106 protein-coding genes (1 of these 106 running past the window's edge) are annotated in these 115343 nt (G+C 44.4%); 50 read left to right on the forward strand and 56 right to left on the reverse strand.

The features are described from left to right. Positions 1 to 175: 175 nt before the first annotated feature. The 4 genes from gyrB to dnaA form a co-directional block, all read right to left on the reverse strand. Positions 176 to 2599, reverse strand: coding sequence for a DNA topoisomerase (ATP-hydrolyzing) subunit B (gene gyrB / locus ACXAH2_RS11730; RefSeq protein WP_475078697.1), 2424 nt, complete (start codon positions 2597 to 2599; stop codon positions 176 to 178). Then, a complete protein-coding gene (recF, locus tag ACXAH2_RS11735) occupies positions 2600 to 3706 on the reverse strand; it encodes a DNA replication/repair protein RecF (RefSeq protein ID WP_475078698.1) in 1107 nt (368 codons plus the stop codon). Between the two features lie 63 nt (positions 3707 to 3769). Continuing rightward, positions 3770 to 4867, reverse strand: a complete 1098-nt coding sequence (dnaN, locus tag ACXAH2_RS11740) for a DNA polymerase III subunit beta (protein WP_475078700.1) — start codon at positions 4865 to 4867, stop codon at positions 3770 to 3772. Positions 4868 to 4899: 32 nt separating this feature from the next. Then, positions 4900 to 6441 carry a chromosomal replication initiator protein DnaA gene (gene dnaA, locus ACXAH2_RS11745; RefSeq protein ID WP_475078701.1) on the reverse strand — a complete coding sequence of 514 codons (1542 nt, stop codon included), beginning with the start codon at positions 6439 to 6441 and terminating at the stop codon, positions 4900 to 4902. A 511-nt stretch (positions 6442 to 6952) separates the two neighbouring features. On the opposite strand from dnaA, the gene rpmH reads away from it, so the two are divergent. The 4 genes from rpmH to mnmE all read left to right on the forward strand — a co-directional run bounded on the left by rpmH (position 6953) and on the right by mnmE (position 10745). Beyond that, positions 6953 to 7087: a 50S ribosomal protein L34 gene (gene rpmH / locus ACXAH2_RS11750; RefSeq protein ID WP_013663328.1), complete on the forward strand. Its 135-nt coding sequence runs from the start codon at positions 6953 to 6955 to the stop codon at positions 7085 to 7087. A gap of 8 nt (positions 7088 to 7095) precedes the next feature. Continuing rightward, positions 7096 to 7488 carry a ribonuclease P protein component gene (rnpA, locus tag ACXAH2_RS11755; protein WP_475078702.1) on the forward strand — a complete coding sequence of 131 codons (393 nt, stop codon included), beginning with the start codon at positions 7096 to 7098 and terminating at the stop codon, positions 7486 to 7488. 101 nt (positions 7489 to 7589) lie between these two features. Next, complete coding sequence (gene yidC, locus ACXAH2_RS11760; RefSeq protein ID WP_475078703.1) at positions 7590 to 9245, forward strand: membrane protein insertase YidC; 1656 nt, start codon at positions 7590 to 7592, stop codon at positions 9243 to 9245. 120 nt (positions 9246 to 9365) lie between these two features. Continuing rightward, positions 9366 to 10745, forward strand: a complete 1380-nt coding sequence (gene mnmE / locus ACXAH2_RS11765; protein ID WP_475078705.1) for a tRNA uridine-5-carboxymethylaminomethyl(34) synthesis GTPase MnmE — start codon at positions 9366 to 9368, stop codon at positions 10743 to 10745. Positions 10746 to 10751: 6 nt separating this feature from the next. Here mnmE and ACXAH2_RS11770 read toward each other — a convergent pair whose 3' ends face one another. The 3 genes from ACXAH2_RS11770 to acuR form a co-directional block, all read right to left on the reverse strand. Further along, positions 10752 to 11909 carry a glycerate kinase gene (locus ACXAH2_RS11770; RefSeq protein WP_475078707.1) on the reverse strand — a complete coding sequence of 386 codons (1158 nt, stop codon included), beginning with the start codon at positions 11907 to 11909 and terminating at the stop codon, positions 10752 to 10754. Positions 11910 to 11929: 20 nt separating this feature from the next. Then, positions 11930 to 12928, reverse strand: a complete 999-nt coding sequence (acuI, locus tag ACXAH2_RS11775; protein ID WP_475078708.1) for an acrylyl-CoA reductase (NADPH) — start codon at positions 12926 to 12928, stop codon at positions 11930 to 11932. Between the two features lie 81 nt (positions 12929 to 13009). After that, positions 13010 to 13642, reverse strand: coding sequence for an acrylate utilization transcriptional regulator AcuR (gene acuR, locus ACXAH2_RS11780; protein ID WP_475078709.1), 633 nt, complete (start codon positions 13640 to 13642; stop codon positions 13010 to 13012). A gap of 641 nt (positions 13643 to 14283) precedes the next feature. Between acuR and mnmG the strand changes: the two genes are divergently transcribed. The 13 genes from mnmG (at position 14284) to ACXAH2_RS11845 (ending at position 25831) form a co-directional block, all read left to right on the forward strand. Further along, positions 14284 to 16173, forward strand: coding sequence for a tRNA uridine-5-carboxymethylaminomethyl(34) synthesis enzyme MnmG (mnmG, locus tag ACXAH2_RS11785; protein WP_475078710.1), 1890 nt, complete (start codon positions 14284 to 14286; stop codon positions 16171 to 16173). A 39-nt stretch (positions 16174 to 16212) separates the two neighbouring features. Further along, positions 16213 to 16839 (forward strand): 16S rRNA (guanine(527)-N(7))-methyltransferase RsmG, encoded by a 627-nt coding sequence (rsmG, locus tag ACXAH2_RS11790; RefSeq protein ID WP_475078712.1) that lies wholly within the window; start codon positions 16213 to 16215, stop codon positions 16837 to 16839. Positions 16840 to 16842: 3 nt separating this feature from the next. Further along, the gene (locus ACXAH2_RS11795; RefSeq protein ID WP_475078714.1) at positions 16843 to 17610 is read left to right on the forward strand and encodes a ParA family protein; all 768 of its coding nucleotides are present in this window, start codon (positions 16843 to 16845) and stop codon (positions 17608 to 17610) included. Positions 17611 to 17648: 38 nt separating this feature from the next. Then, the gene (locus ACXAH2_RS11800) at positions 17649 to 18539 is read left to right on the forward strand and encodes a ParB/RepB/Spo0J family partition protein (RefSeq protein WP_475078716.1); all 891 of its coding nucleotides are present in this window, start codon (positions 17649 to 17651) and stop codon (positions 18537 to 18539) included. Positions 18540 to 18715: 176 nt separating this feature from the next. Continuing rightward, on the forward strand, positions 18716 to 19123 hold the full coding sequence (locus tag ACXAH2_RS11805) for an ATP synthase subunit I (RefSeq protein WP_475078718.1): 408 nt from the start codon (positions 18716 to 18718) through the stop codon (positions 19121 to 19123). A gap of 53 nt (positions 19124 to 19176) precedes the next feature. After that, positions 19177 to 20025: a F0F1 ATP synthase subunit A gene (gene atpB / locus ACXAH2_RS11810; protein ID WP_475078720.1), complete on the forward strand. Its 849-nt coding sequence runs from the start codon at positions 19177 to 19179 to the stop codon at positions 20023 to 20025. A 69-nt stretch (positions 20026 to 20094) separates the two neighbouring features. Further along, on the forward strand, positions 20095 to 20352 hold the full coding sequence (atpE, locus tag ACXAH2_RS11815) for a F0F1 ATP synthase subunit C (RefSeq protein ID WP_111605816.1): 258 nt from the start codon (positions 20095 to 20097) through the stop codon (positions 20350 to 20352). A gap of 54 nt (positions 20353 to 20406) precedes the next feature. Further along, positions 20407 to 20877: a F0F1 ATP synthase subunit B gene (locus tag ACXAH2_RS11820; RefSeq protein WP_475078721.1), complete on the forward strand. Its 471-nt coding sequence runs from the start codon at positions 20407 to 20409 to the stop codon at positions 20875 to 20877. Positions 20878 to 20889: 12 nt separating this feature from the next. Continuing rightward, complete coding sequence (locus tag ACXAH2_RS11825) at positions 20890 to 21426, forward strand: F0F1 ATP synthase subunit delta (protein WP_475078722.1); 537 nt, start codon at positions 20890 to 20892, stop codon at positions 21424 to 21426. 38 nt (positions 21427 to 21464) lie between these two features. Next, positions 21465 to 23009 carry a F0F1 ATP synthase subunit alpha gene (gene atpA, locus ACXAH2_RS11830; protein WP_475078724.1) on the forward strand — a complete coding sequence of 515 codons (1545 nt, stop codon included), beginning with the start codon at positions 21465 to 21467 and terminating at the stop codon, positions 23007 to 23009. A gap of 78 nt (positions 23010 to 23087) precedes the next feature. Continuing rightward, on the forward strand, positions 23088 to 23948 hold the full coding sequence (atpG, locus tag ACXAH2_RS11835; RefSeq protein ID WP_475078725.1) for a F0F1 ATP synthase subunit gamma: 861 nt from the start codon (positions 23088 to 23090) through the stop codon (positions 23946 to 23948). Positions 23949 to 23976: 28 nt separating this feature from the next. After that, complete coding sequence (gene atpD, locus ACXAH2_RS11840) at positions 23977 to 25353, forward strand: F0F1 ATP synthase subunit beta (RefSeq protein WP_475078727.1); 1377 nt, start codon at positions 23977 to 23979, stop codon at positions 25351 to 25353. A gap of 58 nt (positions 25354 to 25411) precedes the next feature. Next, positions 25412 to 25831 (forward strand): F0F1 ATP synthase subunit epsilon, encoded by a 420-nt coding sequence (locus ACXAH2_RS11845; RefSeq protein ID WP_475078729.1) that lies wholly within the window; start codon positions 25412 to 25414, stop codon positions 25829 to 25831. A gap of 94 nt (positions 25832 to 25925) precedes the next feature. Here ACXAH2_RS11845 and ACXAH2_RS11850 read toward each other — a convergent pair whose 3' ends face one another. Continuing rightward, positions 25926 to 26666 (reverse strand): TrmB family transcriptional regulator, encoded by a 741-nt coding sequence (locus tag ACXAH2_RS11850; protein ID WP_475078730.1) that lies wholly within the window; start codon positions 26664 to 26666, stop codon positions 25926 to 25928. 121 nt (positions 26667 to 26787) lie between these two features. Here ACXAH2_RS11850 and tcdA point away from each other — a divergent pair, with 121 nt between their 5' ends. Both tcdA and ACXAH2_RS11860 read left to right on the forward strand, forming a co-directional pair. Then, a complete protein-coding gene (tcdA, locus tag ACXAH2_RS11855) occupies positions 26788 to 27567 on the forward strand; it encodes a tRNA cyclic N6-threonylcarbamoyladenosine(37) synthase TcdA (protein WP_475078732.1) in 780 nt (259 codons plus the stop codon). Between the two features lie 200 nt (positions 27568 to 27767). Continuing rightward, positions 27768 to 28175 carry a DCC1-like thiol-disulfide oxidoreductase family protein gene (locus ACXAH2_RS11860; RefSeq protein WP_475078734.1) on the forward strand — a complete coding sequence of 136 codons (408 nt, stop codon included), beginning with the start codon at positions 27768 to 27770 and terminating at the stop codon, positions 28173 to 28175. Here the strand turns inward: ACXAH2_RS11860 and ACXAH2_RS11865 are convergent. Together ACXAH2_RS11865 and ACXAH2_RS11870 are read right to left on the reverse strand one after the other, a co-directional pair. After that, positions 28172 to 28576, reverse strand: coding sequence for a SufE family protein (locus ACXAH2_RS11865; protein ID WP_475078735.1), 405 nt, complete (start codon positions 28574 to 28576; stop codon positions 28172 to 28174). The genes ACXAH2_RS11860 and ACXAH2_RS11865 overlap by 4 nt on opposite strands. Continuing rightward, positions 28569 to 29786: an aminotransferase class V-fold PLP-dependent enzyme gene (locus ACXAH2_RS11870; RefSeq protein ID WP_475078737.1), complete on the reverse strand. Its 1218-nt coding sequence runs from the start codon at positions 29784 to 29786 to the stop codon at positions 28569 to 28571. The genes ACXAH2_RS11865 and ACXAH2_RS11870 overlap by 8 nt, the downstream gene beginning before the upstream one ends. Positions 29787 to 29944: 158 nt before the next feature. Here ACXAH2_RS11870 and ACXAH2_RS11875 point away from each other — a divergent pair, with 158 nt between their 5' ends. Beyond that, positions 29945 to 31462, forward strand: coding sequence for a GntR family transcriptional regulator (locus ACXAH2_RS11875; RefSeq protein WP_475078739.1), 1518 nt, complete (start codon positions 29945 to 29947; stop codon positions 31460 to 31462). Positions 31463 to 31477: 15 nt separating this feature from the next. Here ACXAH2_RS11875 and ACXAH2_RS11880 read toward each other — a convergent pair whose 3' ends face one another. Beyond that, a complete protein-coding gene (locus ACXAH2_RS11880) occupies positions 31478 to 32101 on the reverse strand; it encodes a DsbA family protein (protein ID WP_475078741.1) in 624 nt (207 codons plus the stop codon). Between the two features lie 27 nt (positions 32102 to 32128). Between ACXAH2_RS11880 and ACXAH2_RS11885 the strand changes: the two genes are divergently transcribed. Beyond that, positions 32129 to 32266, forward strand: coding sequence for a hypothetical protein (locus tag ACXAH2_RS11885; protein WP_475078743.1), 138 nt, complete (start codon positions 32129 to 32131; stop codon positions 32264 to 32266). On the opposite strand, the gene ACXAH2_RS11890 is transcribed toward ACXAH2_RS11885, so the two are convergent. Together ACXAH2_RS11890 and ACXAH2_RS11895 are read right to left on the reverse strand one after the other, a co-directional pair. After that, on the reverse strand, positions 32255 to 33451 hold the full coding sequence (locus ACXAH2_RS11890) for an amino acid aminotransferase (protein ID WP_475078744.1): 1197 nt from the start codon (positions 33449 to 33451) through the stop codon (positions 32255 to 32257). The genes ACXAH2_RS11885 and ACXAH2_RS11890 overlap by 12 nt on opposite strands. Positions 33452 to 33735: 284 nt before the next feature. Beyond that, positions 33736 to 33930, reverse strand: a complete 195-nt coding sequence (locus ACXAH2_RS11895; protein ID WP_475078745.1) for a PA3496 family putative envelope integrity protein — start codon at positions 33928 to 33930, stop codon at positions 33736 to 33738. Positions 33931 to 34114: 184 nt separating this feature from the next. Between ACXAH2_RS11895 and uvrD the strand changes: the two genes are divergently transcribed. The 4 genes from uvrD (at position 34115) to ACXAH2_RS11915 (ending at position 40281) form a co-directional block, all read left to right on the forward strand. Next, positions 34115 to 36328 (forward strand): DNA helicase II, encoded by a 2214-nt coding sequence (gene uvrD, locus ACXAH2_RS11900; RefSeq protein ID WP_475078746.1) that lies wholly within the window; start codon positions 34115 to 34117, stop codon positions 36326 to 36328. Positions 36329 to 36453: 125 nt separating this feature from the next. After that, positions 36454 to 37509: a Gfo/Idh/MocA family oxidoreductase gene (locus ACXAH2_RS11905; protein WP_475078747.1), complete on the forward strand. Its 1056-nt coding sequence runs from the start codon at positions 36454 to 36456 to the stop codon at positions 37507 to 37509. 265 nt (positions 37510 to 37774) lie between these two features. Continuing rightward, the gene (locus ACXAH2_RS11910) at positions 37775 to 38887 is read left to right on the forward strand and encodes a TRAP transporter substrate-binding protein (RefSeq protein WP_475078748.1); all 1113 of its coding nucleotides are present in this window, start codon (positions 37775 to 37777) and stop codon (positions 38885 to 38887) included. 281 nt (positions 38888 to 39168) lie between these two features. Continuing rightward, on the forward strand, positions 39169 to 40281 hold the full coding sequence (locus tag ACXAH2_RS11915) for a TRAP transporter substrate-binding protein (RefSeq protein WP_475078750.1): 1113 nt from the start codon (positions 39169 to 39171) through the stop codon (positions 40279 to 40281). Positions 40282 to 40359: 78 nt separating this feature from the next. Here ACXAH2_RS11915 and ACXAH2_RS11920 read toward each other — a convergent pair whose 3' ends face one another. The 6 genes from ACXAH2_RS11920 to ACXAH2_RS11945 all read right to left on the reverse strand — a co-directional run bounded on the left by ACXAH2_RS11920 (position 40360) and on the right by ACXAH2_RS11945 (position 48303). Continuing rightward, entirely contained in the window at positions 40360 to 41043 is a 684-nt protein-coding gene (locus ACXAH2_RS11920; protein WP_475078752.1) for a 1-pyrroline-5-carboxylate dehydrogenase, read from the reverse strand. A gap of 11 nt (positions 41044 to 41054) precedes the next feature. Further along, complete coding sequence (gene putA, locus ACXAH2_RS11925) at positions 41055 to 44177, reverse strand: bifunctional proline dehydrogenase/L-glutamate gamma-semialdehyde dehydrogenase PutA (protein ID WP_475078754.1); 3123 nt, start codon at positions 44175 to 44177, stop codon at positions 41055 to 41057. 307 nt (positions 44178 to 44484) lie between these two features. Next, positions 44485 to 45261: a helix-turn-helix domain-containing protein gene (locus tag ACXAH2_RS11930; protein ID WP_475078756.1), complete on the reverse strand. Its 777-nt coding sequence runs from the start codon at positions 45259 to 45261 to the stop codon at positions 44485 to 44487. A gap of 166 nt (positions 45262 to 45427) precedes the next feature. Next, on the reverse strand, positions 45428 to 46390 hold the full coding sequence (locus ACXAH2_RS11935) for an NADPH:quinone reductase (RefSeq protein ID WP_475078758.1): 963 nt from the start codon (positions 46388 to 46390) through the stop codon (positions 45428 to 45430). An 11-nt stretch (positions 46391 to 46401) separates the two neighbouring features. Then, the gene (locus tag ACXAH2_RS11940; protein ID WP_475078760.1) at positions 46402 to 47790 is read right to left on the reverse strand and encodes a TRAP transporter large permease; all 1389 of its coding nucleotides are present in this window, start codon (positions 47788 to 47790) and stop codon (positions 46402 to 46404) included. Positions 47791 to 47793: 3 nt separating this feature from the next. Further along, complete coding sequence (locus ACXAH2_RS11945) at positions 47794 to 48303, reverse strand: TRAP transporter small permease subunit (RefSeq protein ID WP_475078762.1); 510 nt, start codon at positions 48301 to 48303, stop codon at positions 47794 to 47796. Positions 48304 to 48722: 419 nt separating this feature from the next. Here ACXAH2_RS11945 and ACXAH2_RS11950 point away from each other — a divergent pair, with 419 nt between their 5' ends. The 6 genes from ACXAH2_RS11950 (at position 48723) to ACXAH2_RS11975 (ending at position 55999) form a co-directional block, all read left to right on the forward strand. Further along, positions 48723 to 49694, forward strand: coding sequence for a PstS family phosphate ABC transporter substrate-binding protein (locus ACXAH2_RS11950; protein ID WP_475078763.1), 972 nt, complete (start codon positions 48723 to 48725; stop codon positions 49692 to 49694). A 119-nt stretch (positions 49695 to 49813) separates the two neighbouring features. After that, the gene (locus ACXAH2_RS11955; RefSeq protein ID WP_475078765.1) at positions 49814 to 52072 is read left to right on the forward strand and encodes an ABC transporter permease subunit; all 2259 of its coding nucleotides are present in this window, start codon (positions 49814 to 49816) and stop codon (positions 52070 to 52072) included. Between the two features lie 11 nt (positions 52073 to 52083). Next, positions 52084 to 53784, forward strand: coding sequence for a phosphate ABC transporter permease PstA (gene pstA, locus ACXAH2_RS11960; RefSeq protein ID WP_475078766.1), 1701 nt, complete (start codon positions 52084 to 52086; stop codon positions 53782 to 53784). Positions 53785 to 53804: 20 nt separating this feature from the next. Next, positions 53805 to 54635 carry a phosphate ABC transporter ATP-binding protein PstB gene (pstB, locus tag ACXAH2_RS11965; RefSeq protein ID WP_475078768.1) on the forward strand — a complete coding sequence of 277 codons (831 nt, stop codon included), beginning with the start codon at positions 53805 to 53807 and terminating at the stop codon, positions 54633 to 54635. Between the two features lie 14 nt (positions 54636 to 54649). Further along, entirely contained in the window at positions 54650 to 55363 is a 714-nt protein-coding gene (gene phoU, locus ACXAH2_RS11970; RefSeq protein WP_475078770.1) for a phosphate signaling complex protein PhoU, read from the forward strand. A 99-nt stretch (positions 55364 to 55462) separates the two neighbouring features. Continuing rightward, on the forward strand, positions 55463 to 55999 hold the full coding sequence (locus ACXAH2_RS11975) for a GAF domain-containing protein (RefSeq protein ID WP_475078772.1): 537 nt from the start codon (positions 55463 to 55465) through the stop codon (positions 55997 to 55999). Positions 56000 to 56004: 5 nt separating this feature from the next. Here the strand turns inward: ACXAH2_RS11975 and ACXAH2_RS11980 are convergent, their stop codons facing one another. The 9 genes from ACXAH2_RS11980 to ACXAH2_RS12020 form a co-directional block, all read right to left on the reverse strand. Then, on the reverse strand, positions 56005 to 56346 hold the full coding sequence (locus tag ACXAH2_RS11980; protein ID WP_475078773.1) for an Hpt domain-containing protein: 342 nt from the start codon (positions 56344 to 56346) through the stop codon (positions 56005 to 56007). 9 nt (positions 56347 to 56355) lie between these two features. After that, the gene (locus tag ACXAH2_RS11985) at positions 56356 to 58098 is read right to left on the reverse strand and encodes a sensor histidine kinase (RefSeq protein ID WP_475078775.1); all 1743 of its coding nucleotides are present in this window, start codon (positions 58096 to 58098) and stop codon (positions 56356 to 56358) included. A gap of 56 nt (positions 58099 to 58154) precedes the next feature. Further along, positions 58155 to 58664 carry a putative pterin-binding protein gene (locus ACXAH2_RS11990; RefSeq protein ID WP_475078777.1) on the reverse strand — a complete coding sequence of 170 codons (510 nt, stop codon included), beginning with the start codon at positions 58662 to 58664 and terminating at the stop codon, positions 58155 to 58157. Positions 58665 to 58820: 156 nt separating this feature from the next. Then, a complete protein-coding gene (oppF, locus tag ACXAH2_RS11995; RefSeq protein ID WP_475078779.1) occupies positions 58821 to 59834 on the reverse strand; it encodes a murein tripeptide/oligopeptide ABC transporter ATP binding protein OppF in 1014 nt (337 codons plus the stop codon). Then, positions 59831 to 60805: an oligopeptide ABC transporter ATP-binding protein OppD gene (oppD, locus tag ACXAH2_RS12000; RefSeq protein WP_475078781.1), complete on the reverse strand. Its 975-nt coding sequence runs from the start codon at positions 60803 to 60805 to the stop codon at positions 59831 to 59833. Before oppD ends, oppF begins: the two co-directional genes overlap by 4 nt. Positions 60806 to 60815: 10 nt before the next feature. Then, entirely contained in the window at positions 60816 to 61742 is a 927-nt protein-coding gene (oppC, locus tag ACXAH2_RS12005) for an oligopeptide ABC transporter permease OppC (protein WP_475078783.1), read from the reverse strand. Positions 61743 to 61753: 11 nt separating this feature from the next. Beyond that, positions 61754 to 62674, reverse strand: coding sequence for an oligopeptide ABC transporter permease OppB (gene oppB / locus ACXAH2_RS12010; protein ID WP_475078785.1), 921 nt, complete (start codon positions 62672 to 62674; stop codon positions 61754 to 61756). Between the two features lie 116 nt (positions 62675 to 62790). After that, complete coding sequence (locus ACXAH2_RS12015; RefSeq protein WP_475078786.1) at positions 62791 to 64413, reverse strand: ABC transporter substrate-binding protein; 1623 nt, start codon at positions 64411 to 64413, stop codon at positions 62791 to 62793. A gap of 255 nt (positions 64414 to 64668) precedes the next feature. After that, entirely contained in the window at positions 64669 to 66282 is a 1614-nt protein-coding gene (locus tag ACXAH2_RS12020; protein WP_475078787.1) for a peptide ABC transporter substrate-binding protein, read from the reverse strand. Between the two features lie 203 nt (positions 66283 to 66485). Between ACXAH2_RS12020 and cysZ the strand changes: the two genes are divergently transcribed. Together cysZ and ACXAH2_RS12030 are read left to right on the forward strand one after the other, a co-directional pair. Further along, complete coding sequence (gene cysZ, locus ACXAH2_RS12025) at positions 66486 to 67265, forward strand: sulfate transporter CysZ (RefSeq protein WP_475078789.1); 780 nt, start codon at positions 66486 to 66488, stop codon at positions 67263 to 67265. Further along, on the forward strand, positions 67265 to 68110 hold the full coding sequence (locus ACXAH2_RS12030; RefSeq protein ID WP_475078790.1) for a response regulator: 846 nt from the start codon (positions 67265 to 67267) through the stop codon (positions 68108 to 68110). Before cysZ ends, ACXAH2_RS12030 begins: the two co-directional genes overlap by 1 nt. A 71-nt stretch (positions 68111 to 68181) precedes the next feature. Here the strand turns inward: ACXAH2_RS12030 and phoR are convergent, their stop codons facing one another. From phoR to ACXAH2_RS12075, 9 genes are all read right to left on the reverse strand, one after another. Next, positions 68182 to 69507, reverse strand: a complete 1326-nt coding sequence (phoR, locus tag ACXAH2_RS12035; RefSeq protein WP_475078792.1) for a phosphate regulon sensor histidine kinase PhoR — start codon at positions 69505 to 69507, stop codon at positions 68182 to 68184. After that, positions 69504 to 70199: a phosphate regulon transcriptional regulator PhoB gene (phoB, locus tag ACXAH2_RS12040; protein ID WP_475078794.1), complete on the reverse strand. Its 696-nt coding sequence runs from the start codon at positions 70197 to 70199 to the stop codon at positions 69504 to 69506. Before phoB ends, phoR begins: the two co-directional genes overlap by 4 nt. 84 nt (positions 70200 to 70283) lie before the next feature. Continuing rightward, complete coding sequence (gene ubiA, locus ACXAH2_RS12045; protein ID WP_475078796.1) at positions 70284 to 71138, reverse strand: 4-hydroxybenzoate octaprenyltransferase; 855 nt, start codon at positions 71136 to 71138, stop codon at positions 70284 to 70286. Continuing rightward, on the reverse strand, positions 71135 to 71695 hold the full coding sequence (locus tag ACXAH2_RS12050; RefSeq protein ID WP_475078797.1) for a chorismate--pyruvate lyase family protein: 561 nt from the start codon (positions 71693 to 71695) through the stop codon (positions 71135 to 71137). Before ACXAH2_RS12050 ends, ubiA begins: the two co-directional genes overlap by 4 nt. 4 nt (positions 71696 to 71699) lie before the next feature. After that, entirely contained in the window at positions 71700 to 72968 is a 1269-nt protein-coding gene (locus ACXAH2_RS12055; protein WP_475078798.1) for an HDOD domain-containing protein, read from the reverse strand. A gap of 96 nt (positions 72969 to 73064) precedes the next feature. After that, positions 73065 to 73844, reverse strand: coding sequence for an amino acid ABC transporter ATP-binding protein (locus ACXAH2_RS12060; RefSeq protein WP_475078800.1), 780 nt, complete (start codon positions 73842 to 73844; stop codon positions 73065 to 73067). Between the two features lie 25 nt (positions 73845 to 73869). Continuing rightward, positions 73870 to 74970, reverse strand: coding sequence for an amino acid ABC transporter permease (locus ACXAH2_RS12065; RefSeq protein ID WP_475078801.1), 1101 nt, complete (start codon positions 74968 to 74970; stop codon positions 73870 to 73872). Positions 74971 to 74982: 12 nt separating this feature from the next. Continuing rightward, positions 74983 to 76155, reverse strand: coding sequence for an amino acid ABC transporter permease (locus tag ACXAH2_RS12070; protein ID WP_475078802.1), 1173 nt, complete (start codon positions 76153 to 76155; stop codon positions 74983 to 74985). A gap of 109 nt (positions 76156 to 76264) precedes the next feature. Continuing rightward, positions 76265 to 77356, reverse strand: coding sequence for an amino acid ABC transporter substrate-binding protein (locus ACXAH2_RS12075; RefSeq protein ID WP_475078803.1), 1092 nt, complete (start codon positions 77354 to 77356; stop codon positions 76265 to 76267). Positions 77357 to 77888: 532 nt separating this feature from the next. Here ACXAH2_RS12075 and lrp point away from each other — a divergent pair. Then, positions 77889 to 78365, forward strand: coding sequence for a leucine-responsive transcriptional regulator Lrp (gene lrp, locus ACXAH2_RS12080; RefSeq protein WP_475078804.1), 477 nt, complete (start codon positions 77889 to 77891; stop codon positions 78363 to 78365). Here the strand turns inward: lrp and recG are convergent. Both recG and ACXAH2_RS12090 read right to left on the reverse strand, forming a co-directional pair. Beyond that, positions 78362 to 80443 (reverse strand): ATP-dependent DNA helicase RecG, encoded by a 2082-nt coding sequence (recG, locus tag ACXAH2_RS12085; protein WP_475078805.1) that lies wholly within the window; start codon positions 80441 to 80443, stop codon positions 78362 to 78364. The genes lrp and recG overlap by 4 nt on opposite strands. A gap of 15 nt (positions 80444 to 80458) precedes the next feature. Beyond that, positions 80459 to 81364 carry a hydrogen peroxide-inducible genes activator gene (locus tag ACXAH2_RS12090; RefSeq protein ID WP_475078806.1) on the reverse strand — a complete coding sequence of 302 codons (906 nt, stop codon included), beginning with the start codon at positions 81362 to 81364 and terminating at the stop codon, positions 80459 to 80461. A 164-nt stretch (positions 81365 to 81528) separates the two neighbouring features. On the opposite strand from ACXAH2_RS12090, the gene ACXAH2_RS12095 reads away from it, so the two are divergent. Further along, positions 81529 to 82371, forward strand: a complete 843-nt coding sequence (locus ACXAH2_RS12095) for an NAD-dependent epimerase/dehydratase family protein (protein ID WP_475078807.1) — start codon at positions 81529 to 81531, stop codon at positions 82369 to 82371. An 81-nt stretch (positions 82372 to 82452) separates the two neighbouring features. Here ACXAH2_RS12095 and ACXAH2_RS12100 read toward each other — a convergent pair whose 3' ends face one another. The 4 genes from ACXAH2_RS12100 to gmk all read right to left on the reverse strand — a co-directional run bounded on the left by ACXAH2_RS12100 (position 82453) and on the right by gmk (position 85969). Beyond that, positions 82453 to 82839, reverse strand: coding sequence for a RidA family protein (locus tag ACXAH2_RS12100; RefSeq protein WP_475078808.1), 387 nt, complete (start codon positions 82837 to 82839; stop codon positions 82453 to 82455). Positions 82840 to 82877: 38 nt separating this feature from the next. After that, entirely contained in the window at positions 82878 to 84995 is a 2118-nt protein-coding gene (locus ACXAH2_RS12105) for a RelA/SpoT family protein (RefSeq protein ID WP_475078810.1), read from the reverse strand. A 66-nt stretch (positions 84996 to 85061) separates the two neighbouring features. Next, complete coding sequence (gene rpoZ / locus ACXAH2_RS12110; RefSeq protein WP_475078811.1) at positions 85062 to 85286, reverse strand: DNA-directed RNA polymerase subunit omega; 225 nt, start codon at positions 85284 to 85286, stop codon at positions 85062 to 85064. A gap of 59 nt (positions 85287 to 85345) precedes the next feature. Further along, the gene (gene gmk, locus ACXAH2_RS12115; RefSeq protein WP_475078813.1) at positions 85346 to 85969 is read right to left on the reverse strand and encodes a guanylate kinase; all 624 of its coding nucleotides are present in this window, start codon (positions 85967 to 85969) and stop codon (positions 85346 to 85348) included. A 223-nt stretch (positions 85970 to 86192) separates the two neighbouring features. Between gmk and ACXAH2_RS12120 the strand changes: the two genes are divergently transcribed. Then, entirely contained in the window at positions 86193 to 88397 is a 2205-nt protein-coding gene (locus tag ACXAH2_RS12120; RefSeq protein ID WP_475078814.1) for an EAL domain-containing protein, read from the forward strand. Positions 88398 to 88456: 59 nt separating this feature from the next. On the opposite strand, the gene ACXAH2_RS12125 is transcribed toward ACXAH2_RS12120, so the two are convergent. Both ACXAH2_RS12125 and ACXAH2_RS12130 read right to left on the reverse strand, forming a co-directional pair. After that, positions 88457 to 89653: an MFS transporter gene (locus ACXAH2_RS12125; RefSeq protein WP_475078816.1), complete on the reverse strand. Its 1197-nt coding sequence runs from the start codon at positions 89651 to 89653 to the stop codon at positions 88457 to 88459. A gap of 49 nt (positions 89654 to 89702) precedes the next feature. Then, positions 89703 to 90020 carry a DMT family transporter gene (locus ACXAH2_RS12130; RefSeq protein WP_475078817.1) on the reverse strand — a complete coding sequence of 106 codons (318 nt, stop codon included), beginning with the start codon at positions 90018 to 90020 and terminating at the stop codon, positions 89703 to 89705. A gap of 215 nt (positions 90021 to 90235) precedes the next feature. On the opposite strand from ACXAH2_RS12130, the gene ACXAH2_RS12135 reads away from it, so the two are divergent. After that, on the forward strand, positions 90236 to 90739 hold the full coding sequence (locus ACXAH2_RS12135) for a substrate-binding domain-containing protein (protein ID WP_475078819.1): 504 nt from the start codon (positions 90236 to 90238) through the stop codon (positions 90737 to 90739). A gap of 77 nt (positions 90740 to 90816) precedes the next feature. Further along, on the forward strand, positions 90817 to 91227 hold the full coding sequence (locus ACXAH2_RS12140; protein ID WP_475078821.1) for a winged helix-turn-helix transcriptional regulator: 411 nt from the start codon (positions 90817 to 90819) through the stop codon (positions 91225 to 91227). Here the strand turns inward: ACXAH2_RS12140 and ACXAH2_RS12145 are convergent. The 4 genes from ACXAH2_RS12145 to ACXAH2_RS12160 all read right to left on the reverse strand — a co-directional run bounded on the left by ACXAH2_RS12145 (position 91219) and on the right by ACXAH2_RS12160 (position 95429). Next, complete coding sequence (locus tag ACXAH2_RS12145; protein ID WP_475078822.1) at positions 91219 to 92256, reverse strand: DUF2955 domain-containing protein; 1038 nt, start codon at positions 92254 to 92256, stop codon at positions 91219 to 91221. The two genes, ACXAH2_RS12140 and ACXAH2_RS12145, sit on opposite strands and share 9 nt — an antisense overlap. Continuing rightward, on the reverse strand, positions 92217 to 93122 hold the full coding sequence (locus ACXAH2_RS12150) for an efflux RND transporter periplasmic adaptor subunit (RefSeq protein ID WP_475078823.1): 906 nt from the start codon (positions 93120 to 93122) through the stop codon (positions 92217 to 92219). The genes ACXAH2_RS12145 and ACXAH2_RS12150 overlap by 40 nt, the downstream gene beginning before the upstream one ends. 89 nt (positions 93123 to 93211) lie before the next feature. After that, on the reverse strand, positions 93212 to 93889 hold the full coding sequence (locus ACXAH2_RS12155) for a type 1 glutamine amidotransferase domain-containing protein (RefSeq protein ID WP_475078824.1): 678 nt from the start codon (positions 93887 to 93889) through the stop codon (positions 93212 to 93214). A 34-nt stretch (positions 93890 to 93923) separates the two neighbouring features. Further along, positions 93924 to 95429: a coniferyl aldehyde dehydrogenase gene (locus ACXAH2_RS12160; RefSeq protein WP_475078826.1), complete on the reverse strand. Its 1506-nt coding sequence runs from the start codon at positions 95427 to 95429 to the stop codon at positions 93924 to 93926. A gap of 30 nt (positions 95430 to 95459) precedes the next feature. Here ACXAH2_RS12160 and ACXAH2_RS12165 point away from each other — a divergent pair, with 30 nt between their 5' ends. Continuing rightward, the gene (locus tag ACXAH2_RS12165; protein ID WP_475078827.1) at positions 95460 to 96365 is read left to right on the forward strand and encodes a LysR family transcriptional regulator; all 906 of its coding nucleotides are present in this window, start codon (positions 95460 to 95462) and stop codon (positions 96363 to 96365) included. 69 nt (positions 96366 to 96434) lie between these two features. After that, on the forward strand, positions 96435 to 97007 hold the full coding sequence (locus ACXAH2_RS12170; RefSeq protein WP_475078829.1) for a nucleoside 2-deoxyribosyltransferase: 573 nt from the start codon (positions 96435 to 96437) through the stop codon (positions 97005 to 97007). A 19-nt stretch (positions 97008 to 97026) separates the two neighbouring features. Here the strand turns inward: ACXAH2_RS12170 and ACXAH2_RS12175 are convergent, their stop codons facing one another. Both ACXAH2_RS12175 and ACXAH2_RS12180 read right to left on the reverse strand, forming a co-directional pair. Further along, complete coding sequence (locus tag ACXAH2_RS12175) at positions 97027 to 97329, reverse strand: hypothetical protein (protein ID WP_475078830.1); 303 nt, start codon at positions 97327 to 97329, stop codon at positions 97027 to 97029. Positions 97330 to 97436: 107 nt separating this feature from the next. Continuing rightward, on the reverse strand, positions 97437 to 98012 hold the full coding sequence (locus ACXAH2_RS12180) for a histidine phosphatase family protein (RefSeq protein WP_475078831.1): 576 nt from the start codon (positions 98010 to 98012) through the stop codon (positions 97437 to 97439). 525 nt (positions 98013 to 98537) lie between these two features. On the opposite strand from ACXAH2_RS12180, the gene ACXAH2_RS12185 reads away from it, so the two are divergent. From ACXAH2_RS12185 to ACXAH2_RS12205, 5 genes are read left to right on the forward strand one after another with little or no spacing between them, the layout of a single operon-like run. Next, positions 98538 to 100061 (forward strand): DNA cytosine methyltransferase, encoded by a 1524-nt coding sequence (locus tag ACXAH2_RS12185; RefSeq protein ID WP_475078832.1) that lies wholly within the window; start codon positions 98538 to 98540, stop codon positions 100059 to 100061. A gap of 55 nt (positions 100062 to 100116) precedes the next feature. Continuing rightward, complete coding sequence (locus ACXAH2_RS12190) at positions 100117 to 101601, forward strand: ATP-binding protein (RefSeq protein WP_475078833.1); 1485 nt, start codon at positions 100117 to 100119, stop codon at positions 101599 to 101601. Further along, positions 101591 to 104287 (forward strand): Z1 domain-containing protein, encoded by a 2697-nt coding sequence (locus ACXAH2_RS12195; RefSeq protein ID WP_475078834.1) that lies wholly within the window; start codon positions 101591 to 101593, stop codon positions 104285 to 104287. Before ACXAH2_RS12190 ends, ACXAH2_RS12195 begins: the two co-directional genes overlap by 11 nt. After that, on the forward strand, positions 104280 to 105281 hold the full coding sequence (locus ACXAH2_RS12200; RefSeq protein WP_475078836.1) for a PD-(D/E)XK motif protein: 1002 nt from the start codon (positions 104280 to 104282) through the stop codon (positions 105279 to 105281). The genes ACXAH2_RS12195 and ACXAH2_RS12200 overlap by 8 nt, the downstream gene beginning before the upstream one ends. Next, entirely contained in the window at positions 105250 to 107319 is a 2070-nt protein-coding gene (locus ACXAH2_RS12205; protein ID WP_475078838.1) for an AIPR family protein, read from the forward strand. The genes ACXAH2_RS12200 and ACXAH2_RS12205 overlap by 32 nt, the downstream gene beginning before the upstream one ends. A gap of 334 nt (positions 107320 to 107653) precedes the next feature. On the opposite strand, the gene ACXAH2_RS12210 is transcribed toward ACXAH2_RS12205, so the two are convergent. Further along, on the reverse strand, positions 107654 to 107944 hold the full coding sequence (locus ACXAH2_RS12210; RefSeq protein ID WP_475078840.1) for a HepT-like ribonuclease domain-containing protein: 291 nt from the start codon (positions 107942 to 107944) through the stop codon (positions 107654 to 107656). A gap of 143 nt (positions 107945 to 108087) precedes the next feature. On the opposite strand from ACXAH2_RS12210, the gene ACXAH2_RS12215 reads away from it, so the two are divergent. Further along, entirely contained in the window at positions 108088 to 108378 is a 291-nt protein-coding gene (locus tag ACXAH2_RS12215) for a helix-turn-helix domain-containing protein (RefSeq protein WP_475078842.1), read from the forward strand. Continuing rightward, the gene (locus tag ACXAH2_RS12220; RefSeq protein ID WP_475078843.1) at positions 108368 to 109717 is read left to right on the forward strand and encodes a type II toxin-antitoxin system HipA family toxin; all 1350 of its coding nucleotides are present in this window, start codon (positions 108368 to 108370) and stop codon (positions 109715 to 109717) included. The genes ACXAH2_RS12215 and ACXAH2_RS12220 overlap by 11 nt, the downstream gene beginning before the upstream one ends. A gap of 123 nt (positions 109718 to 109840) precedes the next feature. On the opposite strand, the gene hepT is transcribed toward ACXAH2_RS12220, so the two are convergent. The 3 genes from hepT to ACXAH2_RS12235 are packed head-to-tail and all read right to left on the reverse strand — an operon-like array spanning position 109841 to position 111508. Further along, positions 109841 to 110245 carry a type VII toxin-antitoxin system HepT family RNase toxin gene (gene hepT, locus ACXAH2_RS12225; RefSeq protein WP_475078844.1) on the reverse strand — a complete coding sequence of 135 codons (405 nt, stop codon included), beginning with the start codon at positions 110243 to 110245 and terminating at the stop codon, positions 109841 to 109843. Next, on the reverse strand, positions 110242 to 110619 hold the full coding sequence (gene mntA, locus ACXAH2_RS12230; protein WP_475078845.1) for a type VII toxin-antitoxin system MntA family adenylyltransferase antitoxin: 378 nt from the start codon (positions 110617 to 110619) through the stop codon (positions 110242 to 110244). The genes hepT and mntA overlap by 4 nt, the downstream gene beginning before the upstream one ends. A 22-nt stretch (positions 110620 to 110641) precedes the next feature. Next, the gene (locus ACXAH2_RS12235) at positions 110642 to 111508 is read right to left on the reverse strand and encodes a YicC/YloC family endoribonuclease (RefSeq protein ID WP_475078847.1); all 867 of its coding nucleotides are present in this window, start codon (positions 111506 to 111508) and stop codon (positions 110642 to 110644) included. Positions 111509 to 111654: 146 nt separating this feature from the next. Here ACXAH2_RS12235 and rph point away from each other — a divergent pair, with 146 nt between their 5' ends. The 3 genes from rph (at position 111655) to ACXAH2_RS12250 (ending at position 114281) form a co-directional block, all read left to right on the forward strand. Then, positions 111655 to 112374 carry a ribonuclease PH gene (gene rph / locus ACXAH2_RS12240; protein ID WP_475078849.1) on the forward strand — a complete coding sequence of 240 codons (720 nt, stop codon included), beginning with the start codon at positions 111655 to 111657 and terminating at the stop codon, positions 112372 to 112374. Positions 112375 to 112625: 251 nt separating this feature from the next. Continuing rightward, positions 112626 to 113126: a hypothetical protein gene (locus ACXAH2_RS12245; RefSeq protein ID WP_475078925.1), complete on the forward strand. Its 501-nt coding sequence runs from the start codon at positions 112626 to 112628 to the stop codon at positions 113124 to 113126. 165 nt (positions 113127 to 113291) lie between these two features. Then, positions 113292 to 114281 carry an alpha/beta hydrolase fold domain-containing protein gene (locus tag ACXAH2_RS12250; RefSeq protein ID WP_475078851.1) on the forward strand — a complete coding sequence of 330 codons (990 nt, stop codon included), beginning with the start codon at positions 113292 to 113294 and terminating at the stop codon, positions 114279 to 114281. Between the two features lie 127 nt (positions 114282 to 114408). On the opposite strand, the gene ushA is transcribed toward ACXAH2_RS12250, so the two are convergent. Continuing rightward, positions 114409 to 115343, reverse strand: the 3' portion of a protein-coding gene (gene ushA / locus ACXAH2_RS12255; protein ID WP_475078853.1) for a bifunctional UDP-sugar hydrolase/5'-nucleotidase UshA. 673 nt of this gene lie beyond the right edge of the window; 935 of the gene's 1608 nt are visible here — the last part of the coding sequence; its start codon lies off the right edge, out of view; its stop codon occupies positions 114409 to 114411.

The following is a 115343-nucleotide window of genomic DNA, read 5'->3' on the forward strand; positions in this document are numbered from 1 at the left end:
GCAGAAACTAAAAGGCCTGAGTCCGATAGAGTATCGGAATCAGGCCTTGAAAGCCGCTTAGAACAGAGTCCAACTTTATGGGGTCAGTTCATCCTTCAAGATTGGGCTTTTTTAGACATAAAAAAAGGCTAGACACTGGGTCTAGCCTCTTCTGTTTTAATACATTAATGACAGCTTATACGTCTAGGTTAGCCACAGTTAACGCATTGTCTTGGATGAAGTTACGACGTGGTTCTACTTCATCCCCCATCAGGGTAGTGAACATTTGATCCGCCGCAACGGCATCATCAATGGTCACACGCAACATACGACGCGCGTCTGGGTCCATTGTGGTTTCCCATAGCTGTTCTGGGTTCATCTCTCCCAATCCTTTGTAGCGCTGGATGGTCATGCCACGAGACGCTTCTTTCATCAACCAAGCTTTCATCTCTTCGATTTGCGTCACAGGTTGTCGACGCTCGCCACGTTGGATGTAAGATTCTTCACCAAACAATTCCGCAATGGTTTCGGACATGGCCACAATGCGCTTGTATTCAGGTGAATTGAAGAAGGCCGCTTCGAAACGGTAACGATTCGACACACCATGTGACATGATGTCGACAACTGGCAAATACAGGGTGCGTTCTTCGTCTTTTTCCACCGCAAAGTCGAAGCGGAAACCGGTGCGCGCATCCTGTGGCATGTGTTGACGAATGTCTTCAACCCAAGCAGATACAGCGGCTTCGTCCTTCAAATGCTCTTGAGTCAACTCTTTGCAGTACAGAAGTTTACTCATAACATCTTTAGGGTACACACGAGCCAAACGATCCACGTCATCTTCAATATGAATGTAATCACGTACCAGCTTCGCCAATGGCTCACCTTGAATGCCCGGTGCGTCTGCATTGACGTGCATGTGAGCACCATCCAAAGCCACTTCAATCAAGTGTTGATCGAGCGCTGCTTCGTCTTTAATGTACTGCTCTTGTTTACCACGCTTAATCTTAAACAGAGGCGGTTGAGCAATGAATATATGACCACGCTCAATGATTTCAGGCATTTGACGGAAGAAGAAAGTCAGTAACAAGGTACGAATGTGCGAACCGTCCACGTCAGCATCCGTCATGATCACTATGCTGTGATAACGCAATTTGTCAGCATTAAACTCATCGCGACCAATACCACAACCCAAAGCTGTGATAAGGGTACCCACTTCGGCAGAAGACAACATCTTGTCAAAACGCGCTTTTTCAACGTTTAGAATCTTACCTTTCAGAGGCAAAATAGCCTGAGTGCGGCGATCACGACCTTGCTTAGCAGAACCTCCAGCGGAATCACCCTCCACTAGGTAGATTTCAGAAAGCGCTGGGTCTTTTTCTTGGCAATCCGCTAGTTTGCCAGGCAATCCGGCGATATCAAGCGCACCTTTACGACGCGTCATATCACGGGCACGACGCGCCGCTTCACGAGCACGCGCCGCGTCAATCATCTTGTTGACGATAATTTTAGCTTCGTTTGGTTTCTCAAGTAAGTATTCCGCAAAACGCTTCGCCATTTCTTGCTCAACGGCGGTTTTTACCTCAGAAGACACCAATTTATCTTTGGTCTGCGAAGAGAATTTAGGATCCGGCACTTTAACCGACACAATGGCCGTCAAACCCTCACGAGAGTCATCACCCGTGGTAGCCACTTTTTGTTTCTTCGCCAAGCCTTCCGACTCAATGAAGTTATTCAAGGTACGGGTGAGGGCGCCACGAAAACCAGCTAAGTGCGTCCCGCCATCACGTTGTGGAATGTTGTTGGTGTAGCAATAAATGTTTTCTTGAAAACCTTCGTTCCATTGCAATGCCACTTCTACCGCAATACCGTCTTCTAAGTCATCACGCTGACAAATGAAGTGGAAAATATCATTGATCGGCGTTTTGTTGGTATTCAAGTGTTCTACAAAAGAACGTAAGCCGCCTTCGTAGTTGAAGAATTCTTCCTTGCCAGTACGTTCATCTTTAAGATGAATCGCCACACCTGAGTTCAAGAAAGACAATTCGCGAAGACGTTTCGCTAAAATATCGTAAACAAATACAATGTTGCTGAAGGTTTCAGCTGAAGGTTTGAAATGCACTGTGGTGCCAGCACCATCAGTATCGCCGACAATCGCAAGGGGAGCTTGTGGCACACCATGAACATAATTTTGTTCGTAGATTTTGCCTTCTTTGCGAATGGTTAAGGTTAAGTTTTCAGACAAAGCATTTACTACCGAAACCCCTACACCGTGAAGACCACCAGAGACTTTATAGGAATTGTCGTCAAATTTACCACCAGCGTGCAGTACCGTCATGATAACTTCGGCTGCCGACACACCTTCTTCTTCGTGCATGTCGACAGGAATACCACGACCATTATCCGAGACAGAGATGGATTCGTCTGGGTGGATCAACACAGTAATGGTGTCACAATGGCCGGCTAAGGCTTCGTCAATGGAGTTATCCACCACTTCGAACACCATATGGTGCAAACCTGTGCCATCATCCGTGTCACCAATATACATACCGGGACGTTTACGAACGGCATCAAGCCCTTTGAGCACCTTGATACTGGACGAATCATAATTATTTTCACTCATTTAACTCTCCTGCAAACCTTTGCTCAATGACGATAATTCGCCTTGTTGCATTACAAATTGGCGAACCTCAGTGCTGTCGGCCCAAGTAAAATCCGTTGTATCAGGCTCAACACTGGTAATAAAAACTTGGCTGTTCAAAGATTCCAGCAACTGACACAATTTTTGCCTATGCTGAGCATCCAATTCCGCCGCTAAGTCGTCCACTAAAAACACCAATGGACGTCCCATATCAATCAGCAATTGCCCTTGGGCAATTTTCAAGGCAGAAACCACCAACTTTTGTTGACCACGAGATAGGGTATCCAATGCATCTCCTGCGGCAGTTTTCACTCTTAAATCGGCACGCTGCGGACCACTGTGGGTATAACCCAGCTCTATGTCTCGTTCGCGACCTGCCTCTATAGCCATTGGCAATGATTTCTGCGCATCCCAACCCTGATAGAAAGACAGCTCCACCGTCAATGCTGGCGTTAACAAGGACAACACCTGATGAAAGAGCGGCGTAAGCTTTTCCACGTACGTTTTTCTCGACAAATTAACCTGCTCACCCAATCGTATCAATTCCTGATCAAAAGCAGATAACAAACTGGCAGTAATTTTACCACGTCTGAGCAAGGTATTCCGCTGTTTTAATGCTTTTTGCCAGCCTCTCCATGCAGAAATAAACTCCAAATCAAAATGAAACACGCCCCAATCAATAAATTGTCGACGAATACTTGGAGAACCCTCTAATAATCGGAAGGCATCTGGATTAATCAATTGCACTGGTAAGCGTTCCGCCAGTTCAAGCACAGACTGTGCTCGCTGACCTTGAATACGCACATCAATTTGACCATCACGATGACGCTGCAGTCCCACACGAGCAGTCAGACCATCTGCCAGCGCTAATTGAGCAAAGATCAAACAAGCTTCATTGTCATATTGAATATAAGTTTTGTGTTTATGACTGCGAAATGAGCGGCCAAACGACAATAAATAAATGGCTTCCAGCACAGAAGTTTTACCACTGCCATTAGCACCGACAATCAGATTAACTTGAGGCGAAGGTTCTAAGCGCACACTGGACAAGTTGCGAACATGAGAAATGTCCAAACGCTCAAGCGGCATAGTCTTTGAACCTAAATCTGGGTAGGAAAAGCCCACTTGTCATATTAAGCAGGCAAGCATAACTTAAAGGCGCATCGGCATCACAACATATTGTGCCGCGTGACTTTGTGCTTCTTCAATTAAGGAACTGGAATTAGAATCGTTCAAAGACAAACGTACTTCTTGAGAATCCACAACACCTAATACATCCAACAAGTAACCTACATTGAAGCCCACTTCCATATTGTCACCTTGATATTGCACCAATACAGACTCTTCAGCTTCTTCTTGTTCCGGGTTATTAGCGAACACTTGCAACATTCCATTGGATAAAATTAAACGTACACCACGATATTTTTCATTGGACAGTATCGAAGCACGCAGAAATACTTGTCGCAATTCCAAACGATCGGCGATAACAATTTTTTCGTTGTTGCGCGGAATCACACGATGATAATCCGGGAATTTACCGTCTACTAATTTAGAAGTGAACACGTAATCTGCCACTTTGGCACGAATGTGATTTGCTCCAATAATGAGTTCAACGGTTTCATCCGTGTCATTCAACAAGCGATTTAACTCTAAAACACCTTTGCGTGGCACAATGACTTGCGTTAGATCACCACTGACTTGAGCGTCTTCCACAGCCGTTGCCAAACGGTGGCCGTCTGTCGCCACAACACGTAATTGACCATCTGCTACTTCCAACAACATGCCGTTCAAGTAATAACGAACATCTTGGTTAGCCATAGCAAAACCGGTACGGTCAATCAAACGACGTACGTTATTTTGGGCTATGGATACCGTCAGGTCACCTTGCATATCTTGAATATTAGGAAATTCATCCGCTGGCAAGGTTGAAAGACTGAAGCGAGAACGACCAGAACGAATCACGGCTTTTTGCTCGTCTAATATAAACTCAATAACGGCACTGTCAGGCAAACTTTTACAAATATCCATTAACTTACGAGCAGGCACAGTAATGCGGCCTTCTTCGCATTCATCCAGTGGCACATGACCCACCAGCTCTACTTCCAAGTCAGAACCCGTTAAGGTTAACACTTGGTCTTTCACTTCCACCAACACATTGGCCAGTACCGGCATGGTTTGTTTGCGTTCGACAACGCCAGCCACTAGTTGAAGTGGTTTAAGAAGGGTCTCGCGGACGACTGAAAATTTCATTATTTTCCTCGTAAACTCAAAGTCTCAGACCATCAGGTGGTCAGAATTCGCATCAATTGTTTGTAATCTTCACGGATTTCCGAATCCGTGTCTTGTAGTTCTTTTATTTTGCGGATCGCATGTAACGCCGTCGTATGATCGCGACCGCCAAAGGCATCGCCAATCTCCGGCAAGCTATGATTGGTCAATTCTTTTGCTAAAGACATGGCGACTTGACGTGGACGAGCCACAGATCGACTGCGACGCTTGGATAATAAATCACTGATTTTGATTTTATAATATTCCGCCACGATGCGTTGGATATTATCAATGTTCACCAGCTTGTCTTGCAAGGCCAAAAGATCTTTTAACGACTCACGCACAAAATCAGGCGTGATAGCACGACCAGTAAAATGCGAGTTGGCAATCACGCGCTTCAATGCCCCCTCTAATTCACGTACATTAGAACGTATCTTTTGAGCAATGAAAAAAGCGGAATCATAAGACAACTTAATACCGCTTTCATCCGCTTTTCGCATTAAGATGGCCACACGAGTTTCTAATTCAGGTGGTTCAATAGCAACCGTTAATCCCCAACCAAAACGAGATTTTAATCTGTCTTCCAAACCTTGAATTTCTTTTGGATAACGGTCGCAAGTCAAAATCATTTGCTGACCACCTTCTAACAAGGCATTAAAGGTATGGAAAAATTCTTCTTGAGTGCGGTCTTTGCCGGCGAAAAACTGAATATCGTCGATCAATAGGGCATCTACAGAACGATAATAACGTTTAAAATCATTGATGGCATTCAGCTGAAGTGCTTTAACCATGTCTGCCACAAAGCGCTCAGAATGCAAATACACCACTTTGGCATTAGGATTATGACGCATTAACTCAGTACCAACCGCTTGCATTAAGTGGGTTTTACCTAAGCCCACACCGCCATAAATAAAGAGTGGGTTATACGCACCACCTGGATTCTCTGCGACCTGTAAAGCTGCAGCGTGGGCCAATTGGTTGGACTTACCTTCGACAAAGTTGTCAAAGGTAAAGGAATTATTCAAATTCGCACCGTGGTTTATACCACCTTCTACTTGCACTTTGCGTTTCGGCGCAGTTAACGGCAATTGTCCCTGTTCATATGGCTCAGAATCTCCTTTCAGTCCTTCGGAAGAAAGAGTTAACGGGGCTTCAAATTCCAAATCTGCATGAGACGATTCTTCTTCATCCATCAATCCAAAGCCAGGACGATAACCAGATTCAGATACCGTTTCGGTATTCAAAGGACTGACTGGCGGCGCATGATTAATAGGCGGAGGTGGCGGAGCCGACGCCGCAACAAACCCCTGAGACTTCACTACCAAAGTCAATGCAGGAATGGGATCACTGCCAGCAAATTCCGACAACAACTCTTTAATGCGAGTTTGATATTTGTTACTCACCCAATCCAATACAAAACGATTTGGTGCGCTTAGGCACAATTCACCGCTAGCCAACATTTCGGCTTCAAGTGGACGAATCCATGTATTGAACTGAGATGTGGAAAACTCACTCTGCAAACGTTGCAGACACAGATCCCAATGCTCCAAAGACACTGTAAACGTACTCCCTGGTCGAGTGACAGATAAGAAGCGGATTTTACCTTGGATAAATAAAGTTATCCACATTTTATGTAAAAAAAACCTAAGGTCACACCTTCATCAAATTTGTTAATAACAAAGGAAGTTATACACAGCAGTAGATAAAAAACTCTTTCTGTGCATAAAAATCCAACTTATTAACAGGATTTTGTTAACTCTTCTATGCTTTTCCACGAATCTTTATTTTTTTAAGTTTATGTTTTTAAATGAATAATTTAAAATGAAAATAAAAAATGTGAATAACCCCCTTAATTTTTAGAATTTTTTATCCACTAAGCTTGTATTTCCCTGTGAATAACAAATTAAGAATTTATGTTATTAATTTTTTATCAATAAAAACCCATCAAAGCATTGAACTTACTTAGGAAAGACACTAAAATCCGCGCCCTGATTTGCAATCAAATGCTGAGGCTTGGCGAACGCTAACCCTCAAAACTGAAACACTGCTTCAGTGAGAGAAATTAAAATGAAAAGAACATTTCAACCTAGCGTACTAAAGCGCAAACGTAACCATGGTTTCCGTGCTCGCATGGCAACTAAAGGCGGACGTCAAGTAATCGCTCGTCGTCGTGCTCGCGGCCGCAAGGCTCTAAGCGCTTAATACCGCTGATGACCGATTATTGTTTTCCCCGGCAAGTCAGACTGCTGAATGCCGGGGATTATCAATCCGTCTTTAATGACACTTCTGCAAAAGCCTTTGCTGGCGAATTTCTTTTATTGGCTCACAAACGACACGACAACCAAGTAAGGTTAGGCCTAATTGTGTCTAAAAAAACCGATAAAACTGCAGTAGGTCGAAACCGTATCAAACGTTTGGTACGCGAATCCTTTCGTCACCACAAAACACCTCTCGTCGGATTAGACATTGTTTTCCTTGCTCGTAATGGCATTAAGGAATTGGACAACCAAACCTTAAGCGAACGCCTAGAAAAAACTTGGCAACAACTGGCTAAAAAGGCAAAAAACCCAAGTAAAATGAAAAAACGCACGCATTCTCAGTAGAAATAGGCTGAAAAAACTGCCAAAGGCTGGTTTAATAGCGCGTGATTTTTCTAAAGGTTCATCGAACCTATTTGTCTAACCAAACAAATTAGTTGAATACCATGGATTTCAGACGTTACTTTTTATGGGGCGCGCTTTTTATCAGTGGTTACCTACTGTTTTTGCAGTGGAACCAAGATTACGGTCAACAACCGACTCAAAGTGTGGCTCAAAGCTCTCAAACTCAAACCGAGACAACTGCCCAAACTAATGACGATTTGCCATTGGCGACACAAGACAGTGCCAATGCCAACAGTGATATTCCACAAAGCGTCAGTCAAATAGCCCCAGGAAAGTTAATTGAAGTCACCACGGATACTTTACGTGTTGCTATCAATCCTGTTGGCGGTGACTTAGTCGAAGCAGCTTTATTGCAATACAAAAAAGAATTGGGACAACCTGATCCTTTTGTGATTCTTGAAGACGGCGCAGATCGTACTTACGTTACACAAAGTGGCTTGGTTGGTCGTAATGGCCCAGACGCTTCTGCCGATGGTCGTCCCGTCTACCAAACAGAGCAAACCTCTTATCAATTAAAAGAGGGTGCTAACAGTCTAGATGTGAACTTGTATTACACGGACACAAACGGCGTGAAATACACCAAAACATTCCGTTTCACCAAAGGTACTTACCGTATTCGCCAATTGATTACTGTGGATAACACATCAGCAACCACATGGCGTGGTAATCTCTTTGCTCAAATCAAACGTGATAACTCACCCGATCCGAGTAAAAGTAACAGTATGGGCCTTCAGCCTTACCTAGGTGGCGCTATTTCTGACGAAGCAACCAAATACAACAAGATATCTTTCTCTGATATGGAAGAAGAGCCTGTAAAAGTATCCACTACTAAAGGTTGGATAGCTTTACTACAACACTACTTTGTCTCTGCTTGGGTACCTGAGCAAGGCCAAGAAGTAACCTTGCAAGCTCGCACCAACAATGGTTACAACATTATAGGCTTCACCGCTGACCCAGTGGAAATTGCTGCAGGCAAACAAGGCACCATGAGCGCCACGTTTTATGTCGGTCCTAAACTGCAAGATCAGTTAGAAGCAACCGCAGAAAACCTAGACCTGACCGTGGATTACGGCATGCTATGGTGGCTTGCTAAGCCATTGTTCTGGTTGCTGACCATGATTCAGTCTTTCGTAGTGAATTGGGGTGTGGCCATCATCTTAGTTGTCGTGGTGGTAAAAGCCATCTTCTTTAAGTTGTCGGCAGCAAGCTATCGTTCCATGGCGAAAATGCGCAAGTTCGGTCCAGAAATCGCTAAGCTAAAAGACAAATACGGGGACGATCGTCAAAAAATGTCGCAAGCTATGATGGAATTGTACAAGAAAGAGAAGATCAACCCATTGGGTGGTTGTTTGCCGATTCTGGTACAAATGCCAGTTTTCTTAGCCTTGTACTGGGTATTAATGGAATCCGTTGAATTACGTCAAGCGCCTTTCATTCTGTGGATTAACGACTTGTCAGTGATGGACCCTTACTTCATTCTGCCAATCTTGATGGGTATTAGTATGTTTGTACAACAAGCATTGAACCCAACACCACCAGATCCAATGCAAGCGCGTATTATGAAGATCATGCCAGTGGCATTCTCTATCTTCTTCCTATGGTTCCCCGCCGGTCTGGTATTGTACTGGGTAACCAACAATACCTTGTCGATTCTTCAACAATATGTGATTACGAAACGTATTGAGAAAGAAAGCTAGGATAAGAAAACGGCTTGATCCAAACAAAAGGCTTCCTACTCGGAAGCCTTTTTACGTTTCACTTGCTATATTTTGTTTGCGAATACATTCAGCCCATTTAACTAGATTCAGAGCCAAACTATGACGGATTTTCACTACGCCACAGACCAAGACACGATTGCCGCTCAAGCTACCGCGCCTGGCCGAGGAGGCGTTGGTATTATTCGTTTATCAGGCCCCGACAGCTTATCCATAGCTCAGCGTATAATTGGCTTTGAGCCTAAACCTCGTTATGCCCACTATATGCCTTTCAAGCAAGCCGATGGTGAGCAGTTGGACATGGGCTTAGCAATTTATTTTCCAGGCCCTAACTCTTTTACCGGAGAGGACGTATTTGAATTACAAGGCCATGGTGGCCCTGTCATCATGGACATGTTGCTCAGTCACTGTTTGAGTCTAGGCGCCCGTTTGGCTCGCCCTGGAGAATTTTCCGAGCGCGCCTTCATGAATGATAAAATGGACTTAACTCAAGCAGAAGCCATTGCCGATTTGATCGATAGTACTTCTGAACAAGCGGCAAAATGTGCCTTACGGTCGTTACAAGGGGCGTTTTCTAAACGTGTCGATGTATTGGTCGAAGCCTTAATTCATTTACGCATTTACGTTGAAGCGGCCATCGACTTTCCTGAGGAAGAAATTGACTTTATTGGTGACGGCAAAGTCGCCAGCCAATTGGCAGATATTCAAAACAAATTGCAATCTGTGCTGAAAGAAGCCAACCAAGGAGCGTTAATTCGCGAGGGCATGAATGTGGTCATAGCAGGACGACCCAATGCCGGTAAATCAAGCTTATTAAATGCCTTATCAGGTAAAGATTCCGCCATAGTAACCAACATTGAAGGCACCACACGAGACGTATTGCGGGAACAGATACACCTAGATGGTATGCCATTGCACATTATTGACACAGCCGGATTACGTGACAGCCCTGATGAAGTAGAACGCATCGGTATCCAACGTGCATGGGATGAAATTCATAAGGCCGATCGTATTTTAATGATGGTGGACAGCCAATCGATTGATTCCAAAGATCCAAGTGAGATTTGGCCTGATTTCATAGAGAAACTAGGCAATACACAAAACATCACCTTGATTCGCAATAAAGTGGATTTGACCAAAGAAAGTACCGGTATAGAAACCATTCAAGGTATCTCTGTGATCTCTCTGTCAGCAAAAACAGGTGAGGGAGTTTCTGATCTTACAGAACATTTAAAAGCGGTTATGGGGTTCGATAGCACCACAGAAGGGGGCTTTATTGCACGCCGTCGTCATATCGAAGCTCTCAATAAAGCCAATCGCTTCCTGGACGCAGGCCACGAACAGTTGCATGGCTATGGCGCAGGTGAACTGTTAGCTGAAGACTTAAAAGAAGCCCAACAAGCGTTAAGTGAACTCACTGGCGCGTTTACCAGTGATGACTTGTTAGGACGTATTTTTGGCTCTTTCTGTATCGGAAAATAAGCTTAACTATTTAACAGCCAGTTGTTGGGCCATGACCATACTGGCTGCCACATTTCGCGCCGTAAAGATCAGGTTTTGTTCCGCTTCGGACAACACCTGATCCAAGTCGGCTAATGCTGGAATAATCGGAAAAATAGCCTTCATACCTTGCTCTAAAATGGCTTTTGCCCCATCACCAAAACAGCCCGCAATCGCAATGCAAGGTACCTGTGCAAATTTGGCTTGTTCAAGCACTCCCATCGGGGTTTTACCAAACACGGTTTGTCCATCTATTCGACCTTCTCCAGTGATCACCAAATCGGCCCCTTGTAACTGCTGAGCAAATTGAACCGTCTGCATCACAATGCTAATACCGGGTTTTAGCTCGGCATTTAATAGGGTTTTCATGGTCAATCCCATGCCACCAGCAGCCCCCACACCAGGCACGTCACGATCATCCGCAAAACCAGATCTGGCCAACACATCGGCAAAATGTCCAAGCGCGGTATCCAGTTTAGTAACCATGTCTTGTGTAGCACCTTTTTGCGGACCAAAAATCGCCGATGCACCATTTTCACCGCATAAAGGATTGGTGACATCACAGGCTACTTCGATTTGACAATGGGCTAATTTAGGATGACATTGACTGACATCGATTGTTTCCAGATCCATTAATGCCAAACCACCCGCACCTAAAGGCTGACCAGCCGCATCTAAAAAATGCATACCCAAGGCTTGTGCCATGCCAAGCCCAGCATCATTGGTGGCACTGCCACCTAACCCTAAAATGATGTGCTGAATACCACGATCCAAAGCGTCATTGATCAATTCACCAGTACCGTAACTGGTGGTCATATAAGGATCTCTTTGCGCACGAGGCACAAGGTGCAAGCCCGATGCTGATGCCATTTCTATGACCGCTATGGCTTGCTCAGTCGCGCCGCCTAAAATGCCATACTGGGCAACCACTTTTTCTCCCAAAGGGCCAGTGACTTGCAACTCAATGATTTCTCCTTGCGTCGCATCCACCATAGATTGCACGGTTCCTTCGCCACCATCGGCCATCGGCAGTTTCACGTATTCAGCCGTTGCAAATACCTGTTTAAAGCCTGTTTCTATGGCTTGAGCCACTTGCATGGCTGTTAAACTTTCTTTGAAGGAATCCGGTGCAATGATGATTTTCATGACGCTCCTATTTACTATGGCTAATTGCTTGAATCTTGCGCGAGTTTCACTAACACGCGACCACGTACCTTACCTTCAAGCAATTTATAGGCCGTTTCTTCTGCTTCAGAAAGGGAAATTTCTGCCGCAATGCTTTGATAGTCTTCAACTTTCAAAATATCCTGCAGGGCTTGCCATGCTTCTATTCTATCCGCCAAAGGACGCATCACACTGTCGATACCAATCAAACACACTCCGCGCAAAATAAAAGGGGCGACGGAAGCAGGGAAGTCCATACCTTGTGCTAAACCGCAAGCGGTCACCACACCACCGTATTGAGTGCTAGCACAGGCATTGGCCAAAGTATGGCTACCAACACAATCAACCACCCCAGCCCAACGCTCTTTTTGTAGCGGTTTACCTGCTTGAGACAAACTTTCGCGATCCACAACCTCAGTGGCTCCTAGAGATATAAGATAATCTTTCTCATTCATTCGGCCAGTTGAAGCCACCACTTGATAACCCAAACGACTCAAAATTCGAATGGCATAGCTACCAACACCACCATTGGCCCCTGTCACCAGAATTTCACCCGCTTCAGGTGTGACGCCTTGTTTTTGTAATGCCAATACAGACAACATAGCCGTGTATCCCGCAGTGCCTATCATCATGGCTTGCTGAGCTGTCATACCTTGCGGCAAAGGAATCAACCAATCGCTCTTTAAACGGGCTCGTTCAGCAAGGCCGCCCCAATGCTTTTCGCCCACGCCAAAACCATTTAATAATACTTGATCTCCAATATTAAAACGTTCAGAGGCGCTGTCGATGATTCGACCCACTAAATCTATCCCTGGCACCATAGGATAAGAACGTACTATGCGTCCTTTACCTGTGATGGCTAAGGCATCTTTATAATTAAGGGTACTGTAATCCACGGCGATCAGCACATCACCTTCAGGTAATTGATCTTCACTAATGCTGGCCAATTCACAAACCTGTTGATTGGCATCATCTTGATGAATAATGAGTGCTTGAAACATATTTCCTCCTACTATTAGACCGATCGTCTAGTAACCTATTCAAAAAAACCAGATGAACTATCTGGTTGTCTTAATATGAATCTAATTTTGTAAACTCTTTATAAAGAAATCCATAAAGCTGTTCAGAGGCTGACTTGAAGACAATAGCCTTGCGCGGTGTACAGCACCTTCCCAACCGAGCCAAAAAATTTGCGCTAGAGATTGTACCTCCTGCTGTAACTGCCATTCACCACGAGCTTGTCCCGTTAACAAACAAGTGGCTAATCTGTCTTGCCAACTTAGATAGCAAGATTGAATTTGCGCATTAAAAGTCGTTGGTAGTTGTGTAGACTCTTGCTCTAAATTTCCCACCAAACAACCACGTTGATATGCGTATTTTTCCATACCTTGACTGGCATCTTGAGCAAAAGCCCTAAGACGATCAACACAAGACAGAGATTCATCCAGTAAAAATTGATCAAGCTTATTTTCAAAAAAGCCCTGGTAGCTAGCCAACACCTCTAAGCCAAAGACTTCTTTGCTGGCAAAGTAGTGATAGAAAGACCCTTTAGGTACACCGACTGTTTTCAAAATGGGTTCAATACCACTATTAGTGAAGCCTTTTTCAGTCAATAAAGCGACACCAGCATGAAGTAATGCCTGTTTGGTCTGCTCTCCTTTTAAGGAGGATTTTTTTGGCCGCCCCCGTGATGAGGCGTTGCTTATCTCGAGCATAGTGACACCGAACTACAAATCTGCCATTTAAATTAGACCACTCGTCTATAGAAATCAAATACAGAAAATTTGAGGAAAAGTGGAAAAATGACACTGTATTTATCAACAGTAAATTAGAGAGATCGAAAAAAATTTATCTTTTTTTCAATAAGTTAACTGTGGATTAAAATCCTATTCAGAAGCTAAAAATTTCGCTAAAAAAAGAATAAAATTTAATAAAAACAGCAGCCTAGAAATAAAAACTTAACAAAATTTTATTGTTGATAACTTTGGTGATAGGTTGAAAAGAAGTTTTGCACAGTTTTTAATAAAAAAGGAAGTCAATTCAGGCTCTGTATAACTCTCTAAGTTATACACAAGAAAAGATTACCCACATCACAAGAAGTAGAACCTAGTTTAAACAAGATATTATGCGTTTAAATTAATGAAAAATATCGATTTTTAAGACTTTTCCCCAGAGAATCAATTTGCATATAGACATAATAAACATAAAAGACACTATATATTTATTTTTTTATTTATATATTGATGACCGGTAAAAGACGTTTCAGCTCTCTTTCTTTTTCAAAATTTGCCTTTATACTAGGCGCCCTTATCAGAAATTGATCGTTTTTTATTCACTTTGTTATTTTGAGGTTACTGTGGATTTCCCAACTCGCTTTGATGTGATTGTCGTGGGTGGTGGACATGCTGGAACGGAAGCAGCTTTGGCCGCTGCACGTATGGGCGTTAAAACACTACTGCTTTCACACAATATTGAAACATTAGGACAAATGTCCTGTAACCCTGCCATTGGTGGTATTGGGAAGTCCCATCTAGTGAAAGAAATTGACGCTTTAGATGGCATAATGGCATTGGCAACCGATCAAGCAGGCATTCAATTTCGTACCTTAAACTCTCGTAAAGGGCCTGCGGTACGTGCCACTCGCGCGCAAGCAGATCGTATTTTGTATAAAGCGGCAATTCGTCATCAGCTGGAGAACCAAGAGAATCTTTGGTTATTCCAACAATCGGTTGAAGATCTTATTGTTGAAGAGGGAGCTGCACGAGGTGTTGTCACCCAAACTGGCATTCGTTTTAACAGCAAAACCGTGGTACTGACAGCCGGTACTTTTTTAGGTGGCATTATACACGTTGGTTTACAAAATCATGCTGGTGGTCGAGCAGGAGATCCACCGTCTATTGGATTGGCAGAAAAGCTAAGAGCTTTGCCGTTTCGAGTCGATCGTCTAAAAACCGGTACGCCACCTAGAATTGATGCCCGTTCTGTGGATTTCTCACAAATGCAAGCACAGCCTGGCGATGAAATTACCCCTGTCATGTCCTACATGGGGAATCGTCAAATGCATCCGCGTCAAATTGAGTGTTTTATTACTCATACCAATGAACAAACCCACAATATTATCCGCAGTGGCATGGACAGATCGCCAATGTACACGGGTGTCATTGAAGGCGTTGGGCCAAGATATTGCCCTTCAATTGAAGATAAAATTGTGCGTTTTGCCGATAAAAATTCCCATCAAATCTTTATTGAACCGGAAGGTTTGACGACACACGAGCTGTATCCAAATGGTATTTCAACCTCATTACCATTTGATGTGCAAATTGACTTAGTCCGTTCCATGAAAGGCATGGAAAAGGCTCATATTACGCGTCCAGGTTATGCCATTGAATACGATTACTTTAACCCACAAGATTTGAAGTACTCGTTAGAAACAAAACATATGTCGGCTTTGTTCTTCGCTGGACAAATCAATGGTACGACTGGCTATGAAGAAGCGGGTGCGCAAGGTTTATTGGCGGGCGCAAATGCCGCTTTGATGGCACAAGATAAAGACGCATGGACGCCACGTCGTGATGAAGCTTATTTAGGGGTGTTGGTTGACGATTTGATTACCATGGGCACCAAAGAACCTTATCGAATGTTTACCAGCCGTGCGGAATATCGTCTGATTTTACGTGAAGACAATGCCGATATGCGTCTAACCGAAAAAGGGCGTGAAATCGGCTTGGTGTCTGATGCTCGTTGGGCGGCTTTCTGTCAAAAACGTGAAGCCATTGAACAAGAAACTCAGCGACTGAAATCCAATTGGATCGTGCCGAATTCTCCAGCAGCGGAACAGATTAATCCTAAGTTGGAAGCACCAATTACTCACGAATACAGCCTGTTGGATTTACTGAAACGTCCAGGTATTGTTTACGATGACATTGCCAATCTAAAAGGTGCGCCAGAACAAGCTATAGATGAGCAAGTGGCTGAACAGGTACAGATTTCGGTGAAATACGCAGGTTACATCGCCCGTCAGGCGGATGATATTGAGCGTTTGCGTCGTCAGGAAAACACACCATTACCTGTGGATTTGGATTATCAGCAAATGGAAGGTTTATCTAACGAGATCAAACAAAAATTGCAAGCAGCGCGTCCGGCCACCTTGGCTGCAGCCTCTCGTATTCAAGGGGTAACGCCAGCCGCTGTGTCGTTATTGTTAATTCATTTGAAAAAGCGTGCCATTGCTAAGAAAAGTGCCTAAAATCAGCAATCGAATTTAGCCAATGTATACGGATCGATTGTGACGCACTTTGATACCATTCAACAAGGCGCCCTACAAATGGGCGCTGCTCTATCCAATGACACTATTGAACGTCTAGTTCGTTATATCGTCATGTTGGAAAAATGGAATAAAGCTTATAATTTGACGGCCATACGTGATGTGGAACAAATGATTTCACTGCATTTGCTCGACAGTTTAGCGACCTTGCCTTACATTACTGGTGAAAAAATAATCGATGTGGGTACTGGACCTGGTTTACCTGGTATGGTGCTTGCTATATGTTATCCTGACAAAGAGTTTACTTTGTTGGACAGTAATGGCAAAAAAACCCGTTTTTTGACTCAAGTAAAAATGGAATTGGGCATGGCGAATGTCACGGTAGCCAATGAGCGAGTTGAAAAACATCCGCATCAAGGCGAATACCATCATGTGATTTCAAGAGCCTTTGCGTCTTTGCAAGACATGATCAATTGGACTTTGCCACTTCCCAAACAATCGGGTAACTTTTTAGCTATGAAGGGTGTATACCCTCATGAGGAAATAGCGGCACTGCCGAAAGAGGTTGAAGTACTTTCGATAGATCCTCTTTCCGTGCCACGTGTTCAGGCGGAACGTCATATGGTAGTAATGACGCGTAAAGGATAAAGCATGGCTAGAATCATCGCAGTGACAAATCAAAAAGGTGGCGTGGGTAAAACCACAACTTGCGTCAACTTAGCAGCGTCTTTGACGGCAATGAAACGTCGAGTGCTGTTAATTGATTTAGATCCACAAGGAAACGCGACCACTGGCAGTGGCCTCAGTAAAGAAGAATTGGACACCAGTGTTTACGACGTGCTGGTGGGCTCTCATGGCGTGAAAGAAGTTATGAAAAAATGCTCGCCAGGCGATTACTGGGTTTTGCCAGCTAATGGTGACTTAACCGGTGCTGAAGTGGCATTGCTAGATCTTCCGAGTAAAGAAACCCGTTTAAGAGCAGGCTTATATGAGGTAGATAATGATTTTGATTTTATTCTGCTCGATTGTCCGCCTGCTTTGAACATGCTGACGGTCAATGCTCTGGCTGCCTCACAAGGGGTATTGATTCCTGTGCAATGTGAATATTACGCGCTAGAGGGGCTTAGTGCGTTACTTCAAACTATTGAACGCATCACACAAGCGTTAAATCCATCTTTAGAGGTCGAAGGCATTGTGCGAACCATGTATGATCCTCGCCCGAGCTTGACTCATGATGTGTCTGTGCAGTTGCACAAATACTTTGGCAACAAGGTTTATGACACTGTCATTCCAAGAAATATTCGTTTGGCGGAATCTCCTAGCTATGGTTTGCCAGTGTTGCATTATGAGAAACAATCTCGTGGTGCCATCGCCTATCTAGCATTGGCGGGAGAATTTATTCGTAAACGTGCTGCATAACAGCAAACGAGCAGTTTAATGGCATTAAGGTTAATAAAATGACGACGAAAAAAAGAGGCCTAGGTCGAGGTTTAGATGCATTGTTGGCACCACAGACGAGCGTGACTAAGGATGTTGATGGCGATGCGGCAGAGGATCAGGTAAAAGGGCTCACCTATTTACCCGTAGAATGGTTATCTAAGGGAAAATTCCAACCTCGTCGTGATATGAATACTTCGCAATTGGAAGATCTTGCTGCTTCTATTCGTACGCAAGGCATTATGCAGCCTATTGTGGTACGCCCTATCAGTGGGCCTAATCAGTATGAAATCATCGCCGGCGAACGTCGTTGGCGTGCTGCGAAGTTGGCAGGGCTAGAGCAGGTACCTGTGATTGTCCGTCATGTGGAAGATGCGGATGCTGTGGTCTTGGCTTTGATCGAAAATATTCAACGTGAAGATCTCAATCCGGTAGAAGAAGCTTTGGCATTGCAGCGTTTGGTTGAAGATTTTAACCTCACTCAACAAGAAGTGGCTGATACTGTGGGTAAATCCCGTTCTGCTGTAGCCAATTTATTGCGTTTATTGGGATTGACTCCAGAAGTACGCCGCTTACTTGAGCATGGTGATATTGAAATGGGTCACGCACGTGCTTTATTACCGTTGGAATATGATAAGCAAATTCAAGCTGCGTCTCAGGTGGTGACTAAGTCTTTATCTGTGCGAGAAACGGAAAAATTGGTGAAAAATTACCAAGTGAGCGCTGATAAAGCAGACGAAAGTAAACCAGAATTGCCTGATTTGAGTGCAGAAGCAGAGAAAATCAGTCAAAAAATCAATGCCGCCGTTAAAATTCAACCCAGTGCCAAAGGGAAAGGTAAGTTGGTGATTGAATATCGTAATCCAGAACACTTAGAGTTATTGATCAGTGAGTTAATGGCTGAAAAATGATTTTTTACTGAAAGTGTGTCTTTTTGTATCCCAAATCAGAAGCTTTTAATGTAATTTTGCGTGTTATATTGAGTTGAACCCCGTCGCTATTACCCCTATAATGCCTCGAATTTTAGAAAATGCCACATTGGTTGCACTTTTGTAGTGCGATCTTTGCGTGCCCAGAGAGTGTCTACATGAGCTTGAATAAACCGCTTAGTACCACTGAAATTCTTAATGCGAAGAAGAAAGCAGTGATGGGGGTCTTGCGGTGGCAATTTTTTCTCTCTATGGTGACCGCCGTGGGAATTTTTTTAGCGTTGGGAGGTCTGTATGGCTATTCTTTTTTGGCCGGTACCTTATGCAGCTTGATTCCCAGTTATTTTATGGCGTGGCGAATTTTTGGTCACAAGGGAACACGGCCCGCTAAAGAGATTGTACGAACATTTTATCGTGGGGAAGCCAGTAAATTGGTGTTGACAGCGGTGTTATTGTCGTTGGTTTTTCTATTGATAAAGCCATTGTCGGCGGGCGCTTTTTTTGCCGGTTTTGGTTGTGCTATTTTGAGTCACTGGCTCACCCCTTTGGTGCTTCGTAACGTATAAGAGCATCAAGGTGTAATAAGAATTTTAATCATTGAGAGAGTGTGGGTATAAGTATGGGAGTTGAAAGTCCAAGTGCTGCGTCATATATAAAGCACCACCTTCAGAACTTGACCTTTGGTCAACACCCTGATGGTACATGGGGATTTGCTCATAGTGCTAAAGAAGCCGCGGAAATGGGTTTTTGGGCCATCCACGTAGATACCTTGGCAGTTTCGATTGCTTTGGGTCTATTGTTTTTGTGGTTGTTCCGTAAGGCCGCCAAAAAAGCCTCTGCAGAGACACCGTCAGGTCTACAGAACTTTGTAGAGATGATAGTGGAGTTTGTGGACACTAATATCAAAGAAAGTTTTCATGGCAAGAGCAAGATGGTTGCGCCTTTGTCCTTGACAATTTTTGTTTGGATATTCTTGTTGAACTTGATGGATTTAGTACCTGTCGACTTTTTGCCGGCGACAGCGCAGTTCATTGGTGTTCATTTATTCGGTGCAGATCCGCACCATGTATATTTCAAATTCGTACCAACGACAGACTTAAACGCTACCTTAGGTTTATCTTTATCTGTGTTTGTATTGATCATTTTCTACAGCATCAAGATCAAAGGCTTGAGTGGTTTCGTCGGTGAACTTACTTTACAGCCTTTTGGTAAGTGGATGATGCCTTTTAACTTATTGTTAGAAGGTGTAGGGCTACTTGCTAAGCCTGTCTCATTAGCCTTGCGTTTGTTCGGTAACCTATACGCTGGCGAATTGATTTTCATCTTGATTGCTTTATTGCCATTCGGTCTGCAGTGGTTACTGTCGGTGCCATGGGCAATTTTCCATATTTTGGTCATCGTGCTTCAAGCTTTCATCTTTATGATGTTGACTATCGTCTACCTGAGTATGGCGCACGAAGATCACTAAAAGTGTGTTCTTTAAAAGTAATAATTTTTAAAACCTTAAAATCTAAAAACTGTAAAATTAGGAGTTAAAATGGAAACTGTAGTTGGTTTAACTGTTATCTCTGTAGCAATCCTTATTGGTTTGGCTGCTCTAGGTACAGCGATTGGCTTTGCAATCTTGGGTGGTAAATTCCTTGAAGCAAGTGCTCGTCAACCTGAACTTGCTCCAATGCTTCAAACTAAAATGTTCATTGTTGCTGGTCTTTTGGACGCAGTATCTATGATCGGTGTTGGTATTGCATTGTTCTTCACGTTCGCAAACCCATTTGTTGCTTTGGTCGCTGGTTAATTCTGCATTTTTTGCAGAGATCAATTTTAAACGACTAAGAGCGAGGGTATTAGCGTGAATTTAAATCTCACACTTGTAGGCCAAGCTATCTCGTTTGCCATTTTTGTCTGGTTCTGCATGAAATTCGTGTGGCCACCAGTGATTGCTGCGCTAGAAGAGCGCAGCAAGAAAATTGCAGACGGTTTGGAAGCAGCGAATCGTGCCTCACGTGATCTTGAATTGGCTCAAGAACAAGCCGATAAAATTTTACGTGACAGCAAAGAAAACGCGGCCGAGATTATTGAACAAGCCAATAAACGTGCGAACCAAATGATCGACGAGGCAAAAGAGCAGGTGATCGCAGACGGTAAACGTCTTCGTGAAGCAGCTCAAGCTGAAATTGAGCAAGATGTATTGCGTGCTAAAGAAGCATTGCGTGCACAAGTTTCTGTTCTTGCTTATGCCGGTGCCGAGAAAATTTTGGGAGCCACCATTGACGAAAAAGCACACAGCGAGATCGTTGAACAACTCGCCAAAGAGCTTTAAGCGAGGGTCATTATGGCTGAATTAAAAACAGTCGCGCGACCGTATGCAAAGGCGAGTTTCGAAGTAGCCAAAGAACAAGGTCAAATTGCGCAGTGGGCCGATATGTTAAACGTATTAGCCACTGTGACACAGGAACCTAAGCTTCGTAAGGCTCTCGAAAATCCGGCTTTTAGTGCGCAAGAGAAGGCAAACGCTCTAGCCGATGTTTGTGGTGATGCAGTAACAGATTCTGGGAAAGCATTTTTGTTGGCCCTAGCAGAAAATAATCGCTTAGCGCTTATTCCTGTTATTTCTGAACTCTTTACCTTGTTCAAGCTGAACTATGAAAAAGCTGTGAACGTTAAGTTCACTACTGCTTTTGAGTTGTCAGCAGAACAAGTTCAAGCATTGGTTGATTCATTGAGTAAAAAGTTGGACCGTACTGTCAACTTAACCAGTGAAACAGACGCGAGCCTAATTGGTGGCGTGGTTATCCGTACCGGTGACTTAATCATCGACGGTTCAGTACGCGGTAAATTAGCGAAACTGTCCGAGGCGATAAACTCCTAGTGTTCCGTTAAGTCGAAACCAGGGTTGAGGAATTTAGCATGCAGCAACTGAATCCATCTGAGATCAGCGAGATTATCAAGAAGCGCATCGAGAACCTCGATGTTTCTTCTGATGCCCAAAATGAGGGCACAATTGTCAGCGTGGCAGACGGTATCGTTCTGATCCACGGTTTGGCAGATGTTATGTACGGGGAAATGATTGAATTCCCTGGTGGTGTTTACGGTATGGCCTTGAACCTAGAGCGTGACTCTGTAGGTGCGGTTGTACTTGGTAACTATCAAGACCTAGTAGAAGGTCAAAAAGTTAAATGTACTGGTCGTATTCTTGAAGTACCGGTTGGTACAGAATTGCTAGGCCGTGTTGTTGACGCTTTAGGTAACCCTATTGACGGCAAAGGCGCAGTTGACGCAAAACTAACTGACAAAGTTGAAAAAGTTGCGCCTGGCGTAATCGACCGTCAGTCAGTTGATCAACCAATTCAAACAGGTTACAAGGCAATCGATGCCATGGTACCTGTAGGCCGTGGTCAGCGTGAGTTGATCATCGGTGACCGTCAGGTAGGTAAAACTGCCTTGGCGATCGACACCATTATTGCTCAGAAAAACAGTGGCATTAAGTGTGTGTACGTCGCAATCGGTCAGAAACAATCTACTATTGCCAACGTTGTACGTAAGCTTGAAGAAGCAGGCGCGATGGAATACACCACTGTGGTTGCAGCGGGTGCTTCTGATCCAGCGTCTATGTTGTTCTTGGCGCCGTACACTGGTTGTACAATGGGTGAATACTTCCGTGACCGCGGTGAAGATGCATTGATCATTTATGATGATTTGACCAAGCAAGCTTGGGCTTACCGTCAGATCTCTTTGCTACTTCGTCGTCCACCAGGTCGTGAAGCTTACCCAGGTGACGTTTTCTACCTTCACTCTCGTCTACTTGAGCGTGCTTCTCGTGTTAGCGCAGACTATGTTGAGAAGTTCACTAACGGTGAAGTAAAAGGCCAAACAGGTTCTTTGACGGCTTTGCCTATCATCGAGACACAAGGTGGTGACGTTTCTGCGTTCGTACCAACAAACGTTATCTCCATCACTGATGGTCAGATCTTCCTAGAAACGAGCTTGTTCAACTCAGGTATCCGTCCTGCGATGAACGCCGGTATTTCGGTATCTCGTGTAGGTGGTGCAGCGCAAACTAAGATCGTTAAGAAGCTTGGTGGCGGTATTCGTCTTGCATTGGCTCAGTACCGTGAATTGGCGGCTTTCGCTCAGTTCGCATCTGACCTAGACGAAGCAACTCGTAAGCAGCTAGAACACGGTAAACAGGTTACTGAACTGATGAAACAGAAGCAGTTCTCTCCAATGCCTGTTGCTGATATGGGTGTGGTTCTTTACGCTGCTAATGATGGCTACCTTGAAGATGTTGAAACAAGCAAAATTGCCAGTTTTGAAAGTGCATTATTAAGCTACATGAACAGCGAACACGCTGATCTGATGGCTGACATTAACAAAACAGGTAATTTTAACGGCGAGATTGAAGCGACATTTAAAGCGGCAATCGAGAAGTTTAAAGCGACGCAAACTTGGTAATGTGGTTGGTGGCAAGTTAATCTTGTCATCATCTTCTTGCAGTTTGTGAAATAACATTCTCACAAGGGCAGTTCTATTATGGCAGTCGGAAAAGAGATACGTACTCAGATTTCGAGCATTAACAATACGCGTAAGATTACTCGTGCCATGGAAAAAGTGGCCGCGAGTAAGACGCGTAAAGCTCAGGATCGTATGGCCGCTTCTCGTCCGTATGCGGAACGAATTCGCCAAGTAGTTGGCCATTTGGCTAACGCGAATCCTGAGTATAAACACCGTTACCTTACCGAGCGTGAGGCGAAGCGTGTTGGTTATATCGTAGTCTCTTCTGACCGTGGATTGTGTGGTGGTTTGAACGTGAATGCGTTCAAAACCGCAATTAAAGATATGAAACAGTTTGCTGATGCCGGTATCGAAATCGATATTTGTGCGATTGGCTCTAAAGCGGTTTCTTTCTTTCGCAACTACGGCGGAAATGTCACAGCAGCCCACACTGGTTTAGGTGATGCACCTAAAGCCGACGATCTTGTTGGTAGTGTGAAGGTGATGCTGGACGCCTTTGATGATGGTCGCATTGATCAATTGTTTGTGGTTTCCAATGAGTTTGTAAATACCATGACTCAAAAACCACGCGTTGAGCAGCTACTGCCATTAAAAGCGGAAGAGAATACAGAGTTACAGCACCACTGGGACTACATCTACGAGCCTGAGCCCGTTGAAATTTTAGACGAGTTATTGGTTCGCTATATTGAATCTCAGGTATATCAAGCAGTGGTTGAGAACATTGCATGTGAACAAGCAGCACGTATGCTTGCCATGAAAAATGCAACGGACAACGCTGGCGATATCATTGATGAATTGCAGTTGGTGTACAACAAGGCTCGTCAAGCAGCGATTACTCAGGAAATTTCTGAGATAGTCGGCGGCGCGGCAGCGGTTTAAGGTATTTAGGTATTAAGAGGATCCGAACATGAGTAGCGGACAAATCGTACAGATTATCGGTGCTGTTATCGACGTGGAATTCCCACGTGATAGCGTGCCAAAAGTATACGACGCCCTCACTATCGAGGGTAAAGAGTTGGTGTTGGAAGTTCAACAACAGCTAGGCGACGGTGTTGTTCGTACCATCGCCATGGGGTCAACTGACGGTATGAAACGTGGTCTACCAGTAACAAACACTGGCAACCCAGTTTCTGTACCTGTTGGTACACAAACTCTAGGACGTATTATGGACGTTCTGGGTAACCCAATTGATGAAAAAGGCCCGATTGGTGAAGAAGCGCGTTGGTCTATCCACCGTTCTGCTCCTTCTTACGATGAGCAAGCTTCTGGTAACGAACTACTGGAAACAGGTATCAAGGTAATCGACCTTGTATGTCCTTTCGCGAAAGGGGGTAAAGTTGGTCTGTTTGGTGGTGCCGGTGTCGGTAAAACCGTAAACATGATGGAACTTATCCGTAACATCGCGATCGAGCACAGTGGTTACTCTGTATTCGCCGGTGTTGGTGAGCGTACTCGTGAGGGTAACGACTTCTACCACGAGATGACTGACTCGAACGTAATCGATAAAGTATCTCTAGTATACGGTCAGATGAACGAGCCACCAGGTAACCGTTTACGTGTTGCTTTGACAGGTTTGACCATGGCGGAGAAATTCCGTGATGAAGGTCGTGACGTATTGTTCTTCGTAGATAACATCTACCGTTACACGCTTGCCGGTACGGAAGTATCTGCATTGCTAGGTCGTATGCCATCTGCGGTAGGTTACCAGCCAACACTTGCAGAAGAGATGGGTGTACTACAAGAGCGTATTACGTCAACTAAGACTGGTTCTATCACGTCGGTACAAGCGGTATACGTACCTGCCGATGACTTGACTGACCCGTCTCCAGCGACAACCTTCTCGCACTTGGACGCAACCGTTGTATTGTCTCGTGACATCGCTGCTTTGGGTATCTACCCTGCAATCGATCCTCTAGACAGTACCTCTCGTCAGCTTGACCCGCTTGTTATTGGTCAAGAACACTACGACGTTGCTCGTGGTGTACAAATGGTATTGCAACGTTACAAAGAGTTGAAAGACATCATCGCAATCTTGGGTATGGACGAGCTTTCTGAAGAAGATAAGCAAACCGTTAACCGTTCTCGTAAGATCCAGCGTTTCTTGTCTCAGCCATTCTTCGTAGCAGAAGTCTTCACTGGTGCACCAGGTAAGTATGTTTCTTTGAAAGAAACCATCCGTGGTTTCAAAGGCATTCTTGATGGTGAGTACGATGAGCTTCCAGAGCAAGCCTTCTACATGATTGGTAGCATCGACGAAGCGGTCGAGAAAGCTAAGAAACTTTAATCACAAGCGTAACGGGTAACGAGTGTTACCCGTTTAGCCTGACTAAGAGAGGCATCTTATGGCTAGAACGGTACATTGCGATATCGTAAGCGCCGAACAAGAGATTTTCTCAGGCTCTGTTGAGACTCTTGTGGCTCCAGGTAGTTACGGCGATCTTGGTATCATGCCAGGACACGCTGCGCTATTGACGACTTTGGAGCCAGGTCCAGTCCGTGTGGTTAAAGAAGGCGGTGAAGAAGAATTTATCTTCGTGTCGGGTGGCTTCTTAGAAGTACAACCGCACCGTGTCACTGTTTTGGCGAACACGGCTACACGTGCAAAAGATTTGGATGAAGAGGCGGCGGTAAAAGCTCAAGAGCATGCGAAAGAGCTGTTAGCGCACCAAAATCCTGATATCGACTATACTCGTGCGACAGTTGAGTTGGCGGAAGCCATGGCTCGTCTGCGTACACTTCAGCAGTTTCGTGATCATAAATAATCGAAACGGTTGGGGAAGTGTCAAAAAAAGCGGCCTGATGGCTGCTTTTTTTATGCCTGATTTTTTCTTAATGAATGGGAAAACCATTCGCAAGTCAGAGCATTTTCCAAAGCGTATCAAAAATGATCTGCTGCGCTTTGGCAATGTCTTGTGATTCCAGTACCACAGCGGACGGAAAGTTATTACTGGCCAATGAAATAATGGCACATTTAGGTGGATAAATAGCAATATAGCTGGCATCGACGGCGTCGTCGGTTTTAATCCATTTACGCTCTGACAATTCTGCATCCTCACCGCCGTCACCCAAAGCGATGACTTTTACATTGATGCCCAGCTTAATGCGTTGCTTAGTATAGTTCGGGAAGGGGCGGTATAAGTAAGGTCGAATGGGCTTCGATGAGAACACACAATATTCCTTGTGGTTCTGATCGGAAACCACGTTTAGAATGTCGCGCAATACCCATTCAATACCATCATCCCCTTCATAATAACGTACGTTGGTCTGATGATAGTCAGGTTGTTGTTGGTGTAAATTGGGTATAATGCTGTTCTTCAGGGACTCAATGGTTTTGTCCAAGCGCTGGCGTTTTTCCTCCGCTAAATCGAGCAAAATATCCGGGCTCTCGGCAGAGAAAAAACGGCGTTTGCCCTTGGGAAAATAGCTTACCACCCCTTTGCTTTGCAGCTGTTTTAGCGACTCATAGGCACTACCACGATTCACACCGCTGTGTTCAGCGATATCACGAATCGAGGAAGGGCCTAATTTCAGCAGGGTTTGATAGAGCAGGGTTTCTCTTGTTGTCAGTCCGAGTTGTTCGAAAGCATCTTGGCTCATGATGGATGGGGACACCTGAATAAATACACACAAGTGAATAGAATACACGGAATACGAGAGAGACGCAGGTCTATTGTACTTTCAATGGCTGTGAGTAATACCGCAATGCTGGGAGAAAAAAGTGACTGATGATCAAAGGTTTGGTGGCATTCGCCGCCTTTATGGCAATCTGGCTTATGAGGCGTTTCAGCGCTCACACATTTGCGTCATTGGTATTGGTGGCGTGGGCTCATGGGCGGCGGAAGCCTTAGCGCGTTCGGGGATTGGTCGTATTACCTTGATTGACATGGATGACGTATGTGTGACCAACACCAATCGTCAAATTCATGCCTTAGACGGCAATGTTGGTAAAGCCAAAGTCGAGGCCATGCAAGAACGCATCGCTTTGATTAATCCCGACTGTCAGGTGACTTGTGTCGAGGACTTTATTACCCCAGATAACCTAACTGAGCTGCTGTCAGAGCCGTTTGACTACATTATTGATGCGATTGACAGTCTTAAGCCAAAAGCCGCTCTGATCGCTTGGTGTAAACGTAATAAGCGAAAAATCATTACCGTTGGCGGTGCGGGCGGTCAAATCGACCCAACGCAAATTCAAATAACCGATCTTTCTCGAACCGAACAAGACCCGCTTGCCGCCAAGCTCAGAAACTATCTGCGCCGCCATTACAACTTTCCGCGCAATACCAAGCGCCGCTTTGAAATTGAATGCGTGTATTCCCTTGAACAGCTGAAATACCCACAACTAGACGGCACAGTTTGTGAGCAAAGACAAAAAGGGGATACAGAAACCAAAATGAATTGTGATACGGGGTTTGGTGCCAGTACTGTGGTCACCGCGACCTTTGGTTTTGTGGCGGTGAGTCGTGTATTACAAAAGTTGGTTAACAAGGCGAACTGAATTCGTTATTGCGGTGTTTACTTAAATTAAAGAAGTTGGCGCATTTGTCTTGAGTCTATTTTGTTTGATGTATGAGCGGATATATTATATTGAGCAAGAAAATATGATGTTGGATAAGGATAAGTTGAGTGAAGTGATTCAAGAATAATTATTCAGTAAGTCAATAATGGTATTTGATCTCATAATAACTGGTGTAATGCATGACAAAAAAACAGATTCTGCTTATCTACGACAAAGAATGTCCGGCTTGTCATTTTTATTGTCAAATCGTACGTATACATCAAAGCGTCGGAGAGCTAGTACTTGTTGATGCGAGAGAGAGCCCTGAGGTCTTGAAGGAAGTTACCGCCAAGGGTTTGGATATCGATCAAGGCATGGTATTGAAAATGAATGAGCAGCTTTATTATGGCGCGGATGCGATTCATCTTCTGGCCTTGCTTAGCGGCCGATCTGGTGTGTTTAACCGCTTGAATTATTGGCTGTTCAGTTCCAAAAAAGTCTCTATTTTTTTGTATCCAATATTACGATCTTGTCGTAATTTGTTATTAAAAATCTTAGGTAAAACCAAGATTAATAACCTAAAACGAGCTGATAATGATCGATTTTAGTTAGATATTATCTTATCCAAAATCGCTAACACCCCATTGGTTCTTGAACTGGTGAGATAGTTACTTAGATTAAGTTCTGCCAGTTCGTTTGCTAAATCCATCGCTTGAATCTCGGCTTTGTTTTTGCCATTCACTAGACTCAGTAACGCCACTAACACGCCACGCATGAGTTTGGCGTCGCTGTCGGCTCTAAAATGGCATAAGCCTTCTTGATTATCTTCTATTAGCCACACGGCACTTTCGCAGCCTTTAACCTTATGTTCCTCGGTTTTTTCTTCCGCTGGCAAGCGCGATAGAGACTTACTTAAGTTGACTAGGGCTTTAAAGGTCTCTTCTTTAGAGCGGCAAGCTTGTAATTCTTGCTTTATGTCTAGATTTTCTTTTTGCAAATAATCAGTCATCACCTAATATCTCTATGGCTTCTAATAGCACTTCGCAGAAACGCTCAGCTTCTTGCAGAGTATTATAACAAGCAAAAGACGCTCTGAGCGTCCCCGCGACACCCAGTTGAGCCATGAGTGGCTGGGCACAGTGGCTGCCCGCTCGCACCGCGATACCTTGGCTATCTAGATAAGCATTTAGATCAATAGTGTGAATATTGGGTACAGATAAGGACACCAAGGTGGTATCCTGTTCAGGAGAGTAAACTTCTATGTTGGCGGCCTTTTGCAAAGTTATCCATACATGATGAGCAAGTTGTTGCTCCCAAGCCAACATGGCCTCTCTATCTTGTTGAGCAATAAAGTCACAAGCTGCGGCCAAACCAATCGCGCCCTCCATATGAGGCGTCCCAGCCTCCAGTCGATAAGGTAAAACATTGAATTCAGTGGCCTGATAAGACACCTTAGACACCATTTCACCGCCCGTTTGGTATGGCATTAGAACTTCTAGAGCATGCTGTTTACCATACAAAACGCCTATGCCTGTAGGGCCGTACATTTTATGCCCAGAAAATACGTAGAAATCACAATCTAATGCCGCCACATCAACGGGATAATGAGCCACGGCTTGGGCACCATCGACTAGGGTAAAAGCGCCTTGTTGCTTGGCTTTTTGTATGAGTTGTTCTATGGGCGTATGAACACCAATGGCGTTGGAGACTTGTGTGGTGGCAAAAATCTTAGTGCGTTCGGTGAAATAATGCGCCAGTTCTTCTTGCCATTCAGCGTCTGAGGTTAAAGGCAAAATACGCAGTCGTGCCCCAGTTCGAAATGCCAGTTGTTGCCAAGGCACTAGATTGGCGTGATGTTCTAGGCTGGTAATGAGAATTTCGTCGCCAGCTTGGATTAAATGTTCCAGACCATAGGCCACGAGGTTAATGGATTCTGTGGTGCCTTTGGTCCAAATAATCTGACTTTGTTGTGGTGCCTGTATGAATTGCGCCACACATTGTCGCGCGTTCTCAAATTGGCTGGTCGCCTTGTCACTTAAATAATGTGCGCCACGATGAACATTGGCGTTGCTGGTTAAGTAAAAGTCTTGCATGGCTTGCAGCACACTCAATGGTTTTTGTGTGGTGGCGGCGTTATCCAAATAGATAAGGGGTTTGTCGTTTGCCTGTTGAGTCAAAATAGGAAAGTGTGAACGAAGTGAATGTGGGTCGAAAGCCATAACTGCCTAACATAGGAGATTCATTATAAATACCCGTAAAATTGTACCTTAAATCCTATAAAATTCAGGAAATAATAGACTTTTACTTGCGTTTTTTGCGATCAAAGACAATGATTGATAACAGATAGATAATGGCATCACTTAAAAGGTACAAACTCGTGGCAGATTTCTTATACAAAGGCGTTGTCGATTGGTTTCTCGAGCAAATGTCACAGGACGCACTACGCCCTGGTGATAAAATGCCTTCGCTGAGAAATTTGTCTAAACAATTGAGCTTGAGTCTGAATACTGTAATTCATGGTTATGAGCTGTTATGTGAAGATGGCTGGATAGAATCACGGCCAAAGTCTGGGTATTTTGTTTGTCATCGCAGTGAGAGCAAACCAGCGATATTACTGGCAGGTGAAACCTTGCACGTGGCGCAACAACATGCCAAAATCGCTTGGAGCAGTTTGGCTCATCATAGCGCTTTGGTAGACCAAAGTGATTTATTGCAACAGGGTTATGGTCGACAAGCTGATACCAGCTTACCTGTGTTAGGAAAAGGCCACCTGGCTGTCCGTGAAGTGGTGAGTGATTACCTTAAAGAAATGGGTATTAAAACTCGTGCTGCGCAACTTTGGTTAGGACGATCACCTTTGAGCATCTTGACCCAAAGTATCCAAAACCTTACGCAACAAGGCGATAGCGTGTTATTGATTACGCCATGCGATCCTAGGTTGGCTGGTACTTTGCAGAGTTTAGGGCGGCGTGTGGTAAGCATCACGGCGGGGGATCGTGGTGTGGATCTGGATCTGGCGATTCGTTGTTTACGAGATGAACCCATTAAGTTGATTATTTTACCCGGTCAGTTTGCTTTTCCTGCGGGGCAGTTAATCAGTAATTTAAGTTTGCGTCGTTGGTTAGCCATCATAGAAGAAACTCAGTTGCCCGTAATTGAATGGGATTTGTGTTCCCACTTGGCCCATCGCTCTGCGCCTTTAATGACTTATAAATCCTTGGATCAACATGATCATATCGTCTACATAGGCGGCGTAGAAAGTCATTTAGCGGAACAGTCTTTTGCTTGGTGTATCCCGGGAAGACATCAAGATCGTTTAGATGGTGCTTTTTTAGCGGCGGATATGGCGTTAAATGAAACGCAACAGGCGGCGTTGAGTGACTTATTACAAACCACTAGTAAGCGTTGTGTATTACGTCGAGGGCGCGAGGTATGGGCGAATGCTGAGCGTATTAAAGCCAAAATCGATCAATTGATGGCTGAGCAAGTGAGTGTGGTGAGTAATAAGGGCGGTTTGGCTTTGTGGATGCGCTTAAGCAAGCCGGTTAATGCTGAAAAAACACCGACTTTGATGGCCAATTTCCGTCATGCTATGGTCCCGGGGGCTTTGCTCAGTCCAGAAGTGGATGCCGATTATTGGTTGGCATTGAACGTTACCAGCGAAGATGCTGAGTCATTGGTCGATGGTTTGGCGGAGTATTTACCGGCAGATCAGCAAGCAAAAACCAGTGAGGTCGAAGGGGCCGAACAAGCTGCTGAAGAGTTGGATGCCAAGCAAGAAGCCGAACAAGCAGATGTAACAAAACCTGCTGCAGAAAAAAAAGAGTCCACCAACAGCACATCAGAACCCTTATACAATCCTATGTTGGACTTAATTAACCACGATTTTGGGTAACATAAAAAAAGGTGCTTAAAGCGCCTTTTTTATACTTTCAAGCATGCTGAGGTGATCTTGATAATCTATGGTGATGGGAAGCAGTTGATTGCCTTTAATAAGAGCCAAAGAAGGAAAAGAGTTAAGCTGTAAATGACGGGCTTGTTCAATCTCTTCTTCTAATAAGCCTTGTTGAGAAACGTGCGCCATGGCTTTTCTAAATCCTTCTGCTTTAAGGCCGATGTGTTCTGCACAGGCGACTAGGGTATCCAAATCTGAGGGGTTTTTAGCCTGCAGATAATAGGCTTGTTGAATGGCGTGGTACATCTCTTCTTCTAAACCAAAATCACGTGCCACATAGCAAGCACGACAAGCTGGGTAGGTGGAGCGTCTTGGTTGGTTCTGTTGCCAGAAGTCAAAGTTGAATTCTGTGCCGAGTTGCTGGTGAATGTTTTGCCAAACGGCTTGTAACTTGGTGCGCATGTCATCAGGCATGGGGGTATCTGAATCCACTGCTAAGCCACCTAGCATCGGCTGTATTGATAACTTCTGTTCGTCAATGAGTCCTTGAAGTGCTTTTTGTAGTTTGCTCCACGTGGGGCGAAAACCCCAACACCAGCTGCACATAGGGTCATAACAATAAATCAGTGTAGCGGCCATTTTGCTCTCCTCTATAGGCGAACTAGCGTGACGCCAATAAAAAATACGGCAAGACAAATTAGCAAATATGGATCAGAAGCGAAACAAAAAAACGGCCATCTGTATAAAACAGATGGCCGTTTTTCTATTACTCCAATGTCTTTTAAAACAGGATTAGCCTTTTAATACTTGAGCAATGGCTTCACACAGAGGCGCCATATTATCGTGGGTCATACCCGCTACGTTTATGCGTCCTGAGCCGACAATGTAAATACCAAATTCATTACGTAATTGTTTGACCTGGTCTGGTGTTAAGCCAGAGAAAGAGAACATGCCCTGCTGTTGAGATATAAAAGAGAAATCTTGTTCAACTCCCTTCGCTCTTAAGGTGTTGACAAATAAACTGCGCATTTCATGAATACGATTGCGCATGGCGTCCAATTCGTTTTCCCATAAAGCATAAAGCTCAGCATCATTCAAAATCTCAGCAACGACAGCAGAACCATGAGACGGTGGGTTGGAGTAATTAGAACGAATACAGCGTTTAATTTGTGTGAAACTCGCGTCTGCTTGCTCGCTGGTCTCACAGACAATGGTTAGGGCACCAACACGTTCATTGTATAAGCCAAAGTTCTTAGAGAAAGAACTGGCGATCAGCATTTCTGGCACATGGTCTAGGAAGGTTCTCAAACCTTGTGCATCGTCTGTTAAGCTTTGACCAAAACCTTGGTAAGCAAAGTCAAATAAGGCTAAGAAGCCTTGTTTGCTGCATAGCTTAGCCAATTGGTACCATTGTTCTGGTGTAGGGTCTATTCCGGTTGGGTTGTGACAGCAGCCGTGGAATAACACCACATCGCCTTCAGGTACTTGGGATAGACTGGCTAACATGGCTTCAAAATCTAACGTTTTGTTGTCAGCGTTGTAATACGAATAGCTGCCAACTTCTAAACCAACCGATTGAAAAACAGATTGATGATTAGCCCAAGTTGGGTTACTGACCCAGATGGTGGCTTCGGGTATATGCTTTTTAATAAATTCAGCCGCAACACGTAATGCTCCAGTGCCGCCAGGTGTATGGGCAGTGTGAGCAAGCTGTTTGTTGATAATAGGGTGACCCTCGCCAAAGAGTAGCTTTTGTACCGCGATACGGTAGGTTTCACTGCCTTCGATGCTGAGATAATTCTTTGATTTTTCCTGGAGCAACAAACGCTCTTCCGCTTGCTTTACAGCCTTTAGAATAGGCGTAAGGCCTTGTTCATCCTTGTACACTCCAACACCAAGATTAATCTTGTTTGGGTTGGAATCTTTTTTGAAAGCGTCGTTTAGACCCAAAATCGGGTCTGCTGGAGCAGCTTGGATATGTTCAAACATGTTAACTCCCCAAGAGGGTTATTTTTCTTTTTTATTATTGTGGATTAGAAGATAGTAAAAATCAGATACATGGTACTCTAAGACGTGAGTAACCGCTATAAAACAGGGAGAAAAGCGACAATAAAAACTGTAGCGAAATGTCACAAAACGACATTTCTTGGTATTTTTATCGTAAATAAAATCACACCAAGTCAATAACTTGCTTAGTATAGAGGGATCAACGACCTATTTGTACTTATGTAAATGCAAATGGTCAATTGATGGAAATTCTAACGCTGAGAGAGTTAGTCGTCCCAACCGTTTGAAATATTATGATGTAGACGTTTTTGTTCCAAATGTTGCTCAATAGCGCGTCTCGCCTTAAGCATGCGCGCAGCATCTTCCTTTTGGTTTTTCTGTTTTTTTTCATTGTCCAAACTGATGGACGCATGAAGAATATCGGTTTTTACTTCTGTTAGTGTTTCAGACAAATTGCTCATCCTCATCCCCCTTTTAGCCTTTCGATGACCACAGATGTGCAATCAGCACTGTCATCGAACGTTGAAAAAAGTCAAAATAGACAGACAACTTACAAATCTATAAAAAACGTAAATCGATCAAAAATCAATCTGTTTTTACGTGTTTTTTATGACAAACCAATGAAATTAACCTTGGCGGACATCAATGGACGTTTCTTTTATTCTTGATTCTCTTAATGATAAACAACGTGAAGCGGTCGCTGCACCACTACAGAACAGCTTGGTATTAGCTGGAGCAGGATCAGGAAAAACCCGCGTGTTAGTGCATCGCATTGCTTGGCTTATGCATGCTTACGAACTTTCTCCGTACAGCTTAATGGCGGTGACTTTTACCAATAAAGCGGCTCGAGAGATGCAAGGACGTATCGAAGAACTGGTTGGTGTTCCACCGCAAGGTATGTGGGTCGGCACCTTTCACGGCCTCGCGCATCGTTTATTGCGTGCCCATTGGCGTGATGCGGGTTTAAAAGAAAACTTCCAGATCATGGATTCTGACGATCAGCTGCGTTTGATCAAACGTATTATGCGTGAGCTGAGCATTGACGACACTCGTTGGCCGCCAAAGCAGGTTTCCTGGTTTATTAACGCACAAAAAGACGAAGGTCGACGCGCCGCTCACGTACCAGATAGTCACGATCCTTTTATGAAAGGCATGCGAGAACTCTATTACCATTATGAAGAAGCCTGTGAACGCGCTGGTTTATTGGATTTTGGTGAGTTGCTGCTGCGTGCTCATGAACTTATGTTGAGTACGCCAGCATTATTGCGTCATTACCAAGAGCGTTTTCGTCATGTGCTGGTGGACGAATTTCAAGACACCAACACCATTCAATACGCTTGGCTCAGAGTCATGGTGGGGGATCAAGGCACCATCACCGCTGTGGGGGATGATGATCAGTCCATTTATGGTTGGCGTGGCGCTAAAATTGAAAACATTCATAACTTTGGTAAACACTTTACGGATGTGCATACCATTCGTTTGGAGCAGAATTATCGTTCTACAGGGCATATTTTGAATGCCGCCAATGGTTTGATTCAGAATAACGATGACCGTCTAGGGAAAGAGTTGTGGACGGACAGCGGCGAAGGGGAACCGATTTCTGTCTATGCAGGCTTTAATGAGCAAGATGAAGCGCGTTTTATTCTGGGTATTATCAAAGAATGGCGTGATCAAGGTACCTCTTTGTTAGATATGGCAATCCTGTATCGCTCCAATGCGCAATCACGCGTCATAGAGGAATGCTTAGTTAGGGAACAGATTGCTTATCGCATATATGGTGGGCACAGATTCTATGATCGTTTGGAAATCAAAAATGCCTTAGCTTATGCTCGATTAGCGCTGGATCCGAACGATGACGGAGCTATGGAAAGGGTGGTCAATGTGCCACCACGAGGCATTGGTGAGCGTAGCATTGGCACCCTACGAGAGATAGCCCGTGATCAGGGTTGTTCTATGTGGCAAGCCGCACAAGAAGTGGTGCGACAATCTCTGATGCCAGCGCGGGCAACAAATGCCATTAAAACCTTTTTGCATCTGATCGAAGGTTTGAATACCACGGTTCAGCAAGCAGATTTGAATCTGAATGACATCTTTGAACAGATCATCGACGAAGCCGGATTGATCCCTTTCCATGAAAAAGAAAAGGGAGAAAAAGGCGAAGCTCGCATTGAAAACTTAAAAGAATTAATCGGTGCGGCGGGTGGCTTTAGCTGGAATGACGAAGACGAAGAATTCAGTTCGCCTCTGATGGCCTTTTTGGATCAAGCCGTGCTGGATGCAGGGGACCAGCAAGCAGATGAGTATCAAGATGCAGTGCAGTTGATGACCTTGCACTCGGCAAAAGGCTTGGAATTTCCATTGGTGTTCCTGACGGGCGTGGAAGAAAACGTTTTCCCGAGCAAAATGTCCTTTGAAGAGCCAGGGCGTTTAGAGGAAGAGCGTCGTCTGTGTTATGTGGGCATCACTCGCGCCATGGAGAAGCTGTACATCACTTATGCTGAATCTCGTCGCTTGTTTGGTAGTGAATCCTTTAACAGCCCATCGCGCTTTATCAAAGAAATTCCTCAAGAGTGTCTACAGGAAGTGCGTTTGCGCTCGCAGATCAGCCGTCCTGTGTCATTACAGCGTCCCGATTATCAAGCGGAAAAAGCCAAACTACAAAACAGCAGTGTATTAAATCGTTACCAAGCGCCAGAAGTAAACGTCAGCATGGGCGACAGGGTGAAGCATCCGGTATTTGGTGAGGGTCTAGTTGTGAATTACGAAGGACAAGGACCACAAGCCAGTGTTCAGGTCAATTTTGATGATGAAGGTACTAAGTGGTTGGTGCTGTCTTTTGCTAAGTTGGAAGTGTTGTAAATTTAGGGCTTGGACTTGCAGAGACATTGTTGATTGGAGCTTGTGTCTGCAAGTTATGTCCCAGCAAATCTTTTCTAATCCCTGTAAACTAATGGCATAACAAAGAAATAGAAGGGAGAGACGTGATGATTCGAGTCGGCTTAATTGGCTACGGTTTGTCTGGAAAAGTATTTCACGCGCCCTTTATTGCCCATGATGCAAACATGACTTTGACGTATGTGTGCACTTCTCAGCAGCAAGCGGTAAAATCAGCTTGGCCTGATGTCAAAGCGGTCTCTGAAGCGCGAGCCGTATTCTTGGCCGACGATGTGGATTTGGTGGTCATTACTACTCCTAATCAGTTTCACTTTTCACAAGCTAAAATGGCCTTAGAAAACGGCAAACATGTGCTGTTAGAAAAGCCATCTGTTACCCATATCAATGAAATAGAAGCCCTCTGTACCCTAGCAAAACAACAAGAGCGCATTTTTTGTGTCTACCAAAACCGTCGCTTTGATGGTGATGTATTACGTTTAAAAGCCCTCATTGATAGCGCTGAGCTGGGCAATCTGAAACATTTGGATTCACGCTTTGATCGTTTTCGCCCTTTCCCACAATCTCGTTGGCGTGAGCAACCTGGCGTTGGCACGGGTATTTTTTGGGATTTAGGCCCCCATTTATTGGATCAGGCGTTGTTTTTGTTTGGTCCACCAAAATGGTTGCATGCCAGTATCGACAGTCTGCGTGAAGGAAGTACCACTCATGACTGGTTTGAAGTGGAGCTAGGTTATCAAGACAAGCGGATTCGCTTGGCTTCCACACCGTTTGAAGCCGGTGCCATGCGTCGTTTTAATGCACGTTTCGATGGCGGCAGTTGGCAATGTGTTGGGCTCGACCCTCAAGAAGAAGCCTTACGAGCTGGGCAAATGCCTTGGCAGCCAGACTTTCCATCACAAGGCGCTGCACAGCAAAATACCCGTTATTTGGCCCACTCCCAAGATCAAATTGAGGTGACTGAAGAAGTCGCAACACAAGGTCAATATGCGAATTTCTACGCTCAGTTGGGTACGGCTATTCTAGGCAAGACACAAGCTCCTGTGTCCATGGAACAAGCTTGTCAGTTAGTCTATTTATTGTGTTTGGCAGAGCAGTCTGCCGAAACGGGTCAGCGAGTTCCTTGGCATTATTCTGCTGATTTTTGACCTTTATTGCAGGATTTTGTGGGAAATTCTGTCTTTTCATTCAAAAAAGGTTGAGCCACTTTCCGACAATTCTTATTATCTATCGCCCGTTTGATGCTTTATGCACCAAACGGGCGTTTTTCTGTCTGACCTCATAATAAAAAAGACCATAAATGGCTAAGATAAGTTGTTTATTGGCCATATCTCATTGTGCGGCGATGCTGATCGCGCTCACAAGTCCCAGACAGTTCTAATAAGTAACTGGCTTCCTAAGGGAAATAATACAATGCGTAATCTAATGCAATTGGGCAAATTGGCTTTGGCCGGTGTGTTTGCCTTGTCTTTGGTCGCTTGCGGCGACTCTGATAAAACGGAAGAAGCGGCACAAGCTTCTCAACAGGTAGAAACCATCCACTGGAAAATGGTCACCACTTGGCCAAAAAACTTTCCGGGCTTGGGAACGGGTGCGGAAGCGTTGGCGAAAAACATCAAACAAATGTCTAACGGTCGTCTAGACATTAAAGTCTATGCGGCAGGTGAACTCGTACCAGCCTTGGAAGTGTTTGATGCTGTGTCTCGTGGTACGGCTGAAATGGGTCATGCTGCGTCTTATTACTGGAAAGGTAAAGTACCTGCCGCGCAGTTTTTTACCACGGTGCCATTTGGCCTGACAGCGCAAGAATTTAATGCGTGGATTGCTTTCGGTGGAGGACAAGAATTGTGGGAAGAAGTGTATGCTCCTTTTAACTTGATTCCTATGCCTGCTGGGAACCCAGGGGTACAAATGGGTGGTTGGTTCAATAAAGAAATCAATTCTCTAGAAGACTTTCAAGGTCTAAAAATGCGTATGCCGGGTTTAGGTGGCGAAGTGCTTAAAAAAGTAGGTGCTACGCCAGTTAATCTCCCTGGAAGTGAAATTTTTACTGCGTTGCAAACCGGTACCATTGATGCAACTGAATGGGTTGGTCCATATAATGACCTTGCATTTGGTTTGTACAAAGCGGCGAAATACTACTATTACCCAGGTTGGCATGAACCAGGTTCAGCAGTGGAAGCCATTTTCAATAAAGATGCGTTTGAAGCCTTACCTGATGATTTGCAAGCCATTGTTCGTGCGGCGGTTAAGCAAGCGAATTTGGACATGTTGAATGAGTTTACGGCGCGTAATAATGCTGCCTTGCAAACCTTAGTAGATGAGCACAATGTGGTATTGAAAGCTTTCCCGGATGATTTGTTGTTGGCATTGAAAAAAGCGTCTTTTGCAACCTTGCAAGAAGTAGCAGCAAATGACTCAGAGAGTGAAAAGGTGTATCAGTCATTTAAAACTTTCTTAGATTCCGTGAGTAAATGGCATGATGTATCTGAACGTGCCTTTATTAATGCTCGTGCTGCGGAGTAACGGGTTGCTTTAAGCAAGTTCAATAGACAATAAAAAGCGCTTTTATATCAGTATAAAGGCGCTTTTTTTGTTTTATAACAAGGGAAAGTGAAAGAAATACCAAAAAGACCTTGAGCACAAGCCCAGCAATTCATACTATCTCAATCACTTAGTGCAAAAAATGTGTCTATTCATGAACGTTTTACGATGGTTCAAGGGTGTGATTAGGGTTGCACATATAGAATATTTTCAAAGCTAAGTCTTATAAAAATAAGTGAAAATAGCCTCTTGAGGGAAAAATAATGAGTACAATAAAAACCTGGAGCAAGCTGGCATTGCTCGGCTTAACAACCGCAACGTTAGTGGCTTGCGGTGGTTCGGACAAAGCTGAAGAAACTGCAAAAGCCGACACCAAAGCGGAAGTCATTAACTGGAAAATGGTCACCACTTGGCCAAAAAACTTCCCTGGTTTAGGTACCGGTGCGGAAAACTTAGCGAAAAGCATCAACGAGATGTCTAACGGCCGTATTAACATTAAAGTATACGCGGCAGGTGAATTAGTACCGCCGTTAGAAGTATTTGATGCGGTGTCGCGCGGGACGGCGCAAATGGGTCATGGTGCGGCGTATTACTGGAAGGGTAAAGCCCCAGCAGCACAGTTCTTCACGGCAGTACCATTTGGTTTCACTGCACAAGAAATCAATTCTTGGATTCACCAAGGTGGTGGTTTGCAATTATGGGAAGAAGTGTACGAGCCTTTTAATCTAATCCCAATGGCCGCTGGTAACACTGGTGTGCAAATGGGCGGTTGGTTCAATAAAGAAATCAATTCACTAGAAGACTTTCAAGGCTTAAAAATGCGTATTCCGGGCTTAGGCGGCGAAGTCTTGAAGAAAGTAGGCGGTATTCCGGTTAACTTGCCTGGTGGTGAAATCTTCACTTCCTTGCAAACGGGAGCGATTGATGCGACTGAGTTTGTTGGCCCATACAATGACTTGGCGTTTGGTCTTTACAAAGCGGCTAAGTACTACTACTACCCAGGCTGGCATGAGCCAGGTTCTACTATGGAAGCCATCTACAACAAAGAAGCCTTTGAAGCTTTGCCAAAAGATCTACAGTTGATTGTACGTGCGGCGACTCGTCAAGCCAATGCGGAAATGTTGGATGAATTTACTGCTCGGAACAACGAAGCTTTGCAGACCTTGATCAACGAGCATAATGTCGTTCTGAAACCCTTTCCTGAGGATGTATTGTCTGCGTTGAAAAAAGCCTCAACTGAGACGTTGGAAGAAGTGGCTGCAGGTGATCCGATGAGTCAGAAAGTTTATGATGCCTTCAAAGACTTTGGTAGTAAGGTAAGAGCATGGCACGAAGTGTCTGAGCGTGCTTACATTAATGCTCGTGAAATCGATTAGACAATAAAAGCTGAGTGTATAAAAAACGCCTTTTGCCTCAGGCAAAAGGCGTTTTTTTGTGATCTAGATTAACCAACGTTAGTCGTTCATGCTGCCCAGTTCTAGCAGTGTGGCATTACCACCAATGGCAGTGGTGTTATTTGATACTGTGCGCTCTGTCACAAAGCGTAATATGTAATGTGGCTTGGCAATAGTGGAGAGCTTTTCACTGTCTGTTTCCGTCACCAACTGACAAATGAGTCCTGACTTAGCAGCAAGCGTTTGGTTCAACTGCATCGCCTGAGTTGGCTCACATATTACTGCAACGCCAGCAAGCTCATCTGCTTCAATAAGGGAATTTTTAGCAGATTCCGCTACATTTTGTATGACGCCTTCAGGGACAAAAGGAGCAATAAAGTCCATGATTTGCTGACCTTCAGGGCCCACTGTGATCACGGTATTGCCAGCGATCAGTGCTGTGAAAATCTGGCCAACTAAACCCACTTTAGCTTTATCGGAGCTAATTTCTGAATAACACAAGAAAGCACCACGTCCTTGATTGGACAATTCATTACTTTCACCTGTTGGCCCTGGCATGACGCGTGTCTCAGCGATTTCTTTACGAGCGTTTTCAATTTGCCAAGCGGCCATTTGCTTTTGCTCACTTGGGAAAGCATGCAAGCTCTGCAATAGCTTTTCCGCACGACCGTGTACGCCTAGTGTATTCCATTGTTCTAACACAGCTTGCGCGACCTGAATTTGAATAGGTTTTACGATTGTCATGTCTGTCTCCCTTAAAGGTCTTGTTCTGTCGCGAAACGTTGTAGATAGTGAGGTCCACCTGCTTTTGGCCCAGTACCGGATAAACCCTGACCACCAAAAGGCTGTACGCCCACTACCGCACCAACTTGGTCACGGTTGATGTAAAGGTTACCAACGCGGGCACGGTTAGCAATGCGCGCACAGGTGGTTTCGTTACGGCTGTGTACACCCATGGTCAGACCAAAGCCAGACTGGTTGATGGTGTCGATGATCTTGTCCAGATCACGGGCTTTATAACGAACCAGGTGTAAAATTGGCCCGAATTTCTCGTCGCTTAATTGATCAATACTGTCGATTTCGAACGCAGTTGGCGCCACAAAGGTACCTTTATCGGCAAAATCAGGTAGATCTGATTGTGCGATTAACTTACCAACCTTGCTCATGTGTTCTATGTGTTCAAGCAACATGGCTTGAGCCTTATGATCAATTACTGGACCCACATCGGTACTGTGTAGATAGGGTAGACCAACGCTTTGCTCTTGCATGGCGCCCTTGATCATAGGAATCACACGATCGGCGATGTCTTCTTGCACAAACATGACACGAAGTGCAGAACAACGTTGACCTGCAGAAGCAAAAGCTGAGCGAACCGCATCTCGAACCACTTGTTCTGGTAACGAAGTAGAGTCAATGATCATGGCGTTTTGACCACCGGTTTCTGCGATCATAGGCACAGGTGGTACATCACGTGCTGCTAGGGTGCGGTTGATCAATTGTGCTGTTCCGGTTGAGCCGGTAAACGCCAAACCAGCAATGCGAGGATCGCTAGTCAAAGTCGCCCCTACGCTCGCACCATCGCCTGGTAGCAGGTGCAGTACATCGCCTGGTACGCCGGCTTCATGCAGTAATTCAATAGCGCGTACAGCAACCAAACTGGTTTGCTCCGCAGGCTTGGCAATTACAGTATTACCGACTACTAAAGCGGCTACCATTTGACCGGTGAAGATGGCCAATGGGAAGTTCCATGGACTGATACAGGTAAAGACACCGCGACCTTTCAGTTGCACCAATTTTTCTTGGCCTAAGAAGTCGGTGTATTTGTGTGGCTCAGCAAAGTTACTGCGCGCTTGTTGCGCGTAGTAACGGCAGAAGTCGACCGCTTCGCGTACTTCATCGATGCAGTCTTGAATAGTTTTGCCCGCTTCTCGGTGACACAAGGCCATCAATTCGGCGTAATTGGCTTCCATCAAATCAGCCGCTTTTTCTAAGCAATCAGCACGTTCTGAGGCAGGTCTTGCTGACCAAGTAGGGAACGCGGCTTGTGCTAGGTCAATGGCTTTGACTACGCTTTCTTGATCTGCCCAGTCGATTTCACCAACTTGTAAAGAGTGATCATAGGGGCTCTTGATTTGATGAGTTAAGCCGGTATTTCGTTTTTCACCGCCCACGATTGGGTAAGCTCGCCATTGCTGATTCTGCCCCATAAAAGCATCCACTTGAGCTTTGAAAGGTTGCCATTCAGATTCGATCTCAATGTTAGGGCCAAATGAATTTTTGCGATCAGCAAACAGTTTGCTCGGTAAATTAATATGCGGATTGGCCAAAGACTGACGACCTTCAAGTGTGGTGACTGGGTGATGAACCAAGTCTTTAATCGGGTATTTGGCATCGATCAAACGGTGTACGAAAGAGCTGTTAGCACCGTTTTCCAATAAACGGCGTACTAAGTAAGGTAACAAGTCTTTGTGGCTACCGACAGGTGCATAAATGCGTACACACAGATCATTTTCTTTGATTAGATGATTGTACAGAGCGTCCCCCATACCGTGTAGACGCTGGAATTCGAACTCGTCATTTGTTGCGCCTAATTGTTTTGCCAAGCAACTGATGGTCGCTATAGTGTGCGCGTTGTGACTGGCAAATTGCGGGAAAATGTTGGCGCGAACAGGTGGACTTAACAAAAAGTGAGCACAAGCCAAATAGGATACGTCTGTGGCTTCTTTGCGGGTATAAACGGGATAGCCATCAATGCCCTTTTGCTGACACAGCTTAATTTCAGAATCCCAATATGCGCCTTTTACTAAGCGTACTGGAATACGGTCACCTTGTTCTTTTGATAGGGCAGCAAGCCAGGCTAATACTGGCAATGCACGCTTCGAATAGGCTTGTACTACCAGACCAAATAAGCCCCAGCCTTGAGTGACTTCATCACGATAAAGCTTCTCAAACAGATGCAAAGACAATTCCAAGCGATCTGCTTCTTCGGCGTCAATGGTAATGCCAACGTTCAACGTACGTGCTTTCTGAATCAGCCCTTTGACATTGTCAAAAAGCTCCGTCATGACGCGCTCTTTACTGCCTACTTCGTAACGAGGGTGCAAAGCGGATAACTTGATGGAGATGGTGGGACGATGACCTTTGTTATAGGTGTCTTTACCCACGGATTCTACCGCTTGCTGGTAGGATTTCAGGTATTTAGCCGCATCGTCAGCGGTCAGGGCGGCTTCGCCTAACATGTCGAATGAATAGGTATAACCTTTGTCTCGGTAGCTTTTTCCGCGCGATAAGGCTTCGCTGATGCTGCGGCCAAGTACGAATTGATGCCCCATGATTTTCATTGCCTGATTCATGGCTTTACGAATCACAGGCTCAGAAACACGATTGATCATGCGGTTTACCAAGTTCGCTGGTGTGCCGTCTTGACGCTCGTCCATGGTGACAATTTTGCCTGTTAGCAATAAGCCCCAAGTAGAGGCGTTGACGAAAAAGGAGTCTGAGTTTTGGGTGTGAGAAGCCCAGTCGGCGACACTCAATCTGTCTTTGATAAAAGCATCAGCGGTTTCTTTATCTGGCACACGCATTAGCGCTTCCGCTAAGCACATGAGCAAGATGCCTTCTTTCGTATCTAAGCTGTACTCTAGCAACAAAGCATCAATCATCGACATGCTGTCGTCGTCTTTGCGCACTTCGGCAATCAGCTTAGAAGCCGCTTGAGTGTGAGATGTCAAGTCGGCTTCCGTCGGTTTGGCCAATGGCAAAAGCTCTCTCAGCCAGCTTTCTTCGTCTGCTTTGTATAGAGGGGAAATGAGTTGCCACAACTCATTTAATGGCTTCTCGATGAAGTTAGGTTGTAATACCTCAATCGCTTTAAACATGACTGTTTTCTCCCGCGAACAGCGAAGGTCAAAAGCGTGTTTGACCGCTGCACATTGTTATAGAGCACATGACACTTGAGGAGTGACTGTTGTTTGTAAAATTCGTCAAGCATATGTCTGGATAATGGGCACACTTTAGTGACAGAAGGGGGAAACTGTCTTTCGAAAAAGTCGTTTTTTTTTATAAAAAAATCTGGCTCAAGCTTGGAGATAAAGGATTTTGACGACGAAAGTGAATTTTTACATGAAATTTTTGAGATAAACCTGCCTGTCACACAGTTAAGGCTAGTATAAAATCAAGATTTGTCTATTTTAGGTTGCCGAACTGCTTTTGATAGCGCAGAGGGGTGATGCCTAAGGTTTGTGAAAACACATTGGTCATGGCACTTTGGCTGGAGAAACCACACATTTCTGCCACTTGAATAGGAGGAAAACCGTCGCGCAATAGGGTTTGAGCACGTTCGATACGCTTACGCATCAGGTATTGATGTGGTGTCATGCCGGTACGCTCTTTGAATCTTTCATGGAACTGACTGACGCTCAAAAAGCAAAAATTTGCCAACTGATCTATGTGTACTTTGCGTGATAGGTTCAATTCGATGAATTGGTCGAGTTTGTCTATATCCAGTTGATTGCCACGGGTACGCATATCCTTGCTGTTGACCTGATGGCGAATGGCACTCAATAAGGTGTTACCACAGGCACGAGCCAATATGGGGTCGTCTGGATACTGTTGTAATTCACCGGACAACGCCGACGCCAGAATTTGCAATCGCGGGCTGAGTTCAAAATAGGCCGCTTGATCGAAAATGCGCGAGACAATTTCATACTCTTCATCCGTGATGCTTTTTTGTGGTGGCACAGGTAGATTGACTACCATGATGCGGTTTTCACCTAGACCGGCAAAAGCATGTGTGTTTGCTGAAGGTAAGATGCAACCTTCACCAGAGTGCAGCTCTTTACTTTTGCCCTGAATATCAAAATCCGTATTGCCATCCAGCACAATGACCAACTGATGGTAATCATGATCATGGGCATCTGCTTCGTTGGGCAAACTAAATACATCGGATTCAGACGAAGTCAAAATTCACCTATTGGGTCATACGTAAAAAGGAAAGTATAGCCCCGTTAGATAGGCTTTGATAGAGAAGTGTTAACCTCAGATAACGCATAGATAGTGTAAGCTAGCAGCAAATAGCAAAAGACGCCCTGTTAGAGAGCGTCTTATATAGCGGATTTGATGGGGCTGTTTAAGCTTCGACTTGAATGACTAGGTTACCCAAAGCGCCAGATTTCAAAACGTCTTCGTGGGCTTGAGGTAAGGCTTCTAAGGCATAGGTTTGACGAATGACGGGTTTAAACATACCCTTTTCAAACAAAGGCTTGAGGGCTTTCGCAATCAGCGCCAGTTCGGCGGGTTTGACATTGGCCAGCGCCACTCCCATCACAGCAGCATCGCGCGCCATTAAATCTCGCGGATTGATTTCCACCGTTCCCCGGTTACCAACCACTGCCACACGGCCACCAAAAGCTAAAGCTTTTAGATCTTGATCCAGGTTATGGTTTGCCAACATTTCAATGATGACATCAAAGCCTGTTTCAAGGGATTGGAATGGCGCTAAATGACCGACTTCATTATGCATAATGACGGTTTGTACGCCTTGTTCACGCAATAGTTTAGCGCCTTCTTCACTGCCAGCACTGGCAACCACCTCCATACCAGACGCTAATGCCAGTTGAATTGCTGCAATACCCACTGCACCTGTGCCACCATGAATCAAGACTTTATCGCCCGTTTTGGCATTAGCGCGACCAAACAGTGCTCGATGTGCTGTGGTGTAAGGTATGCCCAAACAGGCGCCTTCAGCAAAACTCAATGCGTCAGCTAATGGGTAGGTGTGTGTAGTAGCACACACACAATACTCTGCCGAGGAGCCCGTCAGATTGCGGCTAAAGTATACACGCTGACCCACTTCAAAACCCCTTACAGCACTGCCAACTTTGACTATGGTTCCTGCACCGTCAGAGCCTGGCGTATGTGGAAAATTGGCAGTGTAGTTGTTGGTGCCAGAACGAATGTAAGTGTCAACTGGATTGACGCCAGCAGCGCCCACTTTTACCAGAATTTGTTCTTCGTTTATTTCTGGCTGAGCCGCATCAACCAGTGCCAGTGCGCTGGCTGGACCATAAGCTTGAATTTGCATTGCTTTCATAATAATTATCCTCAGTCTGCGTAGACTTGTTCAGGCAACCAGGTTGCCAGATCTGGCCAGATAGACAGCATCAGTAAGACCACTAGCTGGATGATAATAAAAGGTAAAACCCCTTTGTAAATGGATTGGGTTTTGACCTCTGGTGGCGCAACACCGCGTAAATAAAACAGCGCAAAACCAAAAGGTGGAGTCAAGAAAGAGGTTTGCAAGTTGATCGCCATCATGATGCCCAACCACACAGGGTCAAGACCCATGGCCAACAATACGGGCGCAACAATGGGCACCACCACAAAGGTAATCTCGATGAAATCTAGAATGAAACCGAGGAAGAACATCAATAGCATGACGACTATCATGGCACCAACCACCCCACCTGGGAGCTGAGAGAAGAAGTCTTCAATTAATTCTTCACCGCCAAACCCTCGGAAAACCAAAGAGAATAAAGAAGCACCGATTAAGATCATGAACACCATACAGGTGACTTTGGTGGTGGAGTAAACCGCTTCTTTTAGAGTTGTAAGACTCAGTTTACCGCTTAACAAAGCCAACACTGCAGCACCTAAAGCACCCACCCCAGCGGCCTCGGTTGGTGTTGCTATACCGGTTAAAATGGATCCTAGTACCGCGAAAATCAGAATCAAGGGGGGCATTAAGCCTTTGAATAATTGCAACGCCATTGGTTCAGTGGCGTTGCCGCGTAATTCTTCGCGGGGTACTGCAGGGGCTTTATGCGGCTGTAGCCAAGCAACCACAACAACATACAGTATGTAGAATACCACCAGTATCAAACCTGGAATTAAGGCACCAACAAATAAATCCCCAACCGAAATGGTTTTAGGAGAGAAAATACCCATTTGCAATTGGGCTTTTTGGAAGGCGTTGGACATGACATCGCCAAGCAGTACCAGCGCAATCGAAGGAGGAATAATTTGCCCTAATGTACCGGTTGCACAAATAGTCCCTGTGGCTAACGCAGGGTCGTAACCTCGACGTAGCATGGTTGGCAATGAAATCATCCCCATGGTAACCACAGTGGCACCGACAATACCGGTACTGGCGGCCAATAGCATACCCACAAGAATCACCGAAATCCCCAAGCCACCGCGAAGGGTGCCAAACAGCATGGCCATGGATTCTAATAGCTTTTCTGCTAATTTGGATTTTTCCAGTAGTACTCCCATGAGTACGAAGAGAGGGACGGCAATCAGGGTTTCGTTGCGAACAATACCAAATAAACGGTTGGGTAAAGCTTCGAGGAAAACACTATCAAAGGTGCCGAACAGAGAACCAACACCAGCAAAGATCAGCGCGGTGCCACCCAAAGAAAAGGCGACCGGGTAACCAAAAAGTAAGCAGATACACACACCTGCAAATAACCATAAAGGTAAAAATTCCACCATGAGTTAAGCTCCCTTTGTGGCGCGGATTACGCCTAGATTCTTAAGAATATCTGCGAAGCCTTGAATAATAAGGGTCACCATCATAATAGGGATCAAGGTTTTCAACAGATAAACGAAGGGCAAGCCACCCGGTTCTTGTGATGTTTCTAGTACGCGCCAAGAAGCACCAACATATTCTAAGCTCAGATACCCTGTGTATAAGGTAAAAGGGAGTAGGAAGAAAAGTCCGCCAATCAGATTTACCCAGGCTTTTTTAGTCGCACTAAAGTCACGATAAAATACATCCACGCGAACGTGTTCGTCGGCTTTGAATGTGTATGCTGCACCCAGCATGAAGACCAAGGCGTGAAAATACAGAACGGACTCTTGTAAAGCAATCGAGCCAATACCAAAACCATAGCGTAATATTACGATGAGGCAGGTAAGGAGCATCATCAGTAGTGTTAGCCAAGCAACGCATTTTCCAGTGTATTCAGAAATCGCCTCAGCCAAACAAATGAGTTTGTTAAACATGAAAGTACCCACAGTTTTTATTCATTATTGTGTTGGATTTGTCCCCACAGAAAAATCCGTCAGTAAGTCTATTGGATAACATTTCGCTTGAAAACTAAATGGCCAATATAAGTCATTGGAAATTCAGTATTTCCAAATAAAAAACGGATTTTCTTTTAAATGGGTAGGATTTTTGTGGTTTTTTAATTTTTTCTTCTATGATTTTTATGACGACTTTTGTTTGGCGTGATTGCTGACGTGGTTGCTAAAGACATTTTTTGTAGACTTCATTTCCAGTTCGTAACCTGTGTAAGGTATTTTTTCGGAAATATTTCAATCTTTAACATTTTTGTCACATTCGCCTTTTATAGTGAAAAACATAAGAAGAGCTATGGGTATTTGCCCATAAATATTTGATTATAACCACTGAGGTTTATGTGATGAAAAAACTAGTTGCAGGTCTAGCAGTAACAGCAGCGGCATTAGGCGTTTCAGTTAACGCTGTTGCAGATGTTGATCCGAATCTGATGTCATACAGCAAAGCAAGTGGCGTTTCTGGCAACATTTCTAGTGTTGGTTCTGATACATTAGCGAACTTGATGACATTATGGGCGGAAGATTTTAAGCGTCTTTATCCGAATGTAAACATTCAAATTCAAGCGGCTGGTTCTTCTACTGCGCCACCAGCTTTGACAGAAGGAACGTCTAACTTCGGTCCTATGTCTCGTACTATGAAAGATAAAGAAGTAGCGGCTTTCGAGAAAAAATATGGTTACAAGCCTACGGCTATTCCAGTTGCGATTGATGCTCTAGCGGTTTTCGTTCACAAAGATAACCCAATCAAAGGTTTGTCTCTTCCTGAAGTGGATGCCATCTTCTCTTCTACTCGTAAGGGTGGCCATAAAGAAGACATCACTAACTGGGGTAAAGCTGGTCTAACAGGTGCTTGGGCGAACCGTGATATCCAATTGTTCGGTCGTAACTCAGTATCAGGTACTTACGGTTACTTTAAGTCAAACGCATTGTTCAAAGGTGATTACAAAAACTCTGTAAACGAGCAACCTGGTTCTGCTTCTGTTGTACAGTCTGTTTCTACGTCGCTTAACGGTATTGGTTACTCTGGTATCGGTTACAAAACCTCTTCTGTACGTGCGTTACCTCTAGCGAAAAAAGAAGGCGATGCGTTTGTAGCAGCAACACCTGGCAATGCAGCGACTGGTAAGTACCCACTGTCTCGCTTCCTATACGTTTACGTAAACAAGGCTCCGAACAAGCCACTAGCACCACTAGAGCGTGAGTTCGTTAAGATGGTACTTTCTAAAATGGGACAAGAAGTGGTTGTTAAAGACGGCTACGTTCCACTACCAGCAAAAGTGGCTGACAAATACCTATCTACTCTAGGTATTAAATAAGCAGTCGCTGAAGCGAGCTTATAAAATGGTTTTAAAAGTAGGAGGGCAGAAACGCTCTCCTACTTTTCTCTGTTTTGTAGGTTGTCACAAAAACGTCACACAAACAAAGATGAAAGCGGATGACTAAATCAACTGACCATCAGATGCCGGAGCTGGACTTCGATACCCCAGCCTTAAAGCGTCATCGTAAAATTCGCGCCCTCAAAGACCGTATTGCCGGTATGGGCATCGCAGTAGGAGGCAGTAGCGTTATCCTAGCTGTACTGCTGATCTGCTTTTATTTACTTTATGAGGTTGCCCCTCTTTTCTCTAGTGCCAGCATTGAACCTCAAGCCAGTTACAGTTTACCTGCCGAGAATCAAGGTGAAAGTCTGTATTTAACCACTGAAGAGCAGGCCGAAGTAGGCATGCGAGTGGCCAGCAATGGCAACATCATTTTCTTTTCTGTCGCCGACGGCAGCATCATTAAAAGGGTAGAGAATTTACGCACTGAAAAAGTAACGGCTTTTGCTGTGGAGTCTGATACCAGTCATTTGGTGGCCTTTGGTTATGAAGACGGTAAAGTGGTCATCGTAAAGCACGTTTACCGTATCACTTATCCAGATGGCGTTCGTAAGATCACGCCAGATGTGGAATACCCTTACGGTGAAGAAGCCATTGATGTAGCGAATTTCCCAATTGAATTGATGTCCTTTAGAGACGGTGAAGACGGCTTTACCATAGCGGCCATAGGTGATCAGCAAACAGCAGTGACCAAAGTAACTAAGGACGTGAACTTCATTACTGAAGAAGTGGAGTTGACGGAAGAGCGCCAAAGCTTTCCTTATGTAGCAGACGTTGTCAGCCTATTGATCAGTGGTGATCAGCGTTATCTATATGTTGCAACGCATTCTGGTGAGTTGAGCGAGTTTGATTTACGTGACTTTAGCGACATTCGTTTGAAGGACGAAATTTCTTTGTTTAGTGACGATGCCAAATTGGTATCCATGAGTTATTTACTCGGCCAATCTTCTATCATGGTGGCAGATTCTACTGGTCGTGTGAGCCAATGGTTTAACGTACGTGACGATAATACTAACGAAGAGAAATTGACCTTTATCCGCGATGTGAAACAGCCTGTCGGTTTGGTTGGCATGGCAATGGAACAACGTCGCAAAGGTTTTGCCACCTTAGATGATCGCGGTATGGTGGCTATTTATAACGCCACTTCAGAGCGTCAAGTGATTGACGAAAAGCTGAGCGACAACACGGCGCGCATGATCAGTTTTGCGCCACGTGGGAATGGTTTGTTATTGGAAGATAGCAAAGGTCTGCATTTCTACTATGTGGATAATGAGCACCCTGAAGTGTCTTGGTCCTCTATCTGGGGGAAAGTATGGTACGAAGGCTATCAAGAGCCGACTTATACTTGGCAGTCCTCTGCAGCCAATAACGATTTTGAACCTAAGTACAGCTTGATGCCATTGGCATTTGGTACATTAAAAGCGGCGTTTTATGCCATGTTGATGGCGGTGCCATTAGCGATTTGTGGTGCCATTTATACGGCCTACTTCATGGCACCAGCATTGCGTCGTAAAGTGAAGCCTGTGATCGAGCTTATGGAAGCTTTACCGACCGTTATTTTGGGGTTCTTGGCTGGCTTGTTCTTTGCGCCTTTCTTAGAAGAAAACCTAGCGGCAACCTTTAGTGTCTTGGTGGTACTGCCTGTTGGTATTTTATTGTTTGCCTACCTATGGTCACGTTTACCACAAAACATTCGTTGGTTAGTGCCTGAAGGTTGGCAGCCACTGTTGCTGATTCCTGTCATCGTATTCTTGGCTTGGATGTGTTTGGCCTTGAGCCCAACCATTGAATTGAACTTCTTTGATGGCAATATCCGCGGCTGGATTACCAATGATTTGGGCATCACCTTTGACCAACGTAATGCTTTGGTAGTGGGCTTTGCCATGGGCTTCGCGGTCATTCCGACCATCTTTTCTATTACCGAAGACGCTATTTTCAGTGTGCCGAAAGCTTTAACGCAAGGGTCTTTAGCGTTGGGTGCAACTTACTGGCAAACCATGGTTCGTGTGGTATTACCCACTGCCAGCCCAGGTATCTTCTCGGCCGTTATGATAGGTATGGGGCGTGCTGTTGGTGAAACCATGATCGTTCTGATGGCGACAGGTAACACACCAATCATGGACATGAACATCTTTGAAGGTATGCGTACTTTGGCGGCGAATTTGGCAGTAGAAGTACCGGAATCTGAGGTGGGCAGTTCACACTATCGTATCCTCTTCTTGGCGGCGTTTGTGCTCTTTATCTTTACCTTTGTGGTAAACACAGTCGCTGAAACCGTGCGTCAGCACCTACGTAAGAAATACGGGTCGCTATAATGAGTACTGATATGAAAATGAAGAAAAAATCCGTATCTGAGTGGGTCAAATCGGGTGATCCTTGGGTATGGTTAAACGCGGGCGCGGTAGCGATTTCTGTCATCATGGTAATTGGCTTGTTATTGTTGATTGCTGTACGTGGCTTAGGTCATTTCTGGCCTGCCGATGTGGTGGAAGCGCGTTACGAATTGCCGGGTACGCAAGCTTACAACATAGTTGCTGAACGTGTTGAAAGTGTTGAAGTGCCAGCAGCGCAATTGCGTGAAGCGGGCATTGATATTCCTGATCATCACAAGTTAATGGAACGTACCCTAATGAAAACCGGTAACCGTGATGTCTACGGTTCGGATTTCCGTTGGGTAATTGATGAGTACCTAACAGACGTAATGCGTCCAGAAATGCTATTCACTGCGGAGCGTCATGAATGGGGTAACTTATACGGTTTCCTAAAAGCGGTAAAACAAGAAGGCCAAGTGGTATCAGAAACGTCTGACCTGACACCAACGGAATCCTCTTTGGCGACTTGGAATGCGTTTGAACAAAGTATTGAGCGTGCTACGGCTATTTATGAAGACATTCATGAGATAGAGAAAACTGACATAGGTAAGATTAACTATGCTCTAGAGCGCATTCGTCTTGAACAGCGTCGATTGGAGCTAGAAGGTAAATTAACACCTCAAGCCATTGCGGATTTTGCCGCTGAACGCAGTCAGTACGATGAAGAGTACAAGCAACTACAGCAAGACTTGATTGAGCTTTACAGTAAGATCAATCGTGACACCTTCGTAGTGCAAGTGATGGATGGTTCAGAGCATGAATTACCTGTTGCTAAGGTTGTGCGTGCATATCGTGCTAACGCCATGAATGTTGGGCAAAAAGTAGCGTTCTATTTCGCAAAATTATGGGAATTTCTCTCCGCTGAGCCTCGTGAAGCCAATACCGAAGGTGGTGTGTTCCCTGCCATTTTCGGTACTGTAATGATGGTTTTGCTGATGACGGTTTTGGTCACGCCATTTGGTGTGGTTGCCGCTGTTTATCTACGAGAATACGCCAAGCAAGGGGTATTAACACGTACCATTCGTATTGCCGTAAATAACTTAGCAGGCGTTCCTTCTATTGTTTATGGTGTGTTTGGCTTAGGTTTCTTTATTTACTTTTTAGGATCCGGCATTGATCAGGCCTTTTTTCCAGAAGCCTTACCTGCTCCAACCTTCGGTACTGGTGGTTTAATGTGGGCTTCTATTACCTTGGCCTTATTGACGGTACCTGTGGTGATTGTGGCAACCGAAGAAGGTTTGTCACGTATTCCTCGTAATGTACGTGAAGGCAGCTTGGCATTAGGCGCAACGAAAGCCGAAACTTTGTGGCGAGTGATATTGCCAATGGCGAGTCCAGCCATTATGACAGGGGTCATTCTGGCGGTTGCCCGTGCAGCGGGCGAAGTGGCGCCATTGATGTTGGTTGGTGTGGTGAAATTAGCGCCATCCTTACCTCTGGATGGAAATTACCCATACATTCACTTGGATCAGAAATTTATGCATCTAGGTTTCCATATTTATGATGTAGGTTTCCAAAGTCCAAACGTGGAAGCGGCACGTCCATTAGTGTACGCAACAGCTTTATTGTTGGTCGTGGTGATTGCTTTGCTGAACTTAGCAGCGGTGACCATCCGAAACCACCTACGTGAAAAATACAAATCGCTGGAAATGTAAGCGGCGGAGAAGAGATTATTATGAGCGACGTAAAAACACATTCAATTGATATTTCAGCGATGCAGCGTAGTCAGCAGGCTTTGCGTATTGAGGACGAAAACGTTTGCCTTTCAGTGAAGGATTTACACCTGTTTTATGGTGAAAAAGAAGCACTTAAAGGTATAGATATGATTATACCTGAAAAAAAGGTGACAGCCTTTATCGGACCTTCTGGTTGTGGTAAATCCACACTTTTGCGTTGTTTCAACCGTATGAACGACTTGGTTGATTCTTGCCGTATCACAGGTCAAATTAACCTACACGACGAAAACATATATGCCAAAGGAACGGACGTAGCGGAATTGCGTCGCCGTGTGGGCATGGTGTTCCAAAAGCCGAATCCATTTCCTAAAAGTATCTATGAAAACGTCGCTTATGGCTTACGCATTCAGGGTATTAATAAAAAGCGTGTCTTGGATGAAACGGTTGAGTGGGCATTACGCTCAGCGGCCTTGTGGGATGAAGTCAAAGATCGTCTGCACGAGAGTGCGTTAGGCATGTCTGGTGGTCAGCAACAACGTTTGGTTATCGCTCGAACAGTGGCGGTAAAACCTGAAGTATTATTATTGGATGAACCGGCCTCCGCCTTGGACCCGATTTCAACACTGAAAATTGAAGAGTTGATTCACGAATTAAAAAATGATTTCACTATCGCCATCGTGACGCACAATATGCAGCAAGCCGCACGTGTATCGGATTACACGGCTTTTATGTACTTGGGTGATTTGATCGAGTTCGGTGACACTAATACCTTGTTTACTAACCCTAGTAAGCAACAAACGGAAGACTACATCACTGGACGCTACGGTTAGGCGGAGGATTTATTATGCAAGAATTAACAACAGATCATATTTCTCAGCAATTTAATAACGAGCTTGAACAGCTTCGTCAGCACTTTTTAACCATGGGTGGTGTGGTAGAAAAGCAAGTTCAAGATGCGGTTCAAGCATTGTTGGATGCTAACGGTTCTTTAGCAGAAGATGTCAAAGACAAGGACGCCACGGTCAATCAGCTGGATGGTCTGATTGACGAAGAATGTACGCGTATCTTGGCAAAACGACAGCCAGCAGCATCGGATTTGCGGATGATTCTCTCCATCAGTAAAGCGGTTAGCGAGTTGGAAAGAATGGGAGATGAGGCGAAAAAAATCGCTAACTTGACCATGAATTTAATTTCTGAAGGTGAGTCTCCACGTGGCTATGTGGAAATAAATCGTATCGGTCAAATGGTGTCTCGTATGATTCACGATGCATTAGATGCCTATGCTCGTTTGGATATCGATACAGCGATCAAGGTGGCCAAGCAAGATAGAACGGTGGATCAGGAATACAACACTGCACTGCGTTCACTGGTGACCTATATGATGGAAGATCCTCGCAGTATCTCGCGAGTGATTAATGTGATTTGGGTATTGCGCTCCCTTGAACGTATTGGTGACCATGCGCGTCACACTTGTCAGCACTTGATCTATATGGTCAAGGGTGTCGATGTACGTCATGTACACGTCAATGATTTGGCGGGTGAAGTCAAAGACGCTTAAGTTTGCTTTTGTTTTAAAAAAGGCTTCTCAGTCTTCGCTGTGAAGCCTTTTTTATGTTTTATCGATTTCTTTGTTGGTGAAAGGACGGAATTTGCTAACATGGATCTTTCTTTATTTCATGGCTGCCTATTGATGTTTACTCCGGACACTTCCTCTTTTTCTCAATCCTCTGAACTCTATTATCAAAACTTAAATGAACAGCTTACGGCTTTGTTCGCTGATGAGCGTGATCTTATTTGTAATGCTGCTCAGTTCTCTGCTTTTATCATGCAGACCATTGATGACCTAAATTGGGCCGGTTTTTATTTTTCTCGCGATAAGGAGTTGGTCTTAGGGCCATATGTGGGTAAGGTTGCTTGCAATCGAATTCCGTTTGGCCGTGGTGTATGTGGAACGGCAGCTCAGACATTAGTTGTGCAGCGTATTGATAATGTTCATGATTTTTCTGGTCATATAGCTTGTGATGCGGCATCGGCCTCTGAATTGGTTATTCCTTTTGTCGTCGAGGGTAAGTTAGTGGGAGTGTTTGATATCGACAGTCCCGTTGAAAAGCGTTTCAGTGAACAAGATCAGACAGGGATTCAAGCTATGTTGGATACCTTTGTTTCGTCTTGTGATTGGCAATGGCAGTTTTAGCTCATTTAACTCAGCATTGAAAAATAGTCGGATAAGACCGCCAATGTTTCCTTGTGTATTGTTGGTAGCAGTTCGATCGCGGTGGCAATGGGAGAGGCTTCTTGATTGGCTGATGCCGTTTCTATGATAGCGCATTGCTCCGCTAGCTGGTTGGCTGCCATGTTTAAGCTAGCAGATTTGAGGGAGTGGCTGACTTGTTTGAGTTGCTGATAATCCTGTTCCTGCCAAGCTGTCAGCAGGAGTTCCAACTTCTCCGAGCTGTCTTTGATAAACTCTAGTCGAATGTTATTGACGGTATTCTTTCCGAGTAGCTGGGTGAGAGAATCTAAATATGCTGTATCTATCATATTGCCTTCCTAATGATGGTCTTCGCCACTTCCTAAGTTATCAATAATGGGATGAAACTGCTCTTGGGTAAGAGGATAACTCAGTGCAAGATAATCAAGCGATGATGAATTAATGACTTGAGTATAGTAACAACAAAGTTGAGCGCCATTTCTTTTCCATTCTTCCAGTGCGTTTAGAAGATCCTCTTTGAAGACGGCGGCATTGCCCAAAATAATCAAATCAAATTTCTCTTGCGGAAGTGGTGTTTCATCTTGATGCAGTTGCACAGATAGGTTTTGGCTGGTCATCATAAGTTCCAGCACCCGTGATAAATTTTTATCTTGTTCTAGAATCAACACTCTCTTATCAGCAGCTTGCTGCCGAGTGTTTTGAAGGGGTTGATTAGTAGAAACATAGAAGGGCAAATCTACCCAGAATTCGCAGCCTTGGTTCTCTACACAGGAAAAATGCATTTCGCCCTTCATTAAGTAAATAAGCTGGTGGCTCAAGGTTAAATTGAGTCCTACTTGATTGGCGTCTGGGGCCATTTGCGGTGTAGGTAAATTAGGATTGCGTCTCAAGTTCTGTTGAAGAGCTTGAGGCATACCAACTCCAGTATCACGAATGGCCAATTGCATTACTTGAGTTTCATGAGTGCCATCGGGTAACAATAAAGTGGGAGCTGCCAGTGCTGAAGGGCGCAATTGGATGCTGATGCTCCCAGATGGACTGTGGGCAATGGCGTTTTGCATTAAACCGAGCAGAATCGCTTTAAAACGTTCAAAGTCTAAATGAATGTTATCGGGTAGTGCGGGATCAATATAAAGAATGCAGGCCAATTGTTTACGCGCCATTTGTGTCTCAATCAAACTGAGGCAATCATGCATATGCTGCTGCAATGAACCCTTACTGATGTTTAGTTGTAGTTTATTGGCTTCCACTAAGGTTAAATCGGTAAGCATTTCAATGGTATGTAATAATTGGTGACTGGATTCTTCAATGTGTTTGGTGAGCGCTTCCGGAACCTCATTTGTTGATTGTCGTAACGTTTTGACTGTTCCTAAAATGGCGTTAATGGGTGGGCAAACTTCTTGACTGATAAAACTCAACATGTTCGCTTTATCATCATGGGCGGTTTGGATGTCCAATTTTAGTTGCGTGTTTCGACCGTTAGCAAAACGTAATTGGGAAAAACTTTTTGCAATAAAAAAGCATAGGAAAAGTAAACATAAGAGTAGGCTCACTGATAAGAATTGAATGTAGTAGAGTTTGTCTTGCAGTGATTTATGTTGGCCGGAAATGAATTTATTGCTGCCGGTATTTACTAAACTGACAAACTCACCCAATTGAGGATCCAGTTTCTTGATACGTTCAATCAAATTGGGTAAATAGCTTAAATCACCTTCTTTGACTCTACTGACATGAAAACTAAGCAGTTCCAATTCACCATTAATGATGTTCAGTAAGCGAGTAGTACGTCCCCCCTCAAATCCTCTTACCAAGGTGCCAACATCACCATCACGAAGTAGATCGATGCGACTCATTAGCAGATTGTATTCTGCGAAAATAGAATCACGAAATTGGTTTGGTTTAGACTCAAGGGTAATCAGAAAATTGAGGAAACGATAGGTTTGTACCTGTAATTGCAGAGCATTCCACAAAGAGCTTTCAAAGACTCGACGACTGTTATCGCGAGCACTGTCACTGGTATAAGTAATGATTCCGAACAGAGCAATAGTAATCAAGATGATGAGTAATATGAAACTATACAATATCCACTGTTTGAACCGAGAAAGCCAATTTAATCCTTTTGATTTAGGCACCAGATTTACTCCGAAGTGGATACGATCTTAATGTGTTTGATTTGCCAAATAGAGCGGCCAAAATAGACTTCTGATTTGAGACTTTTATTTTGGTCAAAGGGGTAAATCAGCATAATAGGACCTAGATTACGAATACTCATTGGTACACCGTCTCTATGGGTGGCGAAAATGGCTCCATGTTCGACAAAATCCCTGACAGGCACTCTGGTCATGTATTGATTTAATGCGGTGACTTCCAACATTTCACCGTTGGCATTGAGTGCGGCCAATAAGTCAATCGCAGAGAAGCCTCGATAAGTATGCAGACCCTTGGTCCAAGGGTTGTTTGTGGTGACAGAATATTGTGGTAAGGCTTCGAGCATAGGCAGATCAAATTTCGCTTGAGAATCTTGCAAAATATTGTCCATATCCCCAGATACGGTGAGAATGACGTGTTGAGTAGGCGTATCGAGAGCCATTGTGAATGAAGAAAGACAGCCAAATAAGATGATAAACAAACGACTGGCTGAATTCATACATGACCTCATAAAAAATCCTTGGAACAGAGAGTTGACTATTGCTTACACATTGTTGAAATTATCAAGAATGCTGTAAAAATACTAGTTTAAGCGCTATTTTTCATAGAAAACCGCCTTCTTCGGCGGTTTTATCATACCTTATAGAAACAAGCGCTAGGCTAACTCAGCCAAACGTGAGCAGGCGGCCTGATGACTGGACGCATCACTGATGTTTACTAGAAAGGGCTTGTTCTGCGCACATTGTTCCGTTGCACTTGGACAACGGGTTCGAAATACACAGCCAGACGGTGGGTTGATAGGTGAAGGCAGGTCTCCAGGTAATAACTGAATGCGTTTGTTGCGTTCTACTTTAGGATCTGGCGCTGGCACCGCCGATAACAATGCCTTGGTATAGGGGTGCTGAGGGTTATCATACAAGTCATGCTTATCGGCCAGTTCAACCGCATTGCCAAGATACATGACCAACACACGATCCGAAATGTGTTTTACCACACTTAAATCATGGGCGATAAAAACCAGAGATAAGCCCATTTCCTTCTGTAAGTCTTTCAACAGATTCACAACCTGAGCTTGAATCGACACATCCAGCGCTGAAACAGGCTCGTCACAAACCACCAACTTAGGCTTGAGAATCAAGGCGCGGGCGATGCCTATACGCTGACACTGACCACCTGAAAACTCATGTGGATAACGGTTGATGACGTTTGGCAATAATCCAACCTTGGCCATCATTTCACGCACTTGTTGCTTTACTTCTTGCTTGCTCAACTGAGGCTGGAAGGTTTGTAAAGGCTCGGCAATGATATCGCCGACTGTCATACGCGGATCGAGGGACGCCAGCGGATCCTGGAAGATCATCTGCAATTCTTGACGCTTCGCTCGCATTTGCTTCTTGTCTAGCTCGGTCAAATTCTCACCCAACCAGACTACATCTCCTTGGGTAATGGGTACAAGACGCAGCAAAGCGCGTGCTAAGGTGGATTTACCACAGCCGGATTCTCCCACCACACCTAAGGTTTCCCCAGCATAAATGGACAGGTTTACTCCATCCACAGCTTTCAGTGCTTTGGCTTTGGTCCAGGGCCAAGCGTTGTCAGCTTTACTATTAAAATGGACTTTCAAGTCCGTGACTTGCATTAAAGGTTTCATCTTTGCGTCTTCACTCATGATACAAGGTCCCAATCAACCGCTTTATGGCAAGCGCGTAATTTGCCCGTTTGATATTCTTGCAACACAGGTGACTCTTGTGCGCAGCGAGCTTCTGCGTACTCGCAGCGGGCTTGGAAAGGGCAACCGCTTGGCATATTTAAGAGGTTAGGTGGATTGCCGGCGATGGTCGCAAGTTCCTCGTCTTCACTGTCTAACCTTGGGATAGCTTTTAATAGCCCTTTGGTATAAGGATGGGTAGGTTGATAGAAAACATCTTCAGTAGAGCCATATTCCATGGTTTGTCCTGCGTACATCACCAACACCTTGTCGCATAAGCCTGCCACCACACCCAGATCGTGGGTGATCATGATGATGGAGGTGTTGAAGTCGTTTTTCAGTTCATTCAACAAGGTCAAAATCTGTGCTTGTACCGTTACATCAAGTGCCGTTGTTGGCTCGTCAGCAATCAATAATTTTGGCTGACAAAGTAGTGCCATGGCGATCATCACACGTTGGCGCATACCGCCAGAAAATTCGTGCGGATACATGTTCATGCGTTTGCGTGCTTCCGGCATTTTAACCGCATCGAGCATCTTTACTGCTGCTTCAAAAGCGTCGGCCTTGCTCATTCCCTTATGCAGCGTCAAGACTTCAATTAACTGCTTACCCACTTTCATATAAGGGTTAAGTGAGGTCATTGGGTCTTGGAAGATCATGGCAATTTCTTTCGAACGAATGCGATTCATTGCTTTCTCATCGTAGCGGAGAATATTTTCTCCTTCGAAAAGAGCTTCTCCTTCAATCAGACCATTGTTAGCCAACAGTCCCATCAAGGCAAACGCTGTCTGGCTTTTTCCGGATCCAGATTCGCCAACGATACCTAGATTTTCTCCTTGTTTTAGAGAGAAATTCAGATTGTTAACCGCCGTAACGTAACCGTCTGGCGTCCCAAAGTTAACACGTAAATTTTTAACATCTAATAAGCTCACGGTTACCTCCTTAACGGTCTTTTGGATCAAGGGCGTCGCGTAAACCGTCGCCGAGGAAGTTAAAACAGAATAGGGTGACCACTAAGAATCCCAGTGGCCAAGCTAATTGCCAGACCGCGACTTCCATATTGACGGCACCTTCAGAAATCAATGCTCCCCAGCTGGTCATAGGCTCCTGTACTCCTAACCCTAAGAAGCTGATGAAGGATTCCAACAAGATCATGTTGGGTACTAGAAGGGTGGCGTACACCACCACAATACCCAATACATTCGGGACAATGTGACGCAGAATAATATTGAAGGTCGAAACGCCACAGGCATGAGCCGCTTCTATGTACTCTTTGTTTTTTAGGCTTAATGTTTGTCCACGAACAATCCTTGCCATGTCTAACCACGAGATGGCGCCAATGGCGACGAAGATAAGAACGATATGACGACCAAATAACGTCATCATAATGATGACGAAGAACATAAAAGGAAAGGAATTTAGGATCTCAAGCGCGCGCATCATCATGCTATCGATACGTCCGCCTAAGTATCCTGAAGTCGCGCCATATAAGGTGCCGATAACAATGGCAACGAGACTACCCATAAGGCCGACCATTAGGGAAATTTGACCGCCTTGCATGGTTCGAACGAAGATGTCACGTCCGAGGGGGTCGGTTCCGAAATAGTGGCCATTCTCTATGTTAGGGCGACCTAATGTGGCTATGTCGGCTAAGGCTTCCCAGTCGATGTCGTCATAATTCCATTGACTTAGAAGGGGGCCAAATAGTGAAATAAGAGCGATCAAGCCCAAAATGATCAGGCTAGCAACCGCCGCGTGATTGGAGAAAAATCGACGACGCGCGTCCTGCCATAGACTTCGTCCTTCTACTTCGACGACTTGTTCGGCAAAGGACTCCACGACGTCTGCTTTGTCTTTCATTGTAATCATAACAAAGTTACCTAGTAACGAATTTTCGGGTCGATCAACGCGTAAAGAATGTCGACGACGGCATTAAATAAGATGGTTAGAGCACCAATTAGAATGGTGACCGCCATCACCATTGGGTAATCACGGTTGATGGCGCCGTTAATAAAGTGCTGTCCGATACCGCCGGTACTGAAATACACATCGACAATCACGGAACCAGTAATAATGCCGACAAACGCAGGACCTAAATAAGAAAGTACAGGCACAATTGCAGGTCGTAGCGCATGTTGAAGGACGATTTTGTAGCCAGGGAGACCTTTGGCTCTTGCAGTACGGATGAAATTGGAATGCATGGTTTCTATCATGCTACCGCGTGTAATACGTGCTATCTGCGCGATGTAACTGGTGGACATGGCGATGACGGGCATGATCAAGTATGGCCAAGCGCCGTCGTTCCAACCACCTGAAGGAAGCCATTGCAAATAGATGGAAAAAAGAAGGATACAAAGAGGTGCCAATACAAAATTAGGTAACACAATACCCAAGTTCGCAAAGGCCATGACGCTGTAATCTATCCATGAGTTCTGACGCAACGCAGCATAGATACCACAGCTCACTCCAATGAATACGGCAACAATAAACGACCAAACGCCGATTTCGGCTGATACTGGGAAGCTTTGCGCGACGAGCTCATTAATGGTGAAGTCTTTGTGAACAAAAGAGGCGCCGAGGTCACCTTGTAATACGTTCCAAAGGTAGCGTAAATACTGTGATGTAATAGGTTCATCCAAATGATATTTCGCAGCGATATTGGCCATGATTTCAGGTGGCAAACCACGTTCGGTCGTCAATGGACTGCCTGGCGCGATGTGCATCAAGAAAAAGGAGATGGTGATCAACACCAGCAGTGTTGGTATGGCCTCTAAAATGCGTTTGAGTATAAGTGAAAGCATATTTTTATTCCGAGGTAATAGACTGATTCCAACGTCAGGTTATTACCAGCGTTTGAAACGTATAAGCATAAAGTCACCCAGCGTATAACGCTGAGTGACGACGCAGAGCAACGACCTTAGTGGGCAATTATGTATTGATCGCGAGTGTAGGTATTGTCTTCTGGGTTAGGCATGTATCCGCCGACATATGGCTTCACCAAACGCTTGGTTATGTAGGTATAGATAGGCGCTACTGCCATATCTTGGTTGATTAGGATGTCTTCTGCTTTGGTGTAGTTATCAGAAGGGTCATGCATTGATGACGCTGTATTCATTAGCTCATCGTACTTAGGATTGCTGTACTTACCATCGTTACTGCCCGCAGTAGAGGTTAGAATTTGTAAGAAAGTCGAAGCTTCGTTGTAATCACCAATCCAGCCTGCACGCGACACTGAGAAGTTCTGAGTGTTACGAGAGTCTAGGTAGGTTTTCCATTCTTGGTTTTCAAGCGTTGCTGTCACACCGAGGTTTTTCTTCCACATTGAAGCGATTGCAACGGCAATTTTCTTATGTTGTTCGTTTGTGTTGTACAGCAATGGGAAGGACAGAGGGTTAGATGGGCCAAAACCTGCTTCTGTTAGTAATGCCTTTGCTTTCTCATTGCGTTCTGCCTGGGTCCACTTTGCATATTCTGGAGTAACAGGTTGGAAACCGTTTACGATATCTGGCGTGAAACCGTAGGACGGCACTTCACCTGTCCCAATCACATATTTGGTAATGATATCGCGATCAATTGCATAGGATAGCGCTTTACGAACACGGACGTCGTCAAATGGCGCTTTGGTTGTGTTGAATAGGTAGTAGTAAGTGCCGAGCTGTGGGGTAATATGAACTTCGTCAGGCGTCTCTTTCATAAGTTGCTTGTAACGGTTCGTCGGGATACCTGAATAGGAGGTAACATCCATTTCACCTGCTTGATAGCGTTTGAATTCGACGGATACGTCAGAAATTGGCAGGTAAGTCACCTTGTTGATCACGGTCTCTTTGTCGTTCCAGTACTTAGGGTTACGTACCAAAACCATTTTTTCATTTACATTCCATTGGTCTAGAGTGTAAGCACCGTTAAATACAATATGCTCTTGTTTTGTCCAATCATCTCCCCATTTTTCAATCACTTTTTTGGGTGCTGGGAACAATGATTGGTGAATGGTCATTTTGGGGAAGTAAGTATTCGGCTTTTCAAGACGAACGACAAAAGTGTAATCGTCAGCTGCTTCTACACCTAGATCGGTCGCGGGTTTCTTACCATTGATGATGTCAGTTGCGTTGATCATACCTGGCAGTTCTGCAAACCAAGCGTAATCAGCTGCTGTTTTTGGATCGACAAGGCGTTGAAATGCGAAGACAAAATCTTCTGCTGTGACCGGATCGCCATTCGACCATTTTGCATTGTCACGTAGGTGGAAGGTGTAAACCGTATTGTCTTTGTTCACGTCGTAACTGGTCGCCACACCTGGAATTAGGTTGCCGTCGCCATCTTCGTTAAAAAGTCCTTCAAACAAATCACGAGCACGTAGAGACCCTGGTGTGCCCTGCATTTTCTGTGGGTCAAGCGTTGCTGGTTCAGACTCACCGCCTTTTACAATTTCTTGTACCGCTGCAAGTTTTACCCCTTCTGGTACTTTTGCGGCTTGAACGTAGGTCGCGCCTAATACAGCGGTGAGAACCGCGCTGGCAATGATCGACTGTTTGAGTTTCATAAAAGGTTCCTTAGTGTTTTCTATGGTAGCTTTTTTATACTGTTTGATAAGCCTCATTGAGAAAAATTAACCTGTGCTTATCCTGAGTTTTTATAGTTCTACAATTGTTAAACCGTCACAATCGAAATAACGAATCGAGCTATACGTTTCGTAAAACTACGACGTGTTTCGTGCTAGGTGTTTTTGGATGATAACGAGTAAAAGCATTGATAAAACAAGGGCCTGAATGGTTTAGTGCATCAGACCCTTGTTGGATTAATGTGCCTTAATATAAAGGTTGCGTGTATATACTACGTCTTGTGAATTTGGGTTATAGCCACCTACATAAGGTTTAACCAACCGAGTTGAAGTGTATTGATAGATAGGAGCAATGGCCATATCCTCTTCAATAGCAATTTTCTCAGCCTGATGGTAAAGCGATGTTGGGTCTGTCATGGTGCGGGACTGATTCATCAGTTTGTCGTATGCCTGACGTTTGTAATGACCGTAGTTATTACCGTGTCCTGAGGTTAATACATCAAGCGTGCTGGACGCTTCGTTGTAGTCGCTGATCCAAGCATATCGTCCAACTTGGAAGTTTCCGGCGCTCATGGTGGAAAGGGCCGTTTTCCATTCTTGATTCTCTAATGTCACTTTCACACCAAGGGTCTTTTTCCACATGGCAGCAATGGCGATCGCTAGCTTTTTGTGTAGCTCATTTGTGTTATATAGGAGGGTGAAACTAAGAGGGTTGGTGTTAGAGTAACCAGCTTCTGCTAGTAAGGCTTTGGCTTTTTTGTTGCGTTCTTCCTGAGTCCAAGTCGAGTAATCAAGTTTTGGAGGAGTGTAGCCACTGACGGCTGTAGGCGCGAAACCGTATGCTGGCAACTGGCCTGTGCCTAATACGTATTTGGTGATCACTTCTCGATTGATTGCATAAGATAACGCCTTGCGCACTTTCACGTTGTTGAAAGGAGGTACCTCAGTATTGAAAATATAGTAGTAGATACCGAGCATTGGATCGATACGCACTTCACCTGGGTAATCCTTCTGAATTTTTTTGTACAGATTTAATGGGTACCCTGCAACATCCATGTCGCCGGCTTGATAACGTTTCAGTTGCGCACTTCCCATTGGGATGGGCAAATATGACACTTTATTAATTACTGTGGCATCATTGTTCCAGTAAAGTTTGTTGCGTTTGAGGACCATTTTTTCGTTAATGTTCCATGAGTCCAGTACATACGCGCCATTGGAGACAATGTGTTCAGGCTTGGTCCAAGCATCTCCCCATTTCTCGATGGTTTTTTTCGGAGCAGGAAACATGGTTGGATATGTAATCATTTTCATAAAGTACGGAACAGGACGTTCAAGCGTTACTTGGAACGTGTAGTCGTCAAGTGCTGTAACCCCAAGCTCAGAAGGCGCGAGTTTGCCGTCGATAATGCTATCCGCGTTGACGATTGACGGGATTTGCATATACCAAGCGTAAGGAGAAGCCGTTTTAGGATCGACCGCACGTTGGAAACCATAAACGAAATCGTGGGCAGTAACGGGGTCGCCATTCGACCATTTTGCATCTTTGCGTAGGCTAAAGGTATAAACAGTATTGTCTTTATTTACCTTGTAACTGGTAGCGACTCCCGGCTCTAAATAACCCTCAGAATCTTGGCTGTAAAGCCCCTCGAACAAATCGTATGCTCTGATCCAACCTGCGTCTTCTTGAATGAGTTGCGGATCGATCGATGTAGGTTCTTGTCCACCGTTACGGACAATTTCTTGTATTGGTGAAAGGGTTATGCCTTCAGGTACATCGGCAGCTTGGATGGATAAACAAGACAGTGACCCTGTAAAAATCGCGGCTACGAGAAATATCTTTTTAACGTTCATAGTGTTCCCTTATTTGTTTTGCAGATGCCTTTATAATGGTGAGGCGCTTGGTTCGTCCTTAAGTTTTGATGGTTCATCAACTAGCAAAAGGTCACAATCGAAATTTCGTATTGCTCTATACGTCTCGTAAATGTGGAGACCTGTCAGCCCTCGTGATATTCTCAGCTTTGATTGAAGCGTCAGACAGATAGAGTCGAAATATTGTGATTACCCAACCTTTCAAAGCTGCAGGTGCCTTTTTAAAAGCCTTCCCCTTAATCGTTTCTAAAGAGTTACGTTTGTTTATTTTGGCGCCTTTACTAGCAAACTTATTACTCATGGCACTGATTTACATGGTGGCCTTTAGTTATTTCCAAGATTTGTTGAATTGGGCAATGGGATACTTACCGGATTGGCTATCTTTTATTAGCTGGTTGGTGGATTTGATCTTTGGGGCCGTCATCGCTGTGCTGTTGTTTTATAGTTTCTCTGTTGGGGTCAATATTTTGGCTGCGCCTTTTATGGCATTTTTAGCTGAGAAAGTAGAAGAAAAAACCACAGGTAAGGTGTTTGACGAAGCGCTGACTTTTAGTGTGATTGTGTCGACTATTGGTCGTAGTTTACAGCGAGAAATGCAAAAAATTCTTTACTTTGTACCTCGCTTTTTGCTGTTATTAGTTTTGTCTTTCATTCCTTTAGTGAATGTCATCGCGCCTGTTCTGTTATTGTTGTTTTCAGCTTGGATGCTGGCATTACAGTACATGGATTATGCTTTCGACAACAATAAAGTGGCTTTTTACGACATGCGCATGGCGCTAAGAAGTAAGCCCTTACTCTGTTGGACTTTTGGCGGTATTGTTATGGTGTCATTGACCATTCCGCTGTTTAATTTGTTTGTGATGCCGATTGCTGTTGTGGCAGCGACTTTATTATGGGTGTCCATCTTTAGGGTAGAGAATGGAGATTTCTCTGCGTTGTTAAACTCTCAAAATGGAATGAAATAATGTCGCTTAAAATTTTGGTGGTTGATGATGCGTCATTTACGCGAGATTTGATTCGTCGTACCTTGCGCAAGCAGTTTCCTGCGGTGGAAATTGAAGACGCGGTGAATGGGCGCAAAGCGCAACAGCTGCTCAATAAAACGCAATTTGACATGGTCTTGTGTGACTGGGAAATGCCTGAAATGACAGGTGTGGAACTGCTCAAATGGTGCCGTGAACAGCCTAAATATAAAAAAGAAGATGTGCCATTTGTCATGATTACCAGCCGTGGTGATAAAAATCACGTCGTGGAAGCGGTGCAGGCCGGTGTGACGGATTACTTAGGTAAGCCGTTCTCTGGTGAGCAATTGGTCAACAAAGTATTTGCAGCGGCCAAGAAGCATAAATTGTCGTCACAATTAACAGCACAGAAGCCTAAAGCCGCTACTGGTTCATCCCAAGGCATTGCGGCTGCATCCATTGATGTGTTGATGGGAGGCGCTTCAAAAATCACTTCACAAGGCTCAAAAATCATTAATCCCACTGAGCCTGAAGTCAGTATCAAAGACGTTAAAATTCCAACCCTAGTACGCTTTGAGAACAAGCAATTTCGTTGCATGGTAATCAAATTCAGTAAGCAAGAAGCAACCATGTTGATCAAGAGTGACGATGTGGTGCCACAAGTGTTAGGACAAGCTGTATTAGATTTGGAACACAAAGGTGCCGTTAATCGTTTGAACTATTATGTCGAGTCGGTCGCCACCACGGAAAAGAGACCAGATTCGACTTTTCTAACGGTGATGCTGCGTTTGATAGACCAAGACGCAGACAAAGAAGCCTTCATTAAGAGTTTATTCGAGCATCTTTGATTCTTAGGTGTTTGCAGCAATAAAAAAGGTGCTCAATGAGCACCTTTTTTATTGAAATAGTCAGTGTAAAACTACTCTACATTGGAAGAAGTTGCACCCTCAATCACGTCTTTGCGCACGCGATTGGCCGGGAAATGACAGGAAAAAGTACTGCCTGCACCAGGTAAACTGCGGATTTGTAGTTTCGCGTCATGATGCAATAACACGTGCTTCACAATCGCCAGTCCTAAGCCTGTGCCCCCGGTTTTTGAGCCACGACCTTTATCAACCCGGAAAAAACGTTCGGTTAGACGTGGAATATGCCTTGGGTCGATTCCTAAGCCCTGATCTTTTACAGAAAAGATGCCATTGAGTTCACTCGATTCCCATTTTATTTCAATTTCGCCGCCGTCAGGCGAGTATTTCACGGCATTTACAATCAGGTTTGAAAAAGCACTGTACAACTCTTTATAGGAACCATAAATACGTGCATCGTTAGCAATTTGGGTTGTCAGTTTGTGCTGTGCTGACAAAATGGGGGTTGTGGTTTTGACAATAGAATCGATAATCTCGGCTACTTTATGCCACTGATTTTCTTCTCGTTTGTCATCGCTTTCTAGACGCGATAAAAGCAGCAAGTCTTCGATCAGTTGTTCCATGCGTTCGGATTGTTCTGCCATATTTACTATGCCTTTCTGCATACTTTTGGGCAGTGTATCCTTAAACATATCTAGGGTTTCAACATAGCCTTTTATTACCGTCAGAGGGGTTTTGAGTTCGTGTGAAGCGTTGGCAACAAAGTCTTTACGCATCTGCTCTAACAAATGTAGACGGGTGATATCACGAATAAAAATAAGGTGATCGTTTTTGTCGTAAAGGGTGGTTTGGATTTCCAAGTATACGCCATCTTTTGCGGGGGATTTGATTATCAGGGGTTCGCCGAAACGTTTTTGCGTAAAGTATCGGAAAAACTCAGGACTGCGCACTATGTTGGTAATAACTTGGCCGCGGTCAACCGGTCGCATCAGGCCTAAAAAATGCGCCGCTGAGTTATTCCACCATTCTAAATTTCCCTGATTGTCAGCCATAATGACGCCTTCTTTCAAGGCGCTGGTGGAGCTCTCAATACGGGTTAAAGCTTGGCGCATACGACGTTTGGATTTGCGTTGTTTCTTTTGTAAACGATATACGGCATCAAACACTTCGCCCCAAATACCGTTAGATTCTGGTGGCGCGGCACGACCAGAATGACGTAACCAGTTATGGAACTGATAGAGTTGGTACATTTGCCAGTATAAAGTGCCCAATGTATAGAGCAGCAAAACACCTAAAAAATGGCCTAATATATATCCGATTACAGCGCAGGCAATAAAGCCTGCTAGCCAAGAAATAATGGTGTTTTGCCAGATGGTTTTCATGCCGACCTTTTTGCTGAAAAGCGGTAGCCAGTGCCCCGCACGGTTTGAATCAAGAAATCATGGCTATTGCCAATGGCTTTTCGCAAACGACGTATGTGTACATCGACTGTGCGCTCCTCTACATAGACATTACCACCCCAGACTTGATCCAATAATTGTGCTCTTGAATAAGCGCGTTCTTGATGCGTCATTAAGAACTTCAGCAAACGATATTCTGTCGGCCCCATGTCCAATGGACGGGCTCCAATAGTGACTCGTTGACTGATTGGGTCAAGTGTTAGACCTTCTACTTCAATGGGTTCATCAATGCCCTGTGGCGTAGCACGACGTAAAACTGCTTTTAGTCGAGCAACCAATTCACGAGGTGAAAAAGGTTTGGTAATGTAATCGTCCGCTCCCACTTCTAAACCTTGAATTTTATTGTCTTCTTCACTTTTTGCTGTCAGCATGATGACAGGTATTTCCGCTGTCGTGCTGTCTTTTTTGAGACGTCGTGTCAATTCAATGCCACTGCCGCCAGGCATCATCCAGTCAACCAAAATCAAATCGGGTCTATGATCCACTATGATTTCATGGGCTTGCTGAATGTTTTCTGCTTCCATGTACTCGTATCCTGCCATTTCTAAGGCAATGGCAATCATTTCGCGTATGGAAGACTCATCATCAATAATTAGTACTTTCTTACCGGTCACAGGATTCACCCTCATCTCAGGAACGGTTTAATTAAAGCGATCAATTATGACAATTTAGTTAAAGTGTCATATGTTTGCCACATTTTACACAAAATAGCTGGTTACTATGCCGATAAAGACGCAAACACCAATACGGTTGTTGTCTAGGAAAGAGTGAAAACAGGCTTGTCTTTGCCTGTCTTTTGCCTGCTGATATTGCTTGTAAAACAACCAAATACATATCAATAATGCGACGAAATATGGCCAACCCAGTGTCGCGAAGAAGCCCACCCATGTCAAAAGAGAAAGCGTTAAAGCTTGTAAACAAAGAATCACCAAAAGATCATACTGACCAAATAAGATGGCGGTGGATTTGATGCCGACTTTTAAATCATCAGGACGATCCGTCATAGCGTAATAGGTGTCATATGCAATCGTCCAAAGGCAATTTGCTAAGAATAGCATCCACAAGAGAGGGTCGTTTAAATGGCCACCTTGAGCGCTATAGGCCATGGGAATAGCCCAAGAAAAGGCCAGTCCTAAGAAGAGTTGAGGCAGATGAGTATAGCGCTTCATGAATGGATAGAGAGCCGCTAACCCCAAGCCAACAAAGGACAAAAGTATGGTTTGTTTATCGGTAAGCAGCACCAGAATAAAGCTGGCTAAGGCCAATACAATGAATAAAATCAACGCTTCATTGGCGCTAACACGGCCCGATGGTATAGGACGGTTTTTGGTTCGCTCTACATGGCCATCCACTTTTCGATCCGCATAATCATTAATCACACAGCCAGCCGAACGCATGCTAAAAACGCCCATTATGAAAATAATCACAATCGACCAATCTGGTTGTCCGTCCGCCGCTAGCCAAATGGCCCACAAGGTTGGCCACAATAATAATAAGGAGCCGATGGGACGATTGAAGCGAGTTAACTCGGCGTAGTCTTTAAGCTTGTTCATAATAATCCAAATGGCGATTTGAAATCAGAGATTGTGTCAAAGAAGGCTTCGTTAACCAAGATACCAGTACCATATTGATGAAAAACAGAACGTCTTGCCCAAACACTACCAGTTTGATCTGGGAACATGTTGGCAGGTAACTCAGCTATTTCAATCGGACTGCGCTGTAACGTCCTGTGTTGGAATAAATAACCACCAAGAGGTTTGTTCTTGAGATGAGGTACTTGTCGCCAATGACCGACCAGCGAGCGAGCAGGAATAATAGAGCGCGCATAAATCACCGTCACGCCATTCAGCTTTAATAACACGCTGCGCACACGAACAGCGGCTCTAGGGCCAAGTTTGAGCTTACGTCTTTCTCTTAAGCTTGTGGTTCCCCAGCCATCTTCGATGACCTCAACACTCAGTTTGGTAATACTGCGCAACTTACTGGTCAGGGACTGCTTGGTGACCAACCAAGGCCAAAGATGGTTTGGCACCTTGGTTTTTATTGCGCGATGAACCTCTATCCAGCGATAGTCAAATTGCTTGGCAGCAAGCGAATTGAGACGTGTCATAAAATCAGCTGTTCATTTTTTCGATTAGGGCGACCATTTTGTGAATTTCACTGGAAGACTGGTATACCTTAACACGACATGCTTCTGCTTGCTCTAGACTAATGCCTACTTCCAATAATATAGAAGGTTCTATATCTAAACCTTGGCGAAGTTGGTGTGAAATATAAAGTAGTTTGGCTAATTTCGCGTGCTCACCATAATAATGAGGCTTTTTGCTATAGCGAATAGCCGTCCAGATATTGTCTGGCAAGCTCCAGTAACGTAATAACCAGGAACCCAGTTGTTCTTTGGTGAAATGCAAAATCTGCATCTCTATAATTTCTGTAGCCAAATGAGAATTGGCCTCGAAATAGCGTGATAGAATCGAAAAGTGTGGTGGTAATATGCTACTAATGGCTAAATAACCAAAGTTCTGTAGTAAGCCGGCCAAATAAGCATGGCCTAGTTTGGGGCAGTCTTCATTGGGCATGACTTTGACTAAAGCTTCCATGAGAACCGCATTGGAAACCGAGTCGAGCCAGAAGTTTTCATAATGTCTCGGACCATTTTCAGGTGTCTGAAAAGCATTGCCCATGGACAAGCCTAATGCCAAGTTCATCACCATATCATAACCCAATACACGTATGATGGCATCTTCGACGGATTCAATGGTTCCTGGAGCGCCATAATAAGGAGAAGAAGCCCAGCTGATGACTTGTGCCGCTAAGCTTGGGTCAAGTGCAATCACTTCACATAGTTCGTCTGTGCCAGCGGTTTTATCCGTAGATAGGCGAATAATTCTGTGTGATGACGCCGGTAAGGGGGGGATTTCTAAGGTTTCTTCTAAGCGCTGTTTTAGACGAATGGATTGGAAACGGCCGAGTGCTTGAAGAATTTGCTCTTCGTCATTCTCATGATTGCTGGCGGCTTGCTTGATTTGGTCTACTGGTATGGAAATGTTTTCAAAGCGGTTAAGAGGGCCTGAAAACATGTCTTTTAGCTCTTCGCTAGTGATGTCGTGATAGGGACCATCAGACTTGAGACGAATTTGCAGATTCTCACTTTCAAAGATACTAGCATCCAAGATGCTGGAAACACTATTGGGTTTGATGAGTGGATCGCCATCACTGTTAAAATGGGGGATGGGCTCGAAGCGACGTTTGGTAATACGCGCTAAAGCCGCTATGTCTAACATATGGTGTTCCGGGAAAATCACTTGCAAACGTCCTGTATGATCCACTAGATGTACCACACGCAGTCTATTGATTGGCTGTAGTTCTGCTGAAACGTCCATATGAAGTACTCTGTAAGAACAAGGATTTATTAAACTGAAAAAGCCCCATGATAGGGGCTTTTACCAATCTTACAGATTTTATTAGTAAAGATCGAATTAGTGGTTGAGAATTTGACTTAAGAACATTTGTGTACGGTCATGTTGAGGGTTGTCGAAGAACTCAGTGGGTTTGTTCGCTTCGACAATTTCGCCCGCATCCATGAATACCACACGGTCGGCAACGGTTTTTGCGAAGCCCATTTCGTGGGTTACACACACCATGGTCATGCCTTCTTCCGCAAGTTGAACCATAACGTCCAGTACTTCCTTGATCATTTCTGGATCAAGGGCAGAGGTTGGCTCATCGAACAACATGATGCGAGGTTGCATGCAAAGACCACGAGCAATGGCCACACGTTGTTGTTGACCACCAGAAAGCTGACCTGGATACTTCAGTGCTTGGTTAGCGATTTTTACGCGCTCCAAGTAATGCATTGCCATTTCTTCCGCTTCTTTTTTTGGTGTCTTACGAACCCAAATTGGCGCTAGAGTCAGGTTTTCTAAAATGGTTAGGTGTGGGAACAAATTAAAGTGCTGAAACACCATGCCCACGTCTTTACGGATGGCTTCAATGTTCTTCAGGTTATCGTTCATTTCGATACCGTCGACTAGAATACTGCCTTTTTGGTGCTCTTCAAGACGGTTAATACAACGTGTCATTGTCGATTTACCGGAACCAGACGGTCCACATACTACAATACGTTCACCCTTCTTAATACTAAAGTTGATGTTCTTTAGTACGTGAAAGTCGCCATACCACTTGTTTACATCTGTAAATTGAATGATTGCTTCTTCGCCCGGCGCTAGTTGGGCAAGTGCCATATTTTGTTGAGTCATTTTATGAAGGCCTCTAAATTCTTAATTAATTCCGCTTGTGTCCCGTATCTAACTTACGTTCAACCGCCATGCTGTAGCGAGACATACCGAAGCAGATAGCCCAATATACAAAGCCTGCGAAGGCGTAACCCTCCACAGTTGTTCCTAACCAGTTGGAGTCATGTGTTGCTGCTTGAATACGGCCAAGCAAGTCGAACATACCTACGATGTAAACCAGTGTGGTGTCTTTGAACAAGCCAATAAAGGTGTTCACGATACCAGGAATAACCAATTTCAATGCCTGAGGCAAGATGATCAAACACATGGATTGCCAGTAAGTTAACCCCATTGCGTCTGCGGCTTCGTATTGACCCTTTGGAATGGCTTGTAAGCCACCACGAATTACCTCGGCCATGTAAGCAGCTGAGAAAAGGGTGATACCAATTAAGACGCGCAATAGCTTGTTGAAGTTCATTCCATCAGGAAGGAACAGCGGGATCATCACCGATGCCATGAACAAGATAGTGATCAAAGGTACAGCACGAATGGTTTCGATGAAAACCACACACACTGATTTTACAATCGGCATGTCAGAGCGTCGGCCTAAAGCCAATACTACACCTAATGGGAAGGAAGCGACGATACCTACCACACCCAGAAGAGTTGTTAGGAACAAGCCACCCCAAAGTGATGTTTCAACGACTGGAAGACCAAAAACACCGCCCGCAAACAAAATGAAAGCAACGATTGGGTAAACAACTAAGATGGTAGCCGTCAGGTATACCTTGTTGATCGATTTAACGGCAAACATACCGATAAGCACGACCAATAAGATTAGTGCAATGTTGATGCGCCAGTATTCTTCTTCAGGATACAAGCCATACATGAACTGATCAAAGTAGGCCCCGACAAAGGCCCAACAGGCACCACCGCCCGTACAGGCAGTCTTGTTAGCGCCTTGCCATGTGGCGTCAATGAAACCCCATTGCACAACCGGTGGAACAATTAAATAAATGATATATAGGCTGAACAAAGTCAGCACAACATTCAAAGGTGATGAGAAAAAGTTATTACGTATCCAAGCAACTGGACCAACCGCGTCAGACGGTGGTGGGAGGCTTGGAGATGGTTTAAATTCGATCGCCATAAGTTTGCCTCCTTAACGTTCAACTAATGCCATACGCTTGTTATACCAGTTCATAAAGAGTGAGATAGACAAACTCAAAGAACCGTAAACCAGCATACAAAGACCAATGGTTTCAATTGCCTGACCCGTTTGATTCAGGGTTGTTCCCATTACCACTGCGACCAACTCAGGGTAAGCGATAGCGGCCCCCAATGACGAATTTTTCGCCAAATTCAAGTATTGACTGGTCAGTGGTGGAATAATAACGCGCAGTGCTTGAGGTAACACGATTAGACGTTGTGTTAAGCCGTCAGGTAAACCCAAAGAGCGGGACGCTTCCGTTTGTCCCCAGTTAACCGACAAGATACCGGCTCTTACAATTTCAGCAATGAAAGCCCCTGTGTAAGTGGACAAAGCAATTAATACCGCAACAAATTCAGGCACTAATACCATGCCTCCAGTCACGTTAAAGCGGCTTTTCTGTGGTAGGTCAAACTCAACAGGGAAGCCAGTTGCAGCAAAAGCGATCAAGGTCACAAGGACAATTGTACCTAAAGACGCCCAGTAAGCGGGGAACCAATCTCCTGTTTTTTTCTGGCGTTCTTTTGCCCAGCGTACGATGAAGAAAGACGCCACGATAGAAGCAAGAAAAGCGACCAGTACGATACTTGAACCGTCTTGGAACTCAGGATTTGGAGAGTAGATACCGCGCATATTGATGAAGAAATCACCAAAAATAATACTGTCACGAGGATGGGGCATAGCGGCCAATACCGCGAAATACCAGAAGAACATTTGTAACAGCAAAGGTAAGTTACGCAGTGTCTCAATGTAAACGGTTGCTAAGCGTGCCACCAACCAATTATTAGACAAACGGGCGAGACCCATAATGACACCAATAATGGTGGCTAGGACGATACCCATTAGGGAAATAACGAAGGTGTTGATTAACGCCACTACAAAAGCACGACCATAGGTGTTGGCTTCAGTGTATTCAATGAGGTGAATTAGGATGGGGAAGCCCGCTGGTTCATTTAAAAAGCTGAAACCAGTAGAAATTCCGCGTGTTTGTAAGTTAGCTTGTAGATTGCTGAATAAATAATAGCCAACAAAAACTACAATGACTAACAATGCTGCTTGAAAGATTAAGGCTCGATTGCCCGCGTCATGCAAGAAGCTTGAATTTGAGTTTGTATTATCGCTCATCTTGTTTAAGGCAGTGATATGCTCGTCAGATGTAATCAGATATGAAATGGCGCAGCACACTTATAGAGTGAAGTGGCTGCGCCAATTTTTTAGATAGGTTTAAGGGGTATTAACGAACTGGTGGCGCATACATTACGCCGCCTTCAGTCCAAAGATTGTTAATACCACGAGGTAAACCTACTGGTGTGTTCGGACCAATGTTGTTTTCGAACACTTCACCGTAGTTGCCTACTTCAGCAATGATATTGTAAGCCCAATCAGCACTTAGACCTAAAGACTCGCCCAAGTTGCCTTCAGCGCCAAGAAGACGAAGAATACCAGGATCTTTTGAAGAGCCTTTGACTTCAGCAACGTTTTGAGAGTTGATGCCCATTTCTTCAGCGTTTACTTGTACGAACAATGCCCAAGTTACGATGTCTTTCCACTGGTTATCGCCGTGACGAACAACTGGGCCTAGAGGCTCTTTAGAAATGGTTTCTGGAAGAATGATGTGCGCACTTGGATCAGACAATTTAGTACGATGTGCTGCTAGACCAGATTTATCAGTAGTGAATACATCACAGCGACCTGATGCATAAGCAGAAAGTGCTTCGTCTGCTTTCTGTACGACGACAGGAACGTAGTTCATCTCGTGTTTGCGGAAGAAATCCGCCATGTTTAGCTCAGTGGTTGTACCTTGCTCAGTACAAACTGTTGTACCATCTAGATCCAATGCAGACTCGACACCTAAATCCTTACGAACCATGAAACCTTGACCGTCATAGAAGTTCACTGCTGTGAAGTCTAGACCCAAGGCGGTATCACGAGTGTAGGTCCATGTTGTGTTACGCGCCAACATGTCAATTTCACCAGACTGAAGTGCTGTGAAACGCTCTTTCGCTGAAAGCGGTGTGAATTTGACGGCTTGTGCATCCCCGAAAATAGCGGCGGCTGTTGCTCGACAAGCGTCAACATCGATACCTGACCAGTTACCAGACTCATCAGCATTAGAGAATCCTGGAACCCCTTGGCTAACACCACACTGAATAAAACCTTTCGCTTTCACATTGTTAAGAGTACTGCTGGTTGTTGAAGTAGGCGCTTCAGCGGTGGTCGCTGCAACAGGTGTGGTTTCTGTATTATCTCCACCTACAAGTGAAAAGGTGATCCCTGCTCCAACCGCAGCGGCAACTACAGCGGTCGTAATTAATTTAGAATTCATTATCTTGAGCCTCCCAGGCGATTTTATTTATATTGTAACTTTGTATTTATTGATAGATTTGAATCTATTTGATCGATGAAGCAAACATAATGCCAACATTAAATTATTCTTGTTGTGCTTGATATGCAGACGAATCCTCTAACGGAACGTCACATCCCCCTATAGAATTACTCTTTTGCGCCTTAGTCAAGGATAAAATGTCAAAAGTGAAAGGTATTTTACTCATTATTTGCACTTTATTAGTCGAAATTTGGACTAAGTATGATTTTTTAATTCCATGCCATGTAAGAGAAAAAAATAAACAAAAACAAAGCCTTAAAATGTGGTCAATGGTTTTTCTTTGCTCTTTTTTTGGGCGTTTTACAGAATCGGCGAGCTTGAATTGTGCATGATGGTTTTTTTGCCTTGTTTTGGTGCTTTTTCAAGCTATAAAAACCCTACAAAATATATTGGATAAAGCGCTTTCCCAAAATTGTGCTCTGCATGATAAACTTAAGCATTCTTAGCAGTTTAGTAAGGAGATCCATATCAAATGGATAACTCAACAAAACCACTTGATCGATTGGACAAAAAAATACTTAGAGAGTTGCAAATAAACGGTCGTTTATCCAATGTTGAATTGGCAAGTCGTGTTGGTTTGAGTGCCACTCCTTGTTTAGAGCGTGTACGTCGATTAGAGCGCAATGGTTATATTACAGGCTACTGTGCCCTAGTGAATCCAAAGAAAGTTGATGCTGGTTTGTTGGTATTTGTTGAAATTCGCTTGAAAACCACGTCACCTGAAGGCTTTAATGAATTCAAAACAGCGGTAGCGGAAATTCCTGAAATTCTAGAGTGTCATCTCATTGCAGGGGATTTTGAGTACCTATTAAAGGCACGCGTCTCTAATATGGATTCGTATCGATTGCTGCTTGGTGAAACCTTGTTGACCTTGCCGCACGTTCGAGAGTCGCGCACCTATGTGGCGATGGAAGAAGTGAAGAACACCACAGTGGTGAGCATTCCTTAGACATTTAAATACTGAGCATGATTCGGCAGCCAGCGACTTAGTAAAGGTGGAATATGCTCAGGATACTGCTGAAATAATAGTCCCGCTGCTTGTTGTACATCATCCAACAGTGATTTGTCTCTTTGCAGGTCTGCGACCTTAAATTCCCACAAACCAGTTTGACGTGTTCCCAATAGTTCCCCAGGTCCACGTAGCTCTAGATCTTTCTCGGCAATTTTAAAGCCATCACTGGTTTCGCGCATGGTAGACAGTCTGGTTTTGCCTTGCTGACCAAGCGGCGCTTTATAGAGCAAGACACAATGGCTGGCGGCTTGCCCACGACCTACACGACCTCTTAGTTGGTGTAATTGAGCTAAACCGAGGCGCTCAGGGTTTTCAATCACCATTAAACTGGCGTTGGGCACATCCACACCCACCTCGATCACAGTCGTTGCTACCAAGAGCTGAATGTCACCAGCTTTAAATCGACTCATGATGTCGGCTTTTTCTTGTGCTTTGAGACGGCCATGTACTAGGCCAATACTAAGCCCTGCTAATTGCTTTTGTAGAATCTGTGCTGTGTCTTCTGCAGCCTGGCATTGTAAGGCTTCAGATTCCTCAATCAGAGTACAGACCCAATAAGCTTGTTTACCTTGCTGACAGGCATTTTGCACCCTATCTATAACTTCTTGGCGTCGTTGGTCGGATACCACTATGGTATTCACTGGCGTTCGACCTGGTGGTAGTTCATCTATGATGGAACAATCCAGATCCGCATAAGCTGACATGGCTAACGTGCGGGGAATAGGGGTCGCCGTCATGATTAACTGATGTGGCTGAATACCGTGTTTCATGCCTTTTTCCCGTAAGGCCATACGCTGATGAACACCAAACCTATGCTGTTCATCAATGATGGCCAGAGCCAAACGATCAAACTCAACTGATTCTTGGAACAAAGCATGCGTACCGACCACAATATGGGCTTCCCCAGTGGCGATTTTATGCAGTTCGGTTTCTCGGCTTTTGCCTTTGAGCTTGCCCGTCATCCAGGCCACCTTAAGGCCAAGAGGTTCAAACCACTGGGTAAAATTTAAATAATGCTGTTCGGCAAGGATTTCTGTGGGGGCCATCACTGCCACTTGATAACCTGCTTGAACGACGGCCGCAGTAGCCAGAGCAGCGACAAGGGTTTTACCTGAACCCACATCCCCTTGTACCAAACGTAACATGGGATGACCTGTGGCCAGATCTTTTAAGATTTCTTGAAACACTCTTTGTTGTGCATTGGTTGGCGAGAAGGATAACTGTGTCAGCAGTTGCTCACTGAGTTGGCCTGCGCTGGTTACCTGAATGCTGCGATCTTGCTTAGCTTTTATACGCTTACCAATGAGAGAGAGTTGATGGGCCATCAATTCTTCAAAAGACAAACGGTATTGCGCCGGATGACATCCTTGTTTAAGTTGCTCTAAATTGGCGTCCCGCATTGGGTGGTGTAAAAACTGAATGGCGTCATATAAAGAAGATAAATTAAATTGCTGACGTATTTCGTCTGGTAGCCATTCTTTTAAATTATAGGGCGTGAGGCGTTGTAACGCTTGCTCGCACAATTGGCGAATCTTAGTTTGCGTCACGCCTTCGGTAAGAGGGTAAATGGGCGTGAGCTGATTGGATTCTAGTGGTCCTTCCTCATCGCTGATTATTTTGTATTCTGGGTGATAGATTTCAAAGCCAGCGCTGCCTCGTCGTAACTCGCCGAAGCAACGAACACGCTTGCCAGCTTCTAGTTGTTTTTTTTGTGCGGCAGAGAAATGGAAAAAGCGAAGTCCCAAGCTGCCACTGTGATCTTTAATGCGACACAGTAAACTACGGCGTTTGCCCATTTTTACTTCACAGTTCATGACATGACCTTCGATGACAGCTTCATCCCCAAAGCTTAGTTGTCCGATAGGCATGACGCGTGTTCTGTCCTGATATCGAATCGGCAAATGAAACAATAAATCCTGAACTGTATGCAGGTGCATACGCGCCAGTTTTTCTGCCATGGCTTCGCCTACACCTTTTAATTCACGCACATCCTGTGTGTCTAATCCATCTATCATCGTCTTACTTGCTGTCTATAAATTAAGATGCTGACAGGCTTCACGAATGGATTGGCTTACCGCCTCAATGGCTTTCGGGCGCGGAAAACTTGCTCGCCATGCGAGTGCAACGGTTCGTTTTGGTGCCGGTGATACAAAAGGACGCACTTCTAGCATGGAGTGATCTATATTTGTTGCTGCTGACTTAGGTAATACGGTTACCCCTAATCCTGAAGATACCATATAACGAATGGTTTCAAGCGAGCTACCATTGACTACGGTACGGTTATCGTCAACTTCGTTGTCGGTTGATAAAGGACACGCTTCTTGCACTTGTTCACTGAAACAATGCCCTTTGCCCAATAGTAATAAGTTGTCTGTGGATAACTGATCTGTATTGATGGCATCCAGTTTGGTCCAAGGGTGATGCTTAGGCATGAGCACCACAAATTCTTCTTCATAAATAGGTTGAGTGACGACATCAGGTTCTTGGAAAGGTAAAGCCACAATAATGGCATCCAAATCGCCGTTACGCAGCTTAGGGCGCAGGTTTTCCGTTAGATCTTCTTCTATGATCAGCGGCATCCCCGATGTTAGTTTGCTTAAAGACGGGATCATTACAGGGAATAAATAGGGTGCGATGGTGAAAATGGCGCCTATTTTAAGCGGGCCCATTAGCTGATTTTTTCCCGAGTTGGCCAGTTCTTTGATCATATTGGCCTGATCTAGGACGCGTTTGGCTTGAGCGATAATTTGTTCGCCTACTGGTGTGATGTACACAGAACTTTTACTGCGTTCGAAAATAGCAGTGCCAAGTTCTTCTTCCAGTTTCTTGACGGCCACGCTTAAAGTGGGTTGGGACACATAACAACGGTCTGCCGCGCGCCCAAAATGTTTCTCTTCGGCCAGCATTACAATGTATTTTAATTCCGTTAATGTCATAGTCTACCTTGCCCTTTCGACGATTCATTATTAATAACTATGATAATACATAATTTAATAAAGTATACTCGTAGATTTTTGTTACCAGCCTATTCTTAATGGACAGATTGTGTGGAGAGATTAAGATTAGGTGATCAGAATAAACATTGATATAGGCAATTTACATGGCAAAGATATGCATTGCAGGCTGTGGTGACCTTGGCTCAGGTGTGGCGTCCTTATTGTTGTCTGATGGTCATCAGGTGACGGGCATCCGACGCTCTGGGCATCAATTCCCCAATGGTGTGATGGGCATCACTGGTGACTTGCGCTCCTTACCTACAGAGGCTTTTCCGCAGGCAGATTTGGTGTTTTTAATCATGACGCCTACTGAGCGCAGCGAGCAAGGCTATCGTCATGCGTATTTCGAGACAGCGCAAGCCATTGTAGAGGCGTACCCTGATGCGATTAAGCAACCACGCATCGTGTTTGTTTCCAGTACCAGTGTCTATGGTCAACAGGAAGAATTGATAACGGAACACACGCAAGCACAAACAAGCAGTCCAACAGCATCGGTTCTGCTTGCAACAGAAGCTTTGTTAGCGAGACATTTTTCCAGTGTGGCGGTGCGATGTTCAGGCATTTATGGTCCCGGTCGATATGCTTTATTGAAAAAAGTGCAGTCAGAGCAAAATTGGGGCGATAACAGTTGGACCAACCGTGTGCATCGTGACGATGTGGTTTCCGCCTTGTATAAGATTGCTCAACTAGCACTGGATCAAAAAGCACTGCCTGAACATATTATTGTGACAGATCAAACACCCGTTTCCATGTGGGAAGTAAAGCTTTGGTTAGCGAAGCAATTGGGAGCCGATGTGAAAATCGCGTCAGCAGATGATTTTATGCCGCAATCCGGTAAACGCATTCAAGCGGATTATTTATTGCAGCAGGGATGGCAGCCAGCGTACCCAAGTTATGTGGTGGGTTATCGCGAACTGATAAAAGCCTACTTACAAACAAGCTTGTAACGGAAAACCTATGCTCTGCTTTTATTTAAGGTAAAAAAGAGGCTATAGACAGCCTCTTTTTTTCATTTCGTTATAGGGGAATTAGTCTTCCAGCACCATGATGCCTTCAATTTCCACTTGTACGCCTTTTGGTAGTGCACGAACGCCCATTGCCGCACGCGCAGGATAAGGTTCTTTCACGAATTGCGTCATGACTTCGTTTACCGTGGCGAAGTTGTTTAGATCCGTCATGAAAACATTGAATTTCACTACCTGCTCTAAAGAACCACCAGCGGCTACGCAAATCGCTTGTAGGTTTTTAAAAACCTGAGTGGTTTGCTCAACGATATCTTCACTGATGACTTCCATGGTTTCAGGAACCAAAGGGATTTGGCCAGAAATATAAACTGTGTTACCAGCGCGAACGGCTTGGGAGTATGGGCCAATGGCGGCAGGAGCGTTATCTGTATGAATAATCTGTTTTGACATGGTTATCAGTCCTTAAATATTTTTTTAGGGGAAGGCTATCAGCGCCCAACAATGGTTTCGCGAGACACTTTCTCTACGCAACGAACCGCCTTAATTCGGCGCATGACATCGGCCAAACCAACGCGACTGGAGATGGTGATGTTAAGGCGTAAACGGCTGACTCGACCACGTTCAATAATGTCTAGATTCGACACTTGAAAATCGGTATCGCTAATGGAACTGGCAATTTTAGCGACCGCACCGCGTTCGTTGATGTAGGTGACAATCAAGCTAATGTGTAATTCTTCTTCGATCTCTTTACCCCAAGACATGTGGATAAAACGCTCAGGACTGGATAAATGATCTTGTATATTGGGACAATTTAAGTGATGAATGATAATGCCTTTATCGACCTGTACAAAGCCGACGATAGGATCGCCAGGAATCGGTGCACAACATTTAGCATAGGAAATGAGCATGCCTTCGGAGCCATTCACTTTGAAGGATTTAGGGGTCACCAAGGTTTCTTCATCTATGTTCGGGAAAAGCTCGCGGGCCACCAAATATCCAACATGGCGACCTTTGCCAATGGATTCCAGCAAATCGTCTAGACTGTCCATCTGATGATTTTTCAGAACCTGTTTGATTTGTTCTGGTGTCAGTTCGTCGATATTGGTTTGGAAAGCATTTAATGAGCGAGTTAATAGACGACGGCCAATGGAAATGGCGTTCTCTCTTTGCTTGTCTTTGAGATAATGACGAATATTGGTGCGAGCTTTACCTGTGATCGCAAAGCTTAACCAAGCCACATTAGGCTGGGCATTTTTCGCTGTAATGATCTCAACCGTTTGGCCACTTTCCAGTTGCGTGCTCAGTGGAGCAAGGCGACGATTGATACGACAAGAGATACATGAGTTACCAATTTCAGTATGAACACCGTAGGCAAAGTCGACCGGCGTCGCGCCAGAAGGCAATTCGATGATCTGACCATTGGGCGTAAACACATAGACTTCATCAGGAAACAAATCGTTTTTAACGTTGTCGACAAACTCTATTGGATTGCGAGCTTTTTGCTGAATTTCCAATAGGCTTTTCACCCACTTGGTGGCTCTGTCATGATTGTTTGGTGTGTTATCGCTGCCATTGGTTTTGTATGCCCAGTGAGCAGCAATACCATTATTAGCCACCAAGTCCATTTCTTCAGTACGAATCTGAATTTCCATTGGAATACCGTTAGTGCCCAGCACTGTGGTGTGCAAAGACTGATAACCATTGGATTTAGGTACTGCAATATAGTCTTTAAAACGACCTTCGATTGGCTTGAATAACGCGTGAATGACGCCCAGGATGCGATAACAACTGTCGTGGCGATCAGTGACAATGCGTACTCCCATCACATCCATGATTTCATCTAACGAGCGACGTTTTTTGTCCATCTTTTGATAAATGCTATAGATGTGTTTTTCGCGCACACTGATTTTGGCTTCAATATAATCCGCCGCCAATTCGGAACGAATGGTATCTTCTAGCTTTTGAATGTCTTTGATGCGCTGTTGACCGTATTTCTTGTGAATCGCCCGTTGTAGCATATTGGCGCGCATTGGGTAGTAGGCTTGAAAGGCTAAGGACTCTAAATCCACACGAACCTTGTACATACCCAGGCGATTGGCGATAGGGGCGTAGATGTCCAAGGTTTCTTTGGCAATACGGCGTTTTTTGTGTGCTGGCATGGCATCCAGCGTACGCATATTATGTAAGCGATCAGCTAGTTTAACTAGGATAACACGAATGTCATCGGCCATCGCCATGGCCATTTTTTGGAAGTTGTGAGCCTGCTTTTCTATCTGGCTGTTGAACTCTAAATGGGTCAACTTACTGACTCCATCCACTAGACTGGCAACTTCCTCGCCAAATTGTTCCGCCAGGGCTTCGCGGCTGATACCTGTGTCTTCAATTACGTCATGCAAAAGTGCCGCCGCTAGGCCGTCACTGTCCATACGTAATTCCGATAAGATTTTGGCTACCGCTAGTGGGTGGGTAACATAAGGTTCACCGCTCTTTCGCTTTTGACCATCATGGGCCTGTTCAGCGTAATAATAAGCGCGTTTTACCTTAGCGACTTGATCATAGGGTAAATACTGAGTTAACCCTTGAGCCAATTCTTCAATGGTATACATCGCTCACCTCACAAAGGCAAACACGAGGTGCGACGGTTGTGTAATGAGCGATACCATGCATAGAGCTTAAAACTCGTGAACAGGACGTTGTTGCAAGTCAACATTTTTGGCGTTGATTAGGTTGTCAGCGATTTCTCGCAATGCAACCACGGTAAATTTGTCGCCTTCAAGTGCGACTTGAGCATCTTCGCCGCCTGTCGCTAGTTGACGTGCGCGCTTAGACGCTACCATCACCAATTCAAAGCGGTTATCAACATTTTCTAAGCAATCTTCTACGGTAACTCGAGCCATTTTTGACCTCTGTGTTTAATTTATCTGTTTATCCAAGGGTAATTTTACTGAACGGCTTCTCATAAAGACAAGAGATCATTGATGAGATTGCCATTTTTTTCTTGTATTTTCACGGTTTTAGCACGCATAGCGGTAAAAATGGCCGCCACTTCATTAAGTGCAGTGTCAAAATCATCGTTGATGATGACAAAATCATATTCGTGATAATGAGACATTTCATCGACCGCTTTTGACATGCGGCGTTGGATCACATCTTCAGAATCGGTAGCACGACCTTTTAAACGCTCTTCCAATGAAGCCAATGACGGCGGGAGAACAAAAATGCCAATGGCGTCTGGATAGAGGTTGCGTACTTGACGAGCGCCTTGCCAGTCTATCTCCAGGATGACGTCTAAGCCTTGCTCAAGCATCTCAAAAATTGCCGCTTTGGAGGTGCCATAGTAGTTATCAAACACTTGAGCGTGTTCAAAAAAAGCGTCATCAGCAATCATGTCTAAAAAAGTTTCCACATCGGTGAAATAGTATTCGCGACCGTTTTCCTCTCCCTCACGTGCTGCTCGTGTGGTATGAGAAATGGAAATTCTTACCTTATCATCTTGCTTTAAAAGCGCTTTATAAAGGGAGGATTTTCCCGCGCCAGAGGGCGCTGAAATAATGAAAAGGTTACCTGCTTGTTTGCCCATGAGATTTGCTTCGTATACTAGCCAATGTGAAATTGTGAGCCGTAAATTGTACCACAAAATTTTATTTTTATTGCTAGTGCTGAAGGTTCGTTGAGCTTGGTAAATGGCTTTGAGTCGAGCAAATAAAGTCTTGTGATTTGATTGCTTTGCAGGAAAAAACTGAAAAGCCGACTAAGCTTCAACATAAAGATGCACAGTTAACTTTGCATAAGGAAAGGTCGCAATGGAGTTATCTTCTCAATTTGACACCAATAGCCTTTTATCTACACCCAGAAAAAACTGTAAAGTACTTTCGGTAGAGGCTGATGCCGACTATCAAACGGTGTTTATGAATCGTCTCGGCAGTTTACATTATGATGATAAGGATGTTGAATTCCTAAAGGTTTCCTCTGCGAGTGAAGCCGCCGTGGTGATTGCCGAAAATCCTGATATAGCGGTTATTTTTCTCGATGTGATGTTGGAATCCGATCGTTCTGGTTTGGGCGTGGTTGGGGCCATCCGAGAGGTCATAGGCAACAATTTGGTTCGCATTGTATTATTGAGTGGGCAGCCGGATGTGACATTGCCGGACAGTGTTCTTAAAGAATACGATATTGATGACTATTGGACTAAAGCGGAATTAACCCAAGCGCATTTGCAGACCATAGTATCGAGTAATATTCGTACTTGGGAGTATAGGTTGGCGATGCAAGAAGCTCGCCACAGTATGCAGTTGCTGTTGTATTCCAGTCAGCGATTGTCTTCAAAAAAAGACATGCTCGAATACACGCATTCTATTTTGGAAGAAATCAGTCATTTGCTAAGGATAGAGCATGGCGGCATAGTGTGTTTTTTTAATTCTGGACAAGAGAAGCTTGAAGACGCGTTAATTATTGCAGCGAATGGAGACTACTCAGAATGTGTGCATCAATTTGCCGCTCGCATTATAGATGATGAGGCTCTCCTTGAAGCGACGCGGCAAACCTGTTTGAGTAAGCAACATACTTTTCTTGATGGCTACTCGGTATTGTATTTTTCGAATAAAGAGCTGGATGGCCGAGATTACATTGTAGTGGTAAAACTTGACCGCACTTTGTCGTCCAGTGAAATCAATCTTTTACAGGTGTTCTGTGAAAACATTAGTGCAGGTTTTCGTAATGTCGCTCTTCATAACAAATTATCTGAATTGGCCTACATAGAACCTACTTCTGGAATACATAATAAAAACTGGCTAGTGCGAGAAATTCGTCACATGTTTCCTTGGGAGAGGGATAAAGCTAAATTACTGATGCTGCATGTCGAAGATTTGGCCTACACAGAATCCATTCTAGGTTCAAAGTATTGTGATCAACTCACGTTATCCTTATACGGTTATTTATGCGATTTTTTTGATAATGCGGTGGATGTGGCTCTATTTGAACGCGATACCATAGTAATGATTATTTATGACAATAAGGAATATCACGAAGGCAATTTAGCGCAGGTAATGCACCCGAGTATTGAAGTAGATGATTCGATTCATTCATTGGATCTAACCATTAGTTTGTTGAATATCGCGGATTTTCCCAATTACGATGCCGAACAGTTAGTCAGTGTAGGAAAAAGTACCTTGGAGCGAGCCAAGTATGAAAACGTGCATTTTTTGGCGTTTTCTGAGGAATTGGCGTCGGCTATGTTCGGGCGATATGAGTTGCTAAAAGAATTGCGAGAAGCCATTGTTAAAGATGAGATAGAAGTTTACTTCCAGCCCAAAGTCAACTTGCATGATGGTAAGTTGATTGGTTTCGAATCGCTAGCAAGATGGCGTCATAAGAATGGAAATTTTGTCCCCCCGGATCAGTTTATTGCCTTGGCAGAGAGCTGTGGCTTGGTAGATAGGCTAGATCAACAGATTTTACGTAAAACCTGTAAAGCCATTGGTCATTTGAAACAGTTGGAAATCGAAGTTCCGATATCGGTGAATGTAGCGGGTAATGAAATTGCTAGGCCTAATTACTTTGAGCAATTCACTCGCATTTTGAGTGAAGAAGGCATAGATAATAGTTTGGTTGAGTTGGAAATCACCGAGTCTCAATTTATAGAAGAGAAAACTTCTATTAATCGACATCTGGATACTTTGAAGGAAGTGGGTGTTAGAGTAAACATAGATGACTTTGGTACGGGATATTCGTCACTTACCTATTTATCCACCTTGTCGGTTTCGACGATTAAAATTGATCACAGTTTTGTTTGGCGCATGGAAGATTCTGCTAAAGATTGGAAGATCTTAAAAATGATAATCGAACTTGGACGCTCTTTGGGCTTAGAGGTCATTGCAGAAGGCATTGAAACGGAGCAGCAAAAAAAGCACTTATTGGCCTTAGGATGTGAACAGGGGCAAGGATATTTATTTGCTAAGCCAATGCCTTTGGAAAAAGTCGTTGCTTGGGTGAAATCATGCGCAGATTAATGACCAGGAAGTATATAGTTCAAATTGCCTTAATCAGAGGCGTTTTGTATTTATGAATGTCATGTAGTAGCTTTTGGACTAGCGAACCAACCTAAGGTCATCCAAATGATGCCAATTATTAAGAGCACATAGAGTGGTGGTTGCCATGATTGTTGCCAATCATATAGGGCGCCAATTAGGACAGGGCCTAATGCTGCTAAGGTGTACCCAAATAGTTGCGACATGCCAGATAAACTGGCCGCTTGTTTTGGCGTATCGGTACGCATACCGATAAAAGACAGTCCCAAAATAAAGCCCATACTGATGCCAAAACCATAGCTCAACGACCAAAATCCAGACAAAGTCGGCACATAAAGCCAGCCCAAAATGCTAATCACAGTCAGACTTGTGGCGAACAAACACAAACGTCGGTGGCTGCCTAAGTATTGGATAAAGGGCGCCAAAATGAGCGAAGGTAATGCGCCTGCCAGTTGTAAATAGCCTTGGTAAAGGCCAGCGGTAGTATCTGTGTAGCCGTGACTCACTAAAATGGCCGGAATCCAGGCGACAACGATGTAATTAAACAAAGAATTAAATGCCAAAAAGCCAGCCACTTGCCATGAGGATAACCGATGCCAAAGTGTGCCATTGGTTTCACCGCGGGTATTCTTAGGCTGATGATGCTGGGTGATACGGCAACAAAACCACACCACGATCGCTGGCAAAATAATCACCGCCTGACAAGCCAAGGCAAACGACCACCCGCTGATGGGAAGCTGAGTCTGATTGGCGAAGTCGCCTAATGGCACAGCAAAGCTCGACATCAAAAAGCCTCCAATGCCCATCATCAAAACGTAAATGGCGGTGAGTTGTACGACAAACTGAGGAAACTCGCGCTTTAACAAGCTTGGTAATAAGACATTGCCAATGGCAATGCCTGCACCGATCAAAAGTGCGCCCAAGTAAAGGCTACCAATTGAGCCGGTGGCGCGAATCAACATACCGATGGCGATCAGCGCCACACCACTGGCGAGAATCTTTTCAATGCGAAAAAAGCGCGTTAGCCAGGAAGCCACAGGAGCAAATAGCGCAAAGGCCAGCAAGGGGATACTGACCAGTAATCCTGACTGCGAACTATTTAATTGCAATGCCTGACTGATACGATCCAGCAAAGGTGGTAAGCCTGTGACAGGGCCGCGCAAACACAGGGCAATGAGAAAAATAAAGAGTAGCAAGAACCAAGCATCATGCTTTATTAATTGTTTTATCGTGTTCATGTATGTCCTTAAGGTTGCTTATTGCTAGCGTAAGCTCGCCATTATACGCTCAAGCTGCGAACTTAAGTAAGGCGACACCAAGGATAATAAGCAACACCCTCATGGAGCGCGTTAATGACGTCGGGTCACCATAAAACCAAACGCCGACTAAGAAAGTGCCAGCCGCTCCAATGCCTGTCCAGACGGCATAAGCGGTTCCCATAGGAATGTCTTTCTGTGCCATCCATAGCAAACTGCCACTGACCAACAAAAAGATCACCACAATGCTGATGCCTAACAAACGTGATTCACTGGACTGCGCCATTTTTAGACCAATTGGCCAACCGATTTCGGTGAAACCTGCTAACAACAAATATAACCAACTCATGACCATGCCCTCCCAATACAGAGACTATTTGCCGCGCATACTATCAACAACTAAGATGATTAAAAGTTAGTAACTATCGAAATTATTCATATGTTGAATCTAGAACACATAAACATGTTGGTATTGTCTGCTGAGCTCGGCTCCTTTTCCGCGTGTGCGAGGAAGTTAGGGCTATTGCCGAGTAATTTCCTCATCTACAACTAGATGTTTTGTCCATGGCGTCGATAGAGGTGACACAAGTGGTAGCAGCGGGCGCGTGTGATTTAGGCATCATGTTTTCCGAAGTGGACATCAATAAGCAAGTGGACTTTTGTTATGTTGGCGGTGTGGATTTTATTGCGGTCTGCCATCCTTCTTTTGCCTTGGCGAAGAAGAAAGTGGTGTCGGAATCCGATCTGGCGCCTTATCGGCAAATTTCTGTACGTGGTCAAAGTAAACAAGAATCGCAAATCCTCATCAGTATGACGCCCTCTGTATGGTGGTGTTCCAGTTATTATTCCGTGTTGGAATTGGTAGAACGGCAGATTGGTTGGGCTTATGTACCTGTCTCATTGGCACAACCCAAAATCGCTCAAGGCCGTTTGGTGAAAATGGATGCGGCGTTTGACCACAAGCCCTGGTCAGTGCCTGTGGATTTGGTGTTTAAAAAAGGCGGCGAGCGAGGACCGGCATTGCAATGGTTGTTTGATGCATTCAAAAACGCCTTTTCTGCAGGATAGAAAAATTTGGTATGAAAGGGATTTCTCTGTAGAATATCACTTACAAACTTTTAGTAAGTATGAGAAAGAAGGTGAATATGGGTGTTTCTATAGAGACGCAAGAAGGCAAAGTCGTTGAGTTCACGCGCGGGAATGTGTTGTCGACTAAATGCCCTTCACGAGAAATTTTAAAGCACGTCACCAGCCGTTGGGCAGTGTTGATTTTCATGGTGTTGCGAGATGGCGAACGTCATAGATTCAGCGATTTACGCCGCTCCATTGAAGGAGTGAGCGAAAAAATGCTCGCGCAGACACTGCAAACCCTTGAACAGGATAACTTTGTGCAGCGTACTTCTTATCCTGTGGTGCCGCCGAAGGTGGAATACAATTTAACACCAACCGGACTGAAAGTGGCTGATCATGTCATTGAGCTTGTCTCTTGGCTGGAAGACAATATCTTTGATATCTTACCAGCGGACAGCGTCAAGGCATCACAGATTTCAAACTGACGTTTGTGATGCAGCTTTTTGCCCGAGTCGGTTCAGCCAATGGGCCAAGACATAAATAATTAACAGCGCAATCAACAACTCCACCGCTCTTAAGGCAATGGCGCTCAAACCAAAATCGTTGCCATATCGTGCCACATAAAGTTGATAAGGGATCAAGAAGCCCATTAAAGCATCAGCATGAATAGCACGATCTCTCACTTCAGCGTAATGACTCCAGTGTAGAATCAAATACACCAGCAGAAATGACATCATAAAATAGGTGAATAAATTGACTTCTGTGCCGGAGTAAATCAGTGAAGCAATCACCGCCAAACTACAACCACCAATTTGTGACAGTATCTTCTCTATGGCGTGTTGTTTCATGTGAGCATGGGTCGGTTGCATCGCTGAAGTGATCAAAGGCACCAAACAAAACACCGCACTGGTGACTTCATTGATCATAATGAAGGCTAAACCACCGCCCACCAACACCAAGGTTTTCAAACGATCTGTGCTAGTAACAGGCTGTGCAATAATATCAGGCTTAGCTGGCTGCACTTTTACTGGCATTAAGTGATTCACTAAACTTGCCACTAAAGCCGCTAATAAAGCGCTCAACACCACATCACGAATAATATTGGGCATGGCTAAGGTGTAATCACTGCTGTTGTGATAAGTAGTGATAAAAATGATCATAAACAAAGGCAAGGTCGCCATGCGGATGCGCAGATTATTATCGGCATGACGACGAACGTGATCAAAATACACCACGCAGCAGGTCCAGATAATAAAAGGATGTGCCGCAAAGGCCTGATTCACTAAAACTGCTCCAATTGCCACTCCAACAGCAGGGGTTAAGCGCTGTAATAAACTGGATAAGTGCTTAGAAAAGCTGGTGGTTGCGACCACGATGGCGAATAACACCACATAGACGCTGACACTAAGGTGCAGCATTTTGCTCAACATTAAACACAATACTATGATCAGGGCTTTGCGAATCAGTTCGTACATCAGTAAATGTACCTCATCCAACTCAATATGGTCATCCAAATATCCGCCACATGACTGCTATCACGCACCATCACACTGGCACGACTGCCCGCTACCAGTAGTTCTGGCGCTTGGTCGGCTTGGATGCGAACGCGAATTTTTTGTTGAGGACGAATCCAGCGAGTTTCTTCATCAACTTGTGCCAAATTAGTCACGCTTTCGGCACCAACAGAAATCGCTGGATCAACGGAAAGGATATGACCACGGAAGACCTGATTGGGATACGCATCAAATACTATGTTCACTTCACGATTGGCGGTCAGTGCAGGTAAGCCTTTTTCCGTAAAGTCGGCGGCGATCCAAAAGCCTTGTGGATTCACTAAATGTACCAAGGGGGGAGAGGATGTGACATACATTCCAACTTGATAGGTCAGGTTGGTGACTATGCCGGCTTGGGTAGCGACAATCGTGGTGTGCTCTAGATTGCGTTGGGCAATTTTGAGATCGGTTTTAGCAGCTTGTAAATTGGCACTGGCACTTTGCTCAGTCGCCAGGGCTTCATCGCGCTGCTCTTTGCTGGTGGACGCTGATTGGTATAAAGACTGGACGCGTTGTAAATAGCGATCCGCTTGTTGCCATTGGCTTTGTGCTTGTTGAAGATTTGCTTGCGCTTTGTCCACGGCCAATTGGTATTGGCTGTCGTCTAATTCAAATAAGCGCTGGCCTGTGACGACGCGATCGCCTTCATTGACTAAGACCTTGGCAATGTGCCCCGAGACTTCGGGAGACAAGTCTAAGGCCGCCGTTTTAACGCGAGCCTGAGTGGTGAAAGGAACCTCGTTGTCACTGATCACCAAAAAGACACTAAAAGTAATGGCTAATATCAGCACAAAAGACGTTAGGTAAGCATAAATATCACGTTTCATAAGTGTGCCTGTTATAAATAAGAACACCCCACCAATGGGCTATCAGGAGTGAGTTGATAACCGCAATGGCAGGGTGAAAGCGTAAAAGCTTACGCCAGTTGTTTAATCAAGGCCTGCGCCACCGCTTCGGAGCTGGCAGGGTTTTGACCTGTGATTAAACGGCCATCTTCTACCACATGTGGTTGCCAATCAGCGCCTTTTTCATAAAGACCCCCAAGGCGAATGAATTCGTCTTCGATCAAGAAAGGCACTACATCCGTCAGTTCCACAGCGGCTTCTTCACCATTGGTAAAGCCAGTAACTTTACGGCCTTTAATCAGTGGCTCGCCATTGGCGGCTTTCACTCGACGTAATACACCAGGCGCATGACAAACAAAGCTAATTGGCTTGCCAGCTTGCTCAAAGGCTTCGATCAATGAAATCGAGGTGGTTGACTCGGCCAAGTCCCATAGTGGGCCGTGACCGCCTGGGTAAAACACGGCGTCAAACTCGTCTTGTGACACGTCATCCAATTTCACTGTATTGGCCAACACTTGTTGCGCTTGCTCGTCTTGCTTGAAACGCTCAGTGGCTGGTGTCTGGAAGTCAGGTAAATCACTTTTTGGATCAAGTGGTGGATGACCACCTAGCGGAGAAGCCAGAACCAGTTCGGCTCCAGCGTCCAAGAAGGTGTAGTAAGGTGCAGCGAATTCTTCTAACCAAAAACCGGTTTTTTCGCCTGTGTCGCCTAGTTTATCGTGTGATGTCAGTACCATTAAAATTTTCATAGTATCCTCTCTGTTTAATTTGTATGCTGATGAATTAGCGATTAAAAAAAGCTTCTACGGCCGCTTGTTTGTCGCCGTAAGGCGCTCTCAAACGTAGGTTTGATGCCCCTTCTTCGCTTTGAATGACCACGGCTTTTGCGTGTGAGAATTGGCGGAAGCCATGAACACCGTGGTACGCCCCCATACCAGATGGGCCAACACCACCAAATGGCAGTTCATCAATGGAAACGTGAGTCATCACGTCGTTAACCACCAAAGCGCCGGAGGTAGTTTGATGGGCAAATTCTTGTTGTGCTGCGGTGTCTTCATTGAAGTAATACGCCGCTAACGGTCGTGGCTGTTGATTGATGTAATCAATGGCGTCGCTTTCTTCTTGGTATAGGCGAATAGGCAACAATGGGCCGAAGATCTCTTCTTGCATGATGGCCATGTCGTCGTTTACTCCGATAACCAAATGCGGCGCAATTTTACGGCTTTTGGCATCGTATGCAGGCTCGTCTTGTGGTGCCAGCTTAATGATTTCAGCGCCTTTTTGACGGGCGTCTTCCAACAAGTTCACCAAACGCTGATAGTGACGCTCATTGATAATGGCGGTGTAGTCAGGGTTGTCTTGAATGCTTGGAAAAGTACGCGCCATAAAGTCACGAGCTTGCTCTTTAAAGGCTGGTGTCTGCGCTTCGGGCAATAAGACATAGTCTGGTGACAAACAAATCTGGCCCGCGTTGAAAGATTTGATGGTCAAGGTGCGCTCAACGGCTTTGCTTAAATCAGCGGCTTTGGCCACCATAACGGGGGATTTACCGCCCAATTCTAAAGTCACAGGAACCAGATTCTCAGCTGCAGCTCGCATCACGTGTTTACCGACCGCTGTACTGCCAGTGAAGACTAGGTGATCGAATGGCAAGCTACTAAAGGCTTGTCCTACGTCCGCATCCCCTAACACCACGGTGAGTTCTTCTGGAGCAAAATAACGAGCGACTAGCTCAGCCAACAATTCGGATGTTTTAGGCGTTAGCTCAGACGGTTTTAACATGGCGGCGTTACCAGCAGCGAAAATGCCAGCTAAAGGACCGAAAGCCAAGTTAATAGGGAAGTTCCAAGGGCTGATTACACCAATCACACCTAATGGTTGGAACTGAATTTCGGTGTGCATTTGTGGATCGGGTGCGTTGGTTTTTTCCGCTTGCATCCATGAATCCAAATGATCTATGGCGTGCTGCAGCATTTTGCTGGTAGTGACCATGTCGGCCACATTGGATTGATACAAGCTACGATGACCAAAGTCTTCACTCATGGCTTTGGCGAGCGCTTTATTATTTTCACGAATCAATTTTAAGCTGCGTTGCAGGCGATCTTTACGCAACTGAGCAGACGCAGGGCCGCTGTTTAATTGCTGACGCTTCATGCTCTTTAGAATCGTCTCAAGTTCGCCTTGAATAGTGACATTTGACATACATTTCCCTGTCTTTGGGTGGTTTGTTTTCGATAGGTGTATGGTAGAAGTGATTGAGGTGAGGGGGGTAACAATGCTATTTTGCATGGGGTATAAATAATTTTATGGGGTCTGTTTGTGTCCTTACCAAGAATGCGTACTTTTATGGAAGTCTATCGCCAGCGTTCTATCAGTGGTGCGGCGCGCTCGCTCAATTTAACGCAACCAGCAGTATCCCAGCACATTGCTGGCTTGGAAGTCGCTATTGGTCGGCCATTATTTGAGCGCTCTCCCAGCGGGGTGGAACCCACCTCGGCGGCGGAGGAATTGGCCATGGACATTGGCGACAAATTGGACGCAGCAGAAGCCGCGTTAGCCTCTGCCCGTGCTCGATCCATGGACATTTCCGGTGTGCTGCAAATTGTTGGCCATGCGGATTTCATGGCCGAAATTCTCAGTGAACAGATGTTGTCCTTGTTGGAATCTGGGGTGAACATTCGTATGCACACGGGCAACGGTAGTATGGTGTCGAGCATGTTGTTAGAAGGCCATTGCGATTTGGGTATTTCCGCTCATCCTGTTATAGATGATCGTTTAAAAAGCGAGCGTATTTACACCAGCCGTGTATTGCCTGTGGCGGCACCCAGTGTGGTAGAACGAATCTTATCCGCAGAGGATTTTGCTACCGCTGTTAGAGCGGAACCCTTATTGGCCTACAATTTGGAATTGTCCTTGATTGAGCCTTGGTTGATCAAAAATCAAATCAGCGTGGCATCCCTTGTGCCTTCTGTGGTGAGCCAAGATTTACGAGCCCAACGCAAACTGCTAACAAAAGGTTTTGGCTGGTCTGTGATGCCTGAGTTCCTTTGCCAAGAGCAAATCACCCGCGGTGAATTAATGGAAATCCCATCGCCAGTGGGCACGCGGGAGATTCATTACTTTCTGATTTGGTCGCCAAGCGCACTGCGCCAAGTGCGTGTGTCTCATGCTAGGCAGACATTATTGACAGAGCTGCGAAAATTATCTGAAAAACGTTCTAATTAATTGATATTTAATAAACTTGGCGCTTTACCTTATCATTAGGACTTATTCGCGCTTTAAATGGATTACTGTATGAAAACGATTTATCTTGCTGGCCCCGAAGTCTTTTTGCCTAATCCAAAGGACATTGGAGAGGCCAAAAAAGCCTTGTGTGACAAGTATGGTTTTATCGGTTTGTTTCCTCTTGATAAAGACATTAAGCCGCAAGCAAGTCGTTTTGATACCGCCATGGCAATTAGTCTAGGTAATGAAGCCTTGATCAAACGCAGCGACATTATTCTTGCTAATCTGACGCCATTTCGTGGCCCCAGTGCAGACGCTGGAACCATTTATGAGCTGGGAATGGGGCGTGGTTTGAATTTACCGATTGCCGGATATTCAAACTGCCAGACGCCTTATTTAGAGCGCGTCTGGCAATCCTTTGGCGAGGGTGAGCAGCCCAATGCTGATAATCAAGAGATTCGAGACAGGGATGGCAATAGTATCGAGAATTTTGGCTTAATGGATAACCTAATGTTGCAAGGTGGTATTCTGGCGTCCAGTGAGATTTTTGTCACTCAACAGGTAACAGGAATAGAACGCTTTACCGACTTAATAGCATTTGAAACTGTGCTGGAGCAGCTCAAAGCAAAGTATAATGCCTAGGGTTTTTAGCCGAATCTGATTATTTTTCAGTAACAGCGTCGCACCAGAACTCAGCGTATACATCGCAGAAAAGCTCGACCTTTATGGTACTGAAATCGCGTTCAGCTTGTACTTCTTCACTAATAGTGACTTGTTGAAAATCCATCATCTCCATCAGATTTTGCGGATCATCAATGCGCTCAAACGCCAAACATATTTTCTGACCTTGACGTTCAAAGGTGACTAACAAAGCGCTTTGCACTTGGTCTAAAGAGCGTTTAACTACTAATTGAGTGACTTTCCAGCTGGCATCAAATTCATACAGGGTGTTGTATTCAGACACGGATTTTCCTTGTAAATAAGCAAATTCAACAACGATGGTTGAAGAATAAAATACGCCTAATCAAAACAATGAGCTAGTGTATTTTACTGGTATTCTTATTCCGCGACTCATTGAGTATTTGGCAGGTAGCGCCCGACGACTTCAATGGTTTGTTGTGGAGAAACCGCTATAAGAATCATCTCTCCAGAGCGGGGAAAAATGCCTGTTAATGCCGTGATGTTCACCTGATGTGTGACGAACAGGGCTTTTTCTTGTGGTGGCAGTGAGATCAACTTCTGACGTAACGCTTGTGTTTGCGATTCTGCGCTACTGCGATCCGCGAAAAACGAATTCAGCATGGGCTCGGGTTGCACATCCCCCATTGCCATTAACTGCGCGGTCTCCAAACAGCGACACCACTGACTGCTGAACACATAATCAAAATCCACACCCTGATCTCGCAGTACTTCGCCTATTTGTCTAGCCTGCGCTCGTCCAGTGCCATTCAAAAGACGCTGGGTGGTACAGTCCTCGACACGAAAATAACTAGGATCCCCCGTTCCTGGCGCGAGGGCATGACGCATCAATACATGCACACCTGGCTTTAATAAGGATTCGGTAATGCTTGGCTCGGCTTGCAACCCAGAGCAAACAAAAATCAACAAGGCAAACACCCAATGGCGAATTCGAATCGAGCTTTGCATCCTTCATATTCCCTAGTGATCGACAGTATTGGTTAAGTGTATACGAGAAAAAATGACATGTTGGGTTAGAAAGAGATGGCTGGAAAGAAATGAAAATATAGACTGCTTTTTCGTCATGGGAATGGCCGTCTTGAAAGGCTTTATCGAACAGGGTTTTCCTATCAACATAACTTGGTTTTTTCTTAAAAATAAGCTCAATATGGATACTTCGGTGTCCAAGAGTGATAAATCAAAGTGTCGAATATCAGATATCAAGGTCTACAGATTATTACCTTTGAAGTCACTTTGTGTAGACCTCTAACCACTAGATTTTCCCGTTCAGTAAAATACACTGACGAATACTCGATTTGCATTTCACACTCTTACGCGCAGAAAAGTGCGAGTTTTTACATTTTTATGCGCATAAAAGTGCATTGTTTTGGTTGGGCAAGTCATTGAAGAGGTCGTAGCAGCACTCAGCTAATCTTGTCTTGTTATCTATTAGGGGTATGATTATGCGATTTGTGAAAAGAAGCTTTATAGTACATGAAAACCAAACAAGCTCTAGTTATTGATCTTTTTGCAGGCCCTGGTGGACTTGGGGAAGGCTTTTCATCGGTACAAGATGAAAATGGAAATCCATTTTTTAAGATAGGTATTTCTGTTGAAAAAGAAGCTTCAGCACATAAAACGCTTACAACTCGGGCTTTTTATCGGAAAATAAAAGATTTAACAGGTGGGCTAGCCAGTTATAACAAATACGTACAAGGTAAGATAACTCGGCAGCAACTTTTTGATCAATATCCAGAGCAAGCCAAAGAAGCGACTATGGAAACTCTTTATAGTCCTAGAGCACTTGGTGATGATAACGAAATAATTCATGAACGTATTACGGAACTTGTGAGGCTTCACGATAATGGCCCTAAAGTCGTAATTGGTGGGCCACCATGCCAAGCTTACTCTCTGGCTGGACGGTCTCGTAATGCGGGCATAAAAGGCTACAAGGCTGAAGACGATCATCGCAATTTTTTATATAAAGAGTATCTTAAAGTACTTTCCATCGCACAGCCTGATGTTTTTGTCATGGAGAATGTCAGAGGGATACTGTCTGCTAAAATCGATGGTACTGTTATGTTCCCAAGCATTCTTGAAGACTTACAAGACCCCGGGAAAGCGACAAAAATCGAGAGCCCCAAATACAGAGTCCACTCTTTAGTCGTAAGTGCGGACGACCCCAATAATCCTGTTTACCATGACCCAAAAGACTTTTTGATCAAAGCTGAAGAGTATGGCGTGCCACAGGCCCGCCATAGGGTCATTTTACTTGGTGTACGGGAGGACATTAAAAATGTGCCTAGTACGTTACATCGCTTTGACGAACAAGTTTCTGTCAGACAAGTAATTGACGACCTGCCGAAGCTGCGTAGTGGCTTCTCGAAGCGGACAGATGACCTAAAAGATTGGGAAAAGATTGTTTCCCAAAATTCAACCAAGATAAAAGCCTTACTGAAAAAGCAATTTGATGGGGCAAGCCGTTTAGATTTAAAGCCATTCACAAACTTAGCTCGATCTGCAGATCAGCCTATTGAGCCGCTTACCAAAGTGCCAAAAAAACTTGCCGAATGGTATCGAGATAACGCTCCAATCTGTGTGCTTAATCATGAAACTCGTGGTCATATGGAAAGTGATTTATTGCGGTATGCATACAGTGCTTCCTATACTCAACTGAGTGGAGGGGTATCGCCAAAGTCTCGAGACTTTCCTGATGATTTAGCGCCCAAGCACGAAAACTGGAAATCTGGAAGTCACGCGGATCGTTTTAGAACCCAAGCCGCCAGCAAATATGCGACGACTATAACGAGCCATATATCAAAGGATGGGCATTACTTTATCCACTATGACCCAAAGCAGTGTCGTAGCTTAACGGTGCGAGAAGCGGCCCGTTTGCAGACTTTTCCTGATAATTACCTATTTGAGGGCAATAGAACGCAGCAGTACGTGCAGGTTGGAAATGCTGTGCCTCCATATTTGGCGCGGCAAATAGGTGAGATTGTTTTAACTATTCTATAAAGCTATCAGTAGATTAACGCTTTCAGTTCAACGTGACCATTTTAAGGATATTTTGATGGCTAGAGAGTACAGATTGCCACCAAGTGCCTCGTCATTGTCAGAGTCTATGAGAGACCTTGGATATTCTTTGGCGACAGCTGTTGCTGACATTATTGATAACAGTATTACGGCTGGAGCAACAGAAGTCGATGTCTACTGTGATTTGACTTGTGAAAAACCGACACTAGTTATCTTAGATAACGGACGTGGAATGACAGAGGACGAACTTCTACTCGCAATGAAGCATGGCTCCGCTAACCCCAAACAGGCAAGAGAGCCAAATGACTTGGGGCGATTTGGGCTCGGTTTGAAAACAGCATCATTCTCACAGTGTCGAAATTTAACTGTCGTAAGCGCTAAAAATTCACATTTTTGTGGAGCTGAGTGGGACTTGGATTATGTAAGTGAGAAAGATGAATGGTGTTTGTCAATTCTAGATAGAGAAGACGCTCAAAAAATTCCTTACATAGATCAGTTGGTTGTAACTGGAACGGCTGTTATTTGGACGAAACTAGATCGGCTCTTTGAAGATCAGTATGGCAGTAAAAGGGATGAAATTGTTTCCGAAAAACTGGATCTTTTAGAACGTCATTTATCCCTAGTTTTCCATAGATTTCTTGAGGGGGAAGTCAGGCATCGCCCTAAATTATCAATTCGAATAAATGGACATCCAGTTAAGCCATTTGATCCTTTTTGTCGAAGAATAAAAGCGACACAGATTCTTCCTGAAGAGATAGTTCGTGTCGACGGCGAAAACGTCATTATTCAGCCATATATTTTGCCTCATCATAGTAAGCTTACTGCTGAAGAATATGATTTCTATGAAGACCGTAGTGGTTTTATATCTAACCAGGGCGCATATATATATCGCAATGGTAGACTTATGGCTTGGGGAGACTGGTTCAGGTTGGTTCCCAAGGGCGAGGCTACCAAGCTTGCCAGGGTTCAGATTGATTTTCCAAATGCTCTAGATGAAAGCTGGACAATTGATATTAAAAAATCGCGAGCAAGACCACCGCATGAAGTTAGAGAAAGACTTAAGCAAATAATATCTAAGGTCACTGGCACAAGTACCAGAATTCATCGAGGTAGAGGGCAGAAGCTTTTCCAGGATGCTCCTGAGCCAATTTGGGAACGTTATGGCGATAAAGATCGAGTTCGGTTTGAGTTGAATTTATCTCATCCTCTTTTGCAAAGCTTAAAGCAAGGGTTGTCAGACCAGCAGTCTTCAATTTTACATTCATATCTGGAAGCCGTTTCAGCAGCAATTCCAGTAGAGATGATCTACTCGGATTATTCTTCAGCGCCAAGAAGCGTTGATCAATTCTCAATAGAGAAAAACAATGTTTCGCAAAAGCTTGCAGAGCTTAAAAATTCTTTATTTGGTTCTGGTGAGATGGATGTTGATACGTTTCGGAGTGTTGTTGACTCTGTACGTATGTTTGATGCTCATAAAGAATTGGTGGAACAATATTTTGAAGGGATAAAAAATGGGGAATGAGAAAGTGAATTTTGAAGCAAAGAAAGTTTTTATCTCTGCTCTAATTAATATCGCTAAAGGTAAATGGAAAGAATACGTTCCGACCCGCAAAGAAGTAGATGATTTGTCTATAGATTTGGCAAAAATGATGGGGATTCAAGAGCTGGACGCCCTTACCTTTTCCAAAGAAGCATACTATGAAATAGATTCTAAAATGGGGTTGGGTGTTTCACTTGTCGATCCTGAAGCGACTCATGATAAGGAGTGGGTATATAAGCGTAAGGATATCGAGTGGTTTTATTCAGATGCTTACGAAAAGCATTTAAGAGATGAAGGCTGGTCTCCTATGGTAGTTCAGTCGTTAAGTGATGTTGGTATGAATATACTCGGCCATCTTCAAGATCCAACGTCTCCGGGTGTTTGGGATCGTCGCGGATTAGTGATTGGCCACGTTCAATCTGGAAAAACAGCTAATTACTTAGGTCTGGTAGCTAAGGCTGCCGATGCCGGATACAAGTTCATTATTGTAATCGCTGGTGTGCACAATAACCTTCGTAAACAGACGCAGGAGCGGGTTGATGAAGGATTCGTAGGTAGGACACGTGTGGAGGATAAATGGAAAATTGTCGGGGTCGGCCATGATGATTACCCCCACCCGGCATCATTGACAAATATTTATACTGATTTCAATAAAAATACAGCTCATCAGGGTTGGAGCCTCAATGACTTTAGTAAGCCTGTGATACTCGTTATCAAGAAAAATGTTTCAACATTAAAGTCTCTTCACCGCTGGTTGGATGAGCTGAACTCTAAAGGGCATGGAAAAATTAAAGATGTCCCTATGCTTATGATTGATGATGAAGCTGATAACGCATCAATCAACACCAAAAAAGAAGACAATGATCCAACACAGACAAACAGAAGAATTAGAGAGATTTTGAGTTTGTTTGATAAGTCTTGTTACGTTGGATACACGGCAACTCCGTTCGCCAATATTTTTATTAATCCTGATGCTTATGGTGATGAACAAATTCGAGAAGAGCTCTTTCCTAGGGACTTTATTTATTGTCTCGATGCTCCAACAACATATTTTGGCCCTGATAGGGTTTTCTTGGATGATAGTTCTGATCGAATTTTGGAAACAATTGATGACGCAGAGAACTATATTCCCTTCGTTCATAAAAAAGATTTTGACGTTATAGATCTGCCTCCATCGCTTTACAGGGCTATACGGCAATTTGTTGTAGTGAAAGCGATCAGAAAGATAAGGGGGCAAGATGAAAAGCATTGCTCAATGCTTGTAAACGTTTCGAGGTTTGTGGATGTTCAAACATTAGTCCGCACACATATCAGCGTATATCTTAAAAAACTGAGGGAAGCCATCAAGGCAAACTATTTGATGCCGGATTCAGTTTCTCAAAAAAATGAAAATATGGACCAGTTGAAACGGGTTTTTGAGGCTGATTTTTGGGATGCAGATGTTTCTTGGGAAGAGCTAAAGCGTACTTTGTATGACGCTGCTGAATCCATAAGAACTTTTGTTGTTAACAGTAAGTCCAATGCGCCGCTTGATTACAAGAAATATGAAAGAGATGGTCATGGTTTAACAGCTATTGCTGTAGGTGGTTTAAGTCTTTCTCGTGGTCTAACAATTGAGGGTCTATGCATTAGTTACATGTACAGAAATACTCGAATGTACGACACCCTAATGCAGATGGGACGTTGGTTCGGTTACAGAACTGGATACGATGACTTGTGTAAAGTTCATTTGCCTCAAGATTCTATAGACTGGTATTCGCATATCGCGATTTCATCAGAAGATTTGCGAGATCAGGTTATACAGATGAGACTTGATGGATTAAGCCCTAAAGACTTTGGCTTATATGTAATGTCTCATCCTGACACATTGCTCGTTACAGCTTCAAATAAGATGAGATCTGCTGAAAGTATAACTGTAAGACAGAGTTACAGTGAAAAAGCTGTCGAAAGTGAGAACCTTCCAAACGATCAATCAATAAATGATTTTAATCAGAATTTAGTCGCTCAATATTGGAAAGATAACTTTGGTGTAGAAGGTAGAGAATTTTTACCCTCTGTTGAAGGTAAGGGCTGGTATTTGGATGATGTTAATACAAGAAGTATTGTGACATTTCTAAGTCAGTTTCAATGCACTTCTAAAACGTCGGAAAAGAGAAATTTTGCATTGAAGTACCTAAGTTCAATTGTAACCCAATTCCCACTTTCTGATGTTCTCCTAGTTTCAGAAAAGAAAAACTCATCAGAACACAACTATGTCTTAAGTCCAAATCGACGGAAAGCTACTTACTCAAAAGCAGAAAATACATGGAGTGTAAACCAAGGAAGAGTGGGCGGCAGGCATGAGCACTATGGATTGTCTCAAGAGCAAAGAGATGCAGCCATGGATAAAGCCGTCCGAGATGCTGAAGCAAAAGGAAAAGAGATTAAGAAACCAGCAGATAGGTATTACAGGGTGGAGAGAAATAAGCCACTTTTAATGATTTATAACCTGAAATTGGTTGGAGAAGAAATTGAGAATGGTTCGGTTCCTGCTTTCGTGTTTAGTTTTCCTAGAGTTGACTATTTCCATACTGTTTCAGTGGTTGCGAATAGAGTTTACTTAGAAAAATCTATTGGAGTAGATTTAGACACTTTGATCCAAGGTGAGGTCGAAGACAACGATGAATAGATATAGACCTTGGGATGATATTAAGACGCCTACTGAAGATCTCAGTGTAAGACAGATAAAAATCAGCAAACATCTTCCATTGTACTGGGGAAAGGACTCTAGCGGTCACTGTGTCTTTATTTATGAAATGAGTGAAGATGGGGCAGAGATCTTTCAAAAAAACATGGTTTCTATTCATGGGATAAAGATTGATTACAGATTGCTAAGCACGACGGGAAATCAGGGTCTGATTTTGGTTCTTGAGAAGCATGTTGATCAAGATCTCTTTTATAGCTTAAGCGAAACATTGATCCATGAACTTTCTGAAGTCTCAGACCCTTTGGTTGGGTTGTCTGTAGCTCTTTCCCAAATAAAACGCTGGAAAGCATTCATGGCTGGGAAGAAAGGCCGGATGCTTAGTGCCGAAGAAGTAAGGGGTTTGTTCAGTGAGCTTAAGTTCCTGCAACAAATGCTAGGTGAAATGAATACTGAGCTGGACGCATTAGAAGCATGGCAGGGGCCTGAAACATCTCATCAGGATTTTATATTTTCCGATACAGCCGTAGAAGTTAAGTCATTATCAGGCCGAGAGAGAAATGCAGTTAAAATATCTTCCGAAGATCAGCTCGAAAGCTTAAGTAGCAGTCTTTTTCTTAAGGTTTTTAGATTGGTTGATATGCCTGAATCAAAAGCATCAATTTCGTTGAACGAGTTAGTAAACGCAGTTGAGGGAATGCTAACTGAGGCTGAAGCTATAGAGATGTTTGATACAAAGCTGGCTAAAGCTGGCTATGTGCAAATGCTTGTTTACGATAAGCCTAAATTTATTGTCGCTGAAGAGCAGACATATCGTGTCGAAAGTGATTTTCCAAAGATTGTCAGATCAGAATTAAATACAGGCCTTACAAGAGTTGGTTATGAAATTAAGTTAGAAAGCGTTCGGGATTTTTTATGCGCAGATAAGGATGTATGGGGGAAGTCAAATGGAACAAACCATCCAGGAATTTTTTCATGATTTCAAGCAGGACTTGTTAGCTGGGGCGGAAGCCAGTAGTAGCTTTCAATTGTCACAGTTTGTAGAAACCGTCGCTGATGAGTTGATGGACACTGGATTTTTGGAAGGGTTTGAGCTTTGTCACTATCGCGCACAAAGAGGAATGAGGGTTGATGGCTACTGGTTTAATGATGAGGGGGCTCTAGATCTTTTTATTGCTGATTTCGATTGTAGAGAAGAGTTAGCTTCTCTTACGGGGACTGACGTAGATAGCGCTTTTAAGCGAGTTGCGAAGTTTTTTGAAGCAAGTAAAAGCAAGGAGTTGTTCAAAGATCTCGAAGAGACAGCCCCTGAGTATGGGCTATCAAGGCAAATTTACGATCGAGGACGTGCAATTCGAAAGGTGAACTTTTATCTTTTTTCCGAGCGAGCTTTGAGTGGTCGAGTTAGCGCTATCGAAGATGGCGAAATTTCTGGAGTTCCAGCTTCATATCATATTTGGGATGTTTCGAGGTTACAGCGCCAACAAAGTTCCCGAGGCCATAAAGAAATTCTTGAGATCAATTTTCCTGAAACTTATGGGGCAGGGATTTCGTGTTTGCCTGCACATTTAGGATCAGATACTTACAAGTCTTATCTGATAGTAATTCCAGCAACTATTTTGTCATCAATGTATGAGAAATATGGTGCTCGCTTATTAGAGCAAAACGTTCGATGTTTTTTGCAGGCCCGAGGGAATGTTAATAAGGGTATCAGAAGTACCATTATCAATGAGCCGCAAATGTTCTTTGCCTATAACAATGGTATTACTGCGACTGCTCAGGAAGTGGAAGTCAGGCAAGGTGATGGCGGGCTTGAAGTGGTTCGCATGAAAGATCTACAAATAGTGAACGGTGGTCAAACTACAGCTTCGCTGTTTCATACAAGTCGTAAAGATAAAGCCTCCTTGGAAGGAATTTTTGTTCAGATGAAGCTATCAGTTATTGATAGCGAGCAAAGTGAAACGGTCGTGCCGCGAATTTCTGAATACGCTAACACTCAGAACAGAGTAAATGCTGCTGATTTCTTTTCAAACCATCCGTTTCATATTCGAATGGAAGAATTCTCAAGGCGTATATGGGCTCCTGCTCAACAAGGGGCACTACGAGAGACAAAATGGTTTTATGAGCGTGCTCGTGGTCAATATGCTGACGCGCAAAGTAAGCGTACTCAAGGTGAAAAGAAAAAATTCCAGGCAGAGAATCCCAAGCCACAGATGTTCACCAAAACCGACCTTGCTAAGTTTGAGAACGTCTGGGATGAGAACCCAAGGTTCGTTAACCTTGGGGCGCAGAAAAACTTTGCTCAGTATGCTAAGCGAATTGGCTCTGAATGGGAAAAATCATCTGAAGGCTTTAGTGAGTTCTATTATAAACGAGCTATCGCCCGCGCCATCCTGTTTAGAAAAACAGAAAAGCTGGTTTCAGCTCAGCCTTGGTATAACGGTGGTTACAGAGCAAATGTTGTTGCTTATACATTAGCTCTATTAGGGAATTATGCTTCAACGCAAGACAAGTCTATAGACTTTATGCGTATTTGGAACACGCAGTTTATATCAAGTGATTTAGAAAGAGCATTAGAGGTTACTTCCGAGCTCGTTCATGACGAGATTACTTTGCCTCAGCAGGGCATATCGAACGTTACAGAGTGGTGTAAAAAGGAAGGATGCTGGCAAAGACTAAGAGAGCAATTAGTTAGGTTGGATGAATTATTGCCACAGGGCTTTAAAGATAGCCTTGTTTCAAAAGAAGCTATACAGACCGAGAAAAAGCAAGCTCGCAAAGTTCAGAAAATGGACGATGGTATTGAGGCGCAGAAGCAGGTCTTGGAGATACCAGCGAACAGGTGGGGAAATCTTTTAGAGCAATGTCGATCAAAAGGACTGCTGTCTCAAAAAGAAATAGATATTATAAAGATAGCTATAAAAATCCCAAGTAAGATACCCACAGAGAAGCAATGCCTTGTACTCGTTGAAGTTCTTGAAAGGGTCAAAGGAGAAAATATTACTGTTTTACATTAGTGAGCTAAAATGCAGTTCCACTTAAAATGAGCTAAAAAAATGAATAAACAGGTAATATAATTAATTTACAGTCTAGTGTATTTTTACTGCGTTTTAATTCAAAATCTCAAGAGTACTTCACTCGAATGAAATTATTCATTGCAAGCCCTTTGATATAACAAGCAAAGTTCTGAGCGCTGCTAAGAGCTTGTATTTAATTACATGAATAAAATGAGTCAGGAATAAAATGGGTCAGAGTAAAATCACTTCTTCAACCCCTATTGACCTATAGAGTTTTAACTTTATTGCTGCAAACTACACTTAGTCTTTTGGGATATAAGCCCTGCTTCGCCCATTAATTCAAAGCTTTCAATTGCACTATACGGGAGACCCATTTGTTAATGGCGTTGGCGATATCAATACAGGCTTGGCTGGCTCGCTGTAGATTGAAAATGACGGACTCTTGGCTGGTTAAGTCGTTTTCGAAGTGAGCAGAGGTGCGATACACCTCTTCGATGCGTTTTACTGCATGCTTAATAGAAGCATTTATGAACAATCGTGTCAGGTAACATAAATGCCCCTCTTGAGTTTGGAAGGTGAGTTGATAGGCTATAAATACCTTACTCAATATTCTAGATCTGCTCATGGAGTGGAGGCCTAGCCCCCAACAAAATCAATAATTTATCGAGTAATTTTTTTAACACCCTACGCAATGATGGATATTATAGTATCCATAATCTGTTTTATTTCGCTATAATGGATTTAATTGTATCTAAAAGGCCGTTTCAAATGAATTTTACCTTACTTGATGATACCGATGTAAGCCAAGCCTACGCTGCGTATTTGCGAGAGTTACGTCAACGCGAAAAACTGTCACGTGCGGCGCTTGCTGAGCGAAGCTGCGTACCTGCGGCCACCATTAAGAAATTTGAGCTGACCGGGCAAATTTCATTTCGCCAATTGCTGTTGTTATGGCAGACCCTTGATTCGCTAGATAGGCTTTATCAGCTCACACAACCTAGCAAAGAACGCGCTGCTATGCCCACGAGTATTGATGAGGTGCTAAAAGATGAGTTTTAAACCGATTCAGAAGCTTAATGTTACTCGTACGCTAAGCTCAGGTGAACAGGTCTCTGTTGGAGTCTTGGCGCAGAATCGGCAAGGTGTTTTTTTTCAATATGCAGACCGCTATTTGCAGCAGTTTGGCAATTTATCGCCTTTTACCTTGCAAGCGAAGACGCAAGTTCAAGCCGCACCTAAAGCGCCGCACCAAGGTGTACATGGTGTATTTGGAGATTGTTTGCCCGATGGCTGGGGCATGTTGTTACAAGATCGTATTTTCCGGCAAAAGGGCATCCTACCTAATCAATTAACGGCGATGGATAGACTGGCCTTTGTCGGTGATAACGGCATGGGAGCGCTGTCTTTTTCTCCGGTGTCTGAGTTTTCAGCGACCACGCATGCGGATATTGATTTAGCAACCTTGGGCTTAGAAGCACAAACGCTGTTCGATGCTTCAATGTCAGATTACATAGACGACAACCACGATGAGTTAGATGGGCACACTCAACAGGTATTGGCCGCATTGGTCGCTGGTGGCAGTTCGGGTGGAGCAAGACCAAAGGCGCAAATTTATATGCCCGCAGGGGAAACTCAGCAATGCCGGACGTTTGCTCAGCCTGGAGATGAGGCTTGGCTGATTAAATTTACCTCGAAGAATCTCGCGCTCGGCCATGAAGAAGGGTTATGTGAGGCGGTTTATTTACAAATGGCCGAGCAAGCAAAGTGTCAACCACCAGTCTGGCAACTCATTGAAGCACCATCTTCAAGCGGTGCATCTGCCTGGTTATCACTTAAGCGTTTTGATTATGTCACGGAGCAGACTAATTTAAGCGGCAATCGCAGTTCAGGTCGATTGCATATGCACAGCGCTTGCGGTCTGCTGGATGCAGACTTTCGAACGCCAAGTTTAGATTATATTGATTTGATCAAAGCCAGCCGTCAGTTGTGTAAATCGCCAGCGGCTGGGCAGCTGCAATTTCGCCGCGCCATTTTTAACCTGCTGTCGTCTAACCAAGACGATCACAGTAAAAACTGGGCGTTTTTGCAAGCGGATGAGGGTCAATGGGATCCTGCCCCTTTTTACGATGTTACCTACAGCCCAAATCCATTCAACGAACAGGCTACTGCGTTCGGAGGTTATGGCAAAGCGCCACCGCTTAAGGTGATGCAAAAACTTGCTGCCAGTGCTGGCTTTTCGAATTGGAATGATGCAAGGCAAGTCATTGAAGAAGTCGCAGAAGCCATCAGCCAATTTACGTATCTGGCACAGCAGCAAGGGATCAGTAAAACAACAGTGTCTGCGATTGCTAAGACATTGGATCAGCGCAAGCAGGAAAATGCCGCGCTTTTTCAATGAATGAAAGTAAAACAGACTTTTCAATTCACATAAATACAAGGTCTACAGATTGTTACCTTTGAAGTCACTTTGTGTAGACCTCTAATTAGGTGGCCAAATTTACTATGCCACTACAGTTTAAATTTAGGTGTTTTTCACCACTTCAACAAATTCTTCAAAGTCACCTAATCGATGCTCCACTACATGCTTCACTATCTCTAAGTTAAGCGTTTGGTAATCATGGACTGCCACATTACGAAGGCCAACCATTTTTTGCAGGTTTAATGCGAGAGGGGCGGAGATCAGGTCTGCTTTTTTGAGTAGTTCAAAGCTGTCGCGACTACTTTGCGGAATGCCTGTGTTGTGTTGTTTATTGATGATGTTAGCGGCATCAATGCTTGCTTCGCAGGCGCGCTGAAGGTTCAGTATTATAGAGTCTTGGCTGGTGTAATCGGTATCGAATTGCTCTCTTGCAAGAGCGTAAACTTCTCGAATGCGTTTCAAACAGCGTTCAATCGTTGCTAACTTATTGAGAATTGAGTCATTCATTTCAAGTACTCCTGCAGAATATCCGCTCGCTCTTCATTCAAGTGTTGATACATTGACATGACCTGCATTTCAAACTTAGTTTGCTCGTTTCCGCTACCGAAAAGCAGCTCGCCATTCATGATGACTTGGTTTTGCAACACTGTCGATGCTGTTAGTAAATCGATCAAATCAACATCTTGACCCAGTTTGATGGCAAGGATTTGCTCTAGATTGAAACGCGCTATTGGATCTAATTTCTTCTCCAGTAACACGGCAATATCGATATCGCTTGAAGAGGAGGCGCTGCCGTCTGCTTGAGAGCCAAACAAATAGATTAGCCGAACCGTTGGCATCAGCTGATTTATTGCTTTTGTTAGATTGTCTCTGTCCAGCATTACGCCACCTTAGTGTTATCAATTACTCAATATTTTGTATTTGTTCTCTCATCTGTTCAATCAAAACCTTCAGTTCCACGGCACTTTGGGTGGTTTCCACCACAATGGATTTAGACGAAAGGGTGTTGGCTTCGCGGTTAAGTTCTTGCATTAGGAAGTCTAAGCGGCGGCCGATCGGGCCTTTTTGTTTCAGTTGACGGCGCACTTCTTTGGTGTGGGTTGCGAGGCGATCCAGTTCTTCGGCCACGTCGGCTTTTTGCGCTAAGAGAACGATTTCCGCTTCCACACGCATTGGGTCGAGTTCGACTTTCGCGGCTTCCAGTTTGTCGGTCAGGTTTTGTTTTTGCGCGGCAATGATGCCGGGCAGTTTGTCTTGCACTTCGGCCACAATGGCGTCAATGCTATCAAGACGTTGTTCTATGATGGCGACCAGTTGTTCACCTTCGCGCAAACGCATTTGAATCAGTTCGTCTACCGCCTTGGCGAAGAGTTCCGCTACGGCTTTTTTGATGGTCTCGGCGTCGTCGCTGGTGTCACTAAGAATGCCGGGCCATTGTAGGATTTGCAGTGGTGATGGGGTTTTGATGCCATCAAACCACGTGCCAAGTTGTTGTACGGCGTTGGCCAAGGCTTGGGCGTTTTCTGGGTTGATGGTTAAGCTGGTGGCGGCTTTGTCGACGGCTTGGAAGCGCAGTTGGCATTCCAGTTTGCCACGGTTGAGTTTTTTTCTTAACAGGTCGCGAAAGGAAAATTCCAATTCACGAAAGGCTTCCGGTAAGCGGAAGTTAGGTTCTAAATAGCGTTGGTTTACTGAGCGAACTTCCCAACTGATGGTGCCCCAGTCGTAGCTGGCTTCTTGGCGTGAGAAGGCGGTCATGCTTGCTGTCATTTTGAATACCCAAGTTAAGAAAAATGTGGCGTTATTGTAGCTTATGCCATAGCAAGACGACAGTTTCCCCATTATGAGGGGGCAATTTTATGAGGGTTCGCTATAATTGCCGCTTTATAAAAGATTAACCAACAGAGAGAGCCAGTATGCGTCCAAGTGGAAGAGCCGTTGATCAGTTACGTCCCCTTAAAATCACTCGAAATTTTACCAAACACGCCGAAGGTTCTGTATTAATTGAATGCGGTGACACCAAAGTCATTTGTACGGCAACGGTTGTGCCGGGTGTACCGCGCTTTTTGAAAGGCAAAGGTCAAGGATGGATCACCGCAGAATACGGTATGTTGCCGCGCTCTACCGGCAGCCGTATGGATCGTGAAGCGGCGCGCGGTAAGCAAGGTGGCCGCACCGTTGAAATTCAGCGTTTAATTGGTCGCTCATTGCGCGCTGCAGTGGATTTGAAAAAACTGGGTGAAAACACCATCACCATCGACTGTGATGTGATTCAAGCCGACGGCGGCACACGTACGGCGTCTATCACAGGTGGTTTCGTGGCGTTGGCAGATGCAATGCGTTATCTGGTGGAAAATAAGAAGGTTAAAGAAAATCCTATTGTGTCGCAGATCGCGGCTATTTCTGTGGGTGTATACAAGGGTGAACCGGTATTGGATCTGGATTACCCAGAAGATTCCAATGCCGAAACCGACATGAATGTGATCATGAATGACAAGGGCGGTTTCATTGAAATCCAAGGTACTGCGGAAGGTGAAGCCTTTGGTGATGAGCACATGATGGGCATGTTGGCAGTGGCTCGTAAAGGTATCGCTGAAATCATTGAGATTCAGCGCGCGGCCCTCTTTAATAAGTAAGAGCTTTAAAAGTAAGAGCTTGATAAATAAGAGCTGATACATAAGACTCGAGCTATTAAGTCTTTGTAAAGGCTAGAAAACCTGATCAGCCAAACTGGGTGATCAGGTTTTTTTGGGTCTAAAGTTGGTTAAAAAATGAGATTGTTGGCGTTAAATGTTAGTTATTGTGGGTGTTTTTGCACCTTACATCACAAACCTTCTCTGCGATGATCTGATGACAATAACAATAAAGGAGAAGGCAAGTGAAGAAGATGTTAACCATGGCTGTTTCGGCAATGCTGCTCAGTGGTGCATTGCAGGCGGCCAATTTAGAAGGTGAGTGGCAACTGCAAGACGCGGCCAATACGCAAGCCAAGCTAGATGAAGCGGTTGAAAATGTAGTACAAGAAATGAATTTCTTTATCCGCGCCTTGGCAAGACCGGTATTGCAAAAGCAAACTCAAATTTGTCAGCAGTGGCAGTTGGCCAAGCAAGCAGGTGAATTTTCTTGGCAATGTGATCAAGAAGAAGCCGATCAGATTCCGTTGACGGCCAAGGGTGAAGTCTTCAAAACAGATGAAGAAGACATTGAGATTTCCGGTAGCTTTACTGAAAGCGCCCAAGCCATTGTGGTAGTGGTGGAATCAGAGCGCGGCAAACGTACTAATACTTGGCAGCAAGTGTCTGATAACGAGCTAACCTATACGGTAACGTTAGAATCTGAGAAATTGCCAACGCCATTAACTTGGACATTAACTTATCGACGTGAGTGAATTTTCTTTTCGAAATCGCATAGGTGCATAAATTGAAAGGTAAATGCGAAAATTGAAATGGAAGCCAGCATATTCCTAGCTGACACTGAAAAGGCTCATAAAGTGAAGCGTTTATTAAAAACCACTTTATGAGCTTTTCGGTGAAAACAATAGAAAGGGGTATGTATGAAATACGGTTTGCCTGTACTTGCTTTGACATTCAGTCTTAATGTCTTGGCAGATAATCCCATTATTCCCGCCGAGCCTTCAAGCTTTGAAGACTTTCCTTACAGTGTTGTCACGACAGATGGCATCGAAACCTTAAATGCTCAGCGTGAGCAGCGATCTGTGCGAATTTTTACTCAGGTTAACTATGCCAACAAATCTGATATGAATTTACATCTTACGATCATCCGACCGGAACTCAGAGAAGAAATGGGTGAAACGGAAGAAACAAGTCGCTTTCCGATCGTGGTGTATGTTCCTGGTTCCGCTTGGTTTAAACAGGATATGGATAGAGGGCTAGCACAACTTGCTCGTTTTGCAGAGCGTGGATACGTTGTTGCTATGGTGGAGTATCGCCCATCTCCCGTTGCGCCTTTTCCTGCTCAGGTGGAAGACGCCAAAACGGCCATTCATTACATGATGACTCATGCAAGTGAGTACTTTGGTGATGTGGATAATATGGTTGTGTGGGGGGACTCATCAGGTGGGCACACGTCGGCAATGATCGGAGCAACGTTAGACACACGAGATTTTGATGATGCTCAGCAAGCCAAAATCAAGCTTAAGGCGGTGATTGATTATTATGGTCCAACAGCCATTGATAAAATGAACGAAGAGCCTTCCACCTTCGATCATATTCAGCCTTCGTCACCAGAAGGTATGCTGTTGGGGGGAGTGAATGTTTTGCAGAACCGGAAAAAAGCGGAGCTTGCGAATCCGATGCACTATATTTCCAGTGAGGAAACCACGCCACCTTATCTGATCATTCATGGCGATAAAGACAGGTTGGTGCCGTTCGGACAAAGTGTCATGTTATTCGAGCATTTGAAATCTCGTGGTCAACAGGCTCGAATGATTCGTTTGCACGGAGCAGATCATGGCGGAGCGCCATTTTGGCAGGAAGATGTCTTGGATATAGTGGATAATTTTATTCAAACACAAGTGGACTAGCTTCTTAGCTTTTAAAGCATAGGGTTTGATAAAAAATCGCGATAGCGAAGGCAGAAAAAGCCCTGACAAGGTTATGGATTTCATTCCGGTTGTCAGGGCTTTTTTGTGTCTTTATACAGAGAGACGGTTAACGTTTAACCGCACCTTTTGGAACGAAGTCAGTGATATCAAGCGGTGAATTGTTTTGCACATATTCAACCAAGACATCCGCGTCAACGTAACCTGAGTTTACGTAGTTCGTGTGGTCGATGACTTTAGGGTAGCCGTCGCCACCTGTCGCAACATAGCTGTTGATCGCGATACGGTAGCTCTTAGCTACGTCTAATGGCTGGCCGTTTACCAGAATGTTGGTTGCTTTGTCGTCTTTCAAGGTTAATGAAACACCATCGAATTGAGCGAACGCCCCTGTGCCAGCTTGTTTGCTTGCTACAACAGATAGGTAGTCAATCAATTCGGCTGCGGTCAGATCAAGGTAAGAAATGGCGTTACCGAAAGGCTGTACCTTAAGTACGCTCTTATAGGTGATGACACCCGCTTCCATGTTGTCACGGATACCGCCAGAGTTCATGATACCAATGTCAGCGTTGACTTTTTCTTTCATGGCGCGTGAAATCAAGTTACCTAGGTTGGTTTCTTGGTTACGAACCACACTACGTTCACCCACGAAGTCGCCGTTAGCGGAGCCAATTTCAATGTTTAGCTCTTCCTGACCTTTTTCTTGGAAAGGCGTCAACATGGCCAACATTTCTGGATCTTGAGCAATTTCGTCTTCGATGAAGACGCGTTCTGTTTTGCCGTCAGCGGTTTTGACTTTTTTCTTTAAGTTGACAGGGATGAGTCGGTATTCAGACCATACTATGTCACCGTTTTTGAAGACAAAATCGAGACGACCTACGTATTTTCCCCACTCGTGAGCTTGTAGAATCAGCGTTCCGTTTTGCTCATCTGGTTCGAACAGTGGGTTTTGAGAGTGACCACCTACTACCACGTCAATGCCCGGTACGGTGCGAGCTAGGGTCACATCACCTGGTGCGTTGCCGCCGTAGTTACCATTGTTGTAAT

Source organism: Marinomonas sp. ABL3_031, assembly GCF_056161265.1.

Bases quoted from the DNA above. Each gene is read 5' to 3' on its own strand.
- ACXAH2_RS12155 (WP_475078824.1), bottom strand. From the start codon at position 93,889: ATGAAAATTTTAATGGTACTGACATCACACGATAAACTAGGCGACACA.
- ACXAH2_RS11920 (WP_475078752.1), bottom strand. From the start codon at position 41,043: ATGACAATCGTAAAACCTATTCAAATTCAGGTCGCGCAAGCTGTGTTA.
- ACXAH2_RS11890 (WP_475078744.1), bottom strand. From the start codon at position 33,451: ATGTTTGAACATATCCAAGCTGCTCCAGCAGACCCGATTTTGGGTCTA.
- ACXAH2_RS11915 (WP_475078750.1), top strand. From the start codon at position 39,169: ATGAGTACAATAAAAACCTGGAGCAAGCTGGCATTGCTCGGCTTAACA.
- atpE (WP_111605816.1), top strand. From the start codon at position 20,095: ATGGAAACTGTAGTTGGTTTAACTGTTATCTCTGTAGCAATCCTTATT.
- ACXAH2_RS12140 (WP_475078821.1), top strand. From the start codon at position 90,817: ATGGGTGTTTCTATAGAGACGCAAGAAGGCAAAGTCGTTGAGTTCACG.
- ACXAH2_RS12105 (WP_475078810.1), bottom strand. From the start codon at position 84,995: ATGTATACCATTGAAGAATTGGCTCAAGGGTTAACTCAGTATTTACCC.
- dnaN (WP_475078700.1), bottom strand. From the start codon at position 4,867: ATGAAATTTTCAGTCGTCCGCGAGACCCTTCTTAAACCACTTCAACTA.
- ACXAH2_RS11935 (WP_475078758.1), bottom strand. From the start codon at position 46,390: ATGAAAGCAATGCAAATTCAAGCTTATGGTCCAGCCAGCGCACTGGCA.
- ACXAH2_RS12065 (WP_475078801.1), bottom strand. From the start codon at position 74,970: ATGGCGATCGAATTTAAACCATCTCCAAGCCTCCCACCACCGTCTGAC.
- ACXAH2_RS12210 (WP_475078840.1), bottom strand. From the start codon at position 107,944: ATGAGCAGATCTAGAATATTGAGTAAGGTATTTATAGCCTATCAACTC.
- ACXAH2_RS11945 (WP_475078762.1), bottom strand. From the start codon at position 48,303: ATGTTTAACAAACTCATTTGTTTGGCTGAGGCGATTTCTGAATACACT.
- ACXAH2_RS11975 (WP_475078772.1), top strand. From the start codon at position 55,463: ATGGATCTTTCTTTATTTCATGGCTGCCTATTGATGTTTACTCCGGAC.
- ACXAH2_RS12150 (WP_475078823.1), bottom strand. From the start codon at position 93,122: ATGAAACGTGATATTTATGCTTACCTAACGTCTTTTGTGCTGATATTA.
- ACXAH2_RS11795 (WP_475078714.1), top strand. From the start codon at position 16,843: ATGGCTAGAATCATCGCAGTGACAAATCAAAAAGGTGGCGTGGGTAAA.
- ACXAH2_RS11980 (WP_475078773.1), bottom strand. From the start codon at position 56,346: ATGATAGATACAGCATATTTAGATTCTCTCACCCAGCTACTCGGAAAG.
- ACXAH2_RS12095 (WP_475078807.1), top strand. From the start codon at position 81,529: ATGGCAAAGATATGCATTGCAGGCTGTGGTGACCTTGGCTCAGGTGTG.
- acuI (WP_475078708.1), bottom strand. From the start codon at position 12,928: ATGTTTCAAGCACTCATTATTCATCAAGATGATGCCAATCAACAGGTT.
- phoR (WP_475078792.1), bottom strand. From the start codon at position 69,507: ATGAAAACCATCTGGCAAAACACCATTATTTCTTGGCTAGCAGGCTTT.
- ACXAH2_RS11825 (WP_475078722.1), top strand. From the start codon at position 20,890: ATGGCTGAATTAAAAACAGTCGCGCGACCGTATGCAAAGGCGAGTTTC.
- atpG (WP_475078725.1), top strand. From the start codon at position 23,088: ATGGCAGTCGGAAAAGAGATACGTACTCAGATTTCGAGCATTAACAAT.
- ACXAH2_RS11990 (WP_475078777.1), bottom strand. From the start codon at position 58,664: ATGAATTCAGCCAGTCGTTTGTTTATCATCTTATTTGGCTGTCTTTCT.
- recF (WP_475078698.1), bottom strand. From the start codon at position 3,706: ATGCCGCTTGAGCGTTTGGACATTTCTCATGTTCGCAACTTGTCCAGT.
- ACXAH2_RS11805 (WP_475078718.1), top strand. From the start codon at position 18,716: ATGAGCTTGAATAAACCGCTTAGTACCACTGAAATTCTTAATGCGAAG.
- ACXAH2_RS11940 (WP_475078760.1), bottom strand. From the start codon at position 47,790: ATGGTGGAATTTTTACCTTTATGGTTATTTGCAGGTGTGTGTATCTGC.
- ACXAH2_RS12220 (WP_475078843.1), top strand. From the start codon at position 108,368: ATGAGTTTTAAACCGATTCAGAAGCTTAATGTTACTCGTACGCTAAGC.
- ACXAH2_RS12090 (WP_475078806.1), bottom strand. From the start codon at position 81,364: ATGACATTAACGGAATTAAAATACATTGTAATGCTGGCCGAAGAGAAA.
- ACXAH2_RS11905 (WP_475078747.1), top strand. From the start codon at position 36,454: ATGATTCGAGTCGGCTTAATTGGCTACGGTTTGTCTGGAAAAGTATTT.
- ACXAH2_RS12100 (WP_475078808.1), bottom strand. From the start codon at position 82,839: ATGTCAAAACAGATTATTCATACAGATAACGCTCCTGCCGCCATTGGC.
- ACXAH2_RS12060 (WP_475078800.1), bottom strand. From the start codon at position 73,844: ATGACTCAACAAAATATGGCACTTGCCCAACTAGCGCCGGGCGAAGAA.
- phoU (WP_475078770.1), top strand. From the start codon at position 54,650: ATGCAAGAATTAACAACAGATCATATTTCTCAGCAATTTAATAACGAG.
- oppB (WP_475078785.1), bottom strand. From the start codon at position 62,674: ATGCTTTCACTTATACTCAAACGCATTTTAGAGGCCATACCAACACTG.
- gyrB (WP_475078697.1), bottom strand. From the start codon at position 2,599: ATGAGTGAAAATAATTATGATTCGTCCAGTATCAAGGTGCTCAAAGGG.
- yidC (WP_475078703.1), top strand. From the start codon at position 7,590: ATGGATTTCAGACGTTACTTTTTATGGGGCGCGCTTTTTATCAGTGGT.
- ACXAH2_RS12120 (WP_475078814.1), top strand. From the start codon at position 86,193: ATGGAGTTATCTTCTCAATTTGACACCAATAGCCTTTTATCTACACCC.
- mntA (WP_475078845.1), bottom strand. From the start codon at position 110,619: ATGCTGGACAGAGACAATCTAACAAAAGCAATAAATCAGCTGATGCCA.
- ACXAH2_RS12195 (WP_475078834.1), top strand. From the start codon at position 101,591: ATGGGGAATGAGAAAGTGAATTTTGAAGCAAAGAAAGTTTTTATCTCT.
- putA (WP_475078754.1), bottom strand. From the start codon at position 44,177: ATGTTTAAAGCGATTGAGGTATTACAACCTAACTTCATCGAGAAGCCA.
- ACXAH2_RS12030 (WP_475078790.1), top strand. From the start codon at position 67,265: ATGTCGCTTAAAATTTTGGTGGTTGATGATGCGTCATTTACGCGAGAT.
- ACXAH2_RS12055 (WP_475078798.1), bottom strand. From the start codon at position 72,968: ATGGACGTTTCAGCAGAACTACAGCCAATCAATAGACTGCGTGTGGTA.
- ACXAH2_RS12130 (WP_475078817.1), bottom strand. From the start codon at position 90,020: ATGAGTTGGTTATATTTGTTGTTAGCAGGTTTCACCGAAATCGGTTGG.
- oppF (WP_475078779.1), bottom strand. From the start codon at position 59,834: ATGAGTGAAGACGCAAAGATGAAACCTTTAATGCAAGTCACGGACTTG.
- ACXAH2_RS12235 (WP_475078847.1), bottom strand. From the start codon at position 111,508: ATGACAGCAAGCATGACCGCCTTCTCACGCCAAGAAGCCAGCTACGAC.
- ACXAH2_RS12135 (WP_475078819.1), top strand. From the start codon at position 90,236: ATGGCGTCGATAGAGGTGACACAAGTGGTAGCAGCGGGCGCGTGTGAT.
- uvrD (WP_475078746.1), top strand. From the start codon at position 34,115: ATGGACGTTTCTTTTATTCTTGATTCTCTTAATGATAAACAACGTGAA.
- ACXAH2_RS11845 (WP_475078729.1), top strand. From the start codon at position 25,412: ATGGCTAGAACGGTACATTGCGATATCGTAAGCGCCGAACAAGAGATT.
- ACXAH2_RS12160 (WP_475078826.1), bottom strand. From the start codon at position 95,429: ATGCAAAATAGCATTGTTACCCCCCTCACCTCAATCACTTCTACCATA.
- lrp (WP_475078804.1), top strand. From the start codon at position 77,889: ATGGATAACTCAACAAAACCACTTGATCGATTGGACAAAAAAATACTT.
- ACXAH2_RS12180 (WP_475078831.1), bottom strand. From the start codon at position 98,012: ATGCAAAGCTCGATTCGAATTCGCCATTGGGTGTTTGCCTTGTTGATT.
- atpB (WP_475078720.1), top strand. From the start codon at position 19,177: ATGGGAGTTGAAAGTCCAAGTGCTGCGTCATATATAAAGCACCACCTT.
- ACXAH2_RS12190 (WP_475078833.1), top strand. From the start codon at position 100,117: ATGGCTAGAGAGTACAGATTGCCACCAAGTGCCTCGTCATTGTCAGAG.
- ACXAH2_RS12070 (WP_475078802.1), bottom strand. From the start codon at position 76,155: ATGAGCGATAATACAAACTCAAATTCAAGCTTCTTGCATGACGCGGGC.
- ACXAH2_RS12245 (WP_475078925.1), top strand. From the start codon at position 112,626: ATGTTAACCATGGCTGTTTCGGCAATGCTGCTCAGTGGTGCATTGCAG.
- ACXAH2_RS11770 (WP_475078707.1), bottom strand. From the start codon at position 11,909: ATGAAAATCATCATTGCACCGGATTCCTTCAAAGAAAGTTTAACAGCC.
- rpmH (WP_013663328.1), top strand. From the start codon at position 6,953: ATGAAAAGAACATTTCAACCTAGCGTACTAAAGCGCAAACGTAACCAT.
- ACXAH2_RS12015 (WP_475078786.1), bottom strand. From the start codon at position 64,413: ATGAAACTCAAACAGTCGATCATTGCCAGCGCGGTTCTCACCGCTGTA.
- gmk (WP_475078813.1), bottom strand. From the start codon at position 85,969: ATGGGCAAACAAGCAGGTAACCTTTTCATTATTTCAGCGCCCTCTGGC.
- recG (WP_475078805.1), bottom strand. From the start codon at position 80,443: ATGATAGATGGATTAGACACACAGGATGTGCGTGAATTAAAAGGTGTA.
- rph (WP_475078849.1), top strand. From the start codon at position 111,655: ATGCGTCCAAGTGGAAGAGCCGTTGATCAGTTACGTCCCCTTAAAATC.
- atpD (WP_475078727.1), top strand. From the start codon at position 23,977: ATGAGTAGCGGACAAATCGTACAGATTATCGGTGCTGTTATCGACGTG.
- hepT (WP_475078844.1), bottom strand. From the start codon at position 110,245: ATGAATGACTCAATTCTCAATAAGTTAGCAACGATTGAACGCTGTTTG.
- ACXAH2_RS11895 (WP_475078745.1), bottom strand. From the start codon at position 33,930: ATGAGCAATTTGTCTGAAACACTAACAGAAGTAAAAACCGATATTCTT.
- ACXAH2_RS12125 (WP_475078816.1), bottom strand. From the start codon at position 89,653: ATGAACACGATAAAACAATTAATAAAGCATGATGCTTGGTTCTTGCTA.
- ACXAH2_RS12020 (WP_475078787.1), bottom strand. From the start codon at position 66,282: ATGAACGTTAAAAAGATATTTCTCGTAGCCGCGATTTTTACAGGGTCA.
- ACXAH2_RS11910 (WP_475078748.1), top strand. From the start codon at position 37,775: ATGCGTAATCTAATGCAATTGGGCAAATTGGCTTTGGCCGGTGTGTTT.
- ACXAH2_RS11800 (WP_475078716.1), top strand. From the start codon at position 17,649: ATGACGACGAAAAAAAGAGGCCTAGGTCGAGGTTTAGATGCATTGTTG.
- pstB (WP_475078768.1), top strand. From the start codon at position 53,805: ATGAGCGACGTAAAAACACATTCAATTGATATTTCAGCGATGCAGCGT.
- oppC (WP_475078783.1), bottom strand. From the start codon at position 61,742: ATGATTACAATGAAAGACAAAGCAGACGTCGTGGAGTCCTTTGCCGAA.
- ACXAH2_RS12185 (WP_475078832.1), top strand. From the start codon at position 98,538: ATGAAAACCAAACAAGCTCTAGTTATTGATCTTTTTGCAGGCCCTGGT.
- acuR (WP_475078709.1), bottom strand. From the start codon at position 13,642: ATGCTCGAGATAAGCAACGCCTCATCACGGGGGCGGCCAAAAAAATCC.
- ACXAH2_RS11955 (WP_475078765.1), top strand. From the start codon at position 49,814: ATGACTAAATCAACTGACCATCAGATGCCGGAGCTGGACTTCGATACC.
- atpA (WP_475078724.1), top strand. From the start codon at position 21,465: ATGCAGCAACTGAATCCATCTGAGATCAGCGAGATTATCAAGAAGCGC.
- ubiA (WP_475078796.1), bottom strand. From the start codon at position 71,138: ATGAACAAGCTTAAAGACTACGCCGAGTTAACTCGCTTCAATCGTCCC.
- ACXAH2_RS12250 (WP_475078851.1), top strand. From the start codon at position 113,292: ATGAAATACGGTTTGCCTGTACTTGCTTTGACATTCAGTCTTAATGTC.
- ACXAH2_RS12215 (WP_475078842.1), top strand. From the start codon at position 108,088: ATGAATTTTACCTTACTTGATGATACCGATGTAAGCCAAGCCTACGCT.
- ACXAH2_RS11860 (WP_475078734.1), top strand. From the start codon at position 27,768: ATGACAAAAAAACAGATTCTGCTTATCTACGACAAAGAATGTCCGGCT.
- ACXAH2_RS11880 (WP_475078741.1), bottom strand. From the start codon at position 32,101: ATGGCCGCTACACTGATTTATTGTTATGACCCTATGTGCAGCTGGTGT.
- ACXAH2_RS11870 (WP_475078737.1), bottom strand. From the start codon at position 29,786: ATGGCTTTCGACCCACATTCACTTCGTTCACACTTTCCTATTTTGACT.
- pstA (WP_475078766.1), top strand. From the start codon at position 52,084: ATGAAAATGAAGAAAAAATCCGTATCTGAGTGGGTCAAATCGGGTGAT.
- rpoZ (WP_475078811.1), bottom strand. From the start codon at position 85,286: ATGGCTCGAGTTACCGTAGAAGATTGCTTAGAAAATGTTGATAACCGC.
- ACXAH2_RS12200 (WP_475078836.1), top strand. From the start codon at position 104,280: ATGAATAGATATAGACCTTGGGATGATATTAAGACGCCTACTGAAGAT.
- ACXAH2_RS11850 (WP_475078730.1), bottom strand. From the start codon at position 26,666: ATGAGCCAAGATGCTTTCGAACAACTCGGACTGACAACAAGAGAAACC.
- ACXAH2_RS12050 (WP_475078797.1), bottom strand. From the start codon at position 71,695: ATGACACGTCTCAATTCGCTTGCTGCCAAGCAATTTGACTATCGCTGG.
- ACXAH2_RS12205 (WP_475078838.1), top strand. From the start codon at position 105,250: ATGGAACAAACCATCCAGGAATTTTTTCATGATTTCAAGCAGGACTTG.
- ACXAH2_RS11950 (WP_475078763.1), top strand. From the start codon at position 48,723: ATGAAAAAACTAGTTGCAGGTCTAGCAGTAACAGCAGCGGCATTAGGC.
- rnpA (WP_475078702.1), top strand. From the start codon at position 7,096: ATGACCGATTATTGTTTTCCCCGGCAAGTCAGACTGCTGAATGCCGGG.
- ACXAH2_RS12075 (WP_475078803.1), bottom strand. From the start codon at position 77,356: ATGAATTCTAAATTAATTACGACCGCTGTAGTTGCCGCTGCGGTTGGA.
- mnmE (WP_475078705.1), top strand. From the start codon at position 9,366: ATGACGGATTTTCACTACGCCACAGACCAAGACACGATTGCCGCTCAA.
- ACXAH2_RS11865 (WP_475078735.1), bottom strand. From the start codon at position 28,576: ATGACTGATTATTTGCAAAAAGAAAATCTAGACATAAAGCAAGAATTA.
- ACXAH2_RS12170 (WP_475078829.1), top strand. From the start codon at position 96,435: ATGAAAACGATTTATCTTGCTGGCCCCGAAGTCTTTTTGCCTAATCCA.